At 65.4% G+C, this 114,359-nt stretch carries 110 protein-coding genes, 5 tRNA genes and 4 pseudogenes (1 of these 119 running past the window's edge); 57 read left to right on the plus strand and 62 right to left on the minus strand.

The features are described 5' to 3' along the window. The coding region (locus A5753_RS23475; RefSeq protein ID WP_156655833.1) for a condensation domain-containing protein at positions 1–1,600 on the minus strand (1,600 nt) is incomplete at its 3' end. Positions 1,601–2,952: 1,352 nt separating this feature from the next. Here A5753_RS23475 and A5753_RS00065 point away from each other — a divergent pair. Continuing rightward, positions 2,953–4,505, plus strand: a pseudogene (locus A5753_RS00065) (MFS transporter). A 147-nt stretch (positions 4,506–4,652) separates the two neighbouring features. Here the strand turns inward: A5753_RS00065 and A5753_RS00070 are convergent. Next, positions 4,653–4,724, minus strand: a tRNA-Thr gene (locus A5753_RS00070). A gap of 28 nt (positions 4,725–4,752) precedes the next feature. After that, complete coding sequence (locus tag A5753_RS00075; RefSeq protein ID WP_067121680.1) at positions 4,753–5,469, minus strand: hypothetical protein; 717 nt, start codon at positions 5,467–5,469, stop codon at positions 4,753–4,755. A 157-nt stretch (positions 5,470–5,626) separates the two neighbouring features. Between A5753_RS00075 and phoP the strand changes: the two genes are divergently transcribed. Both phoP and A5753_RS00085 read left to right on the plus strand, forming a co-directional pair. After that, a complete protein-coding gene (phoP, locus tag A5753_RS00080; protein ID WP_067121683.1) occupies positions 5,627–6,346 on the plus strand; it encodes a two-component system response regulator PhoP in 720 nt (239 codons plus the stop codon). A gap of 40 nt (positions 6,347–6,386) precedes the next feature. Then, positions 6,387–7,845: pseudogene (locus A5753_RS00085) on the plus strand (sensor histidine kinase). On the opposite strand, the gene A5753_RS00090 reads toward A5753_RS00085, so the two are convergent. Continuing rightward, positions 7,817–8,221 carry an HIT family protein gene (locus tag A5753_RS00090; RefSeq protein WP_067121689.1) on the minus strand — a complete coding sequence of 135 codons (405 nt, stop codon included), beginning with the start codon at positions 8,219–8,221 and terminating at the stop codon, positions 7,817–7,819. The pseudogene A5753_RS00085 and the gene A5753_RS00090 overlap by 29 nt on opposite strands. 158 nt (positions 8,222–8,379) lie before the next feature. Between A5753_RS00090 and A5753_RS00095 the strand changes: the two genes are divergently transcribed. Continuing rightward, positions 8,380–9,036: a dihydrofolate reductase family protein gene (locus A5753_RS00095; RefSeq protein ID WP_067121967.1), complete on the plus strand. Its 657-nt coding sequence runs from the start codon at positions 8,380–8,382 to the stop codon at positions 9,034–9,036. Between the two features lie 27 nt (positions 9,037–9,063). Here the strand turns inward: A5753_RS00095 and A5753_RS00100 are convergent, their stop codons facing one another. From A5753_RS00100 to A5753_RS00135, 8 genes are all read right to left on the minus strand, one after another. Next, on the minus strand, positions 9,064–9,492 hold the full coding sequence (locus A5753_RS00100) for a ketosteroid isomerase family protein (protein ID WP_067121692.1): 429 nt from the start codon (positions 9,490–9,492) through the stop codon (positions 9,064–9,066). Between the two features lie 19 nt (positions 9,493–9,511). Beyond that, entirely contained in the window at positions 9,512–10,639 is a 1,128-nt protein-coding gene (locus A5753_RS00105; RefSeq protein WP_067121698.1) for an NDMA-dependent alcohol dehydrogenase, read from the minus strand. Between the two features lie 168 nt (positions 10,640–10,807). After that, positions 10,808–11,353, minus strand: a complete 546-nt coding sequence (locus tag A5753_RS00110) for a hypothetical protein (RefSeq protein WP_067121700.1) — start codon at positions 11,351–11,353, stop codon at positions 10,808–10,810. Between the two features lie 4 nt (positions 11,354–11,357). Then, positions 11,358–11,567 carry a ferredoxin gene (locus A5753_RS00115; RefSeq protein ID WP_067121702.1) on the minus strand — a complete coding sequence of 70 codons (210 nt, stop codon included), beginning with the start codon at positions 11,565–11,567 and terminating at the stop codon, positions 11,358–11,360. 12 nt (positions 11,568–11,579) lie between these two features. After that, positions 11,580–12,935 carry a cytochrome P450 gene (locus A5753_RS00120; protein WP_067121703.1) on the minus strand — a complete coding sequence of 452 codons (1,356 nt, stop codon included), beginning with the start codon at positions 12,933–12,935 and terminating at the stop codon, positions 11,580–11,582. Beyond that, positions 12,932–13,759, minus strand: a complete 828-nt coding sequence (locus A5753_RS00125) for an SDR family oxidoreductase (RefSeq protein ID WP_067121705.1) — start codon at positions 13,757–13,759, stop codon at positions 12,932–12,934. The genes A5753_RS00120 and A5753_RS00125 overlap by 4 nt, the downstream gene beginning before the upstream one ends. Next, entirely contained in the window at positions 13,760–14,977 is a 1,218-nt protein-coding gene (locus A5753_RS00130; RefSeq protein ID WP_067121707.1) for a cytochrome P450, read from the minus strand. Next, complete coding sequence (locus A5753_RS00135) at positions 14,978–15,607, minus strand: TetR/AcrR family transcriptional regulator (RefSeq protein WP_067121709.1); 630 nt, start codon at positions 15,605–15,607, stop codon at positions 14,978–14,980. Between the two features lie 207 nt (positions 15,608–15,814). On the opposite strand from A5753_RS00135, the gene A5753_RS00140 reads away from it, so the two are divergent. From A5753_RS00140 to A5753_RS00155, 4 genes are read left to right on the plus strand one after another with little or no spacing between them, the layout of a single operon-like run. Beyond that, the gene (locus A5753_RS00140) at positions 15,815–17,284 is read left to right on the plus strand and encodes an aldehyde dehydrogenase (protein ID WP_067121969.1); all 1,470 of its coding nucleotides are present in this window, start codon (positions 15,815–15,817) and stop codon (positions 17,282–17,284) included. A gap of 29 nt (positions 17,285–17,313) precedes the next feature. Next, positions 17,314–18,063, plus strand: a complete 750-nt coding sequence (locus tag A5753_RS00145) for an SDR family oxidoreductase (RefSeq protein WP_067121710.1) — start codon at positions 17,314–17,316, stop codon at positions 18,061–18,063. Continuing rightward, a complete protein-coding gene (locus A5753_RS00150) occupies positions 18,060–18,917 on the plus strand; it encodes an NAD(P)-dependent oxidoreductase (RefSeq protein ID WP_067121731.1) in 858 nt (285 codons plus the stop codon). The genes A5753_RS00145 and A5753_RS00150 overlap by 4 nt, the downstream gene beginning before the upstream one ends. Beyond that, positions 18,917–19,354 carry a carboxymuconolactone decarboxylase family protein gene (locus tag A5753_RS00155; protein WP_067121733.1) on the plus strand — a complete coding sequence of 146 codons (438 nt, stop codon included), beginning with the start codon at positions 18,917–18,919 and terminating at the stop codon, positions 19,352–19,354. Before A5753_RS00150 ends, A5753_RS00155 begins: the two co-directional genes overlap by 1 nt. Here A5753_RS00155 and A5753_RS00160 read toward each other — a convergent pair. Then, the gene (locus A5753_RS00160) at positions 19,351–22,662 is read right to left on the minus strand and encodes a LuxR family transcriptional regulator (protein WP_067121972.1); all 3,312 of its coding nucleotides are present in this window, start codon (positions 22,660–22,662) and stop codon (positions 19,351–19,353) included. The two genes, A5753_RS00155 and A5753_RS00160, sit on opposite strands and share 4 nt — an antisense overlap. Before the next feature lie 153 nt (positions 22,663–22,815). Between A5753_RS00160 and A5753_RS00165 the strand changes: the two genes are divergently transcribed. Then, entirely contained in the window at positions 22,816–24,024 is a 1,209-nt protein-coding gene (locus A5753_RS00165) for a serine hydrolase domain-containing protein (RefSeq protein WP_082971098.1), read from the plus strand. Between the two features lie 13 nt (positions 24,025–24,037). Here the strand turns inward: A5753_RS00165 and A5753_RS25115 are convergent. Beyond that, positions 24,038–25,131, minus strand: a pseudogene (locus tag A5753_RS25115) (aldo/keto reductase). A gap of 73 nt (positions 25,132–25,204) precedes the next feature. On the opposite strand from A5753_RS25115, the gene A5753_RS00175 reads away from it, so the two are divergent. Together A5753_RS00175 and purD are read left to right on the plus strand one after the other, a co-directional pair. After that, the gene (locus A5753_RS00175; RefSeq protein ID WP_067121735.1) at positions 25,205–25,612 is read left to right on the plus strand and encodes a MarR family winged helix-turn-helix transcriptional regulator; all 408 of its coding nucleotides are present in this window, start codon (positions 25,205–25,207) and stop codon (positions 25,610–25,612) included. 50 nt (positions 25,613–25,662) lie between these two features. Then, positions 25,663–26,931, plus strand: a complete 1,269-nt coding sequence (purD, locus tag A5753_RS00180) for a phosphoribosylamine--glycine ligase (protein ID WP_067121738.1) — start codon at positions 25,663–25,665, stop codon at positions 26,929–26,931. On the opposite strand, the gene A5753_RS00185 is transcribed toward purD, so the two are convergent. Both A5753_RS00185 and A5753_RS00190 read right to left on the minus strand, forming a co-directional pair. Further along, a complete protein-coding gene (locus tag A5753_RS00185; protein WP_067121741.1) occupies positions 26,928–28,511 on the minus strand; it encodes a gamma-glutamyltransferase family protein in 1,584 nt (527 codons plus the stop codon). The genes purD and A5753_RS00185 overlap by 4 nt on opposite strands. 18 nt (positions 28,512–28,529) lie before the next feature. Beyond that, a complete protein-coding gene (locus A5753_RS00190; protein WP_067121978.1) occupies positions 28,530–29,447 on the minus strand; it encodes an alpha/beta hydrolase-fold protein in 918 nt (305 codons plus the stop codon). A gap of 61 nt (positions 29,448–29,508) precedes the next feature. Between A5753_RS00190 and A5753_RS00195 the strand changes: the two genes are divergently transcribed. Then, positions 29,509–30,126 (plus strand): TetR/AcrR family transcriptional regulator, encoded by a 618-nt coding sequence (locus A5753_RS00195; RefSeq protein ID WP_067121744.1) that lies wholly within the window; start codon positions 29,509–29,511, stop codon positions 30,124–30,126. 7 nt (positions 30,127–30,133) lie between these two features. Here A5753_RS00195 and A5753_RS00200 read toward each other — a convergent pair whose 3' ends face one another. Next, positions 30,134–30,880, minus strand: a complete 747-nt coding sequence (locus A5753_RS00200; RefSeq protein ID WP_067121747.1) for a DUF429 domain-containing protein — start codon at positions 30,878–30,880, stop codon at positions 30,134–30,136. Between the two features lie 49 nt (positions 30,881–30,929). Between A5753_RS00200 and purB the strand changes: the two genes are divergently transcribed. Genes purB through A5753_RS00215 form a run of 3 tightly spaced genes read left to right on the plus strand, consistent with a single transcriptional unit; the run spans position 30,930 to position 34,617 of the window. Further along, entirely contained in the window at positions 30,930–32,348 is a 1,419-nt protein-coding gene (gene purB / locus A5753_RS00205) for an adenylosuccinate lyase (protein ID WP_067121750.1), read from the plus strand. After that, a complete protein-coding gene (locus A5753_RS00210) occupies positions 32,345–33,601 on the plus strand; it encodes a cytochrome P450 (protein WP_067121753.1) in 1,257 nt (418 codons plus the stop codon). Before purB ends, A5753_RS00210 begins: the two co-directional genes overlap by 4 nt. Next, on the plus strand, positions 33,598–34,617 hold the full coding sequence (locus A5753_RS00215; RefSeq protein WP_067121755.1) for a tellurite resistance/C4-dicarboxylate transporter family protein: 1,020 nt from the start codon (positions 33,598–33,600) through the stop codon (positions 34,615–34,617). Before A5753_RS00210 ends, A5753_RS00215 begins: the two co-directional genes overlap by 4 nt. Here A5753_RS00215 and A5753_RS00220 read toward each other — a convergent pair. After that, positions 34,558–35,202, minus strand: coding sequence for a hypothetical protein (locus A5753_RS00220; protein ID WP_067121758.1), 645 nt, complete (start codon positions 35,200–35,202; stop codon positions 34,558–34,560). The genes A5753_RS00215 and A5753_RS00220 overlap by 60 nt on opposite strands. Before the next feature lie 52 nt (positions 35,203–35,254). On the opposite strand from A5753_RS00220, the gene A5753_RS00225 reads away from it, so the two are divergent. Both A5753_RS00225 and A5753_RS00230 read left to right on the plus strand, forming a co-directional pair. Next, entirely contained in the window at positions 35,255–36,145 is an 891-nt protein-coding gene (locus tag A5753_RS00225) for a phosphoribosylaminoimidazolesuccinocarboxamide synthase (RefSeq protein WP_067121761.1), read from the plus strand. Next, entirely contained in the window at positions 36,142–38,265 is a 2,124-nt protein-coding gene (locus tag A5753_RS00230) for a S9 family peptidase (RefSeq protein WP_067121764.1), read from the plus strand. Before A5753_RS00225 ends, A5753_RS00230 begins: the two co-directional genes overlap by 4 nt. Before the next feature lie 40 nt (positions 38,266–38,305). Here the strand turns inward: A5753_RS00230 and A5753_RS00235 are convergent, their stop codons facing one another. Beyond that, positions 38,306–39,925 carry a DHA2 family efflux MFS transporter permease subunit gene (locus A5753_RS00235; RefSeq protein WP_231989943.1) on the minus strand — a complete coding sequence of 540 codons (1,620 nt, stop codon included), beginning with the start codon at positions 39,923–39,925 and terminating at the stop codon, positions 38,306–38,308. Positions 39,926–40,072: 147 nt separating this feature from the next. Between A5753_RS00235 and A5753_RS00240 the strand changes: the two genes are divergently transcribed. Further along, complete coding sequence (locus tag A5753_RS00240) at positions 40,073–40,777, plus strand: DUF2334 domain-containing protein (RefSeq protein WP_067121769.1); 705 nt, start codon at positions 40,073–40,075, stop codon at positions 40,775–40,777. Between the two features lie 47 nt (positions 40,778–40,824). Further along, positions 40,825–42,492: an FAD-binding dehydrogenase gene (locus A5753_RS00245; RefSeq protein WP_067121772.1), complete on the plus strand. Its 1,668-nt coding sequence runs from the start codon at positions 40,825–40,827 to the stop codon at positions 42,490–42,492. Between the two features lie 112 nt (positions 42,493–42,604). On the opposite strand, the gene A5753_RS00250 is transcribed toward A5753_RS00245, so the two are convergent. After that, a complete protein-coding gene (locus A5753_RS00250) occupies positions 42,605–43,243 on the minus strand; it encodes an MBL fold metallo-hydrolase (RefSeq protein WP_067121775.1) in 639 nt (212 codons plus the stop codon). Between A5753_RS00250 and A5753_RS00255 the strand changes: the two genes are divergently transcribed. From A5753_RS00255 to purQ, 3 genes are all read left to right on the plus strand, one after another. Then, on the plus strand, positions 43,220–43,954 hold the full coding sequence (locus tag A5753_RS00255) for an ATPase (protein WP_197694543.1): 735 nt from the start codon (positions 43,220–43,222) through the stop codon (positions 43,952–43,954). The two genes, A5753_RS00250 and A5753_RS00255, sit on opposite strands and share 24 nt — an antisense overlap. A gap of 61 nt (positions 43,955–44,015) precedes the next feature. Continuing rightward, the gene (gene purS, locus A5753_RS00260; protein WP_067121781.1) at positions 44,016–44,255 is read left to right on the plus strand and encodes a phosphoribosylformylglycinamidine synthase subunit PurS; all 240 of its coding nucleotides are present in this window, start codon (positions 44,016–44,018) and stop codon (positions 44,253–44,255) included. Next, positions 44,252–44,926 (plus strand): phosphoribosylformylglycinamidine synthase subunit PurQ, encoded by a 675-nt coding sequence (purQ, locus tag A5753_RS00265; protein WP_067121784.1) that lies wholly within the window; start codon positions 44,252–44,254, stop codon positions 44,924–44,926. The genes purS and purQ overlap by 4 nt, the downstream gene beginning before the upstream one ends. Here purQ and A5753_RS00270 read toward each other — a convergent pair. Both A5753_RS00270 and A5753_RS00275 read right to left on the minus strand, forming a co-directional pair. Further along, positions 44,893–46,308, minus strand: a complete 1,416-nt coding sequence (locus tag A5753_RS00270) for a wax ester/triacylglycerol synthase family O-acyltransferase (protein WP_197694544.1) — start codon at positions 46,306–46,308, stop codon at positions 44,893–44,895. The genes purQ and A5753_RS00270 overlap by 34 nt on opposite strands. A 27-nt stretch (positions 46,309–46,335) precedes the next feature. Then, entirely contained in the window at positions 46,336–47,151 is an 816-nt protein-coding gene (locus tag A5753_RS00275; protein WP_067121789.1) for a lysophospholipid acyltransferase family protein, read from the minus strand. A 148-nt stretch (positions 47,152–47,299) separates the two neighbouring features. Between A5753_RS00275 and A5753_RS00280 the strand changes: the two genes are divergently transcribed. Next, the gene (locus A5753_RS00280) at positions 47,300–48,373 is read left to right on the plus strand and encodes an NAD(P)-dependent oxidoreductase (RefSeq protein WP_067121792.1); all 1,074 of its coding nucleotides are present in this window, start codon (positions 47,300–47,302) and stop codon (positions 48,371–48,373) included. A 12-nt stretch (positions 48,374–48,385) separates the two neighbouring features. Here A5753_RS00280 and A5753_RS00285 read toward each other — a convergent pair whose 3' ends face one another. The 11 genes from A5753_RS00285 to A5753_RS00335 form a co-directional block, all read right to left on the minus strand. After that, positions 48,386–48,853 (minus strand): hypothetical protein, encoded by a 468-nt coding sequence (locus A5753_RS00285; RefSeq protein WP_067121795.1) that lies wholly within the window; start codon positions 48,851–48,853, stop codon positions 48,386–48,388. 206 nt (positions 48,854–49,059) lie between these two features. Beyond that, on the minus strand, positions 49,060–49,527 hold the full coding sequence (locus tag A5753_RS00290) for a cupin domain-containing protein (RefSeq protein ID WP_067121798.1): 468 nt from the start codon (positions 49,525–49,527) through the stop codon (positions 49,060–49,062). Between the two features lie 7 nt (positions 49,528–49,534). Beyond that, positions 49,535–50,989: an NAD(P)/FAD-dependent oxidoreductase gene (locus tag A5753_RS00295; protein WP_067121801.1), complete on the minus strand. Its 1,455-nt coding sequence runs from the start codon at positions 50,987–50,989 to the stop codon at positions 49,535–49,537. Positions 50,990–51,039: 50 nt separating this feature from the next. Beyond that, complete coding sequence (locus tag A5753_RS00300) at positions 51,040–51,729, minus strand: haloacid dehalogenase type II (RefSeq protein ID WP_067121804.1); 690 nt, start codon at positions 51,727–51,729, stop codon at positions 51,040–51,042. Positions 51,730–51,731: 2 nt separating this feature from the next. Further along, on the minus strand, positions 51,732–52,325 hold the full coding sequence (locus tag A5753_RS00305; protein WP_231989944.1) for a TMEM175 family protein: 594 nt from the start codon (positions 52,323–52,325) through the stop codon (positions 51,732–51,734). After that, a complete protein-coding gene (locus A5753_RS00310) occupies positions 52,300–52,794 on the minus strand; it encodes a VOC family protein (RefSeq protein WP_082971100.1) in 495 nt (164 codons plus the stop codon). The genes A5753_RS00305 and A5753_RS00310 overlap by 26 nt, the downstream gene beginning before the upstream one ends. Continuing rightward, a complete protein-coding gene (locus A5753_RS00315) occupies positions 52,791–53,666 on the minus strand; it encodes a DUF427 domain-containing protein (protein ID WP_067121811.1) in 876 nt (291 codons plus the stop codon). Before A5753_RS00315 ends, A5753_RS00310 begins: the two co-directional genes overlap by 4 nt. Before the next feature lie 55 nt (positions 53,667–53,721). Next, on the minus strand, positions 53,722–54,768 hold the full coding sequence (locus A5753_RS00320) for a zinc-binding dehydrogenase (RefSeq protein WP_067121982.1): 1,047 nt from the start codon (positions 54,766–54,768) through the stop codon (positions 53,722–53,724). 122 nt (positions 54,769–54,890) lie between these two features. Further along, positions 54,891–55,559 carry a TetR/AcrR family transcriptional regulator gene (locus A5753_RS00325; protein ID WP_067121813.1) on the minus strand — a complete coding sequence of 223 codons (669 nt, stop codon included), beginning with the start codon at positions 55,557–55,559 and terminating at the stop codon, positions 54,891–54,893. Between the two features lie 19 nt (positions 55,560–55,578). Further along, complete coding sequence (locus tag A5753_RS00330) at positions 55,579–56,274, minus strand: TetR/AcrR family transcriptional regulator (RefSeq protein WP_067121816.1); 696 nt, start codon at positions 56,272–56,274, stop codon at positions 55,579–55,581. Between the two features lie 58 nt (positions 56,275–56,332). Then, positions 56,333–57,202: an alpha/beta fold hydrolase gene (locus A5753_RS00335; RefSeq protein ID WP_067121819.1), complete on the minus strand. Its 870-nt coding sequence runs from the start codon at positions 57,200–57,202 to the stop codon at positions 56,333–56,335. Positions 57,203–57,436: 234 nt separating this feature from the next. Here A5753_RS00335 and A5753_RS00340 point away from each other — a divergent pair, with 234 nt between their 5' ends. Continuing rightward, positions 57,437–59,152, plus strand: a complete 1,716-nt coding sequence (locus A5753_RS00340; RefSeq protein WP_067121822.1) for an MOSC and FAD-binding oxidoreductase domain-containing protein — start codon at positions 57,437–57,439, stop codon at positions 59,150–59,152. 3 nt (positions 59,153–59,155) lie between these two features. Here the strand turns inward: A5753_RS00340 and A5753_RS00345 are convergent, their stop codons facing one another. From A5753_RS00345 to A5753_RS00355, 3 genes are all read right to left on the minus strand, one after another. Then, a complete protein-coding gene (locus A5753_RS00345; protein WP_067121825.1) occupies positions 59,156–59,896 on the minus strand; it encodes an SDR family NAD(P)-dependent oxidoreductase in 741 nt (246 codons plus the stop codon). Positions 59,897–59,965: 69 nt separating this feature from the next. Further along, on the minus strand, positions 59,966–60,763 hold the full coding sequence (locus tag A5753_RS00350) for a family 1 encapsulin nanocompartment shell protein (RefSeq protein WP_067121828.1): 798 nt from the start codon (positions 60,761–60,763) through the stop codon (positions 59,966–59,968). After that, entirely contained in the window at positions 60,760–61,770 is a 1,011-nt protein-coding gene (locus A5753_RS00355; RefSeq protein ID WP_067121831.1) for a Dyp-type peroxidase, read from the minus strand. Before A5753_RS00355 ends, A5753_RS00350 begins: the two co-directional genes overlap by 4 nt. Positions 61,771–61,870: 100 nt before the next feature. On the opposite strand from A5753_RS00355, the gene A5753_RS00360 reads away from it, so the two are divergent. The 7 genes from A5753_RS00360 to purM all read left to right on the plus strand — a co-directional run bounded on the left by A5753_RS00360 (position 61,871) and on the right by purM (position 69,797). Then, positions 61,871–63,181 carry a M18 family aminopeptidase gene (locus A5753_RS00360; protein ID WP_156655838.1) on the plus strand — a complete coding sequence of 437 codons (1,311 nt, stop codon included), beginning with the start codon at positions 61,871–61,873 and terminating at the stop codon, positions 63,179–63,181. Between the two features lie 11 nt (positions 63,182–63,192). Next, positions 63,193–63,540, plus strand: a complete 348-nt coding sequence (locus tag A5753_RS00365; RefSeq protein WP_067121834.1) for a VOC family protein — start codon at positions 63,193–63,195, stop codon at positions 63,538–63,540. 72 nt (positions 63,541–63,612) lie between these two features. Continuing rightward, positions 63,613–65,910 (plus strand): phosphoribosylformylglycinamidine synthase subunit PurL, encoded by a 2,298-nt coding sequence (purL, locus tag A5753_RS00370; RefSeq protein ID WP_067121838.1) that lies wholly within the window; start codon positions 63,613–63,615, stop codon positions 65,908–65,910. A 19-nt stretch (positions 65,911–65,929) separates the two neighbouring features. Beyond that, positions 65,930–66,574, plus strand: a complete 645-nt coding sequence (locus A5753_RS00375; protein ID WP_067121841.1) for a CPBP family intramembrane glutamic endopeptidase — start codon at positions 65,930–65,932, stop codon at positions 66,572–66,574. A gap of 3 nt (positions 66,575–66,577) precedes the next feature. After that, positions 66,578–66,967, plus strand: a complete 390-nt coding sequence (locus A5753_RS00380) for a sterol carrier family protein (RefSeq protein WP_067121844.1) — start codon at positions 66,578–66,580, stop codon at positions 66,965–66,967. A 137-nt stretch (positions 66,968–67,104) separates the two neighbouring features. Then, positions 67,105–68,631, plus strand: coding sequence for an amidophosphoribosyltransferase (gene purF / locus A5753_RS00385; protein ID WP_067121847.1), 1,527 nt, complete (start codon positions 67,105–67,107; stop codon positions 68,629–68,631). Positions 68,632–68,702: 71 nt separating this feature from the next. After that, positions 68,703–69,797: a phosphoribosylformylglycinamidine cyclo-ligase gene (gene purM / locus A5753_RS00390; protein ID WP_067121850.1), complete on the plus strand. Its 1,095-nt coding sequence runs from the start codon at positions 68,703–68,705 to the stop codon at positions 69,795–69,797. A gap of 67 nt (positions 69,798–69,864) precedes the next feature. Here purM and A5753_RS00395 read toward each other — a convergent pair whose 3' ends face one another. Beyond that, the gene (locus A5753_RS00395; protein WP_067121853.1) at positions 69,865–70,050 is read right to left on the minus strand and encodes a DUF3073 domain-containing protein; all 186 of its coding nucleotides are present in this window, start codon (positions 70,048–70,050) and stop codon (positions 69,865–69,867) included. 147 nt (positions 70,051–70,197) lie between these two features. Beyond that, positions 70,198–71,292: a folate-binding protein YgfZ gene (locus A5753_RS00400; protein WP_067121856.1), complete on the minus strand. Its 1,095-nt coding sequence runs from the start codon at positions 71,290–71,292 to the stop codon at positions 70,198–70,200. Between the two features lie 173 nt (positions 71,293–71,465). Here A5753_RS00400 and A5753_RS00405 point away from each other — a divergent pair, with 173 nt between their 5' ends. Further along, positions 71,466–72,335, plus strand: a complete 870-nt coding sequence (locus A5753_RS00405; protein ID WP_082971106.1) for an aminodeoxychorismate lyase — start codon at positions 71,466–71,468, stop codon at positions 72,333–72,335. A 261-nt stretch (positions 72,336–72,596) separates the two neighbouring features. Here A5753_RS00405 and A5753_RS00410 read toward each other — a convergent pair whose 3' ends face one another. The 7 genes from A5753_RS00410 to lmeA all read right to left on the minus strand — a co-directional run bounded on the left by A5753_RS00410 (position 72,597) and on the right by lmeA (position 76,548). Then, complete coding sequence (locus tag A5753_RS00410) at positions 72,597–73,262, minus strand: FABP family protein (protein ID WP_231989946.1); 666 nt, start codon at positions 73,260–73,262, stop codon at positions 72,597–72,599. A gap of 190 nt (positions 73,263–73,452) precedes the next feature. Further along, complete coding sequence (locus A5753_RS00415; protein ID WP_007777644.1) at positions 73,453–73,755, minus strand: DUF1416 domain-containing protein; 303 nt, start codon at positions 73,753–73,755, stop codon at positions 73,453–73,455. Between the two features lies 1 nt (position 73,756). Further along, the gene (locus A5753_RS00420; RefSeq protein ID WP_067121861.1) at positions 73,757–74,590 is read right to left on the minus strand and encodes a sulfurtransferase; all 834 of its coding nucleotides are present in this window, start codon (positions 74,588–74,590) and stop codon (positions 73,757–73,759) included. 36 nt (positions 74,591–74,626) lie between these two features. Continuing rightward, positions 74,627–75,097, minus strand: a complete 471-nt coding sequence (locus tag A5753_RS00425) for a DUF4395 domain-containing protein (protein WP_067121864.1) — start codon at positions 75,095–75,097, stop codon at positions 74,627–74,629. Between the two features lie 103 nt (positions 75,098–75,200). Then, the gene (locus A5753_RS25120) at positions 75,201–75,314 is read right to left on the minus strand and encodes a putative leader peptide (RefSeq protein WP_369829277.1); all 114 of its coding nucleotides are present in this window, start codon (positions 75,312–75,314) and stop codon (positions 75,201–75,203) included. A gap of 5 nt (positions 75,315–75,319) precedes the next feature. Beyond that, complete coding sequence (locus A5753_RS00430) at positions 75,320–75,739, minus strand: thioredoxin family protein (RefSeq protein ID WP_067121867.1); 420 nt, start codon at positions 75,737–75,739, stop codon at positions 75,320–75,322. Further along, entirely contained in the window at positions 75,736–76,548 is an 813-nt protein-coding gene (gene lmeA, locus A5753_RS00435; RefSeq protein ID WP_067121870.1) for a mannan chain length control protein LmeA, read from the minus strand. Before lmeA ends, A5753_RS00430 begins: the two co-directional genes overlap by 4 nt. Positions 76,549–76,725: 177 nt before the next feature. Between lmeA and A5753_RS00440 the strand changes: the two genes are divergently transcribed. The 6 genes from A5753_RS00440 to pstB all read left to right on the plus strand — a co-directional run bounded on the left by A5753_RS00440 (position 76,726) and on the right by pstB (position 82,502). Next, complete coding sequence (locus A5753_RS00440; protein ID WP_067121873.1) at positions 76,726–77,499, plus strand: response regulator transcription factor; 774 nt, start codon at positions 76,726–76,728, stop codon at positions 77,497–77,499. Further along, positions 77,496–78,431, plus strand: coding sequence for a mycothiol synthase (gene mshD, locus A5753_RS00445; protein WP_067121876.1), 936 nt, complete (start codon positions 77,496–77,498; stop codon positions 78,429–78,431). The genes A5753_RS00440 and mshD overlap by 4 nt, the downstream gene beginning before the upstream one ends. Before the next feature lie 162 nt (positions 78,432–78,593). Then, on the plus strand, positions 78,594–79,715 hold the full coding sequence (gene pstS, locus A5753_RS00450) for a phosphate ABC transporter substrate-binding protein PstS (RefSeq protein WP_067121991.1): 1,122 nt from the start codon (positions 78,594–78,596) through the stop codon (positions 79,713–79,715). Between the two features lie 51 nt (positions 79,716–79,766). Continuing rightward, positions 79,767–80,801, plus strand: coding sequence for a phosphate ABC transporter permease subunit PstC (gene pstC, locus A5753_RS00455; protein ID WP_369829278.1), 1,035 nt, complete (start codon positions 79,767–79,769; stop codon positions 80,799–80,801). Then, the gene (gene pstA / locus A5753_RS00460; protein WP_067121881.1) at positions 80,798–81,712 is read left to right on the plus strand and encodes a phosphate ABC transporter permease PstA; all 915 of its coding nucleotides are present in this window, start codon (positions 80,798–80,800) and stop codon (positions 81,710–81,712) included. Before pstC ends, pstA begins: the two co-directional genes overlap by 4 nt. Before the next feature lie 13 nt (positions 81,713–81,725). Next, positions 81,726–82,502, plus strand: a complete 777-nt coding sequence (gene pstB, locus A5753_RS00465) for a phosphate ABC transporter ATP-binding protein PstB (RefSeq protein ID WP_067121883.1) — start codon at positions 81,726–81,728, stop codon at positions 82,500–82,502. 17 nt (positions 82,503–82,519) lie between these two features. Here pstB and phoU read toward each other — a convergent pair whose 3' ends face one another. The 5 genes from phoU to A5753_RS00490 all read right to left on the minus strand — a co-directional run bounded on the left by phoU (position 82,520) and on the right by A5753_RS00490 (position 88,461). Continuing rightward, a complete protein-coding gene (gene phoU / locus A5753_RS00470) occupies positions 82,520–83,188 on the minus strand; it encodes a phosphate signaling complex protein PhoU (protein WP_067121885.1) in 669 nt (222 codons plus the stop codon). A gap of 58 nt (positions 83,189–83,246) precedes the next feature. Next, complete coding sequence (locus A5753_RS00475; RefSeq protein WP_067121886.1) at positions 83,247–85,307, minus strand: LCP family protein; 2,061 nt, start codon at positions 85,305–85,307, stop codon at positions 83,247–83,249. Between the two features lie 211 nt (positions 85,308–85,518). Then, positions 85,519–86,652 (minus strand): tRNA dihydrouridine synthase DusB, encoded by a 1,134-nt coding sequence (dusB, locus tag A5753_RS00480; protein ID WP_067121889.1) that lies wholly within the window; start codon positions 86,650–86,652, stop codon positions 85,519–85,521. Between the two features lie 7 nt (positions 86,653–86,659). Continuing rightward, positions 86,660–87,682 (minus strand): acyl-ACP desaturase, encoded by a 1,023-nt coding sequence (locus tag A5753_RS00485; RefSeq protein ID WP_067121893.1) that lies wholly within the window; start codon positions 87,680–87,682, stop codon positions 86,660–86,662. 164 nt (positions 87,683–87,846) lie between these two features. Beyond that, complete coding sequence (locus A5753_RS00490) at positions 87,847–88,461, minus strand: TetR/AcrR family transcriptional regulator (RefSeq protein ID WP_156655835.1); 615 nt, start codon at positions 88,459–88,461, stop codon at positions 87,847–87,849. Positions 88,462–88,528: 67 nt separating this feature from the next. Between A5753_RS00490 and A5753_RS00495 the strand changes: the two genes are divergently transcribed. Then, positions 88,529–89,593, plus strand: a complete 1,065-nt coding sequence (locus A5753_RS00495) for an oxygenase MpaB family protein (protein ID WP_067121900.1) — start codon at positions 88,529–88,531, stop codon at positions 89,591–89,593. Positions 89,594–89,614: 21 nt separating this feature from the next. On the opposite strand, the gene A5753_RS23485 is transcribed toward A5753_RS00495, so the two are convergent. From A5753_RS23485 to A5753_RS00510, 3 genes are read right to left on the minus strand one after another with little or no spacing between them, the layout of a single operon-like run. Continuing rightward, the gene (locus A5753_RS23485) at positions 89,615–89,818 is read right to left on the minus strand and encodes a zinc transporter Slc39a7 (RefSeq protein WP_082971101.1); all 204 of its coding nucleotides are present in this window, start codon (positions 89,816–89,818) and stop codon (positions 89,615–89,617) included. Positions 89,819–89,850: 32 nt separating this feature from the next. Further along, on the minus strand, positions 89,851–90,264 hold the full coding sequence (locus A5753_RS00505; RefSeq protein ID WP_067121904.1) for a metalloregulator ArsR/SmtB family transcription factor: 414 nt from the start codon (positions 90,262–90,264) through the stop codon (positions 89,851–89,853). Between the two features lie 44 nt (positions 90,265–90,308). After that, the gene (locus A5753_RS00510) at positions 90,309–90,806 is read right to left on the minus strand and encodes a nucleoside deaminase (protein ID WP_067121906.1); all 498 of its coding nucleotides are present in this window, start codon (positions 90,804–90,806) and stop codon (positions 90,309–90,311) included. A gap of 121 nt (positions 90,807–90,927) precedes the next feature. On the opposite strand from A5753_RS00510, the gene A5753_RS00515 reads away from it, so the two are divergent. The 3 genes from A5753_RS00515 (at position 90,928) to A5753_RS00525 (ending at position 93,691) form a co-directional block, all read left to right on the plus strand. Further along, positions 90,928–91,827: a class I SAM-dependent methyltransferase gene (locus A5753_RS00515; protein ID WP_067121909.1), complete on the plus strand. Its 900-nt coding sequence runs from the start codon at positions 90,928–90,930 to the stop codon at positions 91,825–91,827. A 925-nt stretch (positions 91,828–92,752) separates the two neighbouring features. Next, entirely contained in the window at positions 92,753–92,998 is a 246-nt protein-coding gene (locus A5753_RS00520; RefSeq protein ID WP_067121913.1) for a hypothetical protein, read from the plus strand. Positions 92,999–93,019: 21 nt separating this feature from the next. Continuing rightward, complete coding sequence (locus tag A5753_RS00525; protein ID WP_067121916.1) at positions 93,020–93,691, plus strand: hypothetical protein; 672 nt, start codon at positions 93,020–93,022, stop codon at positions 93,689–93,691. A 705-nt stretch (positions 93,692–94,396) separates the two neighbouring features. Here A5753_RS00525 and A5753_RS00530 read toward each other — a convergent pair. Next, a complete protein-coding gene (locus tag A5753_RS00530) occupies positions 94,397–95,575 on the minus strand; it encodes a hypothetical protein (RefSeq protein ID WP_067121918.1) in 1,179 nt (392 codons plus the stop codon). A 252-nt stretch (positions 95,576–95,827) separates the two neighbouring features. On the opposite strand from A5753_RS00530, the gene A5753_RS00535 reads away from it, so the two are divergent. The 7 genes from A5753_RS00535 (at position 95,828) to A5753_RS00565 (ending at position 102,200) form a co-directional block, all read left to right on the plus strand. Beyond that, positions 95,828–96,031 (plus strand): AlpA family transcriptional regulator, encoded by a 204-nt coding sequence (locus A5753_RS00535; protein WP_067121921.1) that lies wholly within the window; start codon positions 95,828–95,830, stop codon positions 96,029–96,031. Positions 96,032–96,369: 338 nt separating this feature from the next. Next, positions 96,370–97,062: a hypothetical protein gene (locus A5753_RS00540; RefSeq protein WP_067121926.1), complete on the plus strand. Its 693-nt coding sequence runs from the start codon at positions 96,370–96,372 to the stop codon at positions 97,060–97,062. Positions 97,063–97,425: 363 nt separating this feature from the next. Then, positions 97,426–97,632, plus strand: a complete 207-nt coding sequence (locus A5753_RS00545) for a hypothetical protein (RefSeq protein ID WP_067121994.1) — start codon at positions 97,426–97,428, stop codon at positions 97,630–97,632. Next, positions 97,616–99,001, plus strand: a complete 1,386-nt coding sequence (locus A5753_RS00550) for a helix-turn-helix domain-containing protein (protein ID WP_067121930.1) — start codon at positions 97,616–97,618, stop codon at positions 98,999–99,001. Before A5753_RS00545 ends, A5753_RS00550 begins: the two co-directional genes overlap by 17 nt. A gap of 34 nt (positions 99,002–99,035) precedes the next feature. Then, positions 99,036–99,911, plus strand: coding sequence for a hypothetical protein (locus A5753_RS00555; protein WP_067121933.1), 876 nt, complete (start codon positions 99,036–99,038; stop codon positions 99,909–99,911). A gap of 167 nt (positions 99,912–100,078) precedes the next feature. After that, on the plus strand, positions 100,079–100,717 hold the full coding sequence (locus tag A5753_RS00560) for a recombinase family protein (protein WP_067121936.1): 639 nt from the start codon (positions 100,079–100,081) through the stop codon (positions 100,715–100,717). Between the two features lie 139 nt (positions 100,718–100,856). Further along, positions 100,857–102,200 (plus strand): site-specific integrase, encoded by a 1,344-nt coding sequence (locus A5753_RS00565; RefSeq protein ID WP_067121939.1) that lies wholly within the window; start codon positions 100,857–100,859, stop codon positions 102,198–102,200. 10 nt (positions 102,201–102,210) lie between these two features. Here A5753_RS00565 and A5753_RS24155 read toward each other — a convergent pair whose 3' ends face one another. From A5753_RS24155 to A5753_RS00580, 3 genes are all read right to left on the minus strand, one after another. Beyond that, a complete protein-coding gene (locus A5753_RS24155; RefSeq protein WP_156655836.1) occupies positions 102,211–104,475 on the minus strand; it encodes an NACHT domain-containing NTPase in 2,265 nt (754 codons plus the stop codon). 41 nt (positions 104,476–104,516) lie between these two features. Beyond that, entirely contained in the window at positions 104,517–104,972 is a 456-nt protein-coding gene (locus tag A5753_RS24160) for a hypothetical protein (RefSeq protein WP_156655837.1), read from the minus strand. Positions 104,973–105,131: 159 nt separating this feature from the next. Then, positions 105,132–105,207 (minus strand) — tRNA-Lys (locus A5753_RS00580). A gap of 124 nt (positions 105,208–105,331) precedes the next feature. Between A5753_RS00580 and A5753_RS00585 the strand changes: the two genes are divergently transcribed. From A5753_RS00585 to A5753_RS00595, 3 genes are all read left to right on the plus strand, one after another. Further along, positions 105,332–105,404: transfer RNA gene (locus tag A5753_RS00585), tRNA-Glu, on the plus strand. Between the two features lie 29 nt (positions 105,405–105,433). Next, a tRNA-Asp gene (locus A5753_RS00590) sits at positions 105,434–105,510 on the plus strand. Positions 105,511–105,537: 27 nt separating this feature from the next. Beyond that, positions 105,538–105,611, plus strand: a tRNA-Phe gene (locus A5753_RS00595). Positions 105,612–105,653: 42 nt separating this feature from the next. Here A5753_RS00595 and A5753_RS00600 read toward each other — a convergent pair. From A5753_RS00600 to A5753_RS00610, 3 genes are all read right to left on the minus strand, one after another. Continuing rightward, positions 105,654–107,117 carry a TIGR00366 family protein gene (locus A5753_RS00600; protein WP_067121996.1) on the minus strand — a complete coding sequence of 488 codons (1,464 nt, stop codon included), beginning with the start codon at positions 107,115–107,117 and terminating at the stop codon, positions 105,654–105,656. 138 nt (positions 107,118–107,255) lie between these two features. Continuing rightward, positions 107,256–108,095: a mycofactocin-coupled SDR family oxidoreductase gene (locus A5753_RS00605; RefSeq protein ID WP_067121950.1), complete on the minus strand. Its 840-nt coding sequence runs from the start codon at positions 108,093–108,095 to the stop codon at positions 107,256–107,258. A gap of 200 nt (positions 108,096–108,295) precedes the next feature. Next, on the minus strand, positions 108,296–108,955 hold the full coding sequence (locus tag A5753_RS00610; RefSeq protein WP_067121953.1) for a TetR/AcrR family transcriptional regulator: 660 nt from the start codon (positions 108,953–108,955) through the stop codon (positions 108,296–108,298). A 148-nt stretch (positions 108,956–109,103) separates the two neighbouring features. On the opposite strand from A5753_RS00610, the gene A5753_RS00615 reads away from it, so the two are divergent. Then, positions 109,104–110,384 (plus strand): cytochrome P450, encoded by a 1,281-nt coding sequence (locus tag A5753_RS00615; RefSeq protein WP_067121956.1) that lies wholly within the window; start codon positions 109,104–109,106, stop codon positions 110,382–110,384. 306 nt (positions 110,385–110,690) lie between these two features. Here the strand turns inward: A5753_RS00615 and A5753_RS00620 are convergent, their stop codons facing one another. Next, the gene (locus A5753_RS00620) at positions 110,691–111,146 is read right to left on the minus strand and encodes a DUF5994 family protein (RefSeq protein WP_067121999.1); all 456 of its coding nucleotides are present in this window, start codon (positions 111,144–111,146) and stop codon (positions 110,691–110,693) included. A gap of 358 nt (positions 111,147–111,504) precedes the next feature. Here A5753_RS00620 and A5753_RS23495 point away from each other — a divergent pair, with 358 nt between their 5' ends. From A5753_RS23495 to A5753_RS00635, 4 genes are all read left to right on the plus strand, one after another. Continuing rightward, positions 111,505–111,738 (plus strand): hypothetical protein, encoded by a 234-nt coding sequence (locus A5753_RS23495; protein ID WP_082971104.1) that lies wholly within the window; start codon positions 111,505–111,507, stop codon positions 111,736–111,738. A 552-nt stretch (positions 111,739–112,290) separates the two neighbouring features. Beyond that, complete coding sequence (locus A5753_RS00625) at positions 112,291–112,494, plus strand: cold-shock protein (protein WP_067121958.1); 204 nt, start codon at positions 112,291–112,293, stop codon at positions 112,492–112,494. A gap of 138 nt (positions 112,495–112,632) precedes the next feature. Further along, positions 112,633–113,331 (plus strand): M15 family metallopeptidase, encoded by a 699-nt coding sequence (locus tag A5753_RS00630; protein ID WP_067121961.1) that lies wholly within the window; start codon positions 112,633–112,635, stop codon positions 113,329–113,331. 86 nt (positions 113,332–113,417) lie between these two features. Further along, the gene (locus A5753_RS00635) at positions 113,418–114,230 is read left to right on the plus strand and encodes a methyltransferase domain-containing protein (RefSeq protein WP_067121964.1); all 813 of its coding nucleotides are present in this window, start codon (positions 113,418–113,420) and stop codon (positions 114,228–114,230) included. Positions 114,231–114,234: 4 nt separating this feature from the next. Here the strand turns inward: A5753_RS00635 and A5753_RS00640 are convergent. Next, a pseudogene (locus A5753_RS00640) lies at positions 114,235–114,359 on the minus strand (short chain dehydrogenase); its annotated part runs 237 nt beyond the window's last position; the annotation flags it as partial.

Below are 114,359 nucleotides of genomic sequence, written 5' to 3' on the forward strand. Positions count from 1 at the left end.
GATAAGCCGCCCCGGTCTTCAACACCGCCAAAATCGCCGTGACCGCTTCGGTGGACCGCGAAAACACCAGCGCCACATACTGTCCCGGGACCGCACCGCGGCCGGCCAACACATGTGCCACCCGATTCGACGCCTCATCGAGCTCGCGATAGGTCATCGAATCTTCGGCGCACACCACCGCCACCGCCTCCGGGGTGCGCGCCACCTGCGCAGCGAACACCGCCGGAATCGACACCCCCGTACCCGCCCGACCCAACACCGCCCGATTACCAAACGCATCCAAGCGGGCGTGCTCACCGGCGTCCAACACACCGATCGACGACAACAACCGCCTCGGATCGGCGGTCATCGCCGCCAACAGCCGCTCTAGCCGCTCGGCCAGGTCTCGCACGTCGCAATTCGAAAAGAATTGACCGTCACCGACGGTGGTGAGAAAAAGCTGATCTTCATCCCGGAAAAAGACCAGACCAAAATGCAACGGGCCGGCATGGGTGAGGGTTCCCGTTGTCGGAGCGCCGGCGAAATGTCCGGTGTGCGTCGCGGGAATTATGTTGACGGCTACCCGGTTCGACGCCTGCCCAGACCCGCCGAGACGTGTCTTGTCATCAATAGCGTGCACCGGGAACCGCTGATGTTTTAGCGCTTCGCGCATTCGCGAGTCGACGACTTTACAAAAACTAGCGACCTGCGATTCCGGAGAAGCTTTCAGTACCAGCGGAAGGAACCCGGAAACCATCCCGGGCACCGTCTGTGTTCTCGGATCAACACGCCTGCTCACCGGAAAGTCGAGGACCACCTCTGGGCTCTCAGTATCGAACGCGCGTACCAAGAGGGCACAGGCCGCCGTAATTACTGACGATCGACGCACCCCTAAGGTTTGTGATAACGCTTGCACACCTGCAACGAAAGAAGAGTCCAATTGAACCGGTTCGGAAGCCTCATCATCCCCGTCCACCGTTGAGTGTGCCGGTCGGTAGTTCGGTTCGGTTTCCGGCGGAAGATTCCTCCTCCAATAAGCCTGGTCATCGATATAATCGCCGGACGCTTCGTATTCTAATTCGCAATCAATCAAGTCGCGTAGCGGTCCGAAAAGAGCAGCTGGGATCGGCTCACCTGCAGCCAATGCAGAATAGACGTTCGCTATGCGGTGACAGACAAAAGTGAGCGCGATTCCGTCGACCACTATATGGTGGCAACACGCGAATAAGTAGAATTCTTCGGCCCGGGTCTGAAACAATGCAAATTTGAATAGCGGACCGTCGAGCGGCATCAGCGTGCGTTGAATCGATGATGCAAGCCGATAGGTGTCCTTTGCGGGATCCCGCGCACCAATGATGTTATAGCGAGCGACCTCAACATCTGGGTAGTCGACCAGCTTTTGGAAAACCCGGCCGTCCATTTCGAAAAAGGAAGCCCTAAGTGGTTCGGCCTCACGCAGCACGTAAACAATCGACTGCTGAAGCAAATCCGGGTCTACCGCGCCATCGATTCGCAGAAGTTCGCCCAGCTGCCACTTCGCGCCGAAGCGACCCGTTTTCTGCGCGAGCCAGATGTCTAGCTGTCCGCGCGTCAGCGGTAAGGCTCGGCCATCAAGTTGCATTCTTCTACCCCCGAAGATGAACTTCCCATTGCCTCGGCTCGCCGCCATCCGCCCCGCGCAGACATGAGTCGATTAGGGAAACCAACCCTACTGCTGCCCAACGAGCTGGGTCCGGCGTTTCGGCAAAGTTCTGACAAGACTCTGAGGCTTCTGCCCAACTTATGCCGCGCCGTAGGAGTGAGCCGGTTACGCTTCCGTCACTATGGATCTCGCGTTTCTCGATCTTGCGGCGGGCGACATCCGCCGGGCCCAAGGCTTCCCAAACTGCTGAACTATTCGGGGCTCGCCGGAGCTGCGTGCAACGCGCATGACCCTCGCTGACGAATCAGCAAACGCGCGCTGAGGAAAATCTCCAGCGCGCCAGTGGCGTCGCTGCGGTGCATTGCTCGGCAGCAGCCGCTGTTTGGAGCGGCGGCAAAATCGCTGGCCCCCACTTCACTTCACTCAGCCGTGCAGTCGCGTGCGCGGATACCGACCACAACCGCCCGCTGTGCGCGTCAACTCGTCGCAGTGGGCACACTTCGCCGCCATACTTTACGCACGCCTAATTGGGCTGCCTGCGGCACTTTGTTCCTCACCGTGCAATCTCGGGCCCGCCTGGCGCGTCGGCCGGGCACCACGGGATTAGGCGACGCAAGTAAAACGGCTCCGTACGGCAAGTTGCCAATTCAGGTATACAGTCTGGCTGACGCAAAAGGACGACATGGCAGCTTGGGCCGTGCAAAGCTCAATCTGACTAGGCGAAAGAACGCGACAGCGCCACGAAAGCGTAATCCCGACAGGGCTGCGTCAACGGCGCGATGATTATTCGATAACTTGACGAATCACGCTGTCTTGGCGCTGGCAGAAAGACTGCCCAGGCCGTCGCGCAGCCGCGGCTCGTCACCGGATTCGGCAGCAGCGCCAGCCAATTTGCGACATTGTCAATTCGCCTTGTCGGCTGGAAGGCAGGGATTCCACGAGGGCGAACTGGAAGTTTGGCTATGCAGCCATTCGAACTTTGGGAGGGTGTTCGATAACGGGAAACCTGGGGTGAAACAAAGAGGGGACGTCGTCCAGCGCGGCGCCCAGCGCCCCGTGTTGGTACACATTGGACATGTGCCCAATAACTGCACCCGGGTCGGAGGGGCCATCCCCCGGCACTACTTACCGACGTAGCCCCACCGAAAACGGGAACAACTGCTCCGAGTCCGCTGCCTAACGTGCCTGCAGGGATTGACTGCCCCGGTGCAACCGGACGCCCATTCGGACTTACTCGGTGACCCAGCATGTTTATCTGGCCAATTTCGCGGATAACAACTCTTCAGATTCCGTAGGGTGCCCGCTAAGCCGACTCTCGCCGCTCTTGCAGAGTGGCAGTACATCACTGGACGACACAACGCGCGAAACGAGTCCGATGCCCGTCAAACCGACCACCGCAGGCCAGACCAACAAAGACTTCCCGACCAGGCTGCCGCCGCGCTGGTTTGTCGCCGCGGTTATCGCGATCGGCGGCATGCAGCTGATGGCCACGATGGACGGGATGATCGCGGTCGTCGCCCTCCCCAGGATCCAGAACGACCTGGGCCTGTCTGATGTCGGACGGAGCTGGGTGATCACCGGGTACGTACTGACCTTTGGCGGGCTGGTACTGCTGGGCGGTCGTCTCGGCGACACCATCGGGCGCAAGCGCGCCTTCATCATCGGCGTCGCGCTGTTCACCATCGTCTCGGCGATTTGCGGCATCGCCTGGAACGGGGGCGTCCTCGTTTTGGCGCGGCTGCTGCAGGGCGTGTCCGCCGCGATCATCGCACCAACCGGGATGGCGCTGGTGGCAACCACTTTCGCGAAGGGGCCGTTGCGCAATACTGCGATGGCTGTGTTGGGCGCGATCGGCGGTCTCAGCTCGGTGCTGGGTCTGGTGGTGGGTGGCTTGCTCACCGAGGTGTCGTGGCGGTTGGTGTTTTTGGTGAACGTGCCGATCGGGCTGGTGGTGCTTTATCTGGCCTACACCGCGCTGCGGGAAACGCAAAAAGAGCGGACAAAGCTCGACGCGGCTGGGGCTGGGTTGGCGACGTTGGTCTTTACCGCGGCGGTGCTCGGCTTCTCGATGGGACCGGAGAAAGGCTGGCTGTCGCCGGTCACGATCGGTTCGGGTGTGGTGGCCCTGGGCGCTTTCATGGCGTTCGTGGTGGTGGAGCGCAGGGCAGAGAACCCGGTCGTGCCCTTCGGCTTGTTCTTCGATCGCAACCGGCTGGCCATGTTCGCGGCCATGTTTCTGGCCGGTGGGGTGATGTTCACCCTGACCCTGCTGATCGGCGTATATGTGCAGGACATCCTGGGCTACAGCACGCTGCGCGCGGGCGTGGCGTTCATCCCGTTCGCCGTCGCGGTGGGCGTCGGGGCGGGCGTGTCGTCGCGGTTGGTGATGTCGTTGCCGCCGCGGGTGGTGGTGATCTTCGGCGGCTTAGTCGTGCTGGGCGCGGTGCTGTACGCGTCGACGCTCCATCGGGGCGTACCGTACTTCCCGAATCTGGTGCTGCCCCTCGTCATCTCCGGTATCGGAATCGGCGTGATCAATGTGCCGCTCGCGCTTTCGCTGATCGCCAGCGTCGGTTTGGACCAGATTGGGCCTATATCGGCGATCTCGCTCATGCTGTCCCGCCTCGGTGGGCCGATGGTGCTGGCCGTTATCCAGGGCGTCATCACGTGGCGCACGCTGCAACTCGGCGGCACCACCGGGCCAGTGAAGTCCATGAACGCCCCCCAGTTGCATGCGCTGGACCACGGCTACACCTACGGCCTGCAATGGCTGGCCGGCGTCGCCTTGCTGGTCTGTGGCGTGGCGCTGCTCATCGGCTACAGTGCCCAGCAGGTGGCGCATGCGGCGGAAGTCAAGAAGGCCTACGACGCGGGGGAACTCTAGCTAAAGCAAAGGGGCGCAACGCCAAAGGCTAGGCCGTCGCTCAGTAATTCTGACAAGTAGCAAAGGTCCGTTGCCCGCCCATTGCGGCCAGCTCGGCTGCGCCACCTAGCCATAACGCTCGTGCGGTGCGGCGGCATATTCAGTGAGAGCCCCCTGTCAGGATTGAACTGACGACCGCTCGCTTACAAGGCGAGTGCTCTACCACTGAGCTAAGGAGGCGGGGTAAAACCGGACCCAGCCTAATCGGTCATCGGTCGCTGTCGATCACACCGGCCGAGCGCACGGCGCGCGACGACGGGCGCCGGCGGCCCGGCAGCGGAATCCGGTCGGCAATGTTGCTCAGCGGGTTGACCACCATGGTGAGCGCGATGACCGCGTCCTGCAGGGTGGCGATCGCGGGCTCGAGCGCTTCCATCCCGGGCGTCAGCCGAGCCAGGGTGTCGGCGACGTCGGCAAGCTGATCCAGCGGTCCGTTCTTTGCCGTCAACTTGTCGATAAGCCCGCCCTCGCTGAGCAGCCGGTCGGCGAGGCCGTCCTCTGCCAGCAGCCGCTCGATCAGACCGTTTTCGGCGACCAGCTGATCGGCCAGCCCACCCGGCTGCAGGGTGCGCTGCAGGGCGCCACCCTCGGCGGTCAGGCGGTCCAGCAGGCCGCCTTCCGACGTCAGCATGTCGACCACCCCGCCCGGGCGCAGCAAGCGATCGATCGGGCCATCGGGGGCTACGGCCCGGCCTAGCGGCGCGTCATCGTCGAGCAGCCTGGCCAGTCGATTGGCCCGGACGATCGCGTCGTCGATTCCGAGCATCGACGTCATCGCGGTGGTGCCGGCGGCCCCGCTCTCACCCACGGCCCGCTTCGCCACGCCGACGGCCGCGCTCGCCACGCTCAAACCCGCATCCGCGGCGGCGAGTCCCACCCGGGCGGGCGCGGTCGCAGCCGACACGATGCTTTTGGTGAGGTTCATTCCAAGAGTCTATTCACGACGCAAACCGAGCAAGGGCTTTACGTCCCAAGGCAATGCGATGACTCCTGGCAGACTACTATCAGTCTGTTGGCACTGACCATTCAGGAAGCGCACAACCTTCACATAGCAAACGCCAAGTAAGGGGCATGGGCATCTGATGACATCGGCAACCCCCAGCGACACGAAATCCGAGGCTCGCGTCCTCGTGGTCGACGACGAAGCCAACATCGTCGAGCTGCTCTCGGTCAGCCTGAAATTCCAGGGATTCGAGGTCTACACCGCAACCAACGGCGCCCAGGCCCTCGATCGGGCACGCGAGGCGCGTCCCGACGCGGTCATCCTCGACGTGATGATGCCGGGCATGGACGGCTTCGGGGTGCTGCGACGACTGCGCGCAGACGGCATCGACGCCCCCGCCCTGTTTTTGACCGCCCGGGATTCCCTGCAGGACAAGATCGCCGGCTTGACGCTGGGCGGCGATGACTATGTCACGAAGCCGTTCAGTCTCGAAGAGGTCGTCGCCCGGTTGCGGGTCATCCTTCGCCGCGCGGGCAAAGCCGGGGCCGAACCGCGCAGCGCGCGCCTGACCTTCGCCGACATTGAGCTCGACGAGGAAACGCACGAAGTGTGGAAGGCGGGTCAGCCGGTATCGCTGTCGCCGACCGAGTTCACGCTGCTGCGTTACTTTGTGATCAATGCCGGCACGGTGTTGAGCAAACCGAAGATCCTCGACCACGTGTGGCGCTACGACTTCGGAGGTGACGTCAATGTCGTCGAGTCCTACGTGTCGTATCTGCGTCGCAAGATCGACACCGGGGAAAAGCGGCTGCTGCACACCCTGCGCGGAGTGGGTTACGTATTGCGGGAACCGCGCTGAGCGGGCCCGCGGTGAGCAGCGGTAGCGAAGAAGTAGGTAGATGGTCAGCAAGCCTTCACGTGGACTGCCCCTCCGGATAGGGCTCGTCGCCGCCACCCTGGCCCTGGTCGCCTGCGGCCTCGCCGTCTCCGGCGTCGCGGTGACGTCCATCCTGCGACACAGTCTGGTCAGCCGCATCGACTCCACGCTGCTCGACGCGTCCCGCGGCTGGGCGCAGGCCCCGCGGCGGCAATCGCCGCCGTCCTTCAACGGTCCCGACCCGGGCCGGCCGCCGTCGAAGTTCTACGTGCGTGGCGTCAGCACCGACGGCACCCCGTTCACGGCCATCAACGACCGCAACGCCGAACCGGCGCTACCAGCCGACAACGACGTGGGCCCCAACCCGACGACGCTGCCGTCAGTGAACGGCTCAGACATTCAGTGGCGGGCCGTCTCGGTGCACGGTCCGCATGGGCTGACCACGGTCGCGATCGACCTGTCCGACGTCCAGCACACGCTCACCTCGCTGGTCTGGTTGCAGATGGGCATCGGCGTGGCGGTGCTGGCCGTGGTCGGGATCGCCAGCTTCGCGGTGGTGCAACGCAGCCTGCGGCCGCTGGTCGAGGTCGAGCGGACCGCCGCGGCGATCGCCTCCGGCCAGCTGGATCGCCGTGTGCCAGAACGAGATCCGCGCACCGAGGTGGGCCGGCTGTCGCAGGCGCTCAACGGGATGCTCGCGCAGATTCAGCAAGCGCTGGCGTCCTCGGAGTCCTCCGCCGAGAAGGCTCGCGGCTCCGAGGACCGGATGCGGCGGTTCATCACCGACGCCAGCCACGAACTGCGCACCCCGCTGACCACCATCCGCGGTTTCGCCGAGCTGTATCGGCAGGGCGCCGCCCGCGACGTCGCGATGCTGTTGTCGCGGATCGAAAGCGAGGCGTCCCGGATGGGCCTACTGGTCGACGACTTGCTGCTGCTGGCCCGCCTCGATGTGCAGCGCCCCCTCGAACACCATCGGGTGGATCTGCTGGCGCTGGCCAGCGATGCCGTGCACGACGGGCAGGCGATGGACCCCGGGCGCACCATCACCATGGAGGTCCTCGACGGGCCCGGCACCCCGGAGGTGCTCGGTGACGAGGCGCGGATCCGCCAGGTGTTGAGCAATTTGGTCGCCAACGCTTTGCAGCACACCCCGGAAAGCGCCGACGTCACCGTGCGGGTGGGCACCGACGGCGACCACGCGGTGCTCGAAGTGGCGGACCAGGGTCCGGGCATGAACCAGGAGGACGCCTCGCGCGTCTTCGAGCGGTTTTATCGGACCGACTCGTCGCGGGCGCGGGCCAGCGGCGGCACCGGCCTGGGGCTATCCATCGTCGAGTCGTTGGTGCGTGCGCACGGCGGTGTTGTCAGCGTGACCACCGCGCCCGGCGAGGGCTGCCGTTTCCGGGTGATGCTGCCCCGCATCAGTGACGTGCCGACGCACGAGCCGGTTCACGCCAACTGAGCCAGCGCCGCCTTGATCCTGGCCTGGGCCTCGTCCAACGATTCCGCCGACGGGTTGCGGTCGACTCCTGCGAAGCCGAAGTCGCTGAGGCTGCGCGTGGGAAAGACGTGCACGTGCAGGTGCGGCACCTCGAGCCCGGCGATGATCAGGCCGGAGCGCTCGGTTCGGAAGGCCTTGCACACGGCCTTGCCGATCAACTGACTCACGGACATGACCCGGGCGAAGGCCGACCCGTCCACGTCCTGCCAGTTGTCGATCTCGGCGCGCGGCACGACGAGCGTGTGCCCCTGCGTCATCGGCTCGATCGTCAGGAACGCGACGACGTCGTCGTCCTCGTAGACGAAGCGGCCGGGGAGTTCGCGGTTGATGATCTTGGTGAAGATCGACGCCATGGGCCCCAGCATAGGTGCGCCGACATTGCAGCAGCGGCTGTGGTCGCCCTCGCGCCACGCCGCGAAGCAACCTCGGTGACCATACCGATGAGTTCGGCCGCCGTCTCGGGTCAATCCTGCGACGCCCCACAACGCGGATGTATTCAGGAGACCTCACCATGTCACGAGTGCGCGTGCACAACTTTTCGATTTCCCTCGACGGCTTCGGTACGGGTATCGGCCAAAGCATGGACGCGCCGTTCGGGCACGCCGGCGGACGGCTACACGAGTGGTTCTTCGCGACGCGGACCTTCCGCGCCATGCACGGCGAGTCGGGCGGGGCCACCGGCATCGACGACGCCTTGGCCAGCCAATGGGCGCCGGGCATCGGCGCCGAAATCATGGGACGCAATAAGTTCGGGCCGCAGCGCGGACCATGGACCGGCCAAGACGGCGGCGAGGAATGGAAAGGCTGGTGGGGCTCCGAGCCGCCGTTTCACACACCGGTCTTCGTGCTCACCCACCACCCACGACCCCCGATCGAGATGGACGGTGGCACCACGTTCCACTTCATCGACGCCGGTCCCACGGAATCCCTTGAGATAGCCCGAAAAGCCGCCGGGGGCAGCGACATTCGCCTGGGCGGGGGACCGTCGAGCGTCCGCCAATTCCTCGAAGCCGATCTCGTCGACCACATGCACATCGCGCTGGTGCCGATCATCTTGGGGCGCGGCGAGTCGTTGTGGACGGGGCTGGAGGGCCTCGAACAGCGATTCGACCTTGAGTCGGTGAGCAGCCCCAGCGGCGTCGTGCACCTGATCTTCACGCGCCGCTAGGAAGATCGCCGTGGCTCGAGGGCCGGCTCAGTCCTGTTTGCCGAACTGCATCATGTCGAGGTTCCAGTAGCCGCGCATGTTGGTGATCAGGCCCGCGTCATTGACCTTGTAGGTGAACACGCCACGCACCGAGCTGGTGAAGCCGCCGTCGAACTTGCTGTTGAGCACCAGGATGTGGGCGATCTCGTCGGGCGAACTCGACGGGAAGGTCTCCTCGCAGGTGATGGAGAGTTGGTTGGCGGCGATGTTGGTGTCGAAGAACGCGCCGACGGCCTCCTTGCCGCGGACCCCGGTGCCGTCCGGGTTGGTGACGGACTTGCCGATCGGATCTTCGATGACGACGTCGTCGGACATCAGCGCCAGCCAGCCCGCCCGGTCGTGCGCCTGAACGCACCGCCACGATGACTGGGACGCGGCCAGGGCCGGGGATGCCTGGGCCTCTGCGGTTTCGGTCATTTTCTTAGCAGCCGCCGGTCTACCGGTCTGCGTCGGTGAACCGGATGACGCCGCGAATGTTCTTGCCGTCCAACATGTCCTGGTAGCCGTCGTTGATCTGCTCCAGCTTGTACTGGCGGGTGATCATGTCGTCCAGGTTCAGCTTGCCGGCCTTGTACATCGACAGCAGCTGCGGGATGTCGTACTGCGGGTTGCCGCCACCGAAGATGGTGCCCTGCAGGTTCTTCTGCATCAGCGTCAGCATCGCCAGGTTCAGGGTGACGTTGGTGTCCAGCAGGCTGCCGATGGCGGTCAGCACGCAGGTGCCGCCTTTTTGGGTGATGTTCAGGTAGTTGTCGATGTCGGCGCCCTGCAGCTCGCCCACGGTGACCACGACCTTGTGGGCCATCAGGCCGTAGGTGACCTCAGCCATGCCCGCCATCGCGGCCATGATGTCGGGGTAGACGTGGGTGGCGCCGAACTTGAGCGCCTGGTCGCGCTTCCACTCGACGGGGTCGATCGCGAAGATGTAGCGGGCGCCGGCGTTGACGGCTCCCTGCAGCGCCGCCATGCCGACCCCGCCGACGCCGACGATGGCGACGTCCTGGCCCGGGCGGATGTCGGCGGTGCGGACCGACGAACCGTAACCGGTGGTGACGCCGCAACCGACCAGCGCGGCGACCTCGAACGGGACGGACGGGTCGATCTTCACCACCGAGCTACGGTGCACGACCATGTACGGGGAGAACGTGCCCAGCAGCGTCATCGGGAAGACGTTCTGGCCGCGGGCCTGGATGCGGAAGGTGCCGTCGGACACCGCGGCACCACCCAGCAGGCCGGCGCCCAGGTCGCACAGGTTGCGCATGCCCGCCTGACAGGTCGGACACTGACCACACGACGGGATGAACGACAACACCACGTGGTCACCCGGCTCGATGTCCTCCACTCCCGGACCGACCTCGGTGACGATGCCCGCGCCCTCGTGGCCGCCCAGCACCGGGAATCCGGCCATCGGGATGCCCCCGGTGACCAGGTGATGGTCGGAGTGGCACATGCCCGCGGCTTCCATCTGGATCTTGACCTCATGTGCCTGCGGGTCGCCGATTTCGATTTCCTCGATAGACCAGGGCTGGTTGAACTCCCAGATCAGTGCGCCTTTTGTCTTCACGATGGTCCTGACCCCATTTCGCCTTTGAATCGATCAGTGCTGACCGGCCCCTTCATGCCGGCCAGCTGGGTGACGAGTGCCACAGGCACCCTTGTCGCGTCAGCATAGCGCGTGCAACGAATCAAATGCTTGGTTGGCTCCCGCGGTCCGCCATGACGAGGTCAGCGGTCACCAAATCGGGACGGGTGCCTCGCCAAGCGGGTAGTAGCCGGGCAGCTTTTCGCCGGCGAGGCTGCGTTCGATGCGCTTCTGCATGCCCTCGCTCAGGTCCCCGGACTCGATGAGTTTGCCGAACATGTACGCGACGTGGCCGAAGTCGAAGAAGTCGCGCTGCCACTCGATGAGCTGGTCGCTGTTGAGGCGGAACCAGCTGCCGCCGATGCCGTAGATCTCGTCCTGGGTGCCGTCGGCCTTGTTGACGATCTGTTTCCAGAAGCCGACGATCTCTCCCTGCTTCTCGTCGATGAGCACCTTCTGGTACTCGTAGACCCAGTTCTCCAGGCCCTCCATCTCCAGGCCCAGGGCGACGTCGCGGATCTCGTCGACGCCCACGCACATCACGTCTTCCTTGGGCCCGATGTTCCAGCCGTACGTGGCGTCTGGGGTGTAGAAGTCGGCCAACGGCCGCCAGTCACCGGCCTTTTCGCAGTCCTTGTTGGCCTGCAGCCAGCGGTCGACCCATGCCTCGAGGTCTGCACGCGAATGTGACGCCATTGTCCTAGTCTTCTTTCTCTTTGATGAATAGTGCTTGCGTTGGGCACATATCGACCGCGCGCTCGACTTCCTCGCGGGCGTCTTCGGGCGGTTCGGGGTCGACGATTTCGACCTTGCCCCGCTTAGGTACCCGGAAGTAGGCGGGCGCCTCCAGTTCGCACATGGCGTGGCCCTGACACAAATCCAGGTCCGCTTCGATTCTGAACCCGCCCATCGGACTTACTCCTTACGCGCTGCGCTTGCGGTATCGGACCTTGGCCGGCCGCGCGAGCTGCACCACCATCTTGGAGTGGTCGTTGTGATAGCTGTCTGCCGGCTGGGCCATCTCAAACTCGTACTCGCGCAACAGGACCGAGAAGATCGCCTTGATCTGCATCTGGGCGAAGGCGGCGCCGACGCACCGGTGCCGGCCCGCGCCGAACGGGATCCAGGTCCACCGGTTGACGATGTCGGCCTGCTCGGGCTTGTTGTAGCGATCGGGCTTGAACGCGTCGGGGTCGGGGAAGTCCTTCGGAATCCGGTTCGAGATCGCCGGGGAGGCCGCTACGTAGTCGCCGTCGTGAATCGGAAAACCTTCGACCTCGAACTCGCCCTTGGCGACCCGCATCAGGATGATCAGCGGCGGGTGCAGGCGCAGGGTTTCCTTGACCACGTTGTCCAGTTTCGGAATCGACCGCAGCGCATGGAAACTCACCTCTTGGCCATCGGCATAGAGCTCCTCGATCTCGGCCTGCACCTCGGCGTACACGTCGGGATGGCGAATCAGCTCGATCAACGTCCACGCCGAGGTCCCCGAACTGGTGTGGTGCCCCGCGAACATCAGTGAGATGAACATGCCGGTGACCTCGTCGGCGGAGAACCGCGGGTTCCCATCCTCGTCCTTGATCGACACGAGCACGTCGAGCATGTCGCGGTCGCTCTTGTCCTTCGGCGGGTTGGATAGCCGCTGGTTCATGATTTCCTGCACCAGCGCAACGAGTTTGACCCGGGCCTCGTCGCGACGCCGAAAGCTCTCGATCGGCAGGTAGGGATCGACGTAACACAACGGGTCGGTGCCGCGCTCGAGCTCGTGGTAGTACTCCGCGAACCGGTGGTCGAGCTGGTTGCGGAATTTCACACCGATCAGGCAGGCCGTCGAGGTGTAGATGGTCAACTCGGAGAAGAAGTCGAGCAGCTCGATCTCGCCCTCGTCGCCCCAGTCCGCGATCATTCCCTTGACCTGAGCCTCGATGGTCGCGGCGTGGCCCTTCATCTGCTCGCCGCGCAGCGCCGAGTTGTGCAGCATCTCCTTGCGTCGCTCCGGGCTGGCGTCGAACACCACGCCCTTGCCGAAGATCGGCGCCATGAACGGGTACGCCGCAGCCTGGTCGAGGTCTTCGTCGGCGGACCGGAAGAAGAACTCGTTGGCACCCGCGCCGGAGAGCAGGATGACATGTTTGTCCACCAGCTGGAACCAGCCGACGTCCCCGCACTCGTCGCGGACGCGTTGCATCAATCCGATTGGGTCGGTGCGGAATTCCTCGAGATGGCCATGCTCTTCTTCGCCACCGGATACCCGCGGCACAGTCGCCGTCGTGGTCATTGTCCTGGCATCCCCTCTTCGCCGAGTGCGAGTTTCTGGCGATCTTTGTTGTCGGACAACGGGGCTTCGGGTTGAAGCTCCATGTTCGCGATGAAGCCACCGCGCGGTGTCTCGGCGACGAACGTGATGGCCCGTCCCAAATCCGCTGCGCGCAGGAAGTAGTCGTGGCGGGCCTGGCCCCATTTGGCCCAGTCCTCCAGTGCGGGGCCGATCTTCTCGGGCGGCAGGCTCCAACCCATCGAGGTCTTCGTCGGGCCGGGGTGCACGATAGATGCCCGCACACCGGTGCCCTCGAGCTCCATCTGGAAGTTGGTGACCATCGCGACGAGTGCGGCCTTGGCGGCGCCGTAGGCGCCCATGTGTGGGCGTTGGCGCAAGGCGACATCGGAACCCACGAAGATCAGGTCGCCGCGCCGCCGCTCCAGCATGCCCGGCAGGACGGCCGAGGCCAAGCGGAAGGCGCCGACCAGGTGGATCTGCAGCTGCGACTCGAACTCGTCGCCTGCGATCTCGGCGAGCTTGCCGAAGTAGGTGTCACCGGCGCCGGCCACCAGCACTTCGATGTCACCGAGCGCGCCGGTCGACTGTGCGACAAAGGATTTCACCGAGTTCGGATCGGTGACGTCCAGGTGGAACCCGACCGCCTCACCGCCGTTGGCGTTGATCTTGCCGACGATGTCGTCGAGCTTCTCGACCCGGCGCGCACCCAGGGCGACCGGGAAGCCGTGCGCGGCGAGCTCGATGGCGGTGGCCTCTCCGATGCCGGAGGAAGCGCCGGCCACGATGGCGGGCCGGCGTTCGGGCAAGGGTTCAAACCGGGGCATTCAACGGACCTCCACGCTCATGGGTAGGTGAGCGAATCCGCGGACATTGCTCGAGTGGACGCGGACGGCGTTGGCCTCGTCCACCTCGTATCCGCGGATTCGCTTGAACAACTCGGTGAGCGCGACCCGGGCTTCCATCCGCGCCAGATGCGCGCCCAGGCAGAAGTGTGCGCCGCTACCGAAACTCAATAGTTTGGGCCCGATTTCGCGCCCGATCAGGTAGTCGTCAGGGTTATCGAAGGCTCGCTCGTCGCGATGCCCGGATCCGGGCAACAGCAACAGGACGTCGCCCTCGGGGATGGTGGTGTCGTAGAGGGTCAGCTCGCCCGCCACGGTACGAGCCAGGATCTGGCTGGAGGTGTCGTAGCGCAAGGTCTCCTCGACCCACAGCGGCACCCGCGACAGATCTTGGTAGACCGGCGCGAGTTGATCCGGGTTCTTGTGACCCCAAAACGCGGCATTGGCAAGCAGTTTGGTGGTCGTCTCGTTACCGGCGATCACCATCAGGAACATGAACCCGAGCACTTCGTCGTCGGTGAGCCGGTCGCCGTCGATCTCGGCCTCCAGCAGCGCCGAGGTCAGGTCGTCGGTCGGCTTCTCGCGCCGCGCGGCCACCATTTGCTGGTAGTAAACGATCAGGTTGAGCGAGGCCTCAACCGCCTCCGGCGGCACGTCGGTGACACCTTCCTCGCGGTGCATCACCCCGTCGGCCCAGGCCCGAACCTGATCCCGATCCGGCTCGGGGACCCCCATCAACTCGGAGATGACGTCCATGGGCAGCTTGCCGGCGAATTCGTCGACGTAGTCGACCGCACCGTTTTTGGCCTTGTCGAGCATCGTGTCGAGATGCTGGGTCGCGATCTCGGTGACGCGCGACTCGAGTTCGCGAATCCGGCGCGGGGTGAAGCCTTTTGAGACGAGCGTCCGCAGCCGCAGATGGGCCGGGTCGTCCATCGCCAGAAACGACATCGTCTTGCTGGCGTGCGGGCCCCGCGACGCGGGGTCCAGCGACACGCCGTACTTGTTGGAAAGTGTTGTGCTGTTGCGGAATCCCTGCAGCACGTCTTGGTGCCGCGAGAGCGCCCAGAACTTCAGTTCGTCATTGCGATACAGCGGGGCCTCGTCGCGCAGCCGCTGGTAGTACGGGTACGGATCTTCGTGGAAGTCGTAGTCGTAGGGATCGAGGACCAGCTCGTGGTCGCCCACATGGACGGTCATTTAAGTTCTTGTCTCCTGGCTTGTCGTCCCGGGCAGAATCAGACTCACTACGTAGGCCAATCGGTCGGCGATCTGGTGATAGGTGAACTGGCCACTGGCCGCCTGCACCAATGCGCCGAAGAAAGCCATCTCCAGCGCGGCCACCGTGTTCGGGTCGGCTCCGGGCCCGATGGCCGACGCGATGCGGCGGTGGATCTCCGCGCCAATGCGATCACGCACTGCACCCACCGCCGGGTCCGTGCCACCGCCGAGCAGCGCCGTCGTGCACGCCGCGCCGACCTCGGGTTCGTCGGCGACCACCAGCGCCAGGTGACGCAACACCTTGTCCACCCGGGCGGGCATCGGGTCGTTGACGTCGGTGAAGAACGGCACCCGCCGCACCAGATCCAGATACACCTCGGCGATCAGGTGGTTCTTCGACGAGAAGTAGGTGTACGCCGTGGCCGGGGCGACTTTGGCGCGGGCGGCGACCGCGCGCACCGTCAGGTCGGCGTACGACTTCTCCCGCAGGGTCTCGATGCCGGCCGCCAGCACCTTGCGGAAGGTCTCCTCCTGGCGACGGTTGCGCGCCGGCTGACCGGTGTGGCGGTCGTTGTCGGACGGGATCGTCACCAGTGCTTCGCTGGACACATGTCCAAGCTAGTGGACTGAAACCGAGAGAAGCAAGCCCGCTCCACAAAAACACAGTTCACAAGGCATTGTCTGCTGCCCGACGAGCAGTATCAGAGATCGGCTCTTGCACCTTCGGGCGGCCGACGACTATGGTTCTATCGGACAATATCGGACAACTGTCCACTAGATGGCGTGGCGGCCGCCGCGCGCAGACGGGAGCGGGACATGGCCTTGTTGGCCGACGGCGTGAGTGAACTGTTCATCGACGGCAAGCTGTCGGCCGGTAGCGCCGGCAACTTTCCCACGGTGAACCCGGCGACCGAGGAGGTGCTGGGCGTCGCCGCCAACGCCGACGCCACCGACATGGACCGCGCGATCGACGCCGCGCGGCGTGCTTTCGACGAGACGAACTGGTCCCGTAACACCGAATTGCGGGTGCGTTGCATACGACAGCTGCGCGACGCGATGCGCGACCACATCGAGGAACTGCGCGACATCACCATCGCCGAGGTAGGCGCCCCGCGGATGCTCACCTCGGCCGCCCAATTGGAGGGACCGGTCGCCGACCTGAGCTTCGCGGCCGACACCGCCGAGACCTACGAGTGGAATCAGGACCTCGGCCAGGCATCGCCGATGGGCATCCCGACCCGGCGGACGGTCGCACGCGAAGCCGTCGGCGTCGTCGGTGCGATCACCCCGTGGAATTTCCCGCACCAGATCAACCTCGCCAAGCTGGGCCCCGCGCTGGCCGCCGGCAACACCGTGGTGCTCAAGCCCGCACCGGACACCCCCTGGTGTGCCGCCGTGCTCGGCGAAATCATCGCCGAGCACACCGACTTCCCGCCCGGTGTCATCAATGTCATCACGTCGAACGACCACCGAATGGGGGCGCTGCTCTCGAAAGACCCTCGGGTGGATATGGTTTCGTTCACCGGATCGACCGCGACCGGCCGCAGCGTCATGGGCGACGCCGCCGCGACCATCAAGCGGGTGTTCCTGGAGCTGGGCGGCAAGTCGGCGTTCGTCGTTCTCGACGACGCCGACCTGGGCGGGGCGTGCTCCATGTCGGCATTCACCGCGGCCATGCACGCCGGGCAGGGCTGCGCAATCACGACCCGGCTGGTGGTTCCGCGGGCCCGCTATGACGAGGCCGTCGCCATCGCGGCGGGCACCATGGGCTCGATCAAACCCGGCGACCCCGACGACTCCGGAACAGTTTGTGGCCCGGTGATTTCCGCCCGGCAACGGGATCGCGTGCAGAGCTACCTCGATCTGGCGATCGCCGAGGGCGGGACGTTCGCCTGCGGCGGTGGCCGTCCGGCGGACAAGGACCGCGGGTTCTTCATCGAGCCCACCGTGATCGCCGGCCTGACCAATGACGCGCGTCCCGCCCGGGAGGAGATCTTCGGACCGGTGCTCACCGTGATCGCCTACGACGGCGAAGACGATGCGTTGCGCATCGCCAACGACTCGCCATATGGCTTGTCGGGCACCGTGTTCGGCGCGGACCCCGAACGCGCGGCCAACTTCGCCGCGCGGATGCGGGTGGGAACCGTCAATGTTAACGGCGGTGTCTGGTATTCGGCCGACGCGCCGTTCGGCGGATACAAACAGTCCGGGAACGGGCGAGAAATGGGCTTGGCCGGCTTCGAGGAGTACCTGGAAGTCAAAACCATTGCCACAGCCGTGCAGTGACCCGCCGATCAGGCGAACGAGAGGAAAGCATGCGATTCGAGAATAAGGTCGGCATCGTCACCGGATCCGGTGGTGGCATCGGGCAGGCGTACGCCGAGGCCCTGGCCCGCGAGGGCGCGGCGGTGGTGGTTGCCGACATCAACGCCGAGGCCGCCGACGCGGTCGCCAAGCAAATCGTCGCCGACGGCGGAACCGCCATCAGCATTCCGGTCGACGTGTCCGACCCCGCGTCGGCCAAGGAGATGGCCGACCGCACGCTGGCCGAATTCGGCGGCATCGACTACCTGGTCAACAACGCCGCGATCTTCGGCGGCATGAAGCTGGACTTCCTGCTCACCATCGACCCGGATTACTACCGCAAGTTCATGAGCGTGAACCTGGACGGGGCGCTGTGGTGCACCCGCGCGGTGTACAAGAAGATGGCCAAGCGCGGCGGCGGGGCGATCGTCAACCAGTCGTCCACCGCTGCTTGGCTTTACGCGAACTACTACGGCCTGGCCAAGGTCGGGCTCAACGGCCTGACCCAGCAATTGTCCCGAGAACTGGGTGGCCAGAAGATCCGGATCAACGCGATAGCCCCGGGGCCGATCGACACGGAGGCCAACCGGACCACCACGCCGGCGGAGATGGTCGCCGACATCGTCAAGGGCCTGCCGCTGTCGCGGATGGGCACGCCCGAGGACCTGGTCGGCATGTGTCTGTTTCTGCTCTCCGACGAGGCATCGTGGATCACCGGACAGATCTTCAACGTTGACGGTGGACAGATAATCCGATCATGAGCGATCACGCGAAGCTCGGCTACATCGGCCTGGGCAACATGGGCGCGCCGATGGCCACCAAGATGACCGAATGGCCTGGCGGAATAACGGTTTACGACATCAGGACCGAGGCGATGACCCCTCTGGCCGAAAAGGGCGCCGGCCTGGCCGACAGCGTCGCCGACGTCGCCGCCGCCGACATCATCCACATCACCGTTCTCAACGACGCCCAGGTGCGTGAGGTGGTCGGCGAACTGGCGGCCCACGCGAAACCCGGCACCGTCATCGCGATCCACTCGACCATCAGCGACACCACCGCGGTCGAACTCGCGGCCGAGCACAAGCCGCGAGACATCCATATCGTCGATGCGCCGGTCAGCGGTGGGGCCGCCGCGGCGGCGAAGGGCGAACTCGCCACGATGGTGGGCGCCGAGCGCGAGGTGTACGAGCGAATCAAGCCGGCCTTCAAACACTGGGCCGCGATGGTCATCCACGCCGGCGTGCCGGGTGCCGGGACGCGAATGAAGCTGGCCCGCAACATGTTGACGTTCACCTCGTACGCCGTGGCGTGCGAGGCCATGAAGCTCGCCGAGGCGGCCGGGCTCGATCTGCAGGCATTGGGCCGGGTGGTCCGGCATACCGACGCTCTCACCAGCGGCCCAGGGGCGATCATGGTCCGCGACAACATGAAGGACATCGAACCGGATAATTTCCTGTACCAGTCCTTCGTGCACGCCCGCGGCCTGGGGGAGAAGGACCTGAGCCTGGCGCTGGCTCTCGGCGAGGCGGTCTCGGTCGACCTGCCTTTCGCCGAGTTGGCCTTTCAGCGATTGGCCGCGGACCTTGGGGTGCCGCACACACAGAAAGAGGCGTAATGGACGAGCTGCGCAGTAAGGGCCTCGCGAAGATGAACGAGGTCTACGGCTGGGAGATGCCCAACATCGAGGGCGACGCGTACTTCGACCTGACCGTCGATCACCTGTTCGGCAGCATCTGGACGCGACCGGGATTGTCGATGCGCGACAAGCGCATCATGACGCTGACGGCGGTGACCGCGATCGGCAACCGCGACCTGGCCGAAATCCAAATCAACGCAGCCCTTCTCAACGGCGAGCTCACCGAGACCGAACTGAAGGAGATGGCCGTCTTCCTCACCCACTACCTCGGCTTCCCGCTGGGTTCGGCGCTCAACGGCGCAGTCGACGCCGTCGTGGCCAAACGCAAGAAGGCCGCGGCCAAGGGCGCAGGGGAGGACAAGAAGGGCAACGTGGATGCCGCGCGCAAGATGCACTCGGGCAAGAAGGACGACTAAGCGTGGCGTGAAGCCTCCTGCGCAAGTTGGACTCTCGAGCTGATCCCCAGCTTGGAGTAGACGTGGCTCAGATGCGTCTGCACCGTTCGTGAGGACACGAAAAGGCGGGCGGCGATGTCCTTGTTCGCCAGCCCCTCGCTGACCAGCTTCACCACGTTGATTTCGGCGGGGGTCAGTGATTCCCATCCCGTTGCCGGTCGTTTGCGCTCCCCGCGCCCGCGCTGCGCGTAGGCGATCGCCTCCTCGATCGACAGCTCCGCACCCTCGGCCCATGCCTCGTGGAATTCGCTCTCGCCCATGGTTTCCCGAAGGGCTGCCACCGACGTGTCATAGGCGTCGTCGTAGATCTTGAATCGCACATAGCCGGCGCGGCCGCGCACCGCATCTGCCGCGCCGAAGAGGCGCCCGGCTTCTCGGTTCGCCCCGGCGCTCGCCGCGAGTATGGCCAGGCATTCGATGACGTCGGGGACAACGTAATACCCCTTCAGTTCCCCGGCGCTGATGAGCGCATCGCGTGCGTCGCGCGCTGCTTGCTCAACATCGTTTTGCGCGATAGCAATTCGCGCACGCTTCGTCAGCGCGAGCAGCAGGTGCATGCCGGGGGCTACCGTGACGGCATCGTCCGCCAAGCGGCGCGCCACCGTCAGGTCACCCCGCGCGAGGGCAACGTCCGCGAGTGGGATGACGTTGACCGCGGCCAGTTCGGGTTGGGCTTTCATGCGTTCCCACGCCGCCTCGCCGGCCGCGGCCGACGCTTCCACATCACCCGCGGCCAGGTTCGCGACCGCCAGCGCGGCATAGGCGAAGCCCTGGATGAACGCGCTGTAATCCGCGGCGGCTTCGACGGCCGCGGTGGCGGCGGCTCTGGCCCCGTCCGGGTCACCGGCGAAGGCGAGGTAGTGGCCCAGGCTGACGAGGCTGGACATTCGCCACGTTTCGTCGTGCGCCGCCTCCGCTTCGGCGACCACGGCGCGGAACTGCGCTATGCCTCCGAAGAGGTCCCCTTCCCACTGCTGCGCCAAGCCAATACACCACCGGCACCCCCGCGAGGTGTAGCCATCCCCGATCGCGTCGGCGATGTCACGCCCTTCTTCGCCGGCCGCCCGCGCCGCGGCCGCGTCACCCTTTCCGGTGACCGCCGCGAACGCCTGGAAGGCCAGGATCTGGCTCAGACTCCAGTCGTCGCCCACCGCACGGGCGAGGCCGACCGCCTCGTCGAAGTACAAGCTGGCGGCCTCGGCGTCATAGGCGGCGATGAGGCCGCAGCCGGCGAGTGCGCGGACGAGCAGTGCCGGGTCACCGATCTCACGCGCGAGGGCCAGCGCCTCCAACGCCTTGTCCATGTTGTCGTGGATCGATTGCGCGCCCTCGAGCATGGCTTTGTCTGCGAGCGCCAGGGCCCGGACCGGAAGCGGTAGCTCCGCGTTGTGCGCGGCGGCCTCGGTGAGCGCGGCGTCGAACCAGGCCGTTCCCTCCTGCACGCGGCCCCTAGTCGTCCACAGCGGCTGTAGGGCCGACGCGAGTTGTAATGCGGTGGCGTATCGCGCATTTTCGCCAGCCCATGCGAATGCCGCCCGCAGGTTGTCCATCTCGAGTACGGCTTGCTCGATGCGGCGCTGCTGCTCGGAGTACCCCGCCATGTCGAGCCGACTGGCGATCGCGGTGTAGTGGTCGGTGTGGCGGTCGCGAACCGTGTCCGCCTCGCCCGATTCGCCGAGCTTTTCCAGCGCGTACTGCCGAACCGTCTCCAACATTCGGTAACGGGTCCCGGAGCCACCGTCTTCGGTCGTGACGAGCGATTTGTCGATCAACAAGGTGAGTTGATCGAGGATCTGGTAGCGCTCGATGTCGGTGTCCCCGCCCACCGCCTGCGCCGCATCCAGGTCGAATCCGCCCATGAACACGGCCAACCGCCGGAACAGAACACGTTCGGGCTCGGTCAACAGCGCGTGCGACCAGTCCACCGACGCGCGCAGCGTCTGCTGGCGGCGCACGGCGGTGCGCGCCCCGCCGGTCAGCAGCCGGAAGCGGTTGTGCAGGCTGTCGAGGACCTGCGTCAGCGACAGTGCCCGCACGCGCGCCGCGGCGAGCTCTATTGCCAGTGGTATGCCGTCGAGTCGCCGGCAGATCTCCGTCACGGTGGCCGAATCGTCTGCCGACATGGCGAACTCGGGCCGCACTTGCCGGGCACGATCTGCGAACAGGGCAACCGCCTCGTCGGTCAGCGCTAACGACGGTACGGCCCAGGCGATTTCGCCGGCCACACGAATCGGCTCACGGCTGGTGGCGAGAATCGTCAGCGCCGGGCAAGACCGGAGCAACGCAACGGCCAGCGCGGCGGCCGCATCGATCAGGTGCTCACAGTTGTCCAACACGACGAGCATGTGCCGCCCGGCGATGACGTGGGTGAGAGTGTCCATCGTCGAACGCCCCGCTTGGTCGGGCAGACCCAGGGCGCGCGTCACGGCGACCGGGACGACGTCGGGGTCGGTGACGGGTGCCAGGTCGGCGTACCACACGCCGTCCTCGAATTCCGCGTCCAGCTGGTCTGCGACCCGCACCGCCAGCCGGGTCTTGCCGACACCGCCGGCGCCGGTCAGCGTCACCAACCGCTGCTCGCCAAGCATCCGGCGGACGGCTTCGATTTCCGCGGCGCGGCCGACGAAACTGGAAAACTGCGGCGGAAGATGCTGCCTTCCAGAACTTTTCGAGGCGCGAAGCGGTGGGAACTCGTTGCGCAGGTCAGGGTGGCAGAGCTGCGATACACGTTCGGGCCGGGGCAGATCCCGCAACGGGTGGGTGCCGAGGTCGAGCAGCCACGCTTGGGCGCCGACCGCGTCGGCGAGCAGGTCGGCTGTGGTCGCCGACAAGACCGTCTGGCCCCCGTGGGCGAGATCGCGCAGCCGTGCCGCACGGTTGATGGTCGGCCCGATGTAGTTTGCTTCGTCGCGCAGTTGCACTTCGCCGGTGTGCAGGCCGATTCGCAGACGGATCGGCGTCAGCGGTGTGCGCTGCAATTGCAGAGCAAACGCGGCGGCGTCGCTGGCGCGGGCGAAGGCGGCCACGAAGCTGTCGCCCTCGCCCTGCTCCACCGGGCGCACCCCGCTGTGCTGGGCAACCAGGTCCGATACCGCCCGGTCCAACTGCGCGATCGCCGCGCTCATCTCGTCGGGCTGGGTCTGCCAGAGCCGCGTCGAGCCCTCGACGTCTGCGAGCAGCAACGTCACCGTTCCGGTCGGGAGCTCGGTTACGCCCAAGTCGCTCCAGTTCAATGGTGGCGCGTCCGCGCGTTGGTCGGTCTCAGCCATGTTAGCCAGCCTGAGCTGGTTGAAGGGGCCAAACATCGGCACAAAGACGTAGAAACCCGCTCGGTGGTCCGCCCGCGCGCGTAGGCCCTTTGGCGGATGTTCTTCCACTCGCCGCGACACATAGTCAGGTCACCGACGAATGGAGGGTGACCCATGAATAACCAGGCGCATCTCGCCGCAAGCCACGCCAGAATCGACGCCCACTTCACCACTGGGGTGTTACATGGCTACTACGACAGCCGCTTCGAGGATCTCGCCGCCGCGCTGGCTGACGAGGTCACCGCGAGCGGCGAGCTGGGTGCCGCCATCGCCGTCGATATCGGCGGCGAGCTCGTCGTCGACATCTGGGGCGGGTATGCCGATCGGGCGAAAACCCGGGAATGGTCGCGGGACACCATCGTCAACGTCTTCTCCAGCACCAAGAACGTGACCGCCCTGGCGGCGCTGATGCTGATCGACCGCGGTGTGCTCGACCCGTTCGCCCCCGTCGCCAAGTACTGGCCCGAGTTCGCCGCCAACGGCAAGGACCGCATCGAGGTGCGTCACGTCCTCAGTCACACCTCGGGGGTGTCCGGCTGGGATATGCCTTTCACGCTCGAGGACATCTACGACTGGGACAAAGCCACGTCGCAACTCGCCACCCAGGCGCCGTGGTGGCCGCCGGGAACCGCCTCGGGCTACCACGCGATCACCATCGGGCACCTCGTCGGTGAACTCGTGCGCCGGGTCACCGGCACGACGCTCAAAGCGTTTGTGCGCGAGCAGATCAGCGAACCGCTCGGCGCCGACTTCCAGATCGGTGCTCGGCCCGAGGACTACGACCGCATCGCCGAGCTCGTTCCGCCACCACCGCTGGACGTGCCCCTCGACGCGGTGTCCGCCGACCATCCGATGCGCAAGACGTTCGCCGCCGTGCCGCCCACCGCGGCGGCCGCGCCGGCCGCGGAGACAGCCGCGTGGCGCGGCGCGGAGATCGGCTCGGCGAACGGACACGGCAACGCCCGCTCGCTGGTGCGCGCGTTGTCACCGATCTCGTTGGGCGGCAGCGTAAACGGGGTACGGCTGCTTCGGTCCGAGACGATTGACCTGATCTTCGAGGAGCAGGCCAACGGCACCGACCTGGTGCTGGCCATGCCCGCGCGATGGGGCATCGGCTTCGCGTTACCGCATCGGGACGCGGTGCCGGACATGCCCGATGAAAGAGTCTGCTACTGGGGCGGCTGGGGCGGCTCCATGGCGGTCATGAACCCTTACTGCCGCACCACATTCGCGTATGTCATGAACAGGATGGGGCAGGTCACCCCGGCCGGAACCGAGCGCACCAGGATGTACACGCGCCTGATCTATCAGGCCATCGGATGACCTCGGCGCCGACTCAGTACGGCTGGACGCCTTCGGGCATCACGTATTCGGAGATCGGCGCGGCGACCCCGTTGACCGTCGTTCCGCCGTTGATGATGCCCGGCGCCATCTCCAGCATGTTGTGCGGGAAGCCGAACCTGGGCTTGGTCAGCGTGTCCAGCCGGGCCAGCTCGTCGGCGGCGAGATTCACGTCGACCGCTCGGACGTTGTCCTCGAGCTGGGAGAGCCGGCGCGCCCCGATGATGACGGACGAGACGGCGCGCTGCGCGCGCACCCAGGCCAGCGCCACACTGGCGACGGTGGTCTCGTGCGCCTTGGCGATGGCTTCGAGTTCGTCGATGACGGCGTAGGTTCTTTCGTTGAGGAAGGCGTCGACCATGGCGCCGCGGTCGGCGGTGTGCCGGCCGCTGTTGGCGCGGGTGTATTTGCCGCTCAGCACGCCGCTCTTCAGCGGCGACCATGGGGTGATGCCGAGGCCGAATTCGGACGCCATCGGCACCAAATCCTGTTCGATGGCGCGCTCCAGCAGCGAGTACTCGACCTGCAGCCCGACGAACGCCGGCCAGCCGCGGAAATCGGCGATCAGGTTGGCCTGGGCGACTTCCACGCCGGGGTGTCCGAGACGCCGATGTAGCGCACCTTGCCGGCGCGAACCAGGTCCTCGAGTGCCGCCATGGTCTCCTCGATGGGGGTGGTGGAGTCCCAGATGTGCAGCCAGTACAGGTCGATGTAGTCGGTTTGCAAGCGCCGCAACGAGTTTTCGCAGGCGTTGATCAGCGACTTGCGGCCCGAGCCGCCGCCGTTGGGATCACCGGGATACAGGTTGCCACTGAACTTGGTCGCGATCGCCAGCCGATCGCGGCGGGCTGGGTGGCGCCCGACGTGGTCGCCGATGATCTTCTCGGAGTGGCTACGGGTGTAGAAGTTGGCGGTGTCGATGAAGTTGCCGCCGAGTTCGAGGTAGCGGTCGATGATCTGTTGGGACTCTTCCACGCTGGTGCCCCAGCCGAGGTCTTCACCGAATGTCATCGCGCCCAGGCACAGGGGGCTGACGCGCAAACCGGATCGCCCGAGTGTCACATATTGATCCAGCGGCATGCTGCCCACTTCCTGGTAGGTTGTTCGACTATGAGGTTGTTCAAAATAAAACTAGTTCATAGCTGAACGATCTGGCAAGTCGATGTCTGCGGTCGATGCGGCCAAGATCTGGTCACTGAACTACCGGGTGCTGCTCTCGGTCATCTCGTGCGCCGAGGCCGACATCTGCGCGCTGGGCCTCGAGTCCAAGGAGCTCTTCCTGCTCGCCGAGATCGACGAGCACCCCTACCCGGCCGAGCTGGCGGCGGCGTTGAGCATGCCCAAGGCGACGGTGACGTTGTACCTGAAGCGGCTCGAGGCGGCAGGGTTCGTGCGTCGCGAGATCGATCCGTCCGATCTGCGCCGGCACCGGCTGCTGCTCACCCCGGCCGGGCGTCAGGCGGCCAGGAAAGGCCTGAGAATGCTCTCCGACGAGTTCGACAAGCGCCTCGGGCGCCTCACCGTGGCGCAGCGCAACGACCTCAAGGCGCTGCTCGAGAAAATCCTCTGAATCCTCCGGACTGTGGGTGTGCGCCGCTGCACCGGCTAGTCTGACGTGTCGTGCGTGTCCTGGTGATTGGTTCCGGTGCCCGTGAGCATGCGCTGCTGTTGGCGCTTCGCAAAGACCCCCAGGTCACGGGGCTGGCGGTCGCTCCCGGCAACGCCGGCACCGCGCGGCTGGCCGACCAGCACGAGGTCGACGTCACCTCGGCGCAAGACGTCGTCGCCCTGGCGCGCGAGGTCCGCGCCGACCTGGTGGTCATCGGTCCCGAGGTTCCGCTGGTCCTGGGGGTGGCCGACGCGGTGCGAGCCGCCGGCATCGTCTGCTTCGGCCCCAGCAAGCAGGCCGCTCGCATCGAAGGCTCGAAGGCTTTCGCCAAGGAGGTCATGGCCGCGGCGGGGGTGCGCACCGCCACCAGCGAAATCGTCGATACCCCCGCGCATTTAGACGTCGCCCTGGACCGGTTCGGCCCGCCGGCGGGGCATGCGGCCTGGGTGGTGAAGGACGACCGCCTGGCCGCGGGCAAGGGCGTGGTGGTGACCGCGGATCGCGGCGTCGCACGCGCGCACGCCGCCGGGCTCCTCGAGGCGGGGCACCCGGTGCTGCTGGAGTCCTACCTGGACGGCCCGGAGGTGTCGCTGTTCTGCGTGGTCGACGGCGAAACCGTGGTGCCGTTGCTGCCGGCACAGGATTTCAAGCGCGTCGGCGACGGCGACAGCGGTCCCAACACCGGCGGCATGGGCGCCTACGCGCCGGTGCCGTGGCTGCCCGACGAGGTGTACCGCGACGTGGTCCGCAACATCGTCGAACCCGTTGCGGCCGAGATGGTTGCGCGTGACAGCTCGTTCAGCGGATTGCTGTATGCCGGACTCGCCATCACGTCGAACGGACCCGCGGTGGTCGAATTCAATTGCCGCTTCGGTGATCCCGAGACGCAGGCGGTGCTGGCGCTGCTGGAATCGCCGCTCGGGCAGCTGTTGTACGCGGCCGGCAGTGGGACACTGGCAGACTTCGGCGAGTTGCGCTGGCACGACGGTGCCGCCGTGACAGTGGTGGTGGCCGCGGAGAGCTACCCCGGACGCCCCCGGGTGGGTGACGTCATCGTCGGCTCGGAAGCCGACGGGGTGCTGCACGCCGGCACCGCGCGTCGCGACGACGGCGAAATCGTCTCCTCGGGCGGCCGGGTCTTGTCGGTGGTGGGCACGGGTGCCGACCTGACCGCCGCGCGGACCAAAGCCTATGCGGTCGTTCGTTCAATTCGGCTGCCGGGCAGTCATTTCCGCAGCGACATCGCCCAGCTGGCTGCCGAGGGGAAGATCCGCGTCTAGAAGGCGGCGGCCTGACCGTCCCGCCGCGGATCGCTGGCCGCGACATAGCCGCCCTCGAGACGCCAGATCGCCTGGCAGCTGCCGAATTGGTTGTAGTCGTCGACGGCAACCAGATCGTGTCCGCGCCGGCGCAACTCGTCCAGCGTCGAGGCCGGGAACCCTGTTTCGCAGCTGACCTGCATGCCCTCCACCCACCGAAACCGCGGGCCGTCGCACGCCGCCTGCGGGTTCTGCCCATGATCGGCGATGCGCACCATCACCTGCACGTGTCCCTGTGGCTGCATCATTCCGCCCATCACCCCGAAGCTCATCACCGCGGCGCCGTCTTTGGTCACAAATCCCGGGATGATGGTGTGGTACGGGCGCTTGTTCGGGCCCACTGCGTTCGGATGTCCGCGGGCCGCAACGAAATTCGCACCCCGGTTCTGCAGCGAGATCCCGGTGCCCCCCACCACCACACCCGAACCGAACCCCATGTAGTTCGACTGGATCATCGACACCATCATCCCCCCGGCGTCGGCCGCGGTCAGATAGACGGTGCCGCCCGCAGGGGCGCCGGCGGCTGCCGGCCTGGCCCGCCCGCGGTCGATCAGCGCCGCGCGCCGCCTCAGGTACTCCGTGTCCATTAGCCGTTCCGGCCCCCACGGCATGTGCTCGATGTCGGCGACATAAGCATGGGCGTCGGCGAACGCCAGCTTCACCGCTTCGATCTGCAGGTGCACGCTGTCGGCGGAATCCGCTGGCAGCGAGGCCATGTCGAAATGCTCGAGGATGCCCAGGGCGATCAGCGCGACGATCCCCTGCCCATTGGGCGGGATCTCGTGCACCGTATACCCGCGGTAGCCGCCGTCGACCGTACCGACCCAGTCGGCACGGTGAGCCGCCAGGTCACTGGCCCGCATGGCGCCCTCGTTGTCCAGCGCGTGCGCCTCGAGTTTGGCGGCCAGTTCCCCACGGTAGAACGCCTCGCCGTTGGTCGCGGCGATCGTCTCGAGGGTTGCAGCATGATCGGGCAAACTGAATCGCTCGCCGGGTCTCGGCGCCCGCCCGCCGGGCAGAAACGCCTGGGCGAAGCCCGGCTGCTTCTCGAACAGCGGAACCTGCGCCGCCCACTGCTCCGCGACCGTCGGAGAAACCAGGAATCCGTTGCGGCCGTAGCTAATTGCGGGTTCGAACAGCCGCTCGAACGGGAGCCTGCCGAACTTCGCATGCAGTTCCGTCCACGCCGACACCGCGCCGGGCACGGTCACCGAATTCCAGCCGAGGATCGGAACTTCCTTGCCGCCAAAGTATTCCGGTGTCCAGGCCGCGGGTGAGCGGCCTGAGGCGTTCAGCCCGTGCAACTGCTTGCCGTCCCACACGATGGCGAAGGCGTCCGAACCGATGCCGTTGGATACCGGCTCCACGATGGTCAGGGTGACGGCGGTGGCGATGGCCGCGTCCACCGCGCTGCCGCCCTGCGCGAGCATCCGCAGGCCCGCCTGGGCGGCAAGCGGTTGCGATGTGCACACAACGTTTTCCGCCAGGATGGGCTTGCGCGGCCAGGCGTACGGGAAGGTCCAGTCGAAAGGTGCCGTCACCCCCGCGAGCCTAACTTGCTACGCCGTCAGCAGCGGTGCCATCCAGGTCAGCTCGGCGGGCAACTGCGAACTCCAGAAAGCCCCGTCGTGCCCACCGGGCGAGAAGCCACCCGCCGGCGGATTGGGCAGTTGCGCAATGAATTGCTTTGTCGCGCTGTAAAACGGATCGCTGTCGCCGCAGTCGATTCGGATGGGGATCGAGGCCAGGGCGGGCATGCCGAACACCGAGTTCGCCGCGAAGTCGTCCGGGCCGTCGAAGGCTCCGGGCGCGGCCGCACCCGAGGACATCCACAGCGCCGGGCTGACCGCGCAGATCGCCGCGGTGCGGGCCGGCCCCAACCGGCCGCCCAGCAGCAATGCCCCGTAGCCGCCCATCGACCAGCCCAGGAACGCCACTCGCGAGGTGTCCAGGTTCTGGTTGCCCAACATCGGGATGAGCTCGTCGAGCACCATGGCGCCGCTGTCCTCACCGGAAGCCCGTTTGTGCCAATAGCCGCCGCCGCCGTCGACGGCGACCACCGCGAATGGCGGCAGCCCGGCGTCGACGGCCTGTGCGAGACCGTGTTCGACGCCGCCCGCCATCACGGTGGACGCGTCACTGCCCTTGCCGTGCAGTGCGATCACGGGTCGCAGCGGTTTCGTCTGGCCCGGCGGACGGGCGATGGCCCAGTTCGTGTTCACCCCACCGCGTGCGGCGGAGACGAAGGAACCGGTCACCATGGTGGGCGCGGCCGCCGGCGGTGGAGCCGGATCGCGAGGTGGGTTCGGCGGCGGCGCGAACGGCACCTGGGTGCCGGCCGTCGACACCGGCATGGCGTGAGATGTGCGTGGCTCTAACAGGATGTCGAGCCCGTAGGCGCCCACCGCCCCCACGGCCGCGCTGGCGCCGAGGCCGAGCAGGGCGCGTCGGCTCAAGTCGGGCATGCGGGCCATTATGCCCTGGCCGTTTGGCCGAAATGGCATCGCAGTACCACTTTGGCTGGCACGATGGCTACTCGTGACTGCAGCGGTTACTCCAAAAGGAGAACGCCGGCGGTATGCGCTCGTCAGCGCCGCCGCGGAGCTGCTGGCCGAGGGCGGGTTCGAAGCGGTGCGGCACCGGGCGGTCGCGCGGCGTGCCGGATTGCCGTTGGCATCCACGACCTACTACTTCTCCTCGCTCGACGATCTGATCGCGCGCGCCGTCGAACACATCGCCATGATCGAGGTGGCGCAGTTGCGGTCGCGGGTCAGCGCCTTGTCGCGGCGGCGCCGGGGACCGGAGACCATCGCCGAGGTGTTGGCCGATCTGCTCGTGGGCGACGTGTCCGGCCCGGGCCTTACCGAACAGCTGATCTCGCGCTACGAGCGTCACATCGCGTGCATCCGGCTGCCCGCGCTGCGCGACACCATGCGTCGCAGCCTGCGCCAGCGCGCCGAGGCGGTGGCCGAGGCCATCGAGCGCTCGGGTCGCTCGGTGCACATCGAACTGGTGTGCACGCTGATCTGCGCGGTGGACGGTTCGGTGGTTTCGGCCCTGGTGGAGGGCCGGGATCCGCGTGCGGCGGCGCAGGGTGCGGTGGTCGACCTCATCGAGGTGCTCGCGCCGATCGATCAGCGGCCCGTGCAGATCTGACCGACCCCTATCCGCGGACCGGATCCACCGGCGGCGACGGCGTCACGATGTGTCCGGTGTCGGGGTCGCCGTAGATCGTCACTTCCCCCGGCTGGCGCTGCGCATACAACGCCACGTAGGCGCAGACCACGGCGTCGACGGGATCCTCCGCGCGGCGCAGCTCGCTTTTGCGCTGCGCGGCCGCGACGGCCCGGCGCAGCGCGATCCACCCGTCGTGCCCGGTCACGCGGAGCGGTACCAGGGCGTGCGCCAGCCGCTCGACGCCGTCCATCAGCAGCAGCAGCTCGGATTTGAGCCCGTCGACGGTGCGCCCGGGCTTTGCCTTGTATTTGAGCGTGCGCTCCAACTGGAACAGGGCGACGGTGGCCGCATGCGGGTAGACCTCGATGGCGCGCCGCGCGGCCGGCGATCGCGGATCGAGATCCAGGCTCAGCGTCGCGGCCAGGCGGCCCGCGCGGGGGCCGGCGGCGAATTCGGGCTTTCCGGTGTTGCAGGGGTGGGTGCCGGCCTCGTACCTGCGGAAATCGCGGTTGAGCGCGTTCTCGGCCGGGCGCTGGCCGGTCGGGTTGTTCACCACCAGCGGCGCATCGAAGGCGACCACGCAATCGCCCTGCACGTAGGGGCGCAACGCCGCCAGGATCTCGTCGTCGTCGCGGACCGCGCACACCCTCACCAGGGTGCCGGCGGAGTCCACCACCGCGACGCCGGTCGGGTTACGACCAGCCCACGCAAGGTCGACGCCGGCGAAGTACATCCGCATAGGCTACGAGCGCGACCGTAAGCTGTGTGTTCGTGAGGACCAAGTGAGCATTCCGAATGTGCTGGCCACTCGGTACGCCAGTGCCGAGATGGTCGCGATTTGGTCGCCGCAGGCCAAAGTCGTCGCGGAGCGGCGGCTGTGGCTGGCGGTGCTGCGCGCGCAGGCGGAGCTGGGTGTTGCGGTGCCTTCCGAAGCCGTCGCCGACTACGAGCGGGTGATCGAGGACGTCGATCTGGCGTCCATCGCGGACCGGGAACGGGCACTGCGCCACGACGTCAAGGCGCGCATCGAGGAGTTCAACGCCCTGGCCGGTCACGAGCACGTGCACAAGGGCATGACCAGTCGCGACCTGACCGAGAACGTGGAGCAACTTCAGATTCGGCGCTCGCTGGAGCTGGTCTTCGGTCACGGCGTGGCCGTCGCCGCGCGGCTCGCCGAGCGGGCCGTGGCCTACCGCGACCTGGTGATGGCCGGACGCAGCCACAACGTCGCCGCGCAGGCGACCACGTTGGGCAAGAGGTTCGCCTCGGCGGCCCAGGAAACGCTGATCGCGTTGACCAGGCTGCGCGAATTGATCGACCGCTACCCGCTGCGCGGCATCAAGGGCCCGATGGGCACCGCGCAGGACATGCTCGACCTGCTGGATGGTGACGCGGCCAAGCTGGCCGAGCTCGAGCGGCGCGTAGCCGAATTCTTGGGTTTCGCAACGGTATTGACCAGCGTAGGGCAGGTGTATCCGCGTTCGCTGGACCACGACGTGGTTTCGGCGCTGGTGCAGCTGGGCGCGGGACCGTCATCGATGGCCCACACCATCCGGCTGATGGCCGGGCATGAACTGGTTACCGAGGGATTCGCGCCCGGACAGGTGGGCTCCTCGGCCATGCCGCACAAGATGAACACCCGCAGCTGCGAACGAGTCAACGGGCTGCAGGTAGCGCTGCGGGGCTACGCCTCGATGGCCGCGGAACTGGCGGGGGCGCAGTGGAACGAGGGTGACGTGTTCTGCTCGGTGGTGCGCCGAGTGGCGTTGCCGGACAGCTTCTTTGCGATCGACGGGCAGATCGAGACGTTCCTGACGGTGCTCGACGAGTTCGGTGCCTATCCGGCCGTGATCGGCCGCGAGCTGGATCGCTACCTGCCATTCCTGGCCACCACGAAGGTGTTGATCGCCGCGGTGCGCGCCGGCGTGGGACGCGAGACCGCGCATCACGTGATCCGCGAACACGCGGTGGCCACCGCACTGGCCATGCGCGAACACGGAGCCGAGCCCGACCTGTTGGAGCGCCTGGCCGCCGACGAACGCCTGCCGCTGGACCGGGCCGCTCTGGACGCCGCGCTGGCCGACAAGAAGGCTTTCACCGGTGCCGCCGGTGACCAGGTGGACGAGGTGGCGGCGCAGGTCGACGCGCTGGTGAACCGCTACCCGGACGCGGCCAAGTACGCCCCGGGCGCGATCCTGTGACGCTGGCGGGCGCGCTCGCCGAAATCGATTTCACCGATCTGGACAACTTCGCCAACGGATTTCCGCACGATCTGTTCGCGATCCACCGTCGTGAGGCGCCGGTGTACTGGCACGCACCGACCGACAACACCCCGGACGGCGAAGGCTTCTGGTCGGTGGCCACCTACGCGGAAACGCTTGAGGTGCTGAAGGATCCGGTGACCTATTCATCGGTCACGGGTGGCTCGCGGCCGTACGGCGGCACGCTGTTGCAGGATTTGTCGATCGCGGGTCAGGTGCTCAACATGATGGACGATCCGCGGCATTCACAGATTCGGCGCCTGGTCAGCTCGGGGTTGACACCGCGGATGATCAGGCTGGTCGAGGACGACCTGCGGACCAGGGCGCGCCGGCTGCTGGACGCGGTGGTGCCCGGCGAGCCGTTCGACTTCCTGGTGGACATCGCCGCCGAATTGCCGATGCAGATGATCTGCATCCTGCTGGGAGTGCCTGAATCCGAACGGCATTGGCTGTTCGAGGCGATCGAGCCGCAGTTCGACTTCGGCGGCTCGCGCAAGGCGTCGCTGTCGCAGCTCTCTGTCGAAGAGGCCGGGTCGCGGATGTATCAGTACGGCCAGCGGCTGATCGCGTCCAAGCGCGAAAAGCCCACCGACGACATGTTGTCGGTCGTCGCGAACGCGATGCTGGATGACTGCGACAGCGGTGCCGGATCGGCCCTATCCGACCTCGAGCTGTACCTGTTCTTCAGTCTGTTGTTCAGCGCCGGCGCCGAGACGACGCGCAACGCGGTGGCGGGCGGCCTGCTGGCGTTGGCCCACCATCCGCACCAATTGCAGTCGCTACGAGGCGATCTCGATGTGCTGCCCACGGCCGTCGAGGAGATGGTGCGGTGGACGTCGCCGTCGCCCTCCAAGCGTCGCACCGCCACTCGCGCCGTAACCCTGGCCGGGCAGTCGATCGAGGTGGGGCAGAAAATACAGATCTGGGAAGGCTCGGCGAATCGTGACGCCGGGGTGTTCGGGAACGCCGACGAATTCGATATCTCGCGGAAGCCGAATCCGCATCTGGGCTTCGGTCAGGGCGTGCACTACTGCCTGGGTGCCAATCTAGCCCGGCTGGAACTGCGGGTGTTGTTCGAAGAGCTGCTGTCTCGCTTCGGCGGGGTGCGAGTTGTCCGGCCGGTCGAATGGACCCGCAGCAATCGGCACACCGGCATCCGGCACCTCGTCGTTGAGCTCCGCGAAGAACCGTGACGATCCGGTTCGCCGACGTCGAGCCCTCACCCGATGTGTTCGCGGCGGTGATGGCGACGGGAATACTGTCGATCGACGCGCACAATCATGGGTACCGGTTGATCAGCGACACGATGGGTGTCATCGCCACTGCCGGGCTGTTGTTTCTGGTTGCCCTGGTCGCCGCGAAGGCCGCCACCCCGGGCCAAGGGTTGCGTTGGGACTTCACCGACCCCAACGTCACGCTGCGACTGATCACGTTCGTCGCCGCCTGTGCGGTAATCGACACTCGCTTGTCGTCGAACGTGTGGGTGGCGCGGATCCTCGGCGGGGTCGGCCTGGCGGCCTGGCTGATACTGATCCTGTTCAGCGCGCGAAATATGTTGGCGCACCGGTGGACCGAGCTGCGCGACCGCGCCCACGGCCCCTGGCAACTGGGCAGTGTGGGAACCTCCGGTTTGGCGATCGTGATCGCCCGGGCGGCCCGACAAACCGGCCATCACTGGTGGCTGGCGGTGGCCGTGGCCGGATGGGTGGCGGCGCTGTGCATCTATGGCCTGATGACGTGGCTGACCATGTGGCGTGTGGTGAACGAACGACAGGACCGCGACGGCTTCGAACCCGACACCTGGCTCCTGATGGGCGCCATGGCGATTGCGACGCTGGCCGGCGACAACATCCACGCCGTGGCTCCCGCATGGCTGGGCGGCCCGGTGCGCGCGGTCATGATCGTGACGTGGATGACGGCCACGCTGTGGATACCGCCGCTGATCTACTTTGCGCTGCACCGCATCAGGCGGTACCCCAACATGCTGAGATTCGCCGGTGTGTGGTGGGCCTTCGTGTTTCCGTTGGGCATGTACTCCGCGGCCAGCTTCGCCATGGCGCGCGTGTTCGATCAGCCGTCGCTGTTCACCGTTTCGCTGGTGTTCTTCTGGGATGCGATGGCCGCGTGGCTCGTTGTGGTCGTCGCCGGGCTACTGCTCTTGTCGCGGGCGCTGCTGACTCCCGCGGACCGCGATACCGGCCGACCGTAGTTCGAGCGCGACCAGGGCCCCGATGGTGGCCGGATCCTCACGGCGCCATCCGCCAACCGGATCCGCGCTGACGGCGATCAACTTGCGGGGCGGACGGTTGGTCAGCGCGCGCAGCGCAAGCAATTGCGCACCGGCCGGGGTTGCGGCCAGAGCGGTCACGGTCAACTTGCGCCGAAAGAACCGCAGCCGCAGAAACAGCCACGGTACTACCGCGACCAGGAGCGGCACCGCGACAACGGCCATCGCGAGCAGCACCGCGAGCCAGCTCGCCGCGCTGTCCAGATCATGGCCCGCGCCGGCGATGTCCAGCGCGGCGTGGCTGGCGGAGTTGAGCGGCTTGCTCACCGTGTCGCCCACCACCGGAATGTGCTGGGCTCCGTGGCCGGCGGACGCGAGGTTGCCGGCGATCCCGTTCGCGCCGGTCTCGACCTGCCGGCCGGCGTCGGCGATGGTGGCGATCGCGTCGTAGACGGCTAGGCCGACGAGCAGCCAGAGCACCGTCCACACGACGACGGCGAGGTCGCTGAACAGCTGGACAGCCAGCCGGCCGGGCCTGGTGGAGTAGGGCAGAAACCGCGGTGTCATAGCCCCGATCCCAGCACAAAGCCGGTTGGCGGGTGCCCGATAGGCTGACCGGATGCCTGCACTGTCCGACTACCAGCATCTGGCCAGCGGCAAGGTCCGCGAGCTGTATCGCATCGACGACGAGCACCTGCTGCTCGTCGCCACGGACCGAATCTCGGCGTACGACTTCGTCCTGGACAGCACTATCCCGGACAAGGGCCGCATCCTCACCGCGATGAGCGTCTTCTTCTTCGGACTCGTCGACGCCCCCAACCACTTGGCCGGGCCGCCGGACGATCCACGCATTCCCGACGAGGTCCTGGGCCGCGCGCTGGTGGTGCACCAGCTGGAAATGCTTCCGATCGAATGCGTGGCGCGCGGCTACCTGACCGGCTCGGGATTGCTGGATTACCAGGCGACCGGAACGGTCTGCGGCATCACGCTGCCGCCGGGACTGGTCGAAGCCAGCAGGTTCGCCCAACCCCTGTTCACCCCCGCGACGAAAGCCGCACTGGGCGACCACGACGAGAACATTCCGTTCGCGCGGGTCATCGAGATGGTCGGTCCCGTGCCCGCCAATCAACTCCGCGACCGCACATTGCAAATCTATGTTCAGGCCGCCGATCACGCGCTCCGGAAGGGAATCATCATCGCCGACACCAAGTTCGAGTTCGGCACCGACCGAGACGGCAACCTGCTGCTGGCCGATGAGATCTTCACCCCGGATTCGTCCCGCTACTGGCCGGCCGACGAGTACCAGGAGGGCGTCGTCCAGAACAGCTTCGACAAACAGTTCGTCCGCAACTGGCTGACCGGCCCCGAGTCGGGCTGGGACCGGCACGGCTCACAACCGCCGCCACCGCTGCCGGAACCCATCATCGATGCCACCCGTGATCGGTATATCGAAGCCTACGAACGCATTTCCGGCCTGAGCTTCGACGGCTGGATCGGTCCCCCCGCATGACCGAAGCGCACCTGGACGAATTGGAACCTCCTGTCGCCAAGCGAGTGGATAGCCGGCGCGAGCATCACGGCGACGTCTTCATCGATCCGTATGAGTGGCTGCGCGAAAAAGCCAACCCCGAAGTCATCGCCCACCTCGAGGCGGAAAACGCATACGCCGATCGGATGACCGCCCACCTCGAACCGCTGCGGCAACAGATCTTCGACGAGATCAAGGCGCGCACCAAGGAGACGGACCTGTCGGTACCGACCCGGCAGGGCGAGTGGTGGTACTACGCGCGCACCTACGAGGGCAAGCAATACCGTGTCCAATGTCGTTGTCCGATAAGCGGCTCCGACGACTGGGATCCGCCGACCCTGGACGAGAACACCCAGATACCGGGCGAGCAGATCCTGCTCGATTCCAATGTCGAAGCCGAGGGTCACGAGTTCTTCTCCCTCGGCGCCGCAACGGTGAGCCTGGACGGGAATCTGCTGGCGTACTCGGTCGACACCCTCGGCGATGAGCGATACACGTTGCGGTTCAAAGACTTACGTACCGGCGAACTGCTTCCCGACGAGATCGCCGACATCGGGGCCGGTGCGACATGGGCCGCCGACAACCGCACCATGTACTACCTGACCCTGGACGACGCCCACCGCCCCGACAAGGTGTGGCGGTATCGGGTGGGCTCCGGTGCCGAGTCGGAGCTGGTGTATCACGAAGCGGACGAAAAGTATTGGCTCGGCGTGGGGCTGACCCGCAGCGAGGCCTACGTCTTCATCGCCTCGGGATCCTCGATCACCTCCGAGTATCGATACGCCGACGCCGCCGACCCGCAGGCCCGGTTCACCGTCGTGCTGCCCCGTCGCGAAGGCGTCGAGTACGCGGTCGAGCACGCGGTCATCGGTGGCCAGGACCGGTTCTTGATCCTGCACAACGACGGCGCGGTCAACTTCACTCTCGTTGAGGCGCCGGTCAGCGATCCGGCCCGGCAGCGCACCCTGATCCCGCACCGCAACGACGTCCGGCTCGACGGTATCGATGCTTTCGCCGGCCTCCTGGTCGTCAGCTATCGGCGCGAGGCATTGCCCCGGATGCAGCTGTGGCCCCTCAACGGGGACGGCACATACGCACAGCCCGAAGAAATTTCGTTCGACTCCGAGCTGATGACGGCCGGTCCCGCCGGCAACCCCAACTGGGCGGCGCCCAAGCTGCGGATCAGGGCGGGATCGCTGGTCACTCCGGCGCGGGTCTACGACATCGACCTCGCCACCGGTGAACGCACCTTGCTGCGCGAGCAGCCCGTCCTCGGCGATTATCGGACGGGCGACTACGTGGAACGGCGTGACTGGGCGATCGCCGACGACGGCACCCGCATCCCGGTGTCGATCGTGCACCGCGCCGACATCGAATTCCCGGCACCGGCATTGCTTTACGGTTACGGCGCTTACGAGCTGTGCACCGACCCAAGCTTTTCCATCGCCCGGCTGTCGCTGCTGGACCGAGGCATGGTGTTCGCCATCGCCCACGTGCGTGGCGGCGGTGAGATGGGCCGGCTGTGGTACGAGCACGGCAAGCTGTTGGAGAAGAAGAACACCTTCACCGACTTCGTCGCGGTCGCAAGGCATTTGGTGGATGTCGGGGTCACCCGGGAGCGTCAGCTGGTGGCCCTGGGGGGCAGCGCCGGCGGTTTGTTGATGGGCGCGGTGGCCAATCTGGCGCCGGAGCTTTTCGCCGGCATTCTCGCGCAAGTCCCGTTCGTCGACCCGCTGACCACCATTCTGGATCCCTCGCTGCCATTGACCGTCACCGAATGGGATGAATGGGGAAACCCATTGGCGGACAAGGACGTCTACTCCTACATGAAGTCCTACTCGCCGTATGAGAATGTCGAGGCGAAGCGGTATCCGGCGATTCTGGCGATGACGTCGCTGAACGATACGAGGGTCTACTACGTGGAGCCGGCCAAATGGGTTGCGGCGCTGCGCCACGCCAACGGTGCCGGCAATCAGGTCCTGTTGAAGACCCAGATGAACGCCGGGCACGGCGGCGTCAGTGGCCGCTATAAGGGCTGGGAGGAAACCGCCTTCCAATACGCGTGGCTGTTGGCCGCGGCCGAGGCCCAGTCGTCGACCTAGGACGCTGCAGGCCGGCCGACGGTCCGCGCGAGCGATCGCGCTATTCGCCGGCCGTTTCGCTCGCCGGCTGCTTAGGCAAAAACCACGCCGGAATGAGGGTGCACACCACCAGCACGACGGCAATCACGAAGACCGCGGTGTAGGCGTGTGAAAGATCGTGCACCACATTGCTCGAAAATCCCGGGTCGAGCGACTGCCGGGGTATTGCGGATTGGTCGAGCGGCACCCCGTCGACGGCCGCCCGCTGATGCAGGGCGGCGAGCTTGTTCGCCGCGACGATGTTGGGGCTCCGCAGGAACTGGTTCGTCAGGATCATCGACATCAGGGCGGTTCCGATCGAGCCGCCGACCTGGTGACTGACGCTCATCAGCGTCGTACCCCGGGCGATCTGATGGGGCGCCAACGCCTGCACCGAGGCCACCGACAGCGGCATCATCGTGCAGCCCATGCCCAGGCCCATGATCGCCAGCCCCACCAGCAGCGTGGGTAGATAGTGGGCCTGGGTGGCCGCACCGAAGGCGAAGGTGCTCAGGCCGGCGGTGATCAGAGCGATCCCGACCAGCACGATCTTGCCCGGGCCCTGCCTGTCCACCAGCGGTCCGGTCAGCCGCATGGTCAGCATGGCGCCCAGCCCCTGAGGGATCATGTGTACCCCCGCCTGCATCGGCGTTTGGTGCAAAACCTGCTGGAAATAGCTCGGCAGGAGCAGGCCGGCGCCGAAGAACGCGCCGGCGAAGACCAGCATCGTCACGTTTGCGTGGGTGAGCACGGGATCGCGGAATAGCCTTAGATCGATCAGGGGATGCTCGGCGTGATGCCAGGCGTGCGCGACGAAGCCCGCGATCAATGCCATTCCGATCATCGCCGGTATCACCACGTGGCGGTCGGCCACGGTGCCGCGGCCCGGAATGGAGGACACCGCGAACAAAAACGTCGCCAGCCCCGGCGAGAGCAGCAGCACGCCGACGGCGTCGAAGGTCTCCGACCGCGCCGGGTGATCCCGCGGGAAGATGACGGCGGCCAGCGCGATAGTGAGCAACCCGATCGGCACATTGATCAGAAAGATCCACCGCCAACTCGAGGTGTCGATCAGCCAGCCGCCCAGGATCGGCCCGCCGATCGGGGCGAGCAGCATCGGGATGCTCAGTATCGACATCAGGCGCCCGAGCCGCCCGGGGCCCGCTTCGCGAGTCATGATCATGAAACCCAACGGCAGCAGCATGCCACCGCCGACCCCCTGGACCACACGAAAGACGATGAGCTGCACGATGTTTGCCGCAATCGCACACAGCAGCGAGCCCAGCATGAAGGCCACCACGGAGCCCATGAAGAGCCGTTTGGTGCCGAACCGGTCGGCCGCCCAGCCGGTTATCGGGATCACGGTCGCCAAGGCGAGCGTGTAGCCGGTCATCGTCCAGGCGACGACGGCCTGCGAGGACGCGAATTGGTCGATGAAGGTGCGTTGCGCGACGCTGACGACCGTGACGTCCAGGATCGCCATCACCGTGGCCAAGATGCACACACCGGAGATCCGCAACAGCGGGGCGTCGAGCTTGTCGGGATAGTCCCGTTCCTCGACGCCCGGCTGTCCGGTGGGGGCGTGCGGCAGCGGCGTTTTGGCCGCTGCGTACGAGGCCTCGTCCATGGCGTTGCTTAGCATATCGAACTGATCACGTCGGCTGACGCTCGCGGCGGTCGCGGTTGGGGCAAGGCCGGCGCCGAAACTTAGGGCTTGGGTGAGTGCGTATACGCCTGCTGTCTGCGTGTCCTTCACCATCGCGACACTTGGGATCGGCAAACTGCTGGTGTGTCTGGAAAATTGATCGTCTCGATCTCGGGAATCGGGGAACGCACCCTGCCCGACGTCGATGCGTTCTGCGCGCAAATGGATGCCCGCGAGGTGCCGGTGTCGTTACTCGTGGCTCCCCGCCTGTCCGGTGACTACCGGCTCGACCAGGACCCGGAAACCGTCGGGTGGCTGAGCAACCGTCGCGCCGGCGGTGACGCCATCGTGCTGCATGGCTATGACGACGCGGTCACCAAGAAGCGTCGCGGCGAATTCGCGATCCTGCGGGCGCATGAGGCCAACCTGCGATTGACGGCCGCCGACCGGGTCCTCGAGCACCTCGGGTTGCGTACCCGATTGTTCGCGGCGCCCGGCTGGGTGGTGTCACCCGGTGTTGTGAAGACGTTGCCGGACAACGGATTCCGGTTGCTGGCCGATCTGCACGGGATCACCGACCTGGTTCGTCACACCACTGTCCGCGCACGCGTCCTCGGCATCGGCGAGGGCTTTCTCGCCGAGCCGTGGTGGTGCCGGATGGTGGTGCTGTCCGCCGAGCGGATCGCCCGGCGCGGCGGCGTCGTGCGGGTTGCGGTCGCGGCCCGCCACCTGCGCAAACCGGGGCCGCTGCAGGCCATGGTGGACGCCGTCGACCTCGCGTTGATGCACGGTTGCACACCCGCCGTCTACCACTGGCAGCCGGCCAAAGCGGTGCTCGACGCCGCCTGACGCGGCGACTGCCTGACCTGCCAGTCGGGGCATTACCCTGGTCCGACATGGGCGATTCTTCGGTTGCGGGGTTCGACGCTGATGCCATCGTCGTCGGGGCGGGCCTGGCCGGCCTGGTCGCAGCCTGCGAACTGGTGGATCGCGGCTTGCGGGTGCTCATCGTCGACCAGGAGAACAGCGCCAACCTGGGCGGGCAGGCCTTCTGGTCCTTCGGCGGCTTGTTCTTCGTCGACAGCCCCGAGCAGCGCCGGCTGGGTATCCGCGACAGCCATGAACTGGCGTTGCAGGACTGGCTCGGCACTGCGGCGTTCGATCGTCCCGAGGACTACTGGCCACGCCAATGGGCGCACGCATATGTCGATTTCGCCGCGGGGGAAAAGCGCAGTTGGCTACGGTCGCGCGGGCTCAAGCTTTTCCCGCTGGTGGGCTGGGCCGAGCGCGGTGGGTATGGCGCACAGGGGCATGGCAATTCGGTTCCCCGCTTTCACATCACCTGGGGTACCGGGCCCGCGCTGGTCGAGATTTTCGCGCGGCAACTGCGCGACCGCTCATCGGTGCGCTTCGCGCACCGCCATCAGGTCGACGAGTTGATCGTCGAGGGCGAGGCGGTGACGGGCGTCCGGGGCACGGTGCTGGAGCCGACGGCCACGCCGAGGGGGGTCGCGTCGTCACGAAAATCGATAGGACAGTTCGAATTTCGTGCCGGCGCGGTAATCGTGACGAGCGGCGGCATCGGCGCCAATCACGAACTGGTGCGAAAGAACTGGCCCAAGCGCATGGGCCGCGTCCCCGAGCAACTCCTGAGCGGGGTTCCGGCCCATGTCGACGGCCGGATGATCGCCATCTCGCAGCAGGCCGGCGCGCGGGTCGTCAACCCCGACCGGATGTGGCACTACACCGAGGGCATCACGAACTACGACCCGGTCTGGCCTTTGCACGGCATCCGGATCATCCCCGGCCCGTCGTCGTTGTGGCTGGATGCCAGTGGCAAGCGGTTGCCGGTCCCGCTCTACCCCGGCTTCGACACGCTGGGCACGTTGGAGTACATCACCAAGTCAGGGTTCGATTACACCTGGTTTGTGTTGAACGCCAAGATCATTGAGAAGGAGTTCGCGCTCTCCGGTCAGGAGCAGAATCCGGACCTGACCGGACAGAGTATCCGCGAACTGGTGCGAAACCGGGCGCGTTCCGGGCCGCCGGGCCCGGTGCAGGCGTTCGTCGACCGGGGCGTGGACTTCGTCAGCGCGACCTCGTTGTGCGACTTGGTGACCGCGATGAACAAGCTGCCCGATGTGCAGCCGCTGGACTACGCCACGGTGGAGGCCGAGGTCACCGCCCGCGATCGCGAGGTGGCCAACAAGTTCAGCAAGGACGGGCAGATCACGGCCATTCATGCCGCCCGAAACTATCTGGGCGATCGGCTGGGCCGGGTGGTGGCGCCGCATCGGCTTACCGATCCGAAGGCGGGACCGATGATCGCGGTCAAGCTGCATATCCTGACCAGAAAAACGTTGGGCGGCATCGAAACCGACCTCGCCTCGCGGGTGTTGAAGGCCGACGGCACGCCGCTGACCGGTCTGTATGCCGCCGGCGAGGTGGCCGGGTTCGGTGGCGGCGGCGTGCACGGCTACCGCGCCCTGGAAGGCACGTTCTTGGGCGGCTGCATCTTCTCCGGCCGCGCCGCCGGACGCGGCGCCGCCGATGACCTCATGTAGCCGGAGGGCAGAGCCCCACTTGCCGTCGAGCGTCACGCCAGCGTGACCGCCGAACGCGAGCGTCACGCCAGCGTGACCGCCGAACGCGAGCGTCACGCCAGCGTGACCCCAGCTAAAACGTGACGGCGTCCTCTTCGGGCAGCACCTGGAAGTCGGTGCTGGTCATCTCGGTCAGCCGTCCGTAGTAGATTCCCCGCGCATCCGGGGCGATGATTCCCTGGTGAATGGGGACGGCGCGCTGCGGGGCCACCGCACGCAGGTAGTCGACCGCCTCGGATACCTTCATCCAGGGCGCGGCCGCCGGCGTGGCCAAGACGTCCACCGGCTCGTCGGGCACAAACAGCGCGTCACCGGGATGCATCAATCGGGCGCGATGGCCGGCATCGCCCACCAAAAACGAAATGTTTTCTATCACAGGGATTTCCGGGTGAATGACCGCGTGTTTTCCGCCGACGGCGCGAATGGTCAGTTCGCCGATGTGCAACTCGTCGCCGACATGGACCTCGCGGCAGGGCGCGCCCAGTTGCGCGGTGGTCTGCGGGTCCGCGTACAGCGCCGCGTCCGGGTTACCCTCGAGCAAGGCGGGCAGCCGTGTGACGTCGACATGGTCGGGGTGCTGATGGGTGATCAAGATGGCGGTCAAGCCGGTGATTCCCTCGAAACCGTGCGCGAAGGTACCGGGGTCAAAGAGCACGCGGGTGTGGTCGAACTCGGCAAGTAGGCACGAATGGCCGAAATGCGTCAGCTGCATATCTACGATTGTGCCTTGATGGACAAGCTGTCGACGCGGGTGATTTTGGCCATGATGCTGTTCGCCGGCAGCTTTGCGGTTGCTCTGATCGTCGTCGTCCCTGCGCACGCGGAGCCCGAGACTTGCCCGGCCGTGTGCGATCGGATCCCGAACACCGCGTGGATCGATCAGCACGCCGTGCCGCTGGACTCCGTGTACCACTGGTCCGCGCTCGCCGGCCAGGCCGTGCAGACAACCGGTTCTGCGCCCGGCCCCCGGTTCCGGTTCGAGGAGTTGTGTGCCGCGCCGCCGATGGCCCAGGATCCCCGCGACTCGGCCGTCGCGGCTCGCTCGACGGTTCAGCATGCCGACGGACAGTGGCAGCTGCAGGCCCAGGTCCTGCACTGGCGGGGCGACACCGCCCACGGTGGGGCCACCGCAGCCACGGCGTTCAGCAATGCCGTCGCCGCGCTGCGGGGCTGCCAGCAGCGCGCGCCGCAGGAGTCACCATCGCTGACCACCGACGAAGCGAATCGGATGGCCGCCGTGATCAGCGGCCCGGTCGTGATGCACACCTATCTGTTCGCGCACCCGGCCAGCAGCACGATCAGCGAGGTCACGCTCTGGTCCACGGCGCCGCCGCAGACCCCCTGGCCGGCGATGGCGGACGATCCGGTGCTCAACGCGCTGAGCGCGCCGCTGTGCGAGGCCTACATTGCCTCGTGCCCGTGACCCCGAGCTGCGCTTTCGCCGGTAGAGTGGCGCCCGAAACGCCAACTGAGGAGGAGCGCCGGTGGCCCGGGTAATCGTAAGCGTGATGCCCAAAGCGGAGATTCTCGACCCGCAGGGTCAGGCGATTGTGGGCGCGCTGGGTCGCCTCGGGCATTCGGGAATCTCAGAAGTGCGGCAAGGCAAGCGGTTTGAGCTCGAAGTGGACGACAGCGTGGACGATTCGGCGCTCGCCGAGATCGCGGAATCACTGTTGGCGAACACCGTGATCGAAGACTGGACGATCAGCCGGGAGAAGCAGTGACGGCACGCATCGGGATCATCACGTTTCCCGGCACGCTCGACGACGTGGACGCCGCCCGCGCGGCGCGGCGGGTCGGCGCCGAGGCGGTCAACCTGTGGCACGGCGACGCCGATCTGAAGAGCGTGGACGCCGTGGTGGTGCCCGGCGGGTTTTCCTACGGCGACTACCTGCGGGCCGGAGCGATCGCCCGGTTCGCCCCGGTGATGACCGAGGTGGTGGAAGCCGCGCGCCGCGGCATGCCGGTGTTGGGGATTTGCAACGGTTTTCAGGTGCTTTGCGAGGCCGGGCTGTTGCCTGGGGCGCTGACCCGTAACGTGGGCCTGCACTTCATCTGCCGCGACGTGTGGCTGCGGGTGGCCTCGACCTCGACCGCCTGGACGTCGCGCTTCGAGCCCGACGCCGACTTGCTGGTCCCGCTGAAATCGGGGGAGGGGCGCTACGTGGCGCCTGCCGAGGTGATCGAGGAGCTCGAGGGCGAGGGCCGGGTGGTGTTCCGATACCACGAGAACGCCAATGGCTCGCTGCATGACATCGCCGGGGTCAGTTCCGCCAACGGGCGCGTGGTGGGTTTGATGCCGCATCCCGAGCACGCCATCGAGGCGCTGACCGGGCCGTCCGATGACGGCCTGGGCCTGTTCTATTCGGTGCTGGACGGCGTGCTCGCCGGCTGAGCGGAAACGCCTGCGGCATCCCGTAATTCGGCAAAGGACGCGCCGATGGCGTCCGTCGCCTCGTGCGGGTCGTTGAAGGTCCGGTCGTCGGTGAGCACTGCGACGCCGAGCCGGTCCACGTAACTCCACACGGTGATGTTGACGGGGGCGCCGGGCGACAGCACGCCGGTGGAATAGATCTCGCTGACCGCCGCGCCACCGAAGTGGCCCCGCTCACGCGGCCCCACCACGCTGGACACCGCGACGTTCATCAGCTTGTTCGGCGCGTCGCGTTGACCCAGCCAGCGGAACGCGGCCGGGGCGAAAGCGGTCGGAAGGTAGGCCATCATCTTGCCGTAGAGCTCCGGCCCGAGGACTTCGTGATCTTCCTTGGCGATCTTGGTGGCCAGGGCGACCAGCCGGGCCCGCTCCACGGGATCGCCGACATGGACCGGCAGCGAGACCATCAGCCCGCTGATCTCGTTGCCGGTGATGCGGTCCGACTTGTCGGTGGCCGTGGGCACCGAGGCGATGATCGGGCGGTCGGCCGCACCGTCATAAGCCAGCAACAGCGTTCGCAATCCGCCGGTTGCCATGGCCAGCACCACGTCGTTCACCGTGACGCCCAACGCCTTTGCCGTCGCTTTAACCTCCGGCAGCGACAACGACGCGCTGGCGAACCGGCGCAACGGCGAGACGAGATGGTTGAGGAACGTCGGCGGTGCGTCGAACGCGTCGGCCAGGTCGGGGTGGCCCCCGCGCTCCCGGGACCGGCGGCGCACCCGCATCATCCCGACGGCCGCGTCCCTGAGGAGCCTTGGCAGGGCGCCGATCTGCCGAACGTGATCGCGGGCCGCCGCACGCAGCAGGTCGGCGTTGGAGGTGGTGACGCCGGCTTCGTCGTTGTCGCGCTCGTCGGTGAGCCCGTCGCGCAGATCCATCGCGCGCGCCAGCAGATTCACTGACGCGACACCGTCGGCCAGCGCATGGTGCACCTTGCCGATCATGGCGAACCGGCCACCCGCCAGCCCCTCGGCGAAATGAAACTCCCACAGCGGACGACTGCGGTCCAGGGGAGTGGACGCCACCTCGCCGATCACCTGATCGAGCTCGCGCCGACCGCCCGGTGCGGGCACCTGCACCCGCCGCAGGTGATAGTCCAGGTCGACGTCGCAATTCTCCTGCCACATCGGGTGATGCAAATGCCAGGGAATATCAACGAGCTTGTAGCGCAACGGTTCTAGCAGATGGAGTCGACGGCGTACGTGACGGCAGAAGACCTCGAAACCGAATTCTCCGTCGAAGTCCGTGGGGTCGATGACGGCCACCTTCAGCGTGTGCGTGTGTAGGTTGGGCGTCTCGCTGTAGAGCAGCATCGCGTCCATGCCGTTGAGTCTCTTCACACGCCACCTCCAGCGGCCCGGATACCGTCAGCCCAGGATCGGGAACCGGCGCTCGCCGGCAAGCCGCTTCAGCGCGTCTTCCATGACGGCGCGTACGTGGGCGTCGACCTCGTCGACGTCTGGGTCATTGCCGAATTGGGCGGCGATGTCGATTGGCTCGAGAACCTCGGTGACGATCTTTGCCGGCAGGGGCACGTTGGGCGGGAAGATGACGCTCAAACCGAACGGGAACCCGACGCTGATGGGCAGAATGTCCATTCGCGCTTTGGTCAGCCCCAGCTTGCGGGCCAGCCAGTTGCCCCGGGTCAGGAACAGCTGGGTCTCCTGGGCGCCGATCGATACGGCCGGCACGATCGGCACTCCGGCTTCGATCGCGGTCCGCACGTAGCCGGTGCGGCCGTTGAAGTCGATGGAGTTCGCGCTGAAGGTCGGCCGGTAGGAGTCGTAGTCGCCGCCGGGGAACACCAGAACCACCGCACCGGAATGCAAGGCGGTGGCAGCGTTTTCGCGGCTGGCCTCGATCACCCCGAGGCGTCGCAGCCAGCCGTCCAAGGGCCCCATGAACAACCCGTAATGGCCCAGCGTGTAGACGGGGCGGTCGTAGCCGAACCTGTCGTAGAAGGCCGGGGAGAAGATCAGCACGTCCGGCGTCAGCATGCCGCCCGAGTGGTTGGAGACCACCAACGCCCCACCCGAGGCCGGGACGTTGTCGATGTTTCGCACCTCGGCCCGGTAGTACCGTTTGATGGCCGGTCCGAGCAGCTTTGCCACCTGTTTGGTGAAAGCCGGATCCCATTTGGCGGTTTCGTGGTTTTCCGCCGCGTCAACACCGTTGCCCGTCATGGCTGCCCCGCTATCTGTTGCTGCTCTTCGCCAGTTGTTGCCGGTGTGACGCCAATCTCAAACCTGAGCCTCCGATCAGCATATGCTACTCTCCATTTAGGAGAATGGCATATCCGTTTGCTGGAAGGCAGACGGCCGGTGGGGGAGCATGTCCGAAAAGGTCTTGGTAACTGGAGGGTTCGGGCTGGTCGGCTCGCAGACGGTGCGCCGCCTGGTGGCCGACGGCCACCGCGTCGTCGCGACCGACCTGGGCACCGCCGCCCAGCGCAAAGCCGCGGGAGCGCTGCCGGCCGGCGCCGAGCCGCGCTGGGCGGACCTGACCGATCCGGACCAGGTCGACCGGCTACTCGCCGAGACGTCGCCCACCGCCATCGTTCACCTGGCCGCGGTGATACCACCGCTGATCTATCGGCAGCCGGCGCTCGGGCGCCGCGTCAACGTGGACGCGACCGCCACGTTGCTGCGCGCGGCGCAATCGAGGCGTCATCCGGCGCGGTTCATTCAAGCGTCGAGCAACGCCGTGTACGGCGCGCGCAATCCGCACCGGCATCCCGAGCTGCTGCGCCCGGACTCCCCGACGAATCCGGCCGACCTCTACGGCGCGCACAAGGCCGAAGCGGAACAGCACCTGCAAGCATCGGACCTCGAGTGGGTCATCTTGCGCCTGGCCGGGGTGATCAGCGTCGAACCGGACGCCATGCCGTTCAGCGTCGATGCGTTGTTCTTCGAGAGTGCCCTGCCGGCCGACGGCCGCATCCACACCGTCGACGTTCGCGACGTCGCCCGCGCCTTCGCCGCAGCGGTCACCGCCGACGTCGCCGGTGAGACACTGCTGATCGCCGGCGACGAGTCGCATCTGCTGCGGCAGGGCGATGTCGGCAAGGCGCTGGCCGCCGCCCGCGGTCTGGTCGATGTCTTGCCCGTCGGCCGGCCGGGCGACCCGGACAGCGACGACGACTGGTTTGTCACGGACTGGATGGATACGGTTCGCTCCCAGCAGGTGTTGCAATTCCAGCGCCACTCGTGGCCGGACATGCTCACCGAGATGCGAGCCGCCGCCGGGTGGCGAAGGTACCCGATGCGGCTGATCTCACCGCTCGCGCGACGGTTCCTGAAAAGCCGTGCGGCCTACCGGGATACGCCCGGACGCTACGCCGACCCGTGGGGCGCGATCCGGGCCAGGCTGGGCGACCCGCGCCCGGACTTTCCTTCTGAGATGTAGCCCGTCCGCACTTCAGCCGGCGTCGCGCAGCAGCGGCCGTTCCGTGGGCGGCAATTCGACCCGGGGGTTCAGCTCCTCGAACAGCTCGGTGGCGTCCGCGATGGTCTGGTCCACGAAGGAAGCGAAGTCATTGAAGCCGACGTCATTTCGGATCCATTGCGACTTGCGGGCCATCACGCCGATGCGCTGCGGATCCGACGAGCCGTGCACGATCGCGGTGACCTGGCGGTCGTGACGGTTCCACCGGTCGCAGAAGTACGTCACCCACGGCCGATCGGCTGCCGGGAAATAGCACCCGGGGCTGACGCGGATGATCAGCACGTCGTCGTGCGCGGCAGAGATCTCGAAGTGAACATGCAAGCGCCGCGGAGCGTTGCTCACGAAGAAGTATTCGCCGTCGTGGTGGCCGCGAAAATACCGTCGCCCGCGGGTGCGCAGGTAACGTTCGACCAGGTTTGCGCACCACTGCTCATTCGTCATGCGTTCGATGGTGCGTCCTGTGACTTTGGGAATGCTTGGAGCCAAGCCAAGCGGCTCCCAAGAATTGGTTGAGAATTCGCTGAATGAGCCCGGCCTGGCGGGGGCTGGGCATGCGGCGCGAGACGTTCGGGCCGACGCAGCGGACGCCGCTGAGCTGTGGGCATTAGAGGATCACTCTTCGACCGGCACCTGATCGAGGTCGCCGTTTACTGAGGGTCGGCCAGCGGATACAAAGCCGGGAGATTGATCACGATGGCTTCCTGGCTGCTGCGGGCGATCACCACCTCGGCGGTGGTATCGGGGTCGGGGTTTTCCTCCCGGTGCGGCAGATACGGCGGAATGAAAACGTAGTCGCCGGGTGCCGCGGCGATGCGGACCTCGTCACTGCCGTCATGAAACACGAACTCCGGGTTGCCGCTTCGCACATAGATGGCGGTCTCGGAGTCACCGTGATGGTGGTTGCCCGAAGCCGATCGCGGCAACGCGTGCGTCTCGCCCATCCAGAGCTTCTCCGCGCCGACCGAGCTGCCGGACAGGGCGGCGAAGCGGCGCAGCCCCTCCGATTGTGCTGTGTCGGAGCTGATCTCCGACGCCTTGATGTGACGTACCCGGTTGCGCTCGAGCGGCGTTGCCGTGTCGTCAAAGTCTGGATGAAATCCGTCTGAAGTAGCCACGGGTCGATTATCGCCCGGAGGTGTCCCGATACGCCTCGAGCAGTCTGAGCCACAGCTCGCTGATCGTCGGGAAGCACGGCACGGCGTGCCACAACCGGTCGACGGGCACCTGGCCGGCGACCGCGATGGTGGCCGAGTGGAGCAGCTCGGTCACGCCCGGGCCGACCATGGTGACGCCGAGCACGTTGCCGCGATCCATGTCGACCACCATCCGCGCGCGGCCCGTGTAGCCGTCCGCATAAAGCTTGGCCCCCATCACCACATCGCCAATTTCGATATCGACGGTGCGGACCCGGTGCCCGGCTTGTCCGGCCTGCTGAGCCGTCAGTCCGACGGCTGCGGCTTCGGGGTCGGTGAAAAAGGCCTGCGGCACCGCATGATGGTCGGCGGTCGTTGCGTGCGCGCCCCACGGTTTGGTGTCCAACGGCTTTCCCGCTGCGCGGGCGCCGATGGCCGCACCGGCGATGCGGCCCTGATACTTGCCCTGATGGGTAAGCAGAGCCCGGTGATTGACGTCGCCGGCCGCGTAGAGCCAGCCGTCTTCGACGGCGCCGCGCACCAGGCAGGTGTCGTCCACCTCGAGCCAGCTGCCCGGCCTCAAGCCCACTGTCTCCAAACCGATGTCGTCGGTCAGCGGCGCGCGACCGGTGGCGAATAGCACCTCGTTGACCCGCAACTCGGTGTCGTCGTCCAAGTCGAGCGTTACGTGGGAATCGTCCGGTCGGCGCAGCGCGCGAACCGATACTCCCGTCCGCACGTCGACGCCGCCCTCGGTGAGACCGCGGCCGATTAGCTCGCCCACAAAGGGCTCCATCCGTGGCAGCAGTCCCGAGCCCCGTGCTAACAGGGTCACCTGGGAGCCCAATCCCTGCCACGCCGTGGCCATTTCGACGCCCACGCCGCCAGCGCCGACGACGGCGAGCCGCTGCGGGACCGTGCTGCTATCGGTGGCCCGCCGGTTGGTCCATGGCCTGGCCTCGGCGAGGCCGGGCAAGTCGGGCAATGCTGGGCGGCTTCCGGTGCAGATCACCACCGCATGCCGTGCGGTCAGGGCCAGCCGCTCGCCGGCGCCGTCGGTGACGACGACGCGGCGCGCACCGTCCAATCGCCCATGCCCGCGTATCAGGGTCGCGCCGATCCCGCTCACCCAGTCGGCCTGGCCGCTGTCGTTCCAGTCGCTGACGTAGCGGTTGCGGCGGCCGAACACGGCGTCGCCGTTGAGCGGCCCGGTGACCGCCTCCCGCGCGCCGTCGATTCTGCGGGCGTCGGAAAGCGCAATCACGGGGCGCAGCAATGCTTTACTGGGCACGCATGCCCAATACGAGCATTCACCGCCGACGAGTTCTCGCTCGACCAGAGCAACACGCAGTCCTGCGGCGCGGGCGCGTTCGGCGGCGTTCTGGCCGATCGGCCCGGCGCCGAGCACCACGACATCGAAGTCTCCTCCGCCAGCTGCTGCCATGGTCGACGATCCTTTCGCTTGGTGGCCACGGCGCGCGCTTTGCGTCTTCATCAAGACGTGACTAGTTGCTCGGCGAGCCCGCGTAGATCCCTGGTGACGATGTTCGGCTGCGGCAGGCCGTCCACCGGCAGCGGTGCATTGCCGCGCCGGGCGATCAGAGCTCCACTGAACCCGACATTCTGCGCACCGATGGTGTCCCACACGTGCGCGGCCACCATCATGCAATCCGCGGGAGCCACCCCGAACGCCTCGCACGCATATCGATAGACGGCGGGCGAGGGCTTGAAGACGCTCCGGGCATCGACGCTCAATTGGTGTTCGAAAAAACCCGCCAGCCCGGAATGCTGCAGCGCCGTGGGGCCGTCCGGATTGGGCGGGGAGTTGCTCAGGGTCACCAGTCGAAATCCGTTGTCGCGCAGCGTGGCAAGTCCGTCGGCGGCATCGGGGTGCGCCGGCATGGTGAGCAGCGCGGTCTTCAGGCGGTCCAGATCGCCGTCTGTGATGTCCACCTCGTAGATGTTGCCCAGCATGCGCAGCACCCCCTGGGCAAGAACCGGAAAAGTCACGTAGTTGTCGGCCAGCGTGATGGACATCGAGTACATGACCAGCTGCGCGAACCATTCGCGCAGCATCCGTTCGTCGCCGAACAACTCACCGAAAAGCGGTGCTAGGGACTCGATGTCGAGCAAGGTCTCGTTGACGTCGAAGACGAGGACGGACGGGGAGGGCGTTGTTGCCATGGCTAGGGCTGCACATCCTTGCGTTGGGGAATATCCGGTCGGAGATACCCCACGAGGCACAACACAATCAGCAACATCGCCGCCACCGGCCACCACAAGGCGACCAGCGCCGCCGTCACGAACACCCCGAGCGTGATAAATGATCTCATCTGCAGCATGCGCCGCATCCGCGCCGAAACGTCATGCTGCGAGGGCCGATCGATCGCTTCCCAACACAGCGCCAGGTAGGTGATGTTGACCAGCACGAAGACCGCGGCGTACAAGGACACCGGTGCCGCGGCCAACCTGCTGTCGGCGATCCACTCGGTGGTGAACGGGATCAGCGACACCGAAAACAGGTGCGCGAAATTCGACCACACCAACCGCGACGTCGCGACCTGCGCGTAATTGAACAGGTGATGATGGTTGACCCAGACGATCGCGATGAACAGGTAACTGACCACATAGCTCAGCCCGACGGGCCACAGCGGAAGCAGAGCTCGGAAACCGTGCTCGGTCGGCGGTCTGAGCTCTAACACCAGAATGGTGATGAGCACGGCGAAGACGCCGTCGGAGAACCCGCGCACCCGTTCAGGAGTGGTGTCTCCTTCCGCCACCGCTACCTCCCATCTGCCGCGATGCGCCTGAGCCATTTTCAGGCGGCTTATGGTTCCGCTCCTGCACCACCCAAGCATTGCCGTCAGGATCGCGGAAGTCGGCAAAGCTCGCGTACTCACCGCGATCCGGATCGGTTCCTGGGAGGAACTTGCCGCTCCACCCGCCGTCGGTGTCCTTGTGGCGTATCTCGCTGACGGTTATGCCGCGACCGGTCAGCTCGGCGCGACAGGCCTCGATGTCGGAGACCACCAGGTATAGGCCCCGCACCGAGCCGCTCGGCGCATCGGTCAGGCCCACACCGAACTGGATCGAGGTGCCCGAGCCCTCTGGCGTCAACTGGATGACCCGGAACTCGGGGGTGGGGGCGTAATCGACGTCGAGGTTGAAGCCAGCCTGATCACGGTAGAACCGGAGCGAGCGATCGGGATCCGCCACGGGCAGGATGACAACTTCGACGGACGCCCTCATGAGGCGCTCCGGCTCTGCCCTAACACCTCTTCTGTGTCGAGCCCGCGGTCGACTCCGTGTGGAATGACAGTCTGGCCGGGCTCGAGCTGAAGTTGCTTGCCGTCAAGGCTCACATCGATTTTGTCGGGTTCGAAGGACACCAGATTGCGGACCCGTGCGACCTCCGTCCAAGCGTCGACGTAAGACCAGGCCGCGCGCTGGTGGCTGCCGATGTCATAGTAGGAGCAGATTCCCTTGTATGGGCAAAACGTCTGGATATCAATGAGTTTGAGCACCGACTCGTCGATATCTTCGCGCGGCACGTACCATCTGGGCGCAAAGCCGGACTCATACAGCGCCAACGGGCGATGGGTGTCGGCGATTACCTGGTCGCCGTCCCGGACGACGAGATACCGTGCGGTAGAACGAATATCGATGCGATGGTAGGCGTCGGCGGCGTGCCCGACGATCCGTTCCTCTTCTTCGTAGAAGGCGTCCATGGCACGCCAGGCAAACGCGACCCGGCCACCAAGCACCGTCGCATGGGCGGGTAAGCCAGTGTGTTCCCAGGCGCTGTGGTTGTTCTCGCGTCCCGATGCCTTGACGGTGAACCACTGGGTGGCCCCGAGGTCGCGGTGCTGCGTCACCCGGTCCTCGGCGAGCAACGTTCCCTCTTCAATATCACCGCGGGGGAAATAGGCGACCGGGTAGCGGCCCGGTTCGTGTAAGAGAATCACGTTGCCGCTGTCGGCGATCCACCGATCCGCGAAGCGCACCCGCATCCGGCGACGCAGCGGTTCGGCGAACAGCAACCGCGGTGGCATCGGCTGTTCGGTGAGGAAATGTCCGAGCGATCCCGTCGCCAGCGGGCCTTGCTGCCATGCCAAACCCATGGGGAGCCCGTCCTTTCCTGTAATTCGTTCGCGCAGTGGTGTTTAGGGCCCGGCATCAGTCCATGACGACGACGAGCTTTCCTGCGGCTTCACCCGCCTCAGCGACACGGTGAGCTTCGCGGATGTCGTCGAAGGAGAAGACCCGCGCCGGTGTCGCGTGGAGCTTGCCGTCGGCGATCTGCCGGGCGATTTCGCCAAAAGGCACATCCGATACCGGGAATCCGGGATTGCCGAACACGGGGCTGGCAAAGAAGCTGAAGTTCACTCCGCTGGCCATTCGCGCGAGTGGGTTGAAGTCGCCGATGGGTGCCAGGCCCCCCAGCCATCCGGCGAGGCAGGCAGTGCCACCGCGGCGCAGCATGTCCAGGGAGTCGAGGATGGTGCTGTTACCGACAAGGTCGAGGACGGCGTCGATGCGGTTGGCCTCCGCGATGTGGGCGGCAAGGTCGCCGCGCTCCACCTCGACACGGGTCGCGCCCAGTTCTTTTAGCATGCCGAAGCGTTCACGGCTGCGGGCCGTGGCAACGACATTGGCGCCGGTGATCACCGCCATCTTCAGTGCCGCCTGACCCAATGCCGACGTCGCGCCGCGGATCACCAACGTTTGTCCCGCGGTCAAATTCAGGTTGCGGTACAGGCACGTCCACGCCGTCGCATAGGTTTCCGGCAGCGCCGCCAGCTGCGACCACGGCAGGTCGGATTCGATGGGCGCGACATTGGCCGCGCGGACGCGGGTGTATTCGGCGTAGCTCCCGTTGATGGTGCGCCCAAGACCGCCCATCAGCGCCGCGACCTTGGCCCCGACCGGGAACTCGCCGCCCGGGCACGAGTCGACGATGCCCACACATTCGATCCCGCTGACCTCGGCCGCCTCCGCCCATTCCCCGCGACGCATGTGGATCTCGGCGTGATTGATGCCGAAACCCTTGACCGCAATTACGACTTCGCCGTCTTTGGGCAGCGGCTTGGGGATGTCAGTGTAGACCAGGCTGTCCAGACCGCCGAACTTCTCCAAGACGATCGCCCGCATGGTTGGCCCACCGGATTGCTCGCGTACGACCGCCGGCGCGGTTGGCAACTGAGGTGACTCGATTGTGGACATCGATGCCTCTTTCATAACCGTTGGCGGGCGACGACGCCGGCCGGCGCGGCCGCGTAATAATGGGCCAACTGACCCATTATTATGGGCGACCAGATCCACCATGTCCAGCCAAAGGTCACTACTCAGGCTTTGCGGTGACCGCCAGACGACGCGGATCGACCCTTAGGCGGGGGCTGGGCCGCGAAGGAGCGCACGTAGTCGACGGCGGCATTGACGGCGGCCCGCAACGGTTGCGGATCGCCGGTGACGTGGGTGAGCATCGCGCCGCCCTGATGTGCGGTGACCAGCGATACGGCCAGATGCCGCGGGTCGGCGTCGGGGCGCAGGTCGCCGCGATCGCACATCGACTCGAGGCCGGCCCGAAACAACTCAATCCATTGGTCGTACCCCGCGGCGAGGTCGTCGTGTATTTCGCGGTCGGCCTCGATCAGCTCACCGGCCAAGGACCCATAGACACAACCTCCGATCCGGTACACGCTGTCGATGTCGGACACGCAAGCATCGGCCCATGCCTGCAGCGCTTCGAAGCTGTCGAGTTCGGCGAATTGCGGCCGAGTGTGGAAGGCCTGCACATCATTACGGCGCGCCTCGACGACGTGCCGGGTCAGATCGCGCTTGTCGGTGAAGTAATGCGAGATCTGGGATCCGCCTACCCCGGCCGTGCGCCGCACCTGGTCGACACTCGTGTTGGCGACGCCACGCTCGAACATCAGCCGGGCGGCCACCTCGATGATCCGCGCGCGCGTAGCCAGTCCCTTGCGGGTGAACCGCGATGCGGGCCGTTCGGTCACGTCGTCACCTCTGACAGCCTCAGCTTGCTCGTCGCGCCGGACGGCGCCCCCGCGACCGGCGCGGTGGACGGGGCACTCGTTCGGCGCTGTCGGTGGCGAACAGGCGCAGGTAGTTCACCGCGAAGCGGATCGCATCGGCGTGCGGCCACTCCTCTTGATAGGTGAACGTCAGCACGCCACCTCCCTGGTGCGCGGCGACGATCACCATGGCGAGCCGGCGCGGATCGGCATCGCGAACCAGCAGCCCGTCATCCTTCATTCGCTGAATTGCCTGCTCTAACAACTCGATCCACTGCAGGTAGCCTGCGGCTAGCGCGTCGCGCGTGGCGTCGTCGGTCTTCGCCAGCTGGGCGGTGAGTGCGTGATAGGTGGGGGTCCCGAAATAGCCGATGCGGCGCAGGTAGCGCATGTTGAGGTCGATCCACCGCTCGAAGTCGTCGAGCGAACCCAGGTCCCGAAGCGTGGGCTGGCGGTGAAAGTCCAAGACCACGCCGATCTGGCGCCGGATCACCGCGCGTATCAGCGCCGCCTTGTCGGCGAAATAGTGCGCAAGCTGTGAGCCGCTGACCGACGCCGCGCGGCGCACGTTGTCCATGTTCGACGCGGACAGACCCTCGGTGACGATCAGCTGGGCCGCCGCCTGCACGATCCGGTCGCGGGTGGCGCGCCCCTTGGCGGTCAACCGTTGTTCGTCGTGAACATCGGGATGGGCCATCGCGTCAGGCTAACCCGGGAGCGCTCCCATTTTTGGGATCTCCAGCCCATACATCAGGTCAGGCCGTGACTCGCTTGGCGAGAAAGCCACGGATGAGCTGGGCGACGGCGTCGCACGCGGACTCCAAGAGGAAGTGGCCACCGTCGAGCAGGTGGATCTCGGCGTCCGGGAGGTCGTCGGCGAACGCCTCGGCGCCGGCAGGCCCGAAGATCTCGTCGCCACGGCCCCACACCGCGAGCAGCGGCACCCGGCTGGCTCGGAAGTACTCGTGCAGGCGCGGATACAGGGGAGCGTTGGTGGCGTAATCGCGAAAGAGCTTGAGCTGCACCAGATCGTTGCCGGGCCGGGCGAGCAGCGCGTAGTCGTGATGCCAGGAGTCGGGATCGACCAGTGTCTCGTCGGCCACGCCGGTGACGTACTGCCAGCGGGTGGCATCGAGCGTGAGAAACTGGCGCACCGGCGCCTCGGTGGCCGGCGTCTGTTCCTGTTGGTACGCCTGCACGACCTTCCAGAAGCTCTCGACGAATCCCGCGTCATAGCCATTGCCGTTCTGGCTGATGATCGCGGTAATGGCGGCCGGGTCGCGCAGCGCGAGCCGCCAGCCGATCGGTGCGCCGTAGTCCTGGACGTACATGGCGTACCGGTCGACGCCCAGGGTTCCCAGCAGACCCGCCGTGAGGCCCGTCAGCGCGTCGAAGGTGTAGTCGAACTCGTCGACCGATGGGGCGTCGGACAGCCCGAAGCCGAGGTGATCCGGCGCGATGGCATGGTATTTGTCGGCCAGGGCCGGGATCAGGTGGCGGAACATGTACGAGCTGGTGGGAAACCCGTGCAGGAGTACCACCGCGGGAGCGGCGGGGTCCCCGGCCTCCCGGTAGAAGATCCGATGGCCGTCGACGGTGGCGTATCGATGATGAACCGCAGGCATGGCATTCCTCCTGAGTCAATGCATTTCAGCATCGTGCGCCGCGGCGGCGTCCGATGGAGGTGCGCGGAACCCAGAATCCAGATTTATGGGTTGTATGACCCAGTATGCACCAAAGGGGCGGGTCGCAACAGCCCGTGAAGCCGATGTATTGCCGTGCGGACCGGCCTGCCATATTCTGGGCGAACCATCCCAGTTGGGGCTCGGTACGAATACGAGCCGTTTCGAGGTGACACAGTGGGCAGGCTTGTTTCGGTGAACGTGGGCATGCCCAAGAACGTCCAATGGCGGGACAAAACCGTCTACACCGGGATCTGGAAGGCCCCGATCGAGGGGCCAGTGATGGTGCGCCGGCTGAACGTCGACGGCGACGGCCAGGGGGACCTCGCCGGTCATGGTGGGGAGCAACGCGCCGTCATGGTGTACCAGACCGAGGCCTACGACTTCTGGGAGGCCTACCTGGGTCGCGACGACCTGCGACCCGGACACTTCGGCGAGAACTTCACCGTCACCGGGCTCGCCGACGACGACGTCTGCATCGGGGATCGCTATCGCATCGGCGATGCCGAGTTCGAGGTCACCCAGCCGCGTGTCACCTGTTTTCGGGTCGGCATCCGCCTCGACGAGCCCGACATGCCCAATCTGCTTGTCTCTCAACATCGCCCGGGCTTCTACTTCCGGGTGATCACCGAGGGCCGCGTGCGGGCCGGCGACGACATCGTGCGCACCCGCCGTGGCCGTCACGAACTCAGCGTCGCCGACGTCGACGCCCTGCTCTATCTGCCCGACCGCAGCGTCGAAACGCTGCGCAAGGCCATCGACGTTCCGGCGCTCAGCCCGGGCTGGCAGCAGTCTTTTCACGAGCTACTGGCCGCACGCGATGGCGGCCGACCCGCCGCGGTAGCGCCACCAATCGGGGTCGAACCGGGGTGGAAGGGCTTTCGTGATTTGCGGGTCACCCAAACACGTTGGGAGAGTGCACAAGTTCTTTCGATCCGGCTCGAGGCCGATGACCACAGTCCGCTGCCACCGGCGCTTCCCGGCCAGTACTTGACGGTCAAGGTCACCGGCGCCGGCGAGCCCGCGCCGCTGCGCAGCTACTCCCTGTCGGACGATTCCAACGCCGGCTATTACCGCATCAGTGTCAAGCGCGAGGACCGCGGCGTGGTGAGCCGGTGGCTGCATGCCCACATCCAGCCGGGATCGGTGATAGCGGCGGCTGCCCCACGCGGCGACTTCTACCTCGCCGAAGACAGCGGTCCGGTTGTCCTGTTCTCCGCCGGAATCGGCGCGACGCCCGTCCTGGCGATGCTGCATGCGCTGTCGGTGGCCCGGAGTCGGCGTGACATCTGGTGGCTGCATACCACCCGCAACCGCGAAACCCAAGTCTTTGCAGCCGAAGTCGCGAAACTCATCAATTCGTTACCGCACGCCAGGCAGCAGGTCTTCTACACCGAAACGCAGGGTCGGCTGCGCCGAGAGTCCATCGCGAAATTGGGCCTGCCCGCCAGCGCCGCCGTCTACCTTTGCGGTCCAACGCAATTCATGGCGGACATGCGCGACGCTCTGACTGGCATGGGATTCGACCCGGCCCGCATCCACAGCGAGTTGTTCGGTGCGCTGCCCGCGATCAACTCTGGAGTAGTCGACACAGGCGAGCGCAGGCCACCCCACCCGCCCGTCGGGCCGCCGGGCACCGGGCCCGCGATCACCTTCACGCGCAGCGGATTAACCGTCGACTGGTCACCCGCTTACCGAAGTATCCTCGATCTCGCCGAAGCCTGCGACGTGCCGACCCGTTTCTCCTGTCGAAGCGGGGTGTGTCACGTGTGCGTGACCGGAATCGTTGCCGGCACGACCACTTACGTTCAGCAGCCGTTGGAGCCGCCCGGTGACGGGTCGGTCCTCATCTGCTCCGCGGCCCCGGAGACCGACGTGGTGCTCGATCTTTAGTCCTCATGCGACGATCGCTTGCTGCCCTCCGGTTGCGTGCAAAATAGCGCCGTTGACATAGCTGGCCTCCGGAGAGGCGAGAAAGACCGCTGCACTGGCGATTTCACTCGCATCGGCCACTCGCTTCAGGGCGGTGATCGCCGCAATTGTGTCGAGGACACCCGGAAGTGCCGCGGCCCCCGGCGTGTCGGTCGGCCCCGCGGCCACCGCGTTCACCCGCACGCCCGCCTCGCCGAATTCATCGGCCCAGACACGCGTCAGCTGCTCCACGCCGGCTTTGGTGGCCCCGTAGATCCCCGCCCCGCGCGTTGCCACCGACGCGGCGAGGGTGCTCACGTTGACCACGGCGCCGTGGCCCCGAGCGGCCATGGCCGGCACCAACTGCTGCACCAGGATGTACGGCGCACGCAGGTTGACGTTGACGTGTTCGTCGAAGGTCGCGTCGTCGGTGTCCGCCGTGGGGCCGAACTCGTAGATGCCGGCGTTGTTGATCAGGATGTCCACCGGCCCCGCCTCGGCCGCCAACCGCCGGACATCGGCGGCGACGTTGAGGTCGGCCGCGACGAAACGCGCCTTGCCACCGGCATTTTCAATGTCTCGAACGGTTTTGGCGCCGCGTTCGGCATTGCGGCCCTGCACCACGACCTCGGCGCCGCGAGTTGCAAGCTGCAATGCAATTTCCCGGCCGATCCCCGATGTCGCGCCGGTCACCAATGCGGTCGAGCCGGCCAAAGTTGTTGCCATCGAAACCCTGCCTCCGAGAGAGAAGTTCGTTTTCTCTCCGGGTAAGCAGTGGCTCGCCGGTAATTATTCCTACGGGCTGAGCGGGACGGCCGCCTCCGCGGTGTAGCACAGGAAGGTCAGCGTCTCCTGCAGATACAGCTGCACGGTGTCCGCGTCATGGCTGGTGTACCCGATCGACACGTCGTGCCCGAGCTGCAGGTCAAAGTCACCGCCGCGGGTGGTCAGCACGAAAGCGCCGTCGATGGCCGGCGCCCAGATGATGTCGCCGGGAACCAGCCGGTCGATGTGCTCGAGGATCGGGTAGCCGTGTTCGGTCGTCTCGCTGACCCGCGTGTAGACGTCGGCGGACAGCAGCACCGAGTAGGGGCCGTCGACACCGGCCAGCCGGAGTTCGGAGATCGCCTGGGTGATGACGTCGGGAATCTCCCGCGGATCCGCCGGCAGGGTCAGCGACTTGTTCGAGCTTGCCGAGCGGATGCCCTCGATCGATGCCGCGGCGTAGCCCTCGAAGATGGCCCGGTCTTCCACGAACGCCAGCTTCTTGGCGGCTTCCTTGACCGGGTCCCAATCGGAGTCGTTGGCGCCGCGCTCGACATTGTCGATCTCGTAGCGCGACAGGGTGAACGGAACCCGCAGCCGGACAAGCGGTTTGCTTTCCCGCAGGTGGGCTTCCACGCCTTCGGTGGGTGACGCAACGTTCGCGAGTCGACCGGTGCTCACCGCGGCGGTGACCGGTCCGCCGGGCTCGCTGACGTCAACGACCCGACGCCCGGCGATGTGGCGTTTGAAGGTGCGGGTCGCCTCCGTTTCGATTTCGTCCCAAGCGGCGTCGGTGACCGGTGCCAGGTCGCGGTAGAGGTTGTTCATGAAGTCGTTCCTTTCAGGCTGCCGATCGAAAGTGAACCGTTCTGTGCAGCAGGCGTTTCCGCCGGCGGCGCTGCGGGCAGGGGCGGTGGGTCGTCGAGAAAGTCGAGGGTGGGGGAGAAGAACAGGCCGCCGGTGATGGCCGTGGAGAAGTCGAGGATGCGGTCGGTGTTGCCCGGCGGATCGCCGAGGAACATGTTGCGCAGCATCCGTTCGGTGACTTGGGGTGTGCGCGAATAACCGATGAAATACGTGCCGTATTCGCTTTTGCCGAGCTCACCGAACGGCATGTTGTGCCGCACGATTTTCAGTTCGGTGCCGTCGTCGTCGGTGATCACATTGAGGGCGATGTGGGCGTTGCCCGGCTTGACGTCGTCGTCGAGCTCGATGTCGTCAAGCTTCGTGCGGCCGATCACCCGCTCTTGCTCGGTGACCGAGATCGAATTCCACGACGACATGTCGTGCACGTACTTCTGCACGTGCACATAGCAAGAGCCGACGAAGTCGGGGTCCTCGTCCCCGATCGCGGTGGCACTGGTGGCCAGCGCGCCGTCCGGATTCTCTGTGCCGTCAACGAATCCGAGCAAGTCGCGGTTGTCGAAGTAGCGGAAGCCATGCACCTCGTCGACCACGGTGACCGCACCGGCCATCGATTTGAGGATCCGGTCGGCCAATTCGAAGCAGACATCCAAGCTCTCGGCCCTGATGTGGAACAACAGATCCCCGGGCGTGGCGGGAGCGGTGTGCCGCGGTCCGTTCAGCTCGGGGAACCGATGCAGTTCGGCGGGCCGGGGTCCGGAGAACAGCCGATCCCAGGCGTCGGAGCCGATCGAAGCGATCGCCGACAACCGCTTCTGTGGTTCGCGGAAACCGATCGCGCGCACCAGCCCGGGAATGTCGGGCAGCGCGTCGTGCACCGCTTCCTCCCCTCCCTCGTCGACGGTCACCACCAGGAAGATCGCCGCGGGAGTCAGCGGCGCGAGGATGGGTTGCGGCTGGACGGGGGGCACTCTGAGGACCCTAGCGTGGTGACGGTGAGCGCCGGAAGCGGCGCGAGCAAGGTGCGCGCAATCGACCCTAGCGTGAACTGCATGACGGCGGACAGCCATGATGTTCAACATGTCCGGCGGGCCTCGAAACCAGGCGAAGTCCTCAGCGAGCGCGCAAGGACTTTGCGATTTCATCGACGCCTCTCCGTCGCCATTTCACGTGTGCGCCACGATGGCCGCTCGGCTGGTCGCTGCCGGATACACCGAACTGAGCGAGGCTAAACGCTGGCCGTCCGAGACCGGGCGCTACTTCACGGTGCGGGCGGGCTCGCTGATCGCCTGGAATTCGGAAGGCGCCGACGGACCGTTCCGAATAGTCGGGGCGCACACCGACAGTCCCAACCTCAGGGTCAAGCAGCACCCCGACCGGGTGGTCGCCGGCTGGCGGGTGGTGGCGCTGGAACCCTATGGGGGCGCGTGGCTCAACTCGTGGCTGGACCGCGATCTGGGAATCAGTGGGCGCCTGTCGGTGCGCGCGGACGGCGAAGACGGCGGCGTCGCACACCAGCTCGTGCGGATCGACGAGCCGATCCTTCGGGTGCCGCAGCTGGCCATCCATCTGGCCGAGGACCGCAAGTCGGTGACGCTGGATCCGCAGCGACACGTCAACGCGGTGTGGGGTGCCGGGGATACGGCGCGGTCGTTCGTCGATTACGTCGCCGAGCGCGCCGGGGTCGCCGCGACCGACGTGCTGGCCGCCGATCTGATGACCCACGACCTGACTCCCGCCGCGGTGGTCGGCGCCGACGCCGACCTGCTGAGTGCGCCCCGGTTGGACAATCAGGCCAGTTGCTACGCGGGGTTGGAGGCACTGCTGGCCGTGGAACGGCCCGGGGCCTATCTGCCCGTGTTGGTGGTCTTCGATCACGAGGAGGTCGGGTCGTCGTCGGATCACGGCGCGCAATCCGATCTGCTGGGCACCGTGCTCGAGCGAATCGTGCTGGCGGCCGGCGGTAGCCGCGAGGACTACCTGCGCCGGCTGCCGTCGTCGTTGCTGGCCTCGGCGGACATGGCACACGCCACCCACCCCAACTACCCGGAGCGACACGAGCCCAGCCACGCGATCGCGGTGAACGCCGGGCCGGTGCTCAAGGTGCACCCGAACCTGCGCTACGCCACCGACGGCCGCACCGCCGCGGCGTTCGCGCTGGCCTGCCGGCAGGCCGGAGTGGCCTTGCAGCGCTACGAACACCGGGCCGACCTGCCGTGCGGGTCGACGATCGGACCGTTGACCTCGGCGCGGACGGGCATCCCCACCGTTGACGTCGGCGCCGCGCAGTTGGCGATGCACTCCGCGCGCGAGTTGATGGGCGCACACGACGTGGCCTCCTATTCGGCGGCGATGCAGGCGTTCCTTTTCCCGACGACATAGGGTCTGCCGATATGGCGCTCAACGTGGAGATGTTGACCTTCGACTGCAGCAACCCGGCGAAACTGGCCGGCTGGTGGGCCGAGCAGTTCGACGGGATGACGCACGAGGTGCTGGCTGACGAGTTCACCGCCGTGACCTTCCCGCAAGGGTTGCGGCTCGGGTTCCAGAAGGTGCCCGACCCGACGCCTGGAAAGAATCGCGTGCACCTCGATTTGAGCGCGGCCGACGTCGACGCCGAGGTGTCGCGGCTGACGGCGGCCGGAGCGACCGAGGTCGGCCGGCACCAGTTCGGCGACAGCTTCCGCTGGGTGGTGCTCGCCGACCCCGAGGGCAACGTGTTCTGCATAGTGCGTCAGTAGCCCAGGCTCGCAGTTCAGCCCGGTCCCGGCCATCTCGGCGTCCGGGGTGCGACCAGCCCTAGACTGTCTGGCGTGACAGTCTCCGGGACGAGTGCGCGCACCCAGGCCATCGACACCGTCGAGCACGCCGCCACTACTCCCGACGAGCCGCAGCCGTTCGCCGAGCTGGGCCTCAAAGACGACGAATACCAGCGGATCCGCGACATCCTGGGACGTCGGCCGACCGACGCCGAGCTGGCGATGTACTCGGTGATGTGGAGCGAGCACTGCTCCTACAAGTCGTCCAAGGTGCACCTGCGGTACTTCGGCGAGACCACCACCGACGAGATGCGGGCCGGCATGCTGGCCGGCATCGGCGAGAACGCCGGCGTCGTCGACATCGGCGACGGCTGGGCAGTCACCTTCAAAGTCGAGTCGCACAACCACCCGTCCTACGTCGAGCCCTACCAGGGCGCGGCCACCGGTGTCGGCGGGATCGTCCGCGACATCATGGCCATGGGCGCGCGACCGGTCGCGGTGATGGACCAGCTGAGGTTCGGGGCGGCCGACGCGCCGGACACCCGTCGCGTCGTCGACGGCGTGGTGCGCGGCATCGGCGGCTACGGCAACTCGTTGGGATTGCCCAACATCGGCGGCGAAACCGTCTTCGATGCCTGCTACGCCGGCAACCCGCTCGTCAATGCCATGTGCGTCGGCGTGCTGCGCCAGGAGGACCTGCACCTGGCCTTTGCCTCGGGCGCCGGCAACAAGATCATCCTGTTCGGTGCCCGCACCGGCTTGGACGGCATCGGCGGGGTCTCGGTGCTGGCTTCGGACACCTTCGACAGCGGGGGATCCCGCAAGAAGCTTCCCTCGGTTCAGGTCGGCGACCCGTTCATGGAGAAGGTGCTCATCGAGTGCTGCCTCGAGCTGTACGCCGGTCACCTGGTGGTCGGCATTCAGGATCTGGGCGGAGCCGGATTATCCTGCGCCACATCGGAATTGGCTTCAGCCGGCGACGGCGGGATGGCGATTCAGCTCGAAACCGTGCCGCTGCGCACCACGCAGATGACGCCCGCGGAGATCCTCTGCAGCGAGTCCCAGGAGCGGATGTGCGCCGTGGTGACCCCGGAAAACGTCGACGCCTTCTTGGCGGTGTGCCGCAAGTGGGACGTGCTGGCCACGGTGATCGGCGAGGTCACCGACGGCGACCGGTTGCAGATCACCTGGCACGGCCTGACGGTCGTCGACGTGCCGCCGCGCACCGTCGCTCACGAAGGCCCCGTTTATCACCGCCCGGTCGCCCGGCCCGATACGCAGGACGCGCTGAACGCCGACAGTTCGACGCGATTGCCGCGACCGGCCACCGGTGACGAACTGCGCGCCACTTTGCTTGCGCTGCTGGGTAGTCCGCACCTGTGCAGCCGTGCGTACATCACCGAACAGTACGACCGGTACGTGCGCGGCAATACCGTGCTCGCCGAGCACGCCGACGGTGGCGTGCTGCGCGTCGACGAATCCACCGGCCGCGGCGTCGCCTTGTCCACGGACGCCTCCGGCCGCTATACGAAGCTGGATCCCTACGCCGGTGCCCAGCTCGCCCTGGCCGAGGCCTACCGCAACGTCGCCGTCACCGGAGCGGCGCCGGTTGCGGTGACCAATTGCCTGAATTTTGGTTCGCCGGAAGACCCCGGAGTGATGTGGCAGTTCTCGGAGGCGGTGCGGGGCCTGGCGGATGGCTGTGTGGCCCTGGGGATTCCGGTGACGGGCGGCAACGTCAGCTTCTACAACCAGACGGGCACGGCGGCGATCCTGCCCACCCCGGTGGTAGGCGTGCTGGGCGTCATCGATGACGTCGGCCGGCGCATCCCCACCGGGCTGGGCACCGAGCCGGGAGAAACCCTGCTGCTGCTTGGCGATACGCGCGACGAGTTCGACGGTTCGACCTGGGCGCAGGTGACCGCCGATCATCTGGGTGGATTGCCGCCCAAGGTCGACCTGGCCCGCGAAAAGCTGCTGGGCGAGGTGCTGCATTCGGCGTCGCGCGATGGTTTGGTGTCCGCTGCCCACGACCTGTCCGAAGGCGGCCTCGCGCAGGCCGTCGTCGAAGCCGCCCTGGCCGGTGAAACCGGTTGTCGCATAGTACTTCCGGAGGATACCGATCCGTTCGTGACGTTGTTCTCCGAGTCGGCGGGTCGCGTACTGGTGGCGGTGCCGCGCACCGAGGAGAGCCGGTTCCGTTCGATGTGCGAGGCGCGTGGGCTGCCGGCGGTGCGCATCGGCGTCGTCGACCAGGCCTCCGACGCGGTCAAGTTCCAGGGGCTGTTCACCGTTCCGCTGACCGAACTGCGCGAGACCTCCGAGGCGGTGCTGCCCCGGCTTTTCGGATGAGTGCACGCAGCGAATCCTGATGTCTGCCAGGCACTTCGGTCGATTTGACGCGTTGTCATTGGCCGCCGCGCTGATCGGCTGGAGTTTCGTCAGCCCGCGGCTGCCGGCGTTGTGGCGGACGATGCTGCAAGCCGGCGTGGGCGGCGTGCTGGTGCGGGTGACGCGGACGCCTTTGGGCTTGGGCCCGCCTAGGCTACGGGCCGGCTTGCGATTGGGGTCACTGGCCGCCTTGCACGTGGCCGGTACGGTCGCCGCGACGACCATACTGGCGACGGTGCGCCGATCGATGGCCGACCGCCGGCCGCCGGCGGCGGCGCCGGAGTGGCTGCTGCTGCGGATACCGGTGGGCACCGTGTGGTCGGAGGAGGCCGCGTTTCGGGGGGCGCTGATGACCGCGGGCTCCGCTGCTTTCGGTGCGCGCGGTGGACGGCTGTTGCAGGCCTGCACTTTTGGTCTGTCACACATCGCCGATGCGCGCGCGACGGGTGAGCCGGTCGCCGCCACCGTGTTGGTCACCGGGATCGCGGGCTGGCTCTTCGGTTGGCTGGCCGACCGTTCCGGAAGCCTGGCCGCACCCATGCTGGCGCATCTGGCGGTCAACGAAGCGGGGGCGATCGCCGTGCTGGCCGTGCGGTCTTCGGACCGCGGGATTTTGAGACGCTAGGGTATGGCCCCGCGCGACAAAGCCGATCCGGCGAAGACCCGGCAGGCGTTACTGGTCATCGCGGACTGGCTTCGCGACGATTCCCGTCCGGCGCCCGACCGCCAGGAATTGGCGACGGCCGTGCGGCTGACCGCCCGCACGCTGGCCGCGGTGGCACCCGGGCGAAGCGTGGAGCTGCGCATCCCGCCTTTCGTCGCGGTGCAGTGCATCGCCGGGCCCACGCACACCCGGGGCACGCCGCCCAATGTGGTGGAAACGGATCCGCGGACCTGGCTGCTGCTGGCCACCGGAAAGTTGTCGTTCGCCGAGGCGCAGCCCACCGGTGCGCTGCGCCTTTCCGGCTCGCGAGCGGGTGAGATTGGACACTGCCTGCCCTTGTTCGATGTGGGCTGAACATAACCCTGAACTGCAGGTTTAGGTGTTTGAAGTGGGAATTCGTGGCTCAACACGCCCGGCGGATTCGTCGGCGCGCCGACGCTGCCCGTAGACTACGTTAGGTCACCAACCGTTCCCCGGGGAGCTGCCTAATCGTGACCGTCCAAGAACCCGAAGAGGACTTCAACGCACCCCGTGAAGAATGCGGTGTATTCGGGGTCTGGGCCCCGGGCGAGGACGTCGCCAAACTCACCTATTACGGCCTGTACGCGCTGCAGCATCGCGGCCAGGAAGCCGCCGGCATCGCCGTCGCCGATGGATCCCAGGTGCTGGTCTTCAAAGACCTCGGCCTGGTCAGCCAGGTATTCGACGAGCAGACGCTGGGCGCCATGCCGGGCCACGTCGCCATCGGCCACTGTCGCTACTCGACCACCGGCGACACCACCTGGGAAAACGCGCAGCCGGTCTTCCGCAACACCGCGGCCGGCACCGGGGTTGCGTTGGGACACAACGGGAACCTGGTCAACACCGCCGAGCTCGCCACCCGGGCCCGCGACGAGGGGTTGATCGCCAGGCGCGCCCCGGCGCCGGCGACCACGGACTCGGACATCCTGGGCGCGCTGCTGGCCCACGGCGCGGCGGACGCCACCCTGGAGCAGGCGGCGCTGGATCTGCTGCCGACCGTGCGCGGCGCGTTCTGCCTGACCTTCATGGACGAGAACACCCTGTACGCGTGCCGCGATCCGCATGGGGTACGGCCACTTTCGCTCGGCCGGCTGGACCGTGGCTGGGTGGTGGCCTCCGAAACGGCGGCCCTCGACATCGTCGGCGCGTCGTTCGTGCGCGACATCGAACCCGGCGAATTGCTGGCGATCGACGCCGACGGCGTCCGGTCCACGCGTTTCGCCAACCCCACCCCCAAGGGTTGCGTCTTCGAGTACGTCTACCTGGCACGACCGGACAGCACGATTGCCGGCCGGTCGGTCCACGCGACCCGGGTGGAAATCGGTCGCCGGCTCGCCCGTGAGCGTCCCGTCGAAGCCGACCTGGTCATCGGCGTGCCCGAGTCGGGCACGCCCGCCGCCGTCGGATACGCGCAGGAGTCGGGCATTCCCTATGGCCAGGGGCTGATGAAGAACGCCTACGTCGGGCGCACCTTCATCCAGCCGTCGCAGACCATCCGCCAGCTCGGTATCCGGCTGAAGCTCAACCCACTTCGCGAGGTGATCCGGGGCAAGCGACTCATCGTCGTCGACGACTCGATCGTGCGCGGGAACACCCAGCGCGCACTGCTGCGAATGCTGCGCGAGGCCGGCGCCGTCGAAGTGCACGTGCGGATCGCTTCGCCCCCGGTCAAATGGCCGTGCTTCTACGGCATCGACTTCCCGTCACCGGCGGAACTGATCGCCAACGCGGTCGAAGACAAAAAGGAGATGCTCGAGGCGGTGCGGCATGCCATCGGTGCCGACTCGCTGGGCTACATCTCGCTGCGCGGCCTGATCGCGGCCTCAGAGCAGCCGGCCTCGCGGCTGTGCACCGCCTGCTTCGACGGCCAGTATCCGATCGAACTGCCCGACGAAACCGCGTTGGGCAAGAACGTCATCGAGCACATGCTCGCCAATGCCGCGCGCGGCGCAGGCCTCGACGATCTCGCGGCCGATGAAGTGCCAATCGTGCGCTGAGGGAACTCGGTTGCGCCCCATCGCCGACGTTTGATCCCGGTCGTGAACGCCGCCCGGTAGCCTTTATCGCGATGACGGATCCCGGAAAGAGCCCCGGACGCCACCAAGGCAGTCAGGGCATCACCTACGCTTCGGCCGGGGTGGACATTGAAGCCGGCGATCGCGCCGTCGAATTGTTCAAGCCGCTGGCGACAAAAGCTACCCGACCCGAGGTTCTGGGCGGCCTGGGCGGATTCGCCGGCCTGTTCGCCCTGCGCGGCGACTACCGCGAGCCGCTGCTCGCGGCCTCCACCGATGGCGTCGGCACCAAGCTGGCGGTTGCCCAGGCGATGGACAAACACGACACCGTCGGGCTGGACCTGGTCGCGATGGTGGTCGACGACCTGGTGGTGTGTGGCGCCGAGCCGCTGTTCCTGCAGGACTACATCGCGGTGGGCCGCACGGTGCCGGAACGCTTGAGCGCCCTCGTCAGTGGCATCGCCGAGGGGTGTGTGCGGGCCGGTTGCGCGCTGCTGGGTGGCGAGACGGCCGAACACCCCGGTCTGATGGAACCGGACCACTACGACATTTCGGCTACCGGAATCGGTGTCGTGGAGGCCGACGACGTGCTGGGCCCCGACCGGGTCAAGCCCGGTGACGTCATCATCGCGATGGGCTCTTCAGGGCTGCATTCCAACGGATATTCGCTGGCGCGCACGGTGCTGCTCGAGATCGACCGGATGAACCTCGAGGGCTATGTGGAGGAGTTCGGCCGCACCCTGGGTGAGGAATTGCTCGAACCCACCCGTATCTACGCCAAAGACTGCCTGGCGCTCGCGGCCGAAACCCACGTCCGCACCTTCTGCCACGTCACCGGCGGCGGGCTGGCAGGCAATCTGCAACGCGTCATTCCGCATGGTCTGGTCGCCGAGATGGACCGCGGCACCTGGACGCCCGCGCCCGTGTTCGCCATGATCGCCCAGCGCGGCCGGGTGACGCGCGAGGAGATGGAGAAGACGTTCAACATGGGCGTCGGCATGATCGCCGTCGTGGCTCCCGAAGACACCGACCGCGCGTTGGCCATCCTGACCGCACGACACTTGGACTGCTGGGTGCTGGGCACCGTCGGCAAAGGCGGAAAAGAGGGCCCGCGGGCCAAGATGGTGGGTCAACATCCCAGGTTCTAGGACGCGTGGGCTTCGGCAGAACTAACGCGGCGCCGGTGCACTACGCATCGGCGCCGGGGCGTTGGCTTTAGCGACGCCAGCTGTCCTGGTCGTCCCAGGATTCGTCGGATCCGTCGCTGTCCAGTTCACTGGACTCGTCGGAACCCGATCCGGACAGCTCTTGCTGAAGCCGCTGGAAGTCGGTCTGCGGAGAACTGTATTTGAGTTCTCGAGCAACCTTGGTCTGCTTTGCCTTAGCCCGGCCGCGGCCCATGGGGGAACCCCCTCGCGCAATAACGGAGCGGCCTAACGAGTAGGCGGCTCCGATCTCCTGGTGTCATATTGTCCTGCCAACCACTTTACCGTGCCCCGCCACCGGGCGTCGGCGCGCCCTGCTCGCTGTGGCGGACGTTACCGTTCATTATCCCGCACCGCCCCGCAACCGTTCAACAGCTAACCGTCCGGCGCCGATCTGTTCCGTCGCGGGCAGGGAATCGGCATCGATCACCGCCGCTACCGAGGCCTCCGGTCCGGTCGCCAATTCCGTGTCGGCGGCCAGCCCGCGCTTGAGCAGCGCCAGCGCTATCGGCCCGAGATCGACGTGGTCGACGACGGTGCCGAGGCGGCCGACCGTGCGGCCGCCGGCCAGCACCGGATCACCCGTCGACGGCCGGTCCACCGACCCGTCGAGGTGCAGCAGCACCAGCATCCGGGGTGGCCTGCCCAAGTTGTGCACCCGCGCGACGGTCTCCTGCCCGCGATAGCAACCCTTGTCCAGGTGAACGGCTCCGGCGCCCGGACCACCGATCCATCCCACCTCGTGCGGAATCGTGCGCTCGTCGGTATCGACGCCGAGGCGGGGCCGCACGGCCGCGACCCGGTGAGCCTCGTACGCCCATACACCGCCGGGCCGGACCCCGGCTTGCGCCAGGCGATTTCGCCAGTCGTCCACCGCGGCGCGCGGAACGAGCAGGTCCAACTCGATTTGGCCGTCGCGGGTGCCACGCATTCGCCGCACGAAGCCGTCGCCCACGGGAACAGCGGTCAGCTCGGCCGGCAGCGCGTCCACGCCGAGCGCGTCAAGAACCGCCTGGTCAGCCAGCTTCGGGCCGAGCAACGACAGCACCGCCAGATCGGCTTCGGCCGCAGTGACATCGGACCAGAACACCATCTTGCGCAGGTACCCCAGCAGCGGCTCAGCCCGCCACGGTTCGGTATCGAGGTAGGTCGTGCCGGCCAGCTCGGTCTGGACCCAGTGATCCTCGACGCGGCCCTGGCCGTCGAGGCTGAGGTTCTGTGTGCTGGCGCCGTCGGGAAGGTCGCTGACGAATTGCGTCGAGATGCTGTGCAACCAGGTCTGCCGGTCCTTGCCGGCCAGGGTGAGCACTCCGCGGTGCGAGCGGTCCACGAATATCGCGTCGGTGTCGGCCGCGCGCTGCTCGCCCAACGGATCGCCGTAATGCCAGACGGCACCGGCGTCGGGTCCGGTCTCGGGTGCGGGGACGGGGTGGGTCACGAGTCAACTCTACGGACGGGTCTACGAACGGGCGGGCGCTCCTCACCAGTGTGAAGTTGGCTTCACACTGGACGCCGAATGTGCGGCCAGCTTCACGTTCGCGGGGAGCGTCGTGCGCCGCACTCGCGGACCCCATTGGATTAGGCTTTCCGTCCATGGCCGGTCAGACGGGTGTGATCGTCACCCTGGACGGCGAACTGCATTCGCCGGACGCGCCCCTGCTGTACGCCGACGACCTGGCAGCGGTCCGCGGTGACGGCGTCTTCGAGACGCTGTTGGTCCGCGACGGCAGAGCCTGTCTGATCGAGCCGCATCTGCAGCGGCTGACGCAGTCGGCCGCCTTGATCGACCTGCCCCAGCCCGATCTGCCGCGATGGCGAAGCGCGATCGAGGTAGCCACCCGGCACTGGTGCGCCGGGGAGGCCGGCGAGGGAGCGATGCGGTTGATCTACAGCCGCGGTCGCGAGGGTGGTTCGATACCGACGGCCTACGTCATGGTCAACGCCGTCCCCGAACGGGTGACCGCGGTCCGCCGTGGCGGGCTGGCGGCGATCGCGCTCGACCGCGGGCTGCCCGCCACCGCAGTAGACGCGATGCCGTGGCTGCTGGCCGGAGCCAAAACCCTGTCCTACGCGATCAATATGGCGGCCCTGCGCCATGCCGCCCGCGAGGACGCCGGTGACGTGATCTTCGTCAGCACGGACGGCTACATCCTGGAAGGCCCGCGCTCGACAGTGGTGATCGCCGCCGCCTCGGAGACGCCCGACGGCAATCCGTGCCTGGTGACACCGCCGCCGTGGTATCCGATCCTGCGCGGCACCACCCAGCAGGCGCTGTTCGAGGTGGCCAGGAACAAGGGCTATGACTGCGACTACCGGGCGCTGCGCGTCGCGGATCTGGATGCCGCCCAAGGTGTTTGGCTGATCTCGAGCATGACCTTGGCGGCCCGCGTGCATACCCTTGACGGCCGCCCGCTACGGCCCTCACCGATGGCGGCCGACTTCGCCGAACTGATCGACGCCGCCATCGTCAGCGATCGCTGAGCGCTGAATTCTGTTGTCGGCTGGCTGATTTGCCGGTACGGTCGGTCGTACACAAGAAGGGAGGTGGTCCGCGAAATTGATAGCTTCATGGACATGTGAGGTGGCTGCGCGCTAGCAGCAGTGGCTCGGAAGAGCTGGCGTCAAAGCCGCGCTAGCGAATTCCCCGCAGTCACCCGGCCCCCGAGCTTCCGGTTTTTGTCCGACCAGGAATACGGCTCGGGGGCCGCTCCATATCTGGAGGGCGTACGTGACATCGCGCTACTAGCCGACGAAGCGGGACAGCCGCGCCGAGAGATGCGGCACCAAACCGCCGTCGGCGTCCACCCGCTCCTCGACGTAGGCCAGGTCACCGCCCTCGACGATGCCGTAGAGGCGTTTGGCGCCGCCGACCAGCACGCCCGACCTGCTGCGGGCCAGCGCGTCGGTGACCAGTTCCCACGACGACTGGGTCAGGGGGCGGCCATAGAACAGTTCGACGTAGCCCGCCGAATGGGCCAACAGCAGTTCGATCGCGTGGGATTCAGTGGGGTCGTCGGGATCGGTGACGAAACGCCAGAAGCCGGTCTCACGCAAGCCGCGTTCTTGGTACTCGCCCGTCTCGCTGAGCCGCCAGGAGCGGGCTTCCCAGTTCAGATAGTCGCCGCCGTCGTGCGACACCACGATCTGCTGGCCGAACCGGTAGTCACCGTCGTGCCCACGGCCTTCGCCTTCGCCCCGCCACACGCCGACCAGCGGCAGCAGCGCCAGCAAGGCATCGCTCAGATTCGCACCTTCGCGCAGGTTCGCGGTGTCGGTGGGTAGGGGCAGGTCATCGTAGGACGGGATGTTGCGGCCGGCGGTCAGCTTCGCGCGCTCAGCGGCGGCGGCCACCGCCCGGTCACCGGAGCCGGCGGAACTCACCGGTTCGTCGGGGGTCACCTGCGCCACTCCTCCCCATCGCTGCGCTCTGGATCGTCGCCGGCGGGGGTCACGACTCGTCGGTGATCAGCCGATAGAGGGTGTACAGGGCGAACCATGAAATCACCACGACCGCCACAACCAGCATGATCTCGAAGAACAGCACCACGGGGACAAGTCTATTCGTCCCGCGGCGTCCCCGTCGGGGACGGCTGGCGGGTCAGGCGATCTTGACGTCGACCTCGTGGATGCCCGCACCGGACGGCGCCACCACGGCGTCGCCGTTGCCGGCCTTCGACAGGGCGCGCAGGGTCCAGGATCCCGGTGCGGCGAAGAACCGGAAGTCACCGGTGGCCGAGGCCACCACCTCGGCGGTGAACTCGTCGGAGGAGTCCAGCAAGCGGACGAACGCGCCACCCACTGCCTGACCCTCGCCGTCCACGACGCGACCGGTGATCACCGTTTCCTTCTCCAGGTCGACGCTGGCGGGCAACGTCAGTCCTTGTTTCGGTGCAGAGCACATATCAGCTTCCCAACTCGATCGGGGCACCCACCAGGGAGCCGTATTCCGTCCAACTGCCGTCGTAGTTCTTCACATTCCGATGCCCGAGCAATTCATAAAGAACGAACCAGGTGTGCGACGAGCGCTCGCCGATGCGGCAGTAGGCGATCGTTTCCTTGCTGCCGTCCAGGCCGGCGCCGGCGTAGAGCTTGGCCAGCTCTTCGTCGGACTTGAAGGTGCCGTCCTCGTTCGCGGCCTTGCTCCACGGCACGTTGATGGCGCCGGGGATGTGACCGGGCCGCTGGCTTTGCTCCTGCGGCAGGTGCGCGGGCGCCAGAATCTTGCCCGAGAACTCGTCGGGGGACCGCACGTCAACCAGGTTCTTGACGTTGATGGCCGCGAGCACGTCATCGCGGAACGCCCGGATGCTGTTGTCCGGCGCGGCAGCGGTGTACGACGTCGCCGCCCTGCTGACGGGGTCGCTGGACAGCGCGCGTCCGTCGAGCTCCCACTTCTTGCGACCGCCGTCGAGGAGCTTGACCTTCTCATGGCCGTACAGCTTGAAATACCAGTAGGCGTAGGCGGCGAACCAGTTGTTGTTGCCGCCGTACAGGATCACCGTGTCGTCATTGGAAATTCCCCGCTCGCTGAGCAGCTTGGAGAACTGCTGAGCGTCGACGAAGTCGCGTTTGACGGGGTCCTGCAAGTCGGAGCGCCAGTCCAGCTTGATCGCGCCGGGGAGGTGGCCGGCATCGTAAGCGCTGGTGTCTTCGTCGACTTCGACGAAGACGACGCCTGACGCGTCGAGATTGCTCTCAGCCCAGTCGGTGGAGACCAGGACGTCGGAGCGTGCCATGGAGTGGATCCTTTCAATCGCTTTTGTTACAGCAGGTCAGGTGGGACGCGCGGGGCGTCGGAAACGGGCCACCAGCGGATAGAGCTGGCAGCCCAGGCAGATGCCGAAGGCCGCATTGAGGAACGCGGCCGCCAGGGCGGCCGCGGTGGCGATGACGCCGAACAGGACGGCGCCGGTCGCGAACCCGACCGTTCCCAGCACCGCGAAGATCAATCCGACGACTTGGGCGAACTTCAACGGCGCGGTCGGTTCGCGATCTTGGACCGGGCCTAGCCGCCGCGCGACGACGGTGGCGAAGATTCGGCCGTACGGATGCTTGCGCGGTCCCCCGACCGCGCCGATGGCGAAGATGACGGCCTGGACGGCCAGAATCACCGCGGCGACCAGCGGATTCACCGCCGACACGACCAGCGCCAGCACCAAGACTGCGGTGGTGACCCAGGCGGCGAATCGCGGTCCGCGCACGTCGACCAGGTCCGGCTGCGTGGTGGTGGTGTTGTTTGGCAAGGACTACTCCTCGATACCTTCGTTGCTGACGGAGACGACGAATGGAGACGTGCCACGGTCTGGATTCCGGGCCGCTCCGAGTGCTACGCGAAAGCGCGGCTACTCAGCAGCAACAGCAACAACAACAGCCCGCGGTGCGGCACAGCTCAACTGCGCGACGCTCGGTGAGCATGGGCTCGAGGCGGGCTGACACGTCGGTCAGCTTACCCAATGACACCGTGGTCAAGCCAACAGCGGTTTCAGCGCGGACGCCAGGTCGGCGGCGTTGGGCACTCCGGACGTGCGGTATCGCTGCCTGCCGTCGACGTCGAAGATCAACGTGGTGGGCAGGGACAGGACCGAAAACCGGCGCGCGGTCTCCGGATTTGCGTCCAGGTCGACCTCGACGTGCGCCACATCGGTCAGGTCGTCGCAGACCTGCTCGACGACCCGGCGGACCCGGTCGCAAGGTCCGCACCACGGCGCGCTGAAATGCACCACCGTCGGTCCGCTGCGGGAAAGCCCCAGGGCCGCGATGTCGGCGTCGCTGCCCTGCTCCGGCTGGGCGTCGACTTCCCGGATTCGTCCGGAGCGCCGGGTCAACAACCACCCGGCCAGGGTTGCCGCGGCAAGCACCGCGACGGTCACGACGATGACGGTCATGACTGCTTGAACCCGTCAAGGGTCACGGTTACTCCACGGGCGATGCCTTCGATGATGACGTCGGAGCCCCGGGCCCCCTCGGCGGTCGGCGCGACGCCGAAGGGCAGCCGCTGATTGGGCAGCCTTCCGCTGAAGGCATGCAGCACCGAGTCCTGTTTGTCCGCGGGCACCGTCTGGCTGGCCGTGTCCGACCCGGCGAGGACGCCGGTCGGGGTGAACACCAACGTCGCCGGGTCATCCGGGGCGATGGAAAGGTCGACCGAGACGCTGACCCGTCGATCGAAGCCCGCCGATTTGGGTGTCCCGGTGAACACGAGCCCGTGGCTGTCCGAGATGCCCGACGCAGTGACACCGCCGGTGGAGGTATTGGTTTCCTTGGGTGGTGCCTCGACCATCAGGTCGCTGATGCCCATGAACCGGCCCAGGTGGGTCGAGTCGATGATGATCCGGCTCTCCAGCTTGCCCACCGCGAGCTTCGCGTCGGGGCTGATCAGCCACGACGCCTGGGCGAGATTCACCGAGTACATCGTGGCTTCCAGCGTGGCCCTGCCGGTCCTCGCGTGGTCGACGGCGTTGGCCTTGATCTCCACCTGGCTGTAGTTGCCGCGCATCGCTTCCGGAATGAAGGGAAACGCCACGATGGCCACGAACGGGTCGGTGCCCAGCTTGGTCGCCTTACGGACGCTGGACGACAGCCGGTATTCGGCATAGATGCTGGTCCCATAGTCGACGCCGATGGCGCCGAGGGCGAGGACCGCAACCAGGATCGCCGTCACGGTTCCAGCAATCAGCACCTTGCGCACCCGCATATTGTGGCGTAACACCGCAGGGCCCCTGCGCGCCGGACCTCTGGTGGCGGGGCTCACACTGGATCGTCCACCACGCGAAAAACCCAGGTGACACGTTATCGTTATACGACCTGGTAACCGTCGCTTAATGGCGTTGTGAATTTGGGAGATGCCGTTCCCCCGAGTTGGAGGGGCTAGTTGGAGCTACTACTGCTTACCTCGGAGCTTCATCCCGACCCGGTCTTGCCGTCGTTGTCCTTGCTTCCGCATACCGTCCGGACGGCGCCGCCAGAACCCTCATCGTTGCTCGAGGCCGGGACCGCGGATGCGGTGATCGTCGACGCGCGCACCGACTTGTCGTCGGCTCGCGGCCTATGCCGCCTGTTGAGCACCGCCGGCCGGGCGGGGCCCGTGCTGGCCGTGGTGAGCGAGGGCGGGCTGGTTGCCGTCAGCCCGGACTGGGGTCTGGACGAGATCCTGCTGCCCACCACCGGGCCCGCCGAGGTCGACGCGCGGCTGCGGCTGGTGGTCGGCCGCCGCGGCGGACTCGCGGACCAAGAGAGCGCCGGCAAGGTCAGCCTGGGGGAGTTGGTGATCGACGAGGGCACCTACACCGCCCGGCTGCGCGGTCGCCCGCTGGACCTCACTTACAAGGAATTCGAGTTGCTCAAATATCTGGCCCAGCATGCCGGGCGGGTATTCACGCGGGCGCAACTGCTGCACGAGGTGTGGGGATACGACTTCTTCGGCGGCACCCGCACCGTGGACGTGCACGTGCGCCGCCTGCGGGCGAAACTCGGTCCGGAGCACGAGGCGCTGATCGGCACCGTACGCAATGTGGGTTACAAGGCCGTCCGCCCCGCGCGCGGCCGCACGCCGGTTGCCGAGCCCGATGACGCCGACGGGGCCGCATCCGAATCCGAATCGCAGGACGTCCAAGACCCGTTGGTCGATCCGTTGCACACACAGTGACGTCGCCCGACTGGCGCCGGGCGCTGACCGGCGAAGAACAGCAGGGCATACGCGAACTTGTCAGTGCGGCAACCGAATTCGATGGAGTCGCCCCCGTAGGTGAACAGGTACTACGCGAGCTCGGGCATGACCGCACCGAGCATCTGCTCATCACGAATCCCGCGTCGCCCGGCGAAGCGATCGTTGGTTACCTCAACCTGAGCCCGCCACGCGACGGCGAGACCGGCATGGCCGAACTCGTCGTACACCCCGATGCGCGTCGGCGCGGCATCGGGGCCACACTGGCACGCGCTGCGTTAGCCAAAACCGGTGCAGGCAACCGCTTTTGGGCGCACGGCACGCTGGAGCCGGCGCGTGCGACCGCGGCCGCGCTGGGCCTGACCCCCGTGCGGGAACTGATGCAGATGCGACGCTCGCTGCGCGGCCTGCCCGACACCGTGCCGTCGGTGCCCGGGGTGAAGATCCGCACCTACGAGGGCGGCGCCGACGACGCCGAGCTGCTGCGGGTCAACAACGCCGCGTTTTCCTACCATCCCGAACAGGGCGGCTGGACGGACGTCGAGCTGGCGGAGCGCCGTAACGAACCGTGGTTCGACCCGGCTGGCCTGTTCCTGGCGTTCGACGACTCCGGCGGCGATCAGGCCGGCAAGTTGCTGGCCTTCCACTGGACCAAGGTGCACCTCGATCGGCCCGGCCTGGGCGAGGTGTACGTGGTGGGCGTCGATCCCTCGGCGCAGGGCCGCGGTCTCGGGCAGGCGCTGACCGCCGTCGGCATCGACTGGTTGGGGCGTCGCCTGGCCGACGCCCCCGAACCCACCGTGATGCTCTACGTGGAGTCGGACAACGTCGCCGCGGTGCGCACCTACCAGCGCTTGGGATTCAGCGTCCACAGCGTCGACACCGCATACGCGGTCGTACCCGCGGCCAACTGACCGCGGGTACGAGCTTCAACCCGGATCGCTAATCTGGTCCTGGCCACCGAGACGTTGCTGCGGGCCGCGTCGGCGCGAATTTCGCCGGCGCTTGGCAACCTCACACGGGAGATGGCCAGCGGCGCCCACATGCGTCCGGAAAGTGTCAGGAAAGCGAGATCGGTGAGGCTCGACAGGCGAAGCAGGGCACTGGCCGCCGTGGCGTTGGTGACGGCGCTCGTCGCCGGAGCACTGACCGCCTGCGGTAGCGATGAGAACCGCCGCGGGGCCGCGGGGCCCAGCTCCGGCGTCACCGGAACGGCCGGGTGTGGTGGCAAGGACAAGCTGACGGCGGAGGGCTCGACCGCCCAAGAGAACGCGATCACGGTGTTCAACCAGGTGTGGGGCCAGTACTGCCCCAGAAAGGGTCTGGCCTATAACCCAACCGGATCCGGCGCCGGCCGTGAGCAGTTCATCGCCGGACATGTCGATTTCGCGGGCGCGGACTCCCCCTTGGTCGCCGACCAGATCGGGCCCGCCGCCAAGCGCTGCGACGGAAACCCCGCGTGGGACCTGCCGATGGTCTTCGGCCCGATCGGGATCGTCTACAACCTGCCCGAAAATCCGGACCTGGCGATCAACAGCGACGCGCTGGCCAAGATTTTCACCGGCAGGATCACCGCCTGGAACGACCCGATCCTGGTGGCGCTGAATCCGGGCACGCAGCTACCCGACACCAAGATCACGCCGATCTACCGGACCGACTCGTCGGGAACCACCGACAACGTCCAGAAATATCTGACCGCGGCCGCGCCGCAGAGCTGGTCCAAGGGAGTCGGCACGGAGTTTCAGGGCGGTGTCGGCGAGGGCGCCGCGAAGTCGGCGGGCATCATCCAGGCGGTGCGGGCCACCCCGGGCGCGATCGGATACGTCGAGAAGGCCTTCGCCGACCAGGCCCACATGCCGTACGCCAAAATCGCCACCCGCGGTGGCGTCATTCCCCTGACCAACGAGACCGCTGGGAACGCCGTCAACGCGGCCAAATTCCTGGCCGAGGGCGACGACCTGGTGCTCGACCTCAACGCCATGTACGGCTCCGAGGAACCGGGCGTCTACCCGTTGCTGCTGGTCACCTACGAGATCGTGTGCTCAAAGGGTTACGACGCCCAGACGTCGGCGGCCGTCAAATCGTTCCTCGCCGTGTCCGCCAGCACCGCGCAGGGCGAACTTGCGAAGGCCGGGTACGTGCCGTTGCCGGATAAGGTCAGGGAACGACTGGTTACGGCCATCAATGCGATGCAGTAACCGAGTGCATCGGGTTGCGAGGAGTGACAACAGACCTGTGACGGGATCACCGTGACAACGCCGAATCCCATCGACGCGGGTTCGGGTGCGGTTGTCGCCGCGCCGTTTCCGGACAAGCAGGCCACACCCACCAGCCCCTGGGGAGAGGGGCGGCCTCATGTGGCCGACCGGATCTTCCGCTGGCTCGCGCAATCCTCGGGCGTCGTCATCATCGTGGTCATCGCCGCGATCGCCACGTTCCTGCTCGGACGCGCGATACCGGCTCTGCACCGCAATCGGGAGAACTTTTTCAGCTACGCCGGTGTATGGGGCACCACGGACACCTCGGCGATGCACTTCGGCATCGCCACCCTGGTGCCGGTCACCGTGTTCGTGTCGCTGTTCGCGTTGGTCCTGGCCATGCCGGTCGCGCTGGGCGTGGCCATCTTCATCACTCAATACGCCCCGCGGCCGGTCGCCACGCCGCTGGCCTACTCGGTCGACCTGCTGGCCGCGGTGCCCTCGATCATCTACGGAGCGTGGGGACTGTATGTGCTGGCGCCGCAGCTGCGGCCCGTCGCCACCTGGCTCAATCGCTCGCTGGGCTGGTGTTTCCTGTTCGCCAACGGCAATGCCTCACCCGCCGGCGGGGGAACCATCTTCACCGGCGGCATCGTCCTGGCGGTGATGATCCTGCCGATCATCACCGCGGTCACCCGCGAAGTGTTCGTCCAGACGCCACAGGACCAGATCGAGGCCGTGCTGGCGCTCGGGGCCACCCGCTGGGAAGTGGTCAAGACGGTAACGCTGCCGTTCGGGCGGTCGGGCTATGTCAGCGGGTCGATGCTGGGGCTGGGCCGCGCCCTCGGTGAGACTGTGGCGTTGCTGATCATTCTGCGGGGCACCCAATCAGCCTTCGGGTGGTCGCTGTTCGACGGCGGCTCCACCTTTGCGACCAAGATCGCAGGCGCCGCAGCCGAATTCGATGACCGGTACAAGGCCGGCGCGTACATCGCCGCCGGGCTGACGCTCTTCGTGCTCACCTTCGTGGTCGACGCCCTGGCCCGCGGCGCCGTCGCCGGGGCGGGACGACGGGGGGCCCGATGACCTCGATGCTGGACCGGCCCCTCAAGCCGCGGACGTTCTCGCCGGTCAGCTGGCGCCGTCGTACCACGAACTACGTTGCGGCCCTGCTGGTTTCACTATCGTTACTGATCGCTGTGACGCCGTTGGTGATGGTGTTGTGGTCGGTGGCCGTCAAGGGTTTCAAGGCGGTCGCGTCAACTGTGTGGTGGACGCACTCGCAAGCCGGGATGACGGCGTTCGTGACCGGGGGTGGCGCCTACCACGCGCTGGTCGGCACCGTCCTGCAGGGGGTGGTATGTGCCCTCATCGCCGTCCCGCTCGGGCTGATGGTCGCGATCTATCTGGTCGAGTACGGCGGCGGCACCGCGCTGGGGAGACTGGCGTCGTTCATGGTGGACATCCTCAGCGGTGTGCCGTCAATCGTTGCCGCGCTGTTCATCTACGCGTTGTGCGTGGCCATGCTGGGACTTCCCCGGTCGCAGTTCGCGGTATCGCTGGCGCTCGTCTTGCTGATGCTCCCGGTGATCGTGCGCGCCACCGAGGAAATGCTGCGAATCGTCCCGGTGGACCTTCGCGAGGCCAGTTACGCGCTGGGCATCACCAAGTGGAAAACCATTGCGCGGGTAGTGATTCCCACCGGATTGTCCGGCATCGTCACGGGGATACTGCTGGCGATGGCCAGGGTGATGGGCGAGACGGCGCCGCTGCTGATCCTCGTCGGTTACGCACAATCAATGAACTTCGATATCTTCAGCGGGTTCATGGGGACGCTGCCCGGCATGATGTTCAACCAGACGACGGCCGGCGCGAGCCTCAATCCCATCCCCACGGATCGGTTGTGGGGTGCCGCATTAACCCTCATCCTGGTGATCGCCGTCATCAACATCGCGGCCCGGGTGATAGCGAGATTTCTGGGCACCAGGAAGTCATAGGCAGGAGCAGTAAGTGGCCAAACGGTTGGACCTCAAGAGCGTCAACATCTACTACGGATCGTTTCACGCGGTCGCGGATGTGACGCTGTCGGTTCTGCCCCGCAGCGTGACCGCGTTCATCGGCCCGTCGGGTTGCGGCAAAACGACGGTGCTGCGCACGCTGAACCGGATGCACGAGGTGGTGCCCGGCGGACGGGTCGAGGGCAGCGTGCTCCTCGACGACGAAGACATCTATGGCGCCGGAGTCGATCCGGTCGGCGTGCGCCGGGCCATCGGGATGGTGTTCCAGCGACCGAACCCGTTCCCCGCCATGTCGATTCGCGACAACGTGGTGGCCGGCCTGAAATTGCAGGGGGTTCGCAATCGCAAGGTGCTCGACGAGACGGCAGAGTATTCGCTGCGCGGGGCGAATCTGTGGGATGAGGTCAAGAATCGGTTGGATCGGCCCGGCGGTGGATTGTCCGGCGGGCAGCAGCAGCGCCTGTGCATCGCGCGGGCGATCGCCGTACAACCCGATGTGCTGCTGATGGACGAGCCGTGTTCGGCGCTGGACCCGATCTCGACGATGGCCATCGAGGAGCTGATCAGCGAACTGAAGCAGGACTACACCATCGTCATCGTCACCCACAACATGCAGCAGGCGGCGCGGGTCAGCGACTACACGGCGTTCTTCAACCTGGAAGCCGTCGGAAAACCAGGTCGGCTGATCGAAGTGGACGACACCGAGAAGATCTTCTCCAACCCGAGCCAGAAGGCGACCGAGGACTACATTTCCGGCCGATTCGGCTAGCCCGATGGGGTGTTCGCCTACTGGGAGGCGGGTTTCGCTTCTTCCTCGGGAAGTCTGCCGGTCGCCTGGAAGATGACTCGCCGGGCCACCTCGACGGCGTGGTCGGCGAAACGCTCATAGAACCGGCCCAGCAATGTCACGTCGACGGCCGCCGCGACGCCGTGCTTCCATTCACGGTCCATCAGGACCGAGAACAGATGCCGGTGCAGGTCGTCCATGGCGTCGTCTTCTTCGCGAATCCGGGCGGCCTTCTCCGGGTCGCGCGACAACACCACCTCTTGCGCGCTGTTGCCCAATTCGACTGCAATGCTGCCCATTTCGGCGAAATAGCCATTGACCTCTTCGGGTAAGGCGTGCTGGGGATGCCGGCGACGGGCGATCTTGGCGACGTGCAGTGCCAGCGCACCCATCCGGTCGATGTCCGCCACCATCTGAATCGCACTCACAATGGCCCTCAAATCGCCGGCCACCGGCGCCTGTAAAGCCAGTAGCACGAAGGCGCTTTCTTCGGCGCGCGCACTCAGTACGGCGATGGCCTCGTGATCGGAGATGACTTGTTCGGCTAGCACCAAGTCGGCTTGCAGCAGAGCCTGGGTGGCGCGCTCCATAGCGATTCCTGCCAAGCCGCACATCTCGCCGAGGCGCTCGGATAACTCCGAGAGTTGCTCGTGGTAGGCGGTCCGCATATCACCAAGGGTACGGTCTCCCCGCCCGAAAAGGGCGGCGGAACGCCGTCAAAAGCGGTTACTCGCAGGTGGTGTCGGCCGCGTTGGTGACGGTCAGGTCCTCGGGCAGCTTCGCCGGTGCATTGCTCGAGCCGCGTTCGATCTGCAGGTTCATCGAGGAGCCGCTGGGCGAGGGAGTGGAGACCGACTTGAAGTCGGGGCCCAAAACCACCTGCACGACCTGTCCGTAGCCGGACACCCGCTGGACTTTCGCGTTGGCGAACGAGGACGCCACGGTGGCGGCGGCCTCCTCGTTACCCGGCGAGAACAGCACGGTCGTCGCGTTGACCGAACTGGGGTAATCGTCGGGCGACATCACGTTGAAGCCGTCGTGCTTGAGCTGGGTGGTCGCGGTGGTCGCCAGACCGCTTTGCGTGGTCGCGTTGGAGACCCGCACCGTCACGCCGCTGGGCGAGGTCGTGGTGACCTGCTCGGGCTGCGCCTCCGGCGCCGGTGCCGGCGACTTCCTGGTGGTGGGCGCCTTCGACGGGCCCTTCGTTCCAGAAGTGCTCAAATTCTGCGCGTTCTGGTCGTTTTCCTCGGGTAGCGGATCGTCGTTGATGACGGCGTCGAACAGGGCGCGCATGTCGGCCATCCGTGGCGGCTCGTCGCCGTTCTGGTCGGTGACACCGGTCGGCACGGTGACGAACGTGACGTGCCCGGCTGCCATGCCCTGCAACGACTGACCGAGTTGGATCAGGTCCTTGGACTGCACGTTGTCGACGACGGTGTCGCTGATGAACATGTTGACGACGCTGTTGAGCTTGTGGGGGTCCAGCAGCGTGTCTTCGGAGATCAACGACCGCAGCAACGACGACAGGAACAGCTGCTGACGTTTGATCCGGCCGTAATCGCCATTGACCTCGGTGGTGACCTGGCGGGCCCGCACATAGTTCAGGGCGGTGGAGCCGTCGAGCACCTGGCGTCCACCGTGTTCGAGGACCGTGCCCAACTCATAGTCGTGCAGCGGCGTGCTCGAGCAGACCTCGACCCCGCCGAGGGCGTCGACCATTTTCGCGAAGCCGGAGAAGTCGACGGCGATGAAGCGATTGATGCTCAAGCCGGACAGCTTCTGGATTTCCTTCACCAGACACTTGGGGCCGCCGAAGGCGAACGCCGAGTTCAGTTTGGTCTCGGTGTAGACCATCTTCGGGCCGTAGGTCTTGGTCTTCGGGTCGTACAGGGGTCCGTACTTGCCGGTTTCGGGGTTCCACGCCTCGCACTGCATCGGGGTGATCGCCAGGTCGCGCGGGAACGACACCGCCACGACGCGCTTACGGTTGGCCGGGATGTTGACCAGCATGACCGTGTCCGAGCGCTCGCCGTCGGCGTCGTCGGTGGTTCCGGCGCCCATGTTGGCGTTGTCGCCCAGGCGCGAGTCGAGACCGACGATCAAGAAGTCCTCGTCGCCGTACTGACCGCCCGGGTCGCGGATGTCGCTGGAATTCTGGTCGAGCGCGCTGATCGTATTCAGCCGGGCGTTTTTCGACGTGCTCCACTGCCATGCCCCGCCGGTCATGGCCAGGGCCAGCACGGCAGCCAGGGCGGCCGTCGACCGTGCAGCCACCAGCAGTGGCCGGCGCCGGCGTTTGGGTTCCTCGGCGCTGGTGTCTGCGACCAGGTCCTCCGGGTCCTCGTCGTTCGGGTAATAGGCGGCCTCCAGGGCCCGGAGCTCGGCGACGGCGTCCACGGAGTAGGCGAGGTCGTCGATCACCTGCGTTTTCTGCAGGTGGATCGGCAGGCCAGGCTCGGCGCCGGTGGGCTCGACCTCGGAATCCTCCGGGGCGGCGCGATGATGGACGGGCCGGCCGGGGGCACCGATCTTGGCGATCAGATCGGCGACGCTGACGCCGCCGCCGGTGTGGGATCCGCCCCGATCGGTGTCATCCTCGCGCGGCCCGACGGCCTCGATCGCGCCCTCGGGCTGCCAGCGGTGAAGATTGTCGCCGGCCGGCGGTGCAAAGAATCGCTCCCAGGGGGCCGCGCCCAACGGCGCCGGGTCCGTCGCGATCGGATAGGTACGCGCCCCGCCCGGGCCGTGCCGACCATTGAGAGTGGCGTCGTTCTCGGCGTCACTCATGTCGTACCGGCCTCCGAAGCTCTGATGCGGACGTCAGCGTGCTCGTGCTTAATGTCAGCGCAGTGTCGCGTTGCGCGCGCCCGCGGCTGGTGCCAACCAGTTTTGCCACCGCTGGTGTGGCGGCACGGAATCGATCCGCCACCCAAGCGCACGCAATAAAGCCCACATCGTACTGACTTATCGGCCCGGACGCGATTTTCGAGCCGTCGGCTCAGCCCCCGGAGTGCATGACGTCGGCGCCCGCCGGCACCGTGCAGTCGTCGGGGTCGGTCAGCCAACCTTCCGGCAGCACCACCCGGGCCGGTGAACCCTGCCGGCCGCGAGGGCCCGTCGCCTCGTCCGGGAACGGCACGGCGCCGTCGAGCCGGTCGAGCAGGGAGTCCAGTTCGTCGAGCGTCTTGACCATCGCCAGCGCGCGGCGCAGCTCGGAGCCGGCCGGAAAGCCGTGCAGATACCAGCCGACGTGCTTGCGGATGTCGCGCATGCCCTTGTCCTCGCCGAAGTGCGCGGCCAGCAGTTGCCCGTGTCGTCGGACGATGTCGGCGACCTCGCCCAGCGTCGGGGGTGTGGGCGGTGGGCTGCCAGTGAAGGCGGCCGACAGCTCGGCGAAAAGCCAGGGCCGGCCCAGGCAGCCGCGGCCGATGACGACGCCGTCGCATCCGGTGGTGGCCATCATGGTCAGCGCGTCACTGGCGTCATAGATGTCGCCGTTGCCGAGTACCGGGATGGTCCGCACCTGCTGTTTGAGCCTGGCGATCTGTTCCCAGTCGGCGGTGCCGGAATAACGCTGCGCGGCCGTGCGGGCATGCAGCGCGACGGCGGCGGCGCCTTCGGCTTCGGCGATGCGGCCGGCGTCGAGGTGTGTTTGGTGCTCGTCGTCGATGCCGATGCGGAACTTCACGGTCACCGGTATCTGGGTGCCCTCGGTGCCGCGCACCGCCGCGGCGACGATCTGACCGAACAGCCGCCGTTTGTATGGCAGCGCCGATCCGCCGCCGCGCTTGGTCACCTTCGGCACCGGGCAGCCGAAATTCATGTCGATGTGATCGGCCAGGCCTTCGTCGGCGATCATCTTGGCGGCCGCGTAGGTGGTCGCGGGGTCGACGGTGTAGAGCTGCAGCGAACGCGGCGACTCGTCGGGGGCGAATGTGGTCATGTGCAGGGTGGCCGGATGGCGCTCGACAAGCGCACGCGCCGTGACCATCTCGCAGACATAGAGCCCGCTGACGGTGCCGACCTTGGCTTGCTCCAATTCGCGGCACAGCGTTCGGAACGCGACGTTTGTCACGCCCGCCATCGGTGCCAGGACCACCGGGCTGGCGAGCGCGATGGAACCGATGCGCACCCCTTGGTTACCGCCGGCTCATGGTCAGCGTGCCCGCGGTTTGGTGCAGCTCCAATGCGGTTGTCTTCTTGCCGGTGCGGGCTTCGCGGTCGAGCTGACGCTGCTTTGAGATCTCGAACTTCTCGCAGGTTTGCTCGAGTTCCTTGATCAGCAGCGCGAGATCGTCGCGCATGGCGGCCGCCTCACCGGTGAAGTCCTCACGCTCGAAGATGCGCCATTTCTTCAGCACCGGCATGACGACGTCGTCGAGGTGGATACGCGGGTCGTAGACGCCGCCGACGGCGATGACGACGGCCTTCCGGCGGAATTCGGGCACCTGGTAGCCCGGCATCTGGAAGTTGCGCAGCACCTTGTGCAGGGACTTCATCGCCTGATTGGGCGCGGCGGCGAACCCGGCGTCGCTGACGTCGCGGTAGAAGATCATGTGCAGGTTCTCGTCGGCCGAGATCTTGGCCAGCAATTGGTCGGCGATCGTCTCGTTGCAGGCCTTGCCGGTGTTGCGGTGCGAAATCCGCGTCGCCAGCTCCTGGAACGTGACGTAGATGACCGAGTCGAACAGGCTCTCGGCGAACAAATCGGCTCGAATCTGCTGGTTCTGACCGGGGCTGAAGCCGCGGTTCACGACCTCCATGCGCAGCTTTTCCAGCTCGGTGGGGTCGACCGCGCGGGTCACCACCAGATAGTCGCGCAGCGCGATGCCGTGGCGGTTCTCCTCGGCGGTCCACCGGTTGACCCACTGACCCCACGCGCCGTCCATGCCGAAATTCATCGCGATCTCGCGGTGATACGACGGCAGGTTGTCTTCGGTCATCAGGTTCTGCACCATCGCCACCTGGGCGACGTCGGAGAGCTGTGACTGGCCTGGCTCCCAGTCCTGTCCTCCCAGCGCGTAGTAGTTCTTGCCGTCCGACCACGGGATGTAGTCGTGCGGGTTCCAGTTCTTGTGCATGCTCTCGTGCCGGTTCAGGTACTTCTCGACGAACGGCTCGAGTTCGTGCAGCAGCTGTAAGTCCGTCAGCCCGGCTGACATACGGCCTCCAGTTATCTGTGTCGATGGGTAGCAGTCAATATATCTGTGTACTCAAGTAGCATCAAGTTTTTCGTCGGCGCGCCAGGTGACATTTCTATGTCGGTTCGAGTGGGCCCGTTGCCTACCGGTACGGCTTGCCGATGGCGCACGATTGAAAACACGCGTTACTGCGACTTGCCGAGTTCCCCGGCCGGGACGTACGGCGCGGCCGTGATGTACAGCATGTTGATGCAGTAATCGATGAATTGCTGGCGGGTGGCGCCCAGCTGTCCGTGCAGGTAGGCGGTGAACAGGCCCGACAACCCGCCGATCAGGCTGGTGGCGATCATTTTTTGCAGTACGGCATCACCGATTCGGGACAGCTTGCGCTGCAGCAGATCGATGAAATTGGGCATCCATTCCGCGCCGGAGCGGGTCAGGACGGGCTCCACCGCCGGCGCCAGCAGCAGCACCCGTCCACGGACCGGGTCGTCGACCATCAGCTCGACGAATCGCTCGACGGCCTCCCGCGGGGTCGTCGCCGATGTCAGGGCGCTCATCGCTCGCGTGCAGACATCGTCGTAGACCGCGCGCACGAATTCGTCGCGGTCGGCGAAGCTTTCGTAGAAGTAGCGTTCGGTCAGCGCGGCCTCGCGGCAGACCGCGCGCACGGTCAGTGCAGGGCCGCCGGCACTGCCGAGTAACTGCACGCCGGCGTTGATGAGGTTGTCGCGGCGGAGCGCGAGGCGGCTCTCCAAGGGGACCCCGGTCCAGCGTCCCCGTCGTTGACCCGTCTGCACATCGCTCCTAAGCTCTAGATTGACAACGGTTGTAGTCAAAATTCACGATACCTACAGGGATCTAATAGTGACTCAAGATACGTCCGCACCGTCCGCTCTGACCAGCGACGTCGCAGGTGGTGATGTCGTGGGCACCGCTGAGCAGTCGGTTTCGGCCGACGCGTCCGACGGCGTCGCGGGCGGTTGCCCGGTCTCGCCGACGGGCTATGACGCGCCGCCCGCACCGCTGGGGCCCGAGTCGTTGACCTGGCGGTACTTCGGGGACTGGCGGGGCATGCTGCAGGGTCCGTGGGCGGGTTCGATGCAGAACATGCACCCCCAGCTGGGCGCGGCGGTCACCGATCACTCCACGTTCTTCCGCGAGCGCTGGCCGCGCCTGCTGCGCTCGTTGTATCCGATCGGCGGAGTCGTGTTCGACGGGGATCGCGCCCCGAGTACCGGCGCCGAGGTCCGCGATTACCACACCGACATCAAGGGGGTCGACGAACAGGGCCGGCGCTACCACGCGTTGAACCCCGACGTCTTCTACTGGGCGCACTCCACCTTCTTCATGGGCACCATCCACGTCGCCGAACGATTCTGCGGGGGGATCACCGAGGAGCAGAAGCGCCAGCTGTTCGACGAACACGTCGAGTGGTATCGCATGTACGGCATGAGCATGCGACCGGTGCCGGGTTCCTGGGAGGAATTCCAGGTCTACTGGGACCACATGTGCCGCAACGTGCTGGAGAACAACTGGGCCGCCCGGGCCGTGCTCGATTTGACCGAGCTGCCGAAACCCCCGTTCGCGCAATGGATTCCGGATCCGTTGTGGGCCGCGCAACGCAAGCTGTTGGCGCCGTTCTTCGTCTGGGTGACGGTTGGCCTGTACGACCCACCGGTGCGAGAACTGATGGGCTACCGCTGGTCACGCCGCGATGAATGGCTGCACCGGCGCTTCGGCGACGTCGTCCGTGGCGTGTTTGCCCTGGTGCCCAGCAGATTCCGCAAGCACCCTCGCGCGCGGGCCGGCTTGGACCGCGCCAGCGGGCGGATCCCGCTCGATACGCCGCTGGTGCAAACACCGGCGCGCAACCTGCCGCCCGAGGACGAGCGCGGCAATCCCAAGCACTACTGCCCGATGGTTTCCTGAGTCGCCGAAGCGCCGCTCGCGCTATGCGTGGTGGTGACCGTGAACTTCTTCCAGGCCCGCCTGGTGCACGTGCTGATGCGTGTGCTCCGTCCCGTCCTCGTGGGCGTGTGAATGTTCGTGCTCGACATGGTCATGCTCGTGGCTCGTGTGCGCGTGAGCATGCGTCACGTCGCCGTGCTGGTGTTCGTGCGCGTGTGGCGCGTCATGGGTGTGCTGTTCGCTCATCGTTGATCTCTCCTTTGTGAAATGCCTTGTGGCTACTGCTCGTTCAGCGCGCCGCGCCGCCCGGTCGGCGGGCGAGACGACTGGCCGACGGCCTTCAGCCCACTGTCGGCGCGGTGATGGCCGGGCACGCCTGGGCCAGCGTGTTCGGCGTTGAAGACCGCGTCGATGACGAGCTGGCGGACGTGATCGTTCTCCAGGCTGTAGAAGATCGTCGTGCCCTCCCGGCGGGTGCGAACCAGCCGTGCCATCCGCAACTTTGCGAGGTGCTGGGAAACCGACGGCGCCGGTTTGCCCACGTGCTCGGCGAGTTCGTTGACCGCCATCTCGCGGTCGGTCAACGTCCAAAGCACCTGCACGCGAGTGGCGTCGGCCAGCATCCGGAACACCTCGACCACCAGGTTGACCTGGTCCTCGGGTAGCCGCCTTTTGCTGTTATCTGCATGCATACGCAAATATTAACCAAAGCCGGTTCTGCTGCCAAGGGCACGGTTCAGCCCGGCGGAACGACCGTCGACTGGCGGCCGCCGTTGCGCTCGTTCCAGAGCCGGTAGACCTCCACGGCGTTGTCGTTGGGCTCGTAGCGCATGGGCAGGCGACGCTGGTCCCATTGCTTCGCGAATTCGTCGTAGAAGGTGGACAACTCGAAGTACTTGCGGTCATCCACGTAGTACTGCTCGTAGCTGTCTCGAGTGGTCAGGAAGACGACTTCCTTGGGCGAGCAGTAGTACAGCGAGCCAAGGCACATCGGGCAAGGGTGGGCCAGCACGTAGATGGTGGCGTCGACGAGGTGCTCGGTGCCCAGCTTCATGCATGCCTCGCGGATTGCCAGGATCTCGGCGTGGGCGGTGGGATCGTTCGTCTGGGCCACCTTGTTGGCGCTCTCGGCCAGCACCGCGCCGTCCTGGATGATCACCGTCGCAAACGGGCGGCCGCCCTCGCCCACGTTGCGGCGAGCCAGGTCGATCGTCCGCTGCGTGAAGTCGGTCACGGGGTCCTCCGGCGTAGAACGGGGAGCAGATAAATCGGAGAGTAGTCCCGCGGGCCGGGATCCGGCCTTGTGATACTAACTAGATTGTCTATGTTTTCCGCGACCCGGACTGAGGAGACACATGGCGCGCACCGAACGCGATCGCTGGGATCTTGCGACAAGTGTCGGCGCGACGGCGACCATGGTGGCCGCCCAGCGGGCACTGTCTTCCGACGCGAAGCTGATCGATGACCCGTATGCCGCTCCGCTGGTGCGTGCGGTTGGGATCGACGTCTACGTCCGGCTGGTGAACGGCGAAATCGCGGCCGGTGGGAACACGGAGTTCGATCCGCAGCGGATGGCGCGAGGGATGGCCTGCCGAACCCGGTTCTACGACCAGTTCTTTCTTGAGGCGACGCGCAGCGGCATCGGCCAGGTGGTGATCCTCGCGTCGGGCCTCGACTCGCGCGCCTACCGGCTGCCCTGGCCGGCCGGGACGGTCGTCTACGAGGTCGACATGCCCGAGGTGATCGAGTTCAAGACGCTGACGCTGGGCGATCTGGGCGCCGAGCCGACCGCCGAGCGGCGCACCGTTGCCATCGACCTGCGCGACGATTGGGCCTCGGCCCTGCAGGCGGCCGGATTCGATCCGCAGGCGCCGTCGGCATGGAGCGCCGAAGGCCTACTGGTCTACCTGCCGGACGAAGCTCAGGACGCGCTGTTCGACAACATCACGACGCTGAGTGTCCCTGGCAGCCGGCTCGCCTTCGAATTCGTCCCTGACACTGCCGTTTTCGCCGACCCGCGCTGGCGCGCCCACCACGACCGGATGAGCGAACTCGGCTTTGAGATCGACTTCAACGACCTCGTCTATCACGGCCAGCGCAGCCATATCGTCGACCACCTGAGCCGGCGCGGTTGGCAGACCACGTCCACGACTGTTGCGGAATTGCACGCGGCCAACGGATTCGTCTACGCCGACGACGACGTCGCCGCGGCCTTCGCCGATGTCACCTACAGCAGCGCGATGCTCGGGCGATGAGCCGTCATCGGAGTGCACGCGGCCACGGCCGCGCGCGTCGTGGTGCCCCCACTAGGACTCGAACCTAGGACCTGCGGATTAAAAGTCGCTAGCTCAGGCCCGATTGGAGCGGCACTAGCGGCCCGCCCGCGATCCAGTAGAAGCTCTAATCACTTACTGCCACTAGGAGAGAACGGTTCGCGGGGTCTATACAGGCGCTCTAACGGACGTCGGCCCAGTTCGCCAAGTTGCCGAAAATTTGTGGACGTAGTGTGGACGCGGGCAGGTTGTCCACACCGTTTTGGCGCGCCTATTCGCACCCAACTCCGTTGCCGTCTCGATCAAGGCCGTAGATGTCCTTGCCGACGACAGTTACAGGACCCTTAACGTAGGCCGGACCATTACCGCTACCGCCCGCACAGTCGACATCACTTGCGATCGGAACGCAGGCACCCGAGTAATTGGGGTCGCATGATGGACTTGGCTTTTGCGGTATGGGCGCTGCTGGGCCGACGGACTGCGCAAACGACACATCGCCTGGATCGGCGTTCACTGCCGGAACGAGCGTGAGCCCCATGGCGAATCCAATTGTCAGCGCTGTCAATCTGCCCATGGTGGCGGATCGTAACCTCGACCATTGCCGTCTGTTGCCTCTTTCCCACGGAAGTGCTCCCAATCGGGCCGGAACCGCCCTTCGCGTGCAATTCAGCCGTTGCTAGGTCACCGTTGGTCGGTTGGGCCGCTCTGACAACACGAGGCTAATACGACAGCTAATAGATCGGGTAATGCGATTCCGCCGGTCATAGCAGCTCTAATGGCCTACGCTCCTGTCCAAACCCCTTGCGCAGCAAAGTCACACGTCCATACCGTGGAGATGGCCGCGCGGGAACGCGGTCCGCCTTTCACCGCGCGGCGCAAAGGTGTCCGACTCCACCAAAGGGTTCCGATGAAATACACCGAGATACCGACACATCTGCTTGACGAGGCCACCAACCTGCTGCCCCGCCTTGGCTACCTGTACGAGCAAGCCGACTTCAGTGCGGACGTGGCGCTGACGGTCACTGCAGAGGAGATGTTTCGGTTGATGCCGTTAGTCAGGTGGCTTGAATATTTCGAGTCCACCACGTGGGTCGAAAACGCCCGCCGCCGGAGCAGGCGCGAGCTTGACGCATTGGCCGCCCGGTCGAACTAGAGACAGATACGGAATTGATCGATGGACAGCAGAGACACACCGGACTTTGACGCAGAGCTTGCAGAACTGATCGCGCAGGACCAAGAACTGGCAGCGGTGAAAGCCGAAACCGTGGCGTCACTGCGGGAGATGGCCGACCAGTTAGAAGGCAACGGGATACCAACGTCACGGAAAAAGCGTGACAGGCTTGTACTAGATCAAATCAATGCGATCGCGCGTTTCAACTCTGTTGCAAGGCGCGCCGAGCTCGCGGCTACCGAAGCATTAGACGCAGAGGAAAAATGGCGAGCGCACCCCGAAACAGCAGACTTCGGCGTCGAACACGCGTTTGTACTCTACTACCTACTTGAGCCACCGGACGATGAGTTTGACGGCGATTTCGTTGTCTCAGTAGGGGCTTGCACCCTTAACCCCGGCGACGACGACGAGCGTATGAAATTCGTGTTGCTCGGTGTGGACGGCTCGCAGGGCACCCGGCTTACAAACATCGTCCTCACTGAGGAAGAGGCCCAACAATTGGCTCAGTACCTGCAGGCCGCGGCGGCGGAAGTTGAGTGCTACAACGCTTTCAACGCCCCCACGGAAGAAGAAAAACGTGAGGCCATGGATGAGCTGATGCGCCAAGTTGTCGAACTTGAGCGTGAACGCCTGGACTCAGAGCGTCAGGAAGAGTTAGGAGAACAGCGGCCTTAACCGCGACCCGCCAGAACGGTTTTCGGACTTCTGCTTTCCGAATCGCGGTTCGATTCTGCGACTGGCTCAAGCCACCGTCTGGGACGGTTCGCACCTTGACAACTAAACAGTGACCACCCCAGCATCTGCGTGAGGGGGCTTGTAACACTCTGGGCGCCAGGGCGGTTGCTGGACCCTGACGCCAAGTGCGGCGCGCTGCGCACAAGGCACCCAAACCGCGCGCGGCCAGCTTATGAGGTTGGTTTAGCGCCGCTTCTTGCGCTGACGTGCAGAGCTTTTAGCGCGCCGACCCACCTTCCCGGAACCGCTCTTTGCCTGCCGCGTAAACGTGCGGCGAGCTGCGGCTTGACGCTTGGTTGCCATAGCTACCCACCCATCCCCATTACACGGGCACAGTCGGGCGTAGTGCCCCTATATCTCCCGCCGTCAGCCGGCGGCCGACCGCGCACCGATGGCGGTTCGATACCCACTCCCCAGCTGAACTCGGACGCATCATCGGAGTCCGCATTAGGGTCAAGCGGGTAGCGCACGTCATAGTCACCGACACCGAAGGTGTTCGCTCCGGAACCGTAGTCACTGTTGCTCATCGGACACCCCTCCCGCCCCGGTAGACTGCGGCCGTGCCGCCAGTGCTGCGTTGGCTTGCGCTATGGCCACCAAAACGTCGGCCAGGTTGTCATGCAACCAATTCGATGCGGTCATGGCTTACATAGGGATTGCCGGGGCAACGTAGTTGCCGGTGGCCTTGATCTGCATCACCGCAGCAGCGCCACGGTGGCGTGTGCCCACGCCGATGCAGCGCGCCCAAAAGCTGTCCTGCAGAGGGTAACCGGGCCGGAAGCCGGGAATGGTCCGCAAACCCTGGTAGGCCGCGTTGGTGTGCTGCCGAACGCTCACCGCGTTGTTGGGGCTGTTCGCGCCGGACGTGGCCACCACAGTCAAGTACTTGGCTGGAATGTACTGGCTGCGGACTATCCAAAGAGGCCCATAGCTGCCGTCAATCTTCAGACCTTGGTACTGAGCTGGCGCGATCTCGCCGACGATGTTGTCCGGCTGCAGATACGCAGGCGCACCCTGGGACGGGATGAAGTCGTGCTTGGCCACCACGGTGTTGTTGTTGGTTTCGCCCGCCTTGAAGGCACCTACCTCATCGGCGTCTACGGGGTTCATAAAAGCGATCAGACGGCTTCCGGCGTCCATGCCATAACCGTGCTCGGTTACATGGTTGATCAGAGCTTCCAGGTCTCCGCTGTCGATGGTGTCGGCACCGCTAACCAGGTAGTGCGTATGGGTGTCGTCAAACGTCTTGCCTAGGTATGGCGGTGGCACCATGCCGTCCGCGCTCCACAGCGGGTAGCAGGTGTGGTTGAACTCGTTGGTTTGTGGAGCCGGATTGAACAGACGGTTGACGATGAGTCCGTTGACCAACTTGTTGTCGGCAGCAAGAGCGTAGTTGGTTACCGCGCGAATTTGCTCAGCTGTGCTGTCTCGTAGAAACTTCCACGTAAAACGGCCGGCTTTGTCGTAGTCGACAAGCGTGTTGCCTAGCAAGATAGCGTTGCTCGGCGCCCGCAGGCTTTCCGGCTCGCCGAATTCCGATGCGACCTCGAAACTTTCGTCAGCAATGCTCTGCGGCACCGCATCGGCAGCATTGATGGTGTTGTAGCTCAGCAGGCTAGCTACTGCATTGCGTTCGGAATTCCAGGCCGAGAGAACGGCTTGCACCTCTTGCCACAGCGCGTTGACGTCAACGCCGTCTGCGGTGACGTTAACGAGGACGTCGCCCTCCGTATTTACGCCCAAGCCCTCACCGCCGAACGGCGGCAGCTTTAAAAGTGTTTGGAGGTCAGGGTCGAGTCGGGGTTGTGTGTAGATTGCACTCACGATGAGAGCCTTTCGTTGTCACTGCCTTTCGCAGTTTCGTTGAAAACACCAAGCCCGCAAACGCGGCTAATGGGACTGAAAGCTCTCGCCGCGTTCGCGTTAGGTGCCGACAACACATGCCGTGACGGCTCCTCACCGCGTGTAGGCGATTATACGCGGCGGCGGGCGGGCGGCCCCAGCCAATTTTGCTGGCGTGCAGTGTGATTCGGCTATAATCAGCTTCGGGCAGTCAGCTCGGAAAGGCTCGATCCTATGACGGCAGTAAAGACGTACCGTGAATTTCTGGACATCAATCAGGCGGCGCAATACCTGCAAGACAAGGGCTTTACGTCCTGCACGGTGCAGACAATTCGCTACCTCGCCTACGAGAAAGGGCTATTGCCCCGACCGGCAGTGCTTGGCCGTAGGGCGTATTGGCGGCGCAGTGACCTCGACAAGCTAATCGAGAAGCTATGAGAGACAATAGCTATCCACTTGCGCGGGTTCTGTCCGTATCGGTTGAGGGAGAACGTTTACCGCCGGGGTACGTGGGGAAGGTGACCGTCCGTTGCCCGCATTGCCAAACATTGCACACGCACCGCATCTATACCCACGACAGTATTAGACCCGCGCGTACCGCCCCGTGCACCGGCGACAAGCCCGTGTTGCGCTACCGCATTGACCTAGGTGCGCCTGTAGCTCCGAAACGCAATGTGTCCCAGCCGCACCCTGTGTACGCAGCCGGCGAGGGTCTGAACGACAACGCAATAGATGTTCCAGTACCGAACTGGGAAGAATGAAAGGAAATAAATCACATGGCTTTTAGTGACAGCGTTACGGATTTTGACCCCAATGATGAAGACTTCTCTCAATTGCTCGAAGTGCACCGGGCTATGGGCTGGCCTGCGCCTACGGAGGCCGAACTTCGGCACATTGCCCACGGTGCCGAATTGCTTAGCGACATACTGGTGGCCGATCTCGGTTACGGTTGGCCGGACGACTCCCCGGAGGCCCGTTTTGCAAACGGGCTAAGCGTTGAGGTGATCAACGCGTGGAACAGCTACCGGCGCAAAAGGGACGCATACGGGCAGAGCAACTTCAACCCCGTCGGCCGCAAGCCGGTACGTCGCGACAAAGTGCAACCGTCGCTAGACAAGCCGTTCACCATGACAAAGCCGCTGTGCATCGTCGCGCGCAGTCCTAAGAAGGCGTATCCCCTAGACAAGCTAGAGGATTGGAAGCTTGTACCCCGGGACGTGCTTAGCCCCTGTGACGTCGGCATTTCCGCAGAATGCCACAAATCGTTCGCCTTGATTACCCTATCCTTGAAACGCGGCGAATTCGTCACCGTGCATCAGGTGTGCAATGCCTGCTACCGCTGGCCCTTCGCGTATAGCTCCGAAGCAATCGAGCTCTTTCGAGACATATTGGTAGAGCACCATGTTGAACCTACGAACGGTGACCGCAGGGCTCAGCTAGTGCTTGCCGCAGACGCCGGGGTTCTGTGACACGTGAACGATTGAACGCTCTCTAGCGTTCCGGGAAAAGATACCCGCCGGGTGGGTTGGTAGCCCAGCGGCTTGGGTTGGCCGGGTTCTGTTGGGTTGGCGCTCCAGAGGACAGGCTGAATCGTGCCGCCAACGGAATACAGCGCTACTGGATCGACCGCGCGATATAAGAGCGTAGAAAGATTCGGGTCAATTCAGCGGCCGTCGGAACAGTTGCTGTCAGTTCCGGATCTATTGCGTTGTCTCCCAATTACTTTCCGGCGTCGGGGTGCTGCGTCGCGTGCCGTGGTGGGCTAACGTCGATTTTGCCGCAGGTTGGCGGGCATTCGGCCCGACTTCGACAACTCAACCGGAGAGAAGGAAATGACCACCCCCGTACAGCAGTTCTATGACCGCGCGGAAGTCGTTGCCATTGCGCACGCACGCGGCCTGAAGCACATCACCGAGAACTCGGTGATCACCGCTGCCTATGAAGGCAGCAAGCCGTTAAAGCGCACCAAGATCAACGGACGGATCTACTACGCCCGCAACGACGTCGAGGCCTGGCTTGCCGGTGAACGCCTCGACTAACGGCCAACCTGCGCAGGTCATTTCAGAGAATCTGCGTAAGCAACGCATTCGACTCAAGAGCCTTCACCTTCGGTTCCAGAACTGGTTCACAGACCACTACGACTTAGCCGCCCTAGACGTCTCGCTGGCAACCGCAGCCGTGGAGCAGCTCGACGGTGACCCTGTCTGGCTGCTACTGGTGGCAGGCGCGTCCACCGCCAAGACGGAAACCGTATCGCAGCTCAAGACCTGCGCGCGTGTGCACGAAGTATCGACGCTCACGTCAGAGGCCGCGTTGCTTTCGGCGTCCAAACGCGACGATAAGGCGCACGATGCAACGGGTGGCCTACTGGAGCAGATCGGGCCGCGAGGCATCCTGATCATCAAGGACTTCACATCTATCCTGTCGATACACCCCAGCACCCGAGGTCCGTTGCTGGCCGCATTGCGGGAAATCTATGACGGCTATTGGGATCGCTACAAAGGCACTGACGGCGGCGCTGGACTGCATTGGTCCGGGCGAATCGTTGTTATCGGAGCCGTAACGACATCCTGGGACAAACACCACGGCGTTGTGGCCGAGATGGGCGACCGATTCGTTCTGCTGCGCATCGATTCCCGCAACGTGGACAGCCGCGAGGCGTTCGGGTTAAAGGCAATCAAGAACATCTCTTCTGAAACGGAGTACCGCAAAGAGCTACGCGGCGCGGTCAAGCGACTCATTTCCTGTGTCGACACCGCTGATGCACCCGAACTCACCGACGAAGAGACACAACGAATCTTTCAAGCCGCCAACCTGGCGTCCTACGCACGCACCGCAGTAGACACCGACCACAAGGGCGACGTAATCGACTCGCACGCTCCGGAAGGCCCGGCACGTCTGGCCAAGCAACTCACGCAGCTGTTCCGGGGCTTGTACGTGGTTGGCGTTCCAAGGGGCCGAGCAATGCGCCTGGTGATCCGGTGCGCTCGTGACTGTATCCCACCTCTACGCCTGCAAGTGCTGGAGTACCTAGCGGCACACCCGGACTCCCTCACCAGTGACGTACGGAAAGGCATCCAGAAGCCCCATGCCACCGTGGACCGCGTCATCCAGGCCCTAGTGGCCCTTGGCCTTATCGAACAAGACGAGACCCCCGGCCGCGTCCAGACCACTAGCAGCTACACCAAGAGCTGGCGCTTCAGCGTGATCGAAGGCGTGGACGTGAGCGTGCTCAAGATCCCCGAACCCGTCCGCTCCGGGAATGACAGCGGGGCCATGCGCCCGGCGGGCGCTCCGGGAATCACAGGGGAGGCAGGCCCTATCTCTTCTCACTCTTCGACTGTGAAACCCGGAGCGCGGCCTACCTGCGGAAATGCAACTAACGGCAGAGCACCGGTCGAATTTTGAACCAGCTCAGAATCGAATCGAAAGGGCATACGGCATGAGTACCGACGATGACGACATCATCGACGCGGAAGTCGTAGACAGCGATAACCTTCCTGCAACTGTTGGCACCTATCAACATTCCGAACCAGTCACCAAGTGGAGCGAAGAGTGGTGGGCTGCCGCGTCTCCAGCAGTGCAGGCGAACAGGTGTCGAGCACACAAGAAAACCGGCGAACGCTGTAAGAACGCAGCAATACTCGGTGCAACTGTGTGCCGTTTTCATGGCGGTGCGGCCAAGCACGTAAAGCGCGCTGCGCGGGCAAGGTTGGAGAACGCCGCTGATCTGATGGCAAAGCAGCTCTTGGGGATTGCGCTCACTGCCGACAGTGAGGCCGTGAAGCTTGCGGCCATCAAGGATGCCCTGGACCGAAGCGGACTCAAAGCGCCCGCGGAAGTCGTACTGTCGCAAGGCGAGTCCAAGCCCTACGAGGACCTGTTCGACGGCATCGCGAGCGGCAGTCGCGCCGAATCTCGCAGAGCTAGAGGCGTTCCCGATTCTGCGGACAATTTTGCCGGCTTCGAGATTGGCACAGAAGGCCCGTCCCAACCACCCACCCAAGGCGACTCGCCCGACCCAAGCCACAACGAGGCCAGCTGCGCGCGGCGGGTATTTCGGGGCTCGACCACCAACACACCAGAGGTTGACTACCAAGGCGAGGGCGGTAGTAGTGGGCAGCAGGATTCGCCGTCTAGCGCAGACGCGCCGCTGCGGCAGCCTCATCCCCATGATTTCGACCGGGAGAGGCCGCCTGAGTCACCCGTGCGGCACATCACCGGCGAGGACGCCATCGACGCGGCGAACTGGGCAAACCGCCGGATAGGCGCGCTGAAGGCCATCGAGTCACCCCACAGGCGGTACAGAAGGCCATGAGGCACCCACAGGCACAGTTTGCCCAGCTCAGGCATTGTAGCCACGGTTGTACCGGTCGGCTAAAACTTAAGGCGTAAGGCGCAACCGCTCGGTTACGCCCCCACACCAGCAAGGGAGACGCAGCAATGCCGGCAAGGGCAGACGCACGAGAACCGATACAGCCGTTGATGTTTGGATACACGCGTGTGAGCACCGACGAACAGGCGGACAGGCGTAACGGCCTAGAGGCACAACGGCAAATCATCGAGGCACAGGCACTGCGCCGACAGTGGAGCCTTGAGCACTTCGCAGACGAAGGCGTATCCGGTAAGGCCATCGGTCCGAAGCTTGCGGAAGGGTTGCAGCTGTTGGCTTCTGGACAAGCGGACGGTCTGGTAGTTGCCAAGCTGGACCGCTTGAGTCGATCAATCGTCAACGCAGCCAACATCATCGAAGCAGCGCAGGCGCAGGGCTGGTCGCTGGTGATCCTGGACCTTGGCGTGGACCTGACCACAGCAGCAGGTCGCATGATGGCCATGAACCTGGTCAACTTCGCCCAGTACGAGCGCGAGCTGATTAGTGAGCGTACGAAGGCCGCTCTTGCCGCCAAGAAGCGCAGAGGCGAGCGAATCGGAAGGCCTCGAGTTGCATCGCCTTCGGTGGTGCGTCGCATAGTGCAAGACCGAAACGCCGGCTGGACATACGACGCTATCGCTTCCGCACTCACAGCATCAAACGTCCTAAGCCCACTGGGCAAACGGACGTGGCAGCCGTCCACCGTGCGCCGCATCTACGCCAGCGCCACAGTTGAGCAGGTGTCGGTATGAAGCGCGATCCCCGTGACAAACGAAAGGCACATGTGGAGACCGGGTTAGTGCCACCAGAGCCGCCGGAAGTGACCTGCAAAGGTTACGGCCCACCGCCAGAGGACGAGGAAGCCTCGTCTCCAGAAGAGGAGACGCGGTAATGGCCGCGACTATTCGCAAGCGCACTACCGGCAAGCTGGACAAATTCGGTAATCCCGTTATTAGCTATCAAGTCCGGTGGCGCGAGCCGGTACGCGATGAGTTCGGAGCACCTACGGGCACCTTCAAGCAGACGTCGGAAACTTTCCCGACCGAGCGGAAAGCTAAGGCGCATCTGCGCAAGGTGGAGGATCAGCTGGAAAGCGCTGCAGGCGTTGACCCATCCAGCCAGAAGGCCAAAGCCAATCGTCCGCTAGGGAAATACGCCAAGCAGTACCTCGAATCGCTGGCAGGCACCATCGATGACAGCACGATTGCGGGCTACGAGAACATCTACCGCACCCATATAGCTTCCGTGTTCGGTAGCAAGCCAGTTGCTTCCATGACCACGGCCGATGTGACAGCCTTCCGCGCTCAGCTGTTGGCCCCGCACCACCGCCGCAGCTTTGTCACGCGCGGCAAGCCGCAGCCTAAACCCCACCCCAGCACCCGCGTGGTCACTCGCAGTCCCGCCACAGTGAAGCAGATTGTCGGAACGTTAAAGCGCATCCTCGACACCGCGCAGGACGATCAAGCCATACAGAGCAATCCCGTGGTGTCCGGCCGACGTCGGACGACTAAGCGGCGAGCCACGGGGGAGACACCCTTTAGCCACCACCCACTTACTGCCAACCAAGTAGCGTCCGTAGCGGACTGGATCGCCAACACCAAGGGCAATCAGGTCTACGCCCTCGCGGTTCTCTTCGCAGCACATACCGGCGTGCGGGCAGCGGAACTGCAGGGCCTACAGGTCCAGGACCTCACGCTCTCGGACATATCCGGCACGGTTGGCGCGATCCGAGTTGCTCGGACCGCCAAGCGCGAAACCGGTCGGTGGACCTACGGCACCCCCAAGAGCGACGCCAGCACCAATCGCACAGTGCCGCTAGCGCCGTGGCTGGCTGATGAGCTACGCGACTACCTGACTACGGTTCACCCTTTTGCCGGCAGGCATCTGCACGCGCCGCTGTTTCCGGGTCGGCTTAGTCGTTCCAGCTTCGATTGGGCGCATCCTGTCGTGGCTGACAACCTGTATGACAACTACCTGCAGCCTGCGACTAAGGCCCTTGGCCTTGGAGCCGTACGGTTTCACGACCTGCGCCACACGTTCGCGACCATGAACCTGAGCGCGGGCGAGCACTACATGCAGGTGTCAAAGTGGCTCGGACACTCTAGTTTCGTACTGACGCTAACCACCTACGCCGACTACATCCGCGAGGACGTGCTGGCGGTACCGAAGGTTGGGCGTGGCACCGTCACGCCTGCAACGGACAATGTGGTGACGATGCAGCGCACAGCTACTTGACCTCGGCCCGCTACTCCGTCTTGTCAGGTGGCATGAGGCCCTTAGCCCATTTCAATTTCACAAGGTCCTGCCAAAGCCAGCCGAGTGCGAGATGTGTCGCAGGTTTCTTGTCCGCGAGGTTGAAGCGCCCCGTCGAGACCGAAAACGAGTCGGCAAAAGGTTCAAGCCCAGGCGTGTTCGCAAAGTAGAGGAAGTGTGCATCGCTAAAGACGCTGTAGTTGTCCATGATTTCTTTATCGCGCGATTCATCATTCACGGTAACATTGACAGAATTTTTCCCATTTCGTTTGCCATTTGGAAGCGGGACGCCGGTCGGACGCAAAAGCCACCTCAGCCCAGCTTCAGGGGGTCCTATTGATCCAAGTGACAACGGTTCGCCGTCGGATGAAGCACTGAAATTAATATTCCCGTAGTATTCAAATGGCATCAAGCCGCTGTGCGCCAGAGTGTCGCCGAACTTGGGTGCGACTGTGGCGCACAGTTCCTCATAGCAGCTGATCGCCGCGCGGATTATTGCATTAAATCTCTTCGACATTGCCTCGATGGAGAACCCGGGCCAGCCGGACCGTCCTGGTGCGATATCAGGTAGGGGATAGACGCTGCCATACAAACCATCTGCTACTTCGTCAATAGTGGTTGGGTATGGAAGGTTGCTTCTCCTAATTTGGTCCTTTAACTCGCTCCGGACGATTCCATCGTGTTTGGCAGCGATGCCAATCGCAATGGTGGTGAAGCATTCAGCCAGGTCCTTCGCAAGAATTCTGCGCGCAGCCGGCCAGACCCAGTTTCGTCCTGTTGGTACGGCAGCCCATTCCATGCACATGAAACGCCTATTGAACGGTGTCTGCCTGGGGATAGTGTTTATGACAGCTGGAAGCGTTTCATCGGGAATCTCACTGGAAATCAGCCAAGTCGTGTCTACACGTCCACCGCGGATATTCAACGCGAGCGAAAAATCCTCCAAGTCGTTGAGAGTGGTGATCCGAAACGGTGTAAATGCCGCTGACAATGGACCCAGGCCATCTAGTAACGACGCAAGTGCTAAACGAAGACGAGTGCCGATCTCCTGCCAGTGTTCCGCAGGAATGTCTTCCCGATTTCGAGACAAGCCTGCAGTTTCGGTCTCATTGATGATCCACGAGATCGCGCCGGGGTTCCACCGAGCAATGGTGGCCATGATTGAGTCCACGCGACTGGGCTCGCCGGATGCGAGAACCATTGACAAGACGTATTTCCACCGATCAAACGACACCAAATCACGCAAGGTATCGCCTATGTCGACGGCATCTTCCAGTAAAGCTCTCGAAGCGAACCATTGTTCGATTGTTGCTAACGAGAACGAGACACCATGTGCTGTTGTAGTTACAAAAGGCGAACGTCGAATTTGCGCGGCTATATCAAAATCAGCAAATAGTTCAGGGTCAACCGCCCGCCCGGTAGTTACCGTCTCAACCGCCAGTCGGCGCAAATGTTGATACAAATCCTGGTTCTCCGAGGCGACAATCTTTCGGACTACCCCTTCGATGACTTCTGTCATCGTGGTGAGTTGCTCCAACGTGGACTGTTGCCCAACTAGAAGTGCGAACAGGGGCCTTTTTAAGGCTTCTTCAATTTGCGGGCTGATATTGCCGATGCGGGCGACTCCGGCCACCAGACTGGCTAGTTGTTGACCTTGAGCTTTAGACAACGGCTGAACTTCAACGCGCGTGCTCGCGCTCACGGCTTGTGTCGCCCGAGATGTCAACACCACCCGTGAGCGAGGCCAACGGTCGATCAGTGAAACTGCCTGCCTTATAACTGTTTCGGCACGGTCTGCGCGTTGGTCTAACCCGTCTACGACGATATCGGCGCCAAGATTTTCGAGTGCGTGTAGGCCGACCTCTCTGCGTACATCGAGTTCGAGTGATGACTCCAACTCGTCGATTGATACCCACACGGGTACCGGCGCTTCTGAGTTGGTTTGGGCCGTAGTGATCGCAGCCCGGACCCAAGCTTCTGCGATGTCGGATTTTCCGGCACCTAACGGACCCGTCAGTACGATCAATCGGCCGGTGGTTAAGGTCGTCAACTCGACAGGTACGGGAGGCAATAGGTATCGGATTCGATCAATCTGCGCCTCATCGAGCCCCGCGCCGGCTCGCCTGCGCTCGATCCGGGAGTCTGAAGCCGCTAAAGCCCGCGCGAGGTACTCACTTGGCCCCATGGCTTCGTAGACCGACGGATCACCGAAGGTGACGTTGACATCGCCGCCGATCATGCTGTTGGTGAATTGCACCCCTGGCGCGACAGCGGAACCGCCCTGTGCTGCCGCGCCCGTTAAGGGGTGGAGGACGGCCCCTTCTGGCCTGAGGTCACATTGCTGATATCGATAGGCCCCGAGACCTTCGCGCCGCGAACATTCACCCCGCCGCCGCTGGCCCAAACATTGTGGATACGGATTGCCTCAGCCTCGACCTGCTCCAGATTCACTCCGATTGGTTCACCAGCTTTCGGATTGTCCGCGCGGACGGCTTCGATCAGGGCCTTTGCCGCAGCCAACAGATCTGCGTCCGATTCGGCGCCCGCGTCTTTGAGGTCCTCTTCGAGGGAGTTCCGCTTAGCGTCGGAGCTGGGCTTCTTTTCCACCCCGCTCGGATCTACGCCCTTATAACGGTCCGAGATGAGGCGTTTCAGACCTGCGTAGGCATCTTTGACGGCGCTCGCCACCGTCTCGCGGACGCCTTCTTGCGCGCCGAGGGCGACCGCTGCAACAACAATCGAGACTGGATCCACTCTTGAAATGCTGCCACAGCCGGGTGCAGAAGTTGGACAACTTGCGGGTCGCAGTTGATCGCGTCCGCCATGTGGACGTGGTGTGGACGTAGGCGGCCTGCCGCATTCGCCCGTGCAACGCCGCTGACCTCAGACAACGCCCTGACTTGGACGTTTGCGTGGTGCCCCCACTAGGACTCGAACCTAGGACCTGCGGATTAAAAGTCCGTAGCTCTACCAACTGAGCTATAGGGGCCGCGGAGATTCAGGATACTTGGACCGGAAACGAGGCGCGTTTGAGGATTGGGCACACCGTGACCTAAGCTGACGTGGCTCCCAACGAAACCACGTTGCGAGTACCCCGGAGTGATTCGGTTCTGGCCCCCATCGTCTAGTGGCCTAGGACGCCGCCCTTTCACGGCGGTAGCACGGGTTCGAATCCCGTTGGGGGTACGCGACGCGGTGACGCGGAGCAGCAGCAAGGCCCTGTGGCGCAGTTGGTTAGCGCGCCGCCCTGTCACGGCGGAGGTCGCGGGTTCGAGTCCCGTCAGGGTCGCCAAGCGCGGCGAGGCACTCGCTGCCCTCCGGCCAGGTAGCTCAGTCGGTACGAGCGTCCGCCTGAAAAGCGGAAGGTCGGCGGTTCGATCCCGCCCCTGGCCACCGAGAATCCGTCGAGTTCCACGCGCTGCAAGTAGTGCGGCGTCAAACCACGTAGGGCGCAATCAGAGTGGTGGCGCCCAGCACCACCAACCCGATCAAGAACGCCACGATCGTGAAGCCCATCACCTGACGGACATTGAGTTTCGCTATCGCAAGCAGGGGCAACAGCCAGAACGGTTGGATCATGTTCGCAACCCCTTCGCCGACGGCGACGGCCATGGACATCAACCCGAGGTAGGCCGGTGAGGTCTGACCGAGCGCCCGCGCCGAGTCGACCGCGATCGGGCCCTGCACCGCCCAGTGCCCCCCGCCGGACGGCACGAACAGGCTGATGATCAACGAGCCGATGAAGGTGAGGAACGGCAGCGTGTACTGCGTCGCGCCGCTCACGAGCCCGTGGGCCAGCAGCGTCTGCAAGGGCACGGCTTTGCCGTCGGCGTGGGAGGGCGGATAGCCGAGCAGCGCAACCAGCCCGCCGTACAGCGGGTATTGCAGCAGCAGCGGACCAGACACCTTTGCGGCTCCGGTGAATGCCCGGATGAACCGAATCGGCGTGCGGTGCAGCAGCGCACTCGTGATGGTGAACAGCATGATCATCGAGGAGATGTTCAGCGCAAAACCACTGAGCCAGAAGTAGGCAGTGCCGGCGACGAAGACGACGACATTGAAAATCCACTGGTTTTCCAACCATTCGGCAAACGATCGCTTGCCCTGGGCCTTAACCTCGGGTTGGTCCTCGTCCTCGAACACAGCGGAATCGGGAGCAAGGCTTTGCGTCGGCTGCATGCGCCAGATCGCAAGCGCGAGCAGTGTCAGCACGACGATCACCGACAGCCAGCTGTACGGCTGAAAGATCGTCAGCTTCAGCGCCACCGTGGCGCCAGTCATCTTGTGGATCACGTTGATTGGACTGCCGTCGTCGGTGTTCGCCAGCGCGATCGACGACGACAGCCCCTGCGTCCAGACGATGAAGCCCATGAAAGCCGCCGCGATGAGATAGCCGAAATGTGTGTCCGTGCAGCGCTTCGCGACCTGGCGGGCAACCAGCGCGCCTGCAACCAACCCGAGTCCCCAGTTCAGCAGGGAGAGTGCGGCACTCACAGCAAAACACAGCAGGGCGCCTTGCGCCTGATTGCTCGGCTTGCTCGCGATGTAGACGATGGCCCGCTTCAAAACCGGCGCCTCGGCGAGCGTGTAGCCGGTCACGAGGATCAAGACCATCTGGAAGGCGAAAGTGAAGATGTTCTGCGATCCCCACACGCCCCCGTACCACGCCTTGAGCATGCCGGTCGCCGAGGCGCCGTGCACCAAGAGCGCAACCAGCGCGGCCACGATGACGGTGAGGATGACCGCGAACAGGTACGGGTCGGGCATCAGGCGTTCGACATACCGGACACAGAGTGCGGTGAACGCTTGGATGATGCTGCGGCGTCCGGGTTTACGTTCTTCTTCTCTTGACGGCCTTGCTCGTTCGGGCCCAGCCTCCGGCGTGTCGGCCGCGGCCATGGGGTCTTCGCTCGTCATCGACCTGCCCTCGCATTGTGTGGCCAGCTCGCGTTCGGACGCGCGCATTGGCCGATCGTAATGGACCTTGCGAAGGGGCGCTTCCTATCGGAAGCGGACTGTCGCCGGGAGCGGCCAGAGCTACTTGAGCATGCTCCCGGCGTCAACGGTGACCGGAAGACCTGTGATATAACGCGATTCGTCGGAAGCCAGGAACAACACCGCGTTGCTGATGTCAACCGGCTCGACCCAGCCGACCGGCAGCACATGCATGAACTGCGCGGCGACCTTGAGGTCGTCCGGGCCGGGATTCTCCAGATCCGGCCGGAACAACTTCATGGTTCCCTCGTTCATGAACATCGGCGTGTTCACGTTGGTCGGGTGAACGGAGTTCACGCGGATGAAGTGCTGGCCGAGTTCCACGGCGAAGGCACGCATCAAGCCGACAACCCCGTGTTTGGCGGCGATGTAGTGACCGGTGTGCGGGTAGGCCTTGAGGCCGCCGACCGAGCTGGTCAAGATGATCGAGCCGCCCTGGCCCTGGGAAATCAAGTGCGGCACACCAGTTTTCACAGTCTTCCAAACGCCCGACAGGTTGACGTCGATCATGTCTCGCCAGTCGTTCTCACGGGTTTTGTCGAGAGTCTGTCCGCCATTACCGATTCCGGCGTTCGCGCAGATGATGTCGAGGCGGCCGAGCTGTTCGACTCCGCCGTCCACCACCGCCTTCAGGGCGTCGTAGTCACGCACGTCGACTTCGGCGGTCACGATGCGCCGGTTGAGGCCCTTGACTAGATCGGCCGTCTTGGCCAGGTCATCCGGCGTCGATGGCGGGATCTCGCTGCTGCTGCTGATCGGTGTGCAGATGTCGACCGCGATGATGTCGGCACCCTCCTGTGCCAGGCGCACGGCGTGGCTGCGGCCCTGACCCCTGGCGGCGCCGGTGATCAGCGCAACCTTTCCCTCAACTCTTCCACCCATGACTGCACCTCACTGCCCTTGAAGCCGGATTGATGACGGTCCGGCGCGCATGTCGACGTATCGACCCCAGTTATTTGTCGGTCGATCAGGAAGGGTGGCAGCATTTGATCGCGGTGTCAACAGCCGTCGGCGGGGAAGCGCGGTCGATTGGTGCGCCGCCGAAGCGATGCGGGGCGTATCGCGGGGAGGGCAGGCCGGTCCTACCTGCTCGGCGCCGGCGTGGCCGCGGGTGCCTTCAGCAGGCTCATCTGGCGTTCGACGAACGCGCGCAGCTCGTCGTGCCCCTGGGTGACGCCGACGGCGCTCTCGTTGCACAGGCTGCGCGCAACCTGTGCGATCAGCATCGAGATGGCCACCGGCGGGTATTCCTCGAGATCGATGTGGTTGGCGCGCAGGACCATCGTTACCGCAGCTGTCTCGATGTCGCGAACCCGCTCGGCGTAAGCCTTGAGTTCGGCGCCAATTGCCTTGCGGTGGTTGGCTAATGCCATGAACTCGGCATTCAGCGCCGTCACCGCCGAATCGCTGTTCATCAACCACAGCGCTTGCAGCGGGTCGTCGTCGGTCAGCAGGGCGCGCATGCGTGCCAGCGCGGTCTCGGCACCGGCGCGCAGCACCTCCACGAACAGGTCGTCCATCGTCAGGAAGTAGTAATAAACGAGGGCCTGCTTGACGCCGGCCTCGGCGGCCACTCGCCGCGAGGTGGCCGCGGCATAGCCCTCCTCGCGCATGATGCGCGCAGTGGCCTCGATGAGCTTGGTGCGCGCCCCCACGTCGGCGCCGCTCTTGGTGGGGCGCTTCGATGCGGGGTTGGGCGCGCCCGTTTTGCTTGACCGGCGCGCGCGATCCGTGGTAGGCATACCGCATCCTATCAATTTGGTCGGTCGATCAGTTTATGACCGTGAGCTCGCTTCGGCCGGGATGGAGGGGCCGCGGCCGCCTGCCCGCGCCAAGCCATCAGCGCGCCGGCGTGCCGCTTCGTAGGGCCAGGAAAAGGAAATCGAACTCATGACTGAACTCGCCGACGTCGATTACTTCACCGACGCCGACACCGCGCAAGATCCCTATGCCTATTGGGATTACCTGCGCAGCCGGGGCCCGGTGTTCCGCGAGCCGCATCACGGGGTTGTGGCGGTCACCGGTTACCAGGAAGTCCAGGCCGCCTTCAAAGACGTCGGTTCGTTCTCCGCGGTCAACGCGATCGGCGGCCCATTTCCGCCATTGCCGTTCACGCCGGAAGGCGACGACATAAGCGAACAGATCGAGGCGCACCGCCACGAGTTTCCGATCTTCGAGCACATGGTCGTCATGGACCCGCCGGAACACGAAAAGGCGCGCTCCCTGCTCGGGCGGCTGCTCACGCCGCGTCGGCTGCAGGAAAACAAGGACTACATCTGGCAATTGGCCGATCGCCAGTTCGACGAATTCATCGCGAACGGTCAGTGCGAGTTCCTCGGCGAGTACGCAAAGCCGTTCGCGACTCTGGCGATCGCCGATCTGCTGGGGGTCCCCGAGGAGGACCGTGCCGAGATTCGTCACAACCTCGGGGCCGGTAACGCACCGGGCGCCAGGGTGGGCGCACTGGATCACGAACCGGTGGGCAGCAACCCGTTGCAGTACCTTGACGACCTGTTCAGTGCCTACATCGCCGACCGGCGGGAATGCCCCCGCGAAGACGTACTGACCGGCCTGGCGACCGCCACGTACCCCGACGGCTCAACCCCACCGCTGCTGGAGGTCGTGCGACCGGCCACGTTCCTGTTCGCGGCGGGCCAGGAGACCGTGACCAAGCTACTCAGCGCCGCGGTGCAAGTTCTCGGTGACCAACCCGAGCTTCAGGCGCGGCTGCGCGCCGACCGAACCCTGATCGGCTCGTTCATCGAAGAGGCGCTGCGCATGCAGAGCCCCACCAAGGTCGACTTCCGGCTGGCGCGCAAGACCACCACTCTGGGCGGGGTGCACATCCCGGCTGGCACGGTCATCATGCTTTGCCTGGGAGCAGCCAACCGTGATCCTCGAAAATTCGACAATCCCAACGAATTTCACGTCGACCGGAAGAACGTCCGCGAGCACATCGCTTTCGGCCGCGGGATCCACACCTGCGCGGGCGCACCGCTGGCGCGCGTCGAAGGCCAAGTGACCATCAACCGTCTCCTGGACCGGACGCGCAACATCCGGATCAGCAAAGCCAAGCATGGGTCGCCGCCCAACCGCGAGTACAGCTACGAGTCCACGTTCTTGCTGCGCGGACTCAAGGAGTTGCATATCGAGTTCACCGAGGCTTGCTGACGAGCGCTAACCCTGTGCCGCAGGGCCTTTCACCGGTCGGTAGTAGACGATGTCGCCGCCGCCGACTCAATGCCCAAGAGGATTTCGGGGATCAACGTCCACGTGTGAAACGTCCGCGCGCCCTGCGGTTCGATTCGCCCGCGGCGCACACCGCCGCGTGCACGTCACGGCCAGCTGCTCGGTCGGCCGCCCCAAGGCTTGCTCGTCTAAGTGCCGCGCACGGGTGTCAGGTCGATCATCGGCATTGCGCCACCCTCCGCGCAGTCCGCGTGGTTTGCCGCGATGACCGCCATGCTCGTGGGCTGGCTAGTTGCCGGCGGCACGTTCACGTTGTTGTTGCGCAGCCCGCAGGATTGAGTCCGCGGCTACAAATGCGGGTTTGGTGCGGTCCGCACTCTCGATGGGTAGATTTGCGGCGCAGCGGAGCACCATCAGCGCCAACCCGCTGTGGGTCGCATACGAGACGACCAAAAGGTTCACGCGGGCCTGTACACCGAAGATGGTCATTACATGCTGGCGTTTGCCTTCCCATCCCGGCCAATTGAGATCGGGTGGCCGTTGCAGCGACGACCAATTGACGTTGATGGATGTGACTTCTCCTAGTAACGGAGATAGGACCGCGACAAGTTCGGGCAATTCATTCGTGATGCGATCTGCACGCGGCCACCACGCGCCGTCGATATCGCGGCCGAGTTCGCGAGCCACCGAGAGCCGGATGGGGGTGGATTGGCGTCGGGTAATGACCGGGGTTGTATAACCCATGGGCGGTTCCTTCGCGCTCGGCGTCGTCGGGTCCACGGACGCGGCACCGACGGAGGAATCACATTGCCCGTCGGTGTCATCCGCAGCGATTGCGCAGTCGACCACCGCTGACAACGAACGGCTCCCTTTCGACGCTACGCCACCACCGGCCCACTTGGGCGATCGGGTGGCCACCGGTAGCGCGCGCAAGCCGGCACTGGTTGCCTGACCGCGTCCGGCGAATTCGCCCGTTGAACCCTATTCGTTTTCAACGGCAAGAAATCGCCTGCGGTGCAAGAGGTGACGAGACGATGCATGCCATCTGCGCCGTGGAGCGGAATGACGCGTAGGGTGGTGGCAACGACGAGGACGGGTCTACATGGCAATAGAGAACTGGTGCGACGCGGTCGAAATACACCCATCGCAGATCCGCGTCGGTGACATCATCGGCACGCGGCGTCCCACCGAATTGCGCCTGACCGTCAAGATGATTAGTGGTCCGCAGAGTGGTCCGGGGCAGTGGACATTTTTTAGTCGAGACGACAGCGGTCAGCAGCGAACCAGTACCTTCGGGGAAGGCGAATTGGTCCGCAGGTACGCTAAAGCAGGCTGACATCCAAGCATCTCAACGCCGATCAGCGACGTTGATCTGTAGATCCGCCGGTGTCGGGCCGATCGGAAAATGTCGGGTACTCGACCGGTTTCGCAGAGGCTTCGCCCGAAGCGACATATTTCGGTGCCTCTGGGTGGGAAAACAGGTTCGACTGGTCCATGGGGTGTCCTTCCGAATGAAGAGTTCGGCCGATACGCATTGCTGCCTGGCGTCGGACGACGATCGAATCGCACGCGTCCTCATTCGTGATTCGTTCGCGATTCGCGATGACCGCTCGAAACGCGGTTCCTGTCCACTCTACACGCAGCCGGCGCTGCGCCTGTAGCACTCGGGTCAGTTGCCGCCGTGGCGTGCCTTCTGCGTCCGAGAAGGCGGCTCGGTCAGCGTGCGGGCGCGCCGATTCCGCCGGTCACGGGCATTATTGCGCCCAGACCCGCTGCTAGGCGAATCAGTAAGCGATGCAATAGTTTTCGAATTGTAGTCGCGCTCGTGCTACCCTGAGCCCGCATGGGTGTGTTTGGTACATCCGCTTTTGATGAGAGAAGTAAGTAAATGGCACAGGGAACTGTGAAATGGTTCAACGGTGAAAAGGGCTTCGGCTTCATCACCCCTGACGAGGGCACGAAGGATCTCTTCGTCCACTACTCCGAGATCCAGGGAAATGGCTATCGCTCGCTCGATGAGAATCAGCGTGTTCAATTCGAGGTTGAGCAAGGAGCCAAAGGTCCCCAAGCGGTAGGGGTCAGCGCCGTCTGAGAAGTTGACATACGTCACGGTGGGCTGGTGCGGTCGTTTCGTACCAGCCCACTGGTGTTTTTTGGACTCTGGACGCCGGCCGCGACAACACCTGACACCTGACCCGATTCAGATGGACAAACCAGGATAATTGACCGCATGCGTCTGGCTTGGGTGCTGCTCTTGAGCATTGCGGTGGCGCTCGTGTCGGTGGGAGGGACGCTCACCGCGCACGCCGGCCCCGACGTGCCGCCAGTCAGCGAAGCCGCGCGCGCGGCGGGCTTCGTGGACATCCGCACTGTCATCCCCGACGCGATACTAGATCTGCGCTACGCGACGGCAAACAATTTTACCCACACGCAGCTGTACCCGTCCGACGCCAGATGCCTTGTGCACCAATCAATGGCGCCCGGCCTGGCCGCCGCGGCCGGAGCGCTGCGCCCGCAGGGGCATCTGCTGGTGTTCTGGGATTGCTATCGGCCGCATGACGTTCAGGTCAAGATGTTCGCTCTGGTCCCCAACCCCGCTTGGGTGGCTCGGCCGAGCCCGTACGCGCACAGCCACGAGTCGGGGCGTTCGGTTGACGTGACCTTCACGACGACGCAGCAGCCATGCTCATCGGGGCTGTACGCGAGCGGACTTTGCCTAGCCGACATGGGTACCGACTTCGACGACTTCACGCCACGGGCAACCGCTTTCAATACCAACGGCATCGGTGCCGACGCGGTCGCGAACCGGGCCGCGCTACGGAACGCCCTGAACTACGGCGGGTTGAAGGTGTACTCGGGCGAGTGGTGGCATTTCGACGGCCCGGGAGCCGGTGCCGACCAGCCGATCCTCGACGTACCCGTCGACTAGACGTCCCATAGCATGAGATAGAAATTCCACACAGTGGTGACCGCGCGTAAGCTGCCACACTAGACGCGGCAAACCGAGGGGCCGCCTTGAACAACCAAAACCGAGCGACGTATACGCACGGCCATCACGAGTCGGTGTTGCGCTCTCACCAGCGACGCACCGCCGAGGACTCCGCCGCGTACTTGTTACCGCACCTAGAATCGGGGCTTTCCGTGCTCGACGTCGGTTGCGGGCCCGGCACCATCACCGCCGACCTTGCTGCGCGGGTCGCACCCGGACCGGTCACCGCGATCGACCAGGTTGCCGATGTGCTCAGTGTTGCCCGCGGCGAAGTCGAGCGACGGAATCTGTCCAACGTCTCGTTCGTCACCGCCGACGTGCACAACCTCGACTTTCCCGACGACACCTTTGATGTCGTCCACACGCATCAGGTGCTACAACATGTCGACGATCCGGTTGCGGCCCTGCGGGAGATGCGGCGGGTGTGCGCGCCGGGCGGCGTCGTGGCCGCCCGCGACGCCGACTACTCCGGGTTCATCTGGTACCCCGAGCTGCCCGCCCTCGACCTGTGGCGTGACCTCTACCAGAACGTCGCGCGCGCCAACCGCGGCGAACCGGATGCGGGCCGGCGACTGCTGTCGTGGGCGCAGCAGGCGGGATTCGGCGACATCACGGCCACCGGCAGCCTGTGGTGTTATGCCACGCCCGAGACGCGCGACTGGTGGGGCGGAATGTGGGCCGACCGCATTCTGCACTCGACCGTGGCCCGTGACGTCGTGAGGCTTGACCTGGCGACCACCGCGCAGCTTGAGGAGATCTCCGCCGCGTGGCGAGAATGGGCCCGCGCCCCGGATGGCTGGATCGCCATCCCGCACGGCGAGATCATCTGCCGCGCATAGCTATTCAGTCGAGAAACAGGTCCGGAATCGGTTGGTCGCCGCCGCCGTAGCGGGACAGGTCCGTGACCCCGGCGGAGTGCAGCACATCGGCGTCGATGTAGCAGTTCCCGGTGGCTTCCCGGCTGGGAC

It is taken from the genome of Mycobacterium sp. 852002-51971_SCH5477799-a (genome assembly GCF_001667145.1).
Taxonomy (GTDB): domain Bacteria; phylum Actinomycetota; class Actinomycetes; order Mycobacteriales; family Mycobacteriaceae; genus Mycobacterium.

Coding starts and splice junctions, on each gene's coding strand:
- A5753_RS00610 (WP_067121953.1), bottom strand. CDS start 108,955: ATGCCTACCACGGATCGCGCGCGCCGGTCAAGCAAAACGGGCGCGCCC.
- A5753_RS00220 (WP_067121758.1), bottom strand. CDS start 35,202: ATGACACCGCGGTTTCTGCCCTACTCCACCAGGCCCGGCCGGCTGGCT.
- A5753_RS00275 (WP_067121789.1), bottom strand. CDS start 47,151: ATGACGGGCAACGGTGTTGACGCGGCGGAAAACCACGAAACCGCCAAA.
- A5753_RS00330 (WP_067121816.1), bottom strand. CDS start 56,274: ATGGCCCATCCCGATGTTCACGACGAACAACGGTTGACCGCCAAGGGG.
- pstA (WP_067121881.1), top strand. CDS start 80,798: ATGACCTCGATGCTGGACCGGCCCCTCAAGCCGCGGACGTTCTCGCCG.
- A5753_RS00175 (WP_067121735.1), top strand. CDS start 25,205: ATGTCTGCGGTCGATGCGGCCAAGATCTGGTCACTGAACTACCGGGTG.
- A5753_RS00120 (WP_067121703.1), bottom strand. CDS start 12,935: ATGACCACGACGGCGACTGTGCCGCGGGTATCCGGTGGCGAAGAAGAG.
- phoU (WP_067121885.1), bottom strand. CDS start 83,188: ATGCGGACCGCCTACCACGAGCAACTCTCGGAGTTATCCGAGCGCCTC.
- A5753_RS00230 (WP_067121764.1), top strand. CDS start 36,142: ATGACCGAAGCGCACCTGGACGAATTGGAACCTCCTGTCGCCAAGCGA.
- A5753_RS00395 (WP_067121853.1), bottom strand. CDS start 70,050: ATGGGCCGCGGCCGGGCTAAGGCAAAGCAGACCAAGGTTGCTCGAGAA.
- A5753_RS00620 (WP_067121999.1), bottom strand. CDS start 111,146: ATGGGTTATACAACCCCGGTCATTACCCGACGCCAATCCACCCCCATC.
- A5753_RS00545 (WP_067121994.1), top strand. CDS start 97,426: ATGACCACCCCCGTACAGCAGTTCTATGACCGCGCGGAAGTCGTTGCC.
- A5753_RS00285 (WP_067121795.1), bottom strand. CDS start 48,853: ATGACGAATGAGCAGTGGTGCGCAAACCTGGTCGAACGTTACCTGCGC.
- A5753_RS00320 (WP_067121982.1), bottom strand. CDS start 54,768: ATGTCCACAATCGAGTCACCTCAGTTGCCAACCGCGCCGGCGGTCGTA.
- A5753_RS00250 (WP_067121775.1), bottom strand. CDS start 43,243: ATGCAGCTGACGCATTTCGGCCATTCGTGCCTACTTGCCGAGTTCGAC.
- A5753_RS00075 (WP_067121680.1), bottom strand. CDS start 5,469: ATGAACCTCACCAAAAGCATCGTGTCGGCTGCGACCGCGCCCGCCCGG.
- A5753_RS23485 (WP_082971101.1), bottom strand. CDS start 89,818: ATGAGCGAACAGCACACCCATGACGCGCCACACGCGCACGAACACCAG.
- A5753_RS00100 (WP_067121692.1), bottom strand. CDS start 9,492: ATGACCGAAACCGCAGAGGCCCAGGCATCCCCGGCCCTGGCCGCGTCC.
- A5753_RS00475 (WP_067121886.1), bottom strand. CDS start 85,307: ATGAGTGACGCCGAGAACGACGCCACTCTCAATGGTCGGCACGGCCCG.
- A5753_RS00235 (WP_231989943.1), bottom strand. CDS start 39,925: ATGCTAAGCAACGCCATGGACGAGGCCTCGTACGCAGCGGCCAAAACG.
- A5753_RS00165 (WP_082971098.1), top strand. CDS start 22,816: ATGAATAACCAGGCGCATCTCGCCGCAAGCCACGCCAGAATCGACGCC.
- A5753_RS00600 (WP_067121996.1), bottom strand. CDS start 107,117: ATGGCCGCGGCCGACACGCCGGAGGCTGGGCCCGAACGAGCAAGGCCG.
- A5753_RS00515 (WP_067121909.1), top strand. CDS start 90,928: ATGGCGCGCACCGAACGCGATCGCTGGGATCTTGCGACAAGTGTCGGC.
- A5753_RS00150 (WP_067121731.1), top strand. CDS start 18,060: ATGAGCGATCACGCGAAGCTCGGCTACATCGGCCTGGGCAACATGGGC.
- A5753_RS00630 (WP_067121961.1), top strand. CDS start 112,633: ATGCGTCTGGCTTGGGTGCTGCTCTTGAGCATTGCGGTGGCGCTCGTG.
- A5753_RS00295 (WP_067121801.1), bottom strand. CDS start 50,989: ATGGCAGCAGCTGGCGGAGGAGACTTCGATGTCGTGGTGCTCGGCGCC.
- A5753_RS00485 (WP_067121893.1), bottom strand. CDS start 87,682: ATGTCAGCCGGGCTGACGGACTTACAGCTGCTGCACGAACTCGAGCCG.
- A5753_RS00565 (WP_067121939.1), top strand. CDS start 100,857: ATGGCCGCGACTATTCGCAAGCGCACTACCGGCAAGCTGGACAAATTC.
- A5753_RS00360 (WP_156655838.1), top strand. CDS start 61,871: ATGTTCAACATGTCCGGCGGGCCTCGAAACCAGGCGAAGTCCTCAGCG.
- A5753_RS00095 (WP_067121967.1), top strand. CDS start 8,380: ATGTCACGAGTGCGCGTGCACAACTTTTCGATTTCCCTCGACGGCTTC.
- phoP (WP_067121683.1), top strand. CDS start 5,627: ATGACATCGGCAACCCCCAGCGACACGAAATCCGAGGCTCGCGTCCTC.
- lmeA (WP_067121870.1), bottom strand. CDS start 76,548: ATGCGGGTGCGCAAGGTGCTGATTGCTGGAACCGTGACGGCGATCCTG.
- A5753_RS00245 (WP_067121772.1), top strand. CDS start 40,825: ATGGGCGATTCTTCGGTTGCGGGGTTCGACGCTGATGCCATCGTCGTC.
- A5753_RS00125 (WP_067121705.1), bottom strand. CDS start 13,759: ATGCCCCGGTTTGAACCCTTGCCCGAACGCCGGCCCGCCATCGTGGCC.
- A5753_RS00560 (WP_067121936.1), top strand. CDS start 100,079: ATGTTTGGATACACGCGTGTGAGCACCGACGAACAGGCGGACAGGCGT.
- A5753_RS00160 (WP_067121972.1), bottom strand. CDS start 22,662: ATGGCTGAGACCGACCAACGCGCGGACGCGCCACCATTGAACTGGAGC.
- A5753_RS00300 (WP_067121804.1), bottom strand. CDS start 51,729: ATGGCAACAACGCCCTCCCCGTCCGTCCTCGTCTTCGACGTCAACGAG.
- A5753_RS00280 (WP_067121792.1), top strand. CDS start 47,300: ATGTCCGAAAAGGTCTTGGTAACTGGAGGGTTCGGGCTGGTCGGCTCG.
- A5753_RS00315 (WP_067121811.1), bottom strand. CDS start 53,666: ATGGGTTTGGCATGGCAGCAAGGCCCGCTGGCGACGGGATCGCTCGGA.
- A5753_RS00430 (WP_067121867.1), bottom strand. CDS start 75,739: ATGACCGTCATCGTCGTGACCGTCGCGGTGCTTGCCGCGGCAACCCTG.
- A5753_RS00365 (WP_067121834.1), top strand. CDS start 63,193: ATGGCGCTCAACGTGGAGATGTTGACCTTCGACTGCAGCAACCCGGCG.
- A5753_RS00310 (WP_082971100.1), bottom strand. CDS start 52,794: ATGAGGGCGTCCGTCGAAGTTGTCATCCTGCCCGTGGCGGATCCCGAT.
- A5753_RS00380 (WP_067121844.1), top strand. CDS start 66,578: ATGGCCCCGCGCGACAAAGCCGATCCGGCGAAGACCCGGCAGGCGTTA.
- A5753_RS00555 (WP_067121933.1), top strand. CDS start 99,036: ATGAGTACCGACGATGACGACATCATCGACGCGGAAGTCGTAGACAGC.
- A5753_RS00115 (WP_067121702.1), bottom strand. CDS start 11,567: ATGGGCGGGTTCAGAATCGAAGCGGACCTGGATTTGTGTCAGGGCCAC.
- A5753_RS00145 (WP_067121710.1), top strand. CDS start 17,314: ATGCGATTCGAGAATAAGGTCGGCATCGTCACCGGATCCGGTGGTGGC.
- A5753_RS00540 (WP_067121926.1), top strand. CDS start 96,370: ATGGCTTTTAGTGACAGCGTTACGGATTTTGACCCCAATGATGAAGAC.
- A5753_RS00505 (WP_067121904.1), bottom strand. CDS start 90,264: ATGCATGCAGATAACAGCAAAAGGCGGCTACCCGAGGACCAGGTCAAC.
- A5753_RS00375 (WP_067121841.1), top strand. CDS start 65,930: ATGTCTGCCAGGCACTTCGGTCGATTTGACGCGTTGTCATTGGCCGCC.
- A5753_RS00225 (WP_067121761.1), top strand. CDS start 35,255: ATGCCTGCACTGTCCGACTACCAGCATCTGGCCAGCGGCAAGGTCCGC.
- A5753_RS00140 (WP_067121969.1), top strand. CDS start 15,815: ATGGCCTTGTTGGCCGACGGCGTGAGTGAACTGTTCATCGACGGCAAG.
- A5753_RS00200 (WP_067121747.1), bottom strand. CDS start 30,880: ATGTACTTCGCCGGCGTCGACCTTGCGTGGGCTGGTCGTAACCCGACC.
- A5753_RS00520 (WP_067121913.1), top strand. CDS start 92,753: ATGAAATACACCGAGATACCGACACATCTGCTTGACGAGGCCACCAAC.
- purM (WP_067121850.1), top strand. CDS start 68,703: ATGACGGATCCCGGAAAGAGCCCCGGACGCCACCAAGGCAGTCAGGGC.
- A5753_RS00420 (WP_067121861.1), bottom strand. CDS start 74,590: ATGGCACGCTCCGACGTCCTGGTCTCCACCGACTGGGCTGAGAGCAAT.
- A5753_RS23495 (WP_082971104.1), top strand. CDS start 111,505: ATGGCAATAGAGAACTGGTGCGACGCGGTCGAAATACACCCATCGCAG.
- A5753_RS00615 (WP_067121956.1), top strand. CDS start 109,104: ATGACTGAACTCGCCGACGTCGATTACTTCACCGACGCCGACACCGCG.
- A5753_RS00535 (WP_067121921.1), top strand. CDS start 95,828: ATGACGGCAGTAAAGACGTACCGTGAATTTCTGGACATCAATCAGGCG.
- A5753_RS00345 (WP_067121825.1), bottom strand. CDS start 59,896: ATGGCAACAACTTTGGCCGGCTCGACCGCATTGGTGACCGGCGCGACA.
- A5753_RS00605 (WP_067121950.1), bottom strand. CDS start 108,095: ATGGGTGGAAGAGTTGAGGGAAAGGTTGCGCTGATCACCGGCGCCGCC.
- A5753_RS00625 (WP_067121958.1), top strand. CDS start 112,291: ATGGCACAGGGAACTGTGAAATGGTTCAACGGTGAAAAGGGCTTCGGC.
- A5753_RS00350 (WP_067121828.1), bottom strand. CDS start 60,763: ATGAACAACCTCTACCGCGACCTGGCACCGGTCACCGACGCCGCTTGG.
- A5753_RS00110 (WP_067121700.1), bottom strand. CDS start 11,353: ATGGCGTCACATTCGCGTGCAGACCTCGAGGCATGGGTCGACCGCTGG.
- A5753_RS00525 (WP_067121916.1), top strand. CDS start 93,020: ATGGACAGCAGAGACACACCGGACTTTGACGCAGAGCTTGCAGAACTG.
- A5753_RS00255 (WP_197694543.1), top strand. CDS start 43,220: ATGGCCGAAATGCGTCAGCTGCATATCTACGATTGTGCCTTGATGGAC.
- A5753_RS00155 (WP_067121733.1), top strand. CDS start 18,917: ATGGACGAGCTGCGCAGTAAGGGCCTCGCGAAGATGAACGAGGTCTAC.
- A5753_RS00415 (WP_007777644.1), bottom strand. CDS start 73,755: ATGTGCTCTGCACCGAAACAAGGACTGACGTTGCCCGCCAGCGTCGAC.
- A5753_RS00090 (WP_067121689.1), bottom strand. CDS start 8,221: ATGGCGTCGATCTTCACCAAGATCATCAACCGCGAACTCCCCGGCCGC.
- A5753_RS00130 (WP_067121707.1), bottom strand. CDS start 14,977: ATGACCGTCCATGTGGGCGACCACGAGCTGGTCCTCGATCCCTACGAC.
- A5753_RS00335 (WP_067121819.1), bottom strand. CDS start 57,202: ATGCCTGCGGTTCATCATCGATACGCCACCGTCGACGGCCATCGGATC.